This window comes from Anoxybacillus sp. FSL W8-0104 (genome assembly GCF_038004465.1).
Taxonomy (GTDB): Bacteria; Bacillota; Bacilli; order Bacillales; family Anoxybacillaceae; genus Anoxybacillus; species Anoxybacillus flavithermus_G.
Genome location: NZ_JBBOQU010000001.1, coordinates 1,171,818 through 1,287,160, shown reverse-complemented (window position 1 = coordinate 1,287,160; position 115,343 = coordinate 1,171,818). Strand labels below are relative to the sequence as shown.

Here is a 115,343-nt window from a genome sequence, read left to right as displayed (position 1 = left end):
ATTAAATTCGTTTTAGCATCTTTTTTATCTTGAGAAGCGCGAATCGTTGCGATGATTTCATCTAAAATGGATACAGCTTTCATTAATCCTTCTACAATATGAGCACGCTCTTTTGCTTTTCGTAATTCATAACGCGAACGATTGGCAACTACTTCTTTTTGATGCTCAATATATGCGTCTAACATTTGCAGTAAATTTAATAATTTCGGTCGACGCTCATGAATAGCGACCATATTGAAATTGTACGTAATTTGTAAATCTGTATTTTTATATAAATAATTTAAAATACCTTCCGCGTTGCCGTCTTTTCTCACTTCGATAACAATGCGTAATCCTGTACGATCTGTTTCATCACGCACATCAACAATTCCATCCAATTTTTTTTCTAGACGCAATTCATCAATTTTTTTAACTAAGTTCGCTTTATTCACTTCATAAGGGATTTCTGTGATAACAATCGCTTGTTTACCACCTTTCCCTTGCTCGATCGTGGCTTTCCCACGAATAACGATTTTACCTTTTCCTGTTTCGTAGGCTGTTTTAATGCCTTCTTTTCCTTGAATGATACCACCAGTTGGAAAATCTGGTCCTTTCAGTACCGTCATTAAATCATCAACCGTACAAGTCGGATGATTAATACGCATGATAACGGCATCAATTACTTCTCCTAAATGATGTGGTGGAATTTCTGTGGCATAACCTGCTGAAATGCCTGTGGAACCGTTGACGAGCAGATTCGGAAACATCGCTGGTAATACAACTGGTTCTTTACTCGTATCATCGAAGTTCGGTACAAACTCTACCGTTTCTTTTTCAATGTCGCGCAACAATTCTGATGCGATGGCAGATAATCTTGCTTCTGTATAACGCATCGCTGCGGGTGGATCTCCATCAATACTCCCATTATTCCCATGCATTTCAATAAGTACATTTCTTACTTTCCATTCCTGACTCATGCGTACCATCGCTTCATATACAGAAGAATCACCGTGCGGGTGAAAATTACCGATGACATTTCCGACCGTTTTAGCCGATTTACGAAATGGCTTATCCGATGTGTTTCCATCTACGTACATTGCATATAAAATGCGGCGTTGCACCGGCTTTAATCCATCGCGCACATCCGGCAAGGCGCGCTCTTGGATAATATATTTACTATATCGGCCGAATCGGTCTCCAAGCACATCTTCAAATGGTAAATCTAATACGCGTTCCATTCCCTTATTCCCCCTCAGCTGTCATCACATGATCGTTTTCTAAAATATTCATATCGTCCTCTAAACCGAATTGCACATTTGATTCAATCCATTTCCTTCTCGGTTCTACTTTATCGCCCATTAATGTTGTTACACGACGTTCTGCACGGGCTGCATCATCAATACGAACACGAATAAGCGTCCGTGTTTCAGGGTTCATTGTCGTCTCCCATAATTGATCGGCATTCATCTCACCGAGTCCTTTGTAACGTTGAATTGTATATCCTTTCCCGACCTTTTTCAAAATCGACTGCAATTGTTCATCCGTCCATGCATATTCCACAACTTCCTTTTTGCCAACTTTTTTACTCACTTTATACAGCGGTGGAAGAGCGATAAACACTTTGCCCGCTTCAATAAGCGGTCGCATATAGCGATAAAAGAACGTTAACAACAATACTTGAATATGCGCACCGTCTGTATCCGCGTCAGTCATAATGATCACTTTGTCATAATGAATATCATCGAGTGAAAAATCAGCCCCGACACCGCCACCAATGGCATGAATGATTGTATTAATTTCTTCGTTTTTAAAAATATCGGTTAATTTCGCTTTTTCCGTGTTAATCACTTTTCCACGAAGAGGTAATACAGCTTGAAAGCGACGATCACGACCTTGTTTCGCAGATCCACCAGCTGAATCCCCTTCAACTAAATACAACTCATTTTTTTTGGGATTTCGCGTTTGAGCAGGCGTTAACTTTCCGCTTAATACGTGCTCTTTTCCCTTGCGCTTTTTCCCCGACCTTGCTTCTTCCCGAGCTTTTCGTGCAGCCTCACGCGCTTGAAACGCGCGAATCGCTTTTTTAATTAACAGCGTTGCAATATCTGGGTTTTCATTTAAAAAATACGTCAGTTTTTCACTAACGACAACTTCAACAGCGGAACGAGCTTCAGGTGTTCCTAATTTGCCTTTCGTTTGCCCTTCAAATTGCAAAAGTGCTTCTGGAATGCGAACAGAAATGATGGCAGATAATCCTTCACGGATGTCTGTCCCTTCTAAGTTTTTATCTCTTTCTTTTAATAAACCTACTTTTCGTGCATATTCATTAAACACGCGAGTCATCGCTGTTTTAGCCCCAATTTCATGCGTCCCTCCATCTTTCGTACGGACATGGTTTACAAAAGAAAGCATGTTTTCTGAGTATCCGTCATGAAATTGGAAAGCAAACTCGACTTCAATATCACTTTGCTCACCATTAAAAAATACAACAGGGTGAAGCGCGTCTTTTTCCTCATTTAAATATTGCACAAACGCCTCAATGCCGTTTTCGTAATAAAATGTATCGCGCAAACCTGTTCGTTCATCGTATAATTCAATTTTTAACCCCTTTAATAAAAATGCAGATTCTCTCAACCGTTCACTAATCGTTTCGTAATGAAACGTCGTTGTGCTAAAAATCGTTGGGTCTGGTTTGAATTGAATTTTTGTCCCTGTTTGTTTTGTTACTCCGATTTTCTCAAGTGTAGTCACAGGTTTTCCACCATGTTCAAACCGTTGATAATATATAAACCCATCACGATGAATGGTCACTTCTAACCACTCAGACAAAGCATTCACAACAGAAGCGCCAACACCGTGTAACCCACCGCTCGTTTTATAGCCACCTTGCCCAAATTTTCCTCCAGCATGTAATACCGTTAAAATAACTTCGGGAGTCGGCTTTCCTAACTTATGCATGCCTGTAGGCATCCCACGTCCTTCATCTTGCACGCTTACACTTTGATCGTTATGTATCGTTACAACAATGCGTCTCCCATATCCTGCGAGCGCCTCATCAACCGCATTATCAACAATTTCATATACAAGATGATGCAAACCGCGACTATCTGTACTTCCAATATACATCCCCGGACGTTTACGAACCGCCTCTAACCCTTCTAACACTTGAATGGCGTCTTCGTTATATGTAAGAAGCTGCTTATCTGTCACAATCATTCCCCTTTCACAACAAGAACATTTGTTTCTGTTTTTTTTGACTTTCTCTATTTTAACATACATTCGTAAAACGTCCAACGTCGTGAAGAAAAAGAACGACCATTACAAAAAGAATGGTCGTTTTTACCGTGTGAGCGCATGTTCTACTTTGATGCAGCGATCCATCACAACCGTATACCCTTTTTTTGTTAAATCATGATATACGCCTTCATCATATACACCTAATTGCGCCCAAAACACGTCTGCATCCATTTGAACAAACTGTTCAGCGATTTCACGCAAATGTTCAGAGCGACGGAACACATTAACAATATCGACATGTCCTTCGATATCTGTTAACGTAGCAACGGCTGGAATGCCTTCCCACTCTTTAATAAGAGGGTTAACTGGAATAATGTCGTAGCCTGCCTCTTTCATTGCTTTTGCAACCATATAAGATGTACGCTCCGGACGATCTGACAATCCTACCACAGCAATTCGCTTCGCCTTGTTTAAAATTTGTTTAATTTGTTCACGACTTGGACCCATATCATCTACCTCCCATAATAAACTAGTACTTCTTCATGTAAAAAAATAATCCTGCCTTCATTTTTTAAAAAAGCATGTTACAATAAAAACATAACATCCATAGAGGAACTATGAATGGAGTAGAGGGGGCATATGATGTCTGTTTTGCTTGTGATTTTCAGTTACTTACTTGGTTCAATTCCGTTCGCATTGATCGTTGGAAAAATAGGGTATGGAATTGACATACGTGAACACGGGAGCGGCAATTTAGGTGGAACAAATACATTTCGCGTGCTCGGTGGAAAAGCGGGATTAATTGTGACAATTGCTGATATTTTAAAAGGGACGTTAGCCGCGAGTCTACCTATATTGTTTTCTGTAGATATTCACCCGCTTCTTACAGGAATGTTTGCTGTGTTTGGTCATACATATCCGGTGTTTGCTCAATTTCGCGGTGGAAAAGCGGTTGCTACATCTGGTGGAGTGTTGTTATTTTATTCACCCGTTCTATTTATGACGATGTTAGCTGTCTTTTTTCTCATTCTATATATATCAAAATACGTTTCACTTTCATCTATGTTAACAGGCGTGTATGCGACCGTCTATGCATTCGTGTGGACAGATGACGTTCCTTTGCGCATTGTCGTCACATTATTAACACTTTTTGTGTTTTATCGTCACCGAGCGAACATAAAACGTATTTTAAACAAAACAGAACCGAAAGTGAAGTGGTTATAGTGGCTACATGTCATTTACCAAAACAATTTGTAACGAAAATGAATGCTTTGCTTCGAGATGAAGCGGAGCGTTTTTTTGCGACGTACAATGAAGAAAAAGTCAACGGTTTACGGATCAATTCATTGAAAGTATCACCATCAACATTTTTAAACATAAGCCCATGGGAACTTGAACCGATCCCTTTTTGTCCTACAGGATTTTATTATTACAACGCCCAACCCGGAAAACATCCATATCATGCTGCCGGATTGTATTACATTCAAGAACCTAGCGCCATGTTTGTCGCTGAAGTGCTTGCCCCATCTCCAGGAGAACGAGTGCTCGACTTATGCGCAGCACCGGGGGGGAAAACGACACAATTAGCAGCGATGATGAATAACGAAGGTTTTCTACTGGCAAACGAAATTCATCCAAAACGCGTCAAAGCTTTATCTGAAAATATTGAACGGCTCGGAATTACAAATACTGTTGTGACAAATGAAACGCCTGAAAAATTATCGGAAACGTTTGAAGAGTTTTTTGATAAAATTTTAGTTGACGCTCCATGTTCAGGAGAAGGCATGTTTCGAAAAGACGCAGAAGCGATCCAATTTTGGAGTTTAGAACACGTTCAAAAATGTGCACAAACACAACGGCACATTTTATCATGTGCTTATAAGATGTTAAGCGAAGGAGGCACACTCGTTTACTCGACATGCACATTTTCTCCAGAAGAAAACGAGCAAATCATTGACTGGTTTTTAGCAACTTACGAGGATATGGAATTAATACCAATTGAAAAAGAAGATGGTATTCAACCAGGTGTGTCACATTGGACAAACACACATCGTGGAAACATTGCACATACAGCAAGGCTCTGGCCGCATCATCTAAAAGGGGAAGGACATTTCGTTGCGAAAATGCGCAAACGAGGGAGCACAAAACATTGGAATGGAAAAACAGTTGCATGTAACGTCCCTAAAGTGATGTGGCGTGATTATGAAACGTTTATGAATCATACCATCCAAACACCAATAAAAGGAACGATGTATGCGTTTGGCACGCACTTATTTGCCCTCCCACATTCACGCCCTCGCTTAGATGGTTTAAAAGTCGTCCGCCCTGGTCTCCATATCGGGGAATGGAAAAAAAATCGCTTTGAACCAAACCACGCTTTAGCGATGGCATTAACAAAACAACAAGTACAAGCATATCTGTCTCTTACATTTGAAGAAAGCCTCCGATATATGAAAGGAGAAACATTACAAACGAACGGAGATCGTGGATGGATATTAGTGACTATTGATGGATATCCGCTTGGTTGGGGCAAAGAAGTAAAAGGAGTTGTAAAAAACTTTTATCCTAAAGGATTGCGAATCAAATAGGATGTCCCTCAGTAATGAGAGACATCCTCATTATTTTGTTATAGTAACTGTAAAAGTGATATCATTTTTATTTAAATCGAACGTTTTCGCCTTCAACACGAGTCCTTCTTTTATACGAATGTTGCTTACAACAATATAAATGCGTTCATGTTTCGCATCGATTTTCACCCAATTTGGCAATGAAGCATGTTTATTGATATACGTTAATACATACGGTACAGGTAAACGGAGTTGCCCAAACGTCATCGTCGGATGAGCAAGTACAACATGACCATTCTCATCCACCTTTGGATCAAATGCCATTGTCAAATCAACAGGCTTTCCAAATATCGGGATAGCACTTGTTATATACAACCGATCAGCTAATTGAACATTGTAAGGCAAACCACCTTTTTTTTCATGCTTCTGAATATAGTCGTTCACTAACGCATTTAGATGTTGTTTAGATGTTTGAACAGTAAATGTCGGTCCTTCCACGTTAACATTCGATATATATGGGGAAGGAGATGATTGAAACATATAAAAAAGTAATAACGCCATCACTAAACTATTTATTCCTAACAAACTAAAAAATAACACTTTCCACTTCACTATTTATTCTCCTATCCATTCTTCGTGTTTTTGTAGATGTTCATACATACGTTGTGCGATTAGTTCATAGCCACGTGTGTTCGGATGAAATTGATCGTCATACAATATATCATCACGTTCTTCAAACAAATCGTCAATAGGTACAAATAGCGCACGATCATAACGCGAGATCACTTTCTTACTTCCCTCGTTCCACATGTGTATAATCTCATCCATTTCTGGTATATTTGGAAATGCTGAAGAAAACGGATTGTATAACCCGCTAAGTACAATATAAGCATCTGGATTCATATAGCGAAGAAGTTGCAATTGCTCGTCAAGTCGGGAAGCAAACATCTGTTGTTCTTTAACAAACAATTCATACGTTAAGGATAAAAAATGTGACCGGACAACTTTCATGACATCGTTTCCGCCAATTGTAATCAAAATAACATCTGCTTTTCGAATGACCGATTCATTGTTCATGATGACATCAGTTAGTTGTTCACTACGCAACCCCCGTTTGCCAAAATTTTGAGCAAACACCTTATTCACATCTTCACGTTGCTCTAAATATTGCTTAATGAATGTGACATAGCCACCTTTACCATCCCCTACCCCTTTCGTTAACGAATCACCTAACGCTACAACATGTAAATCACGTGGCTTTATTTGTTCTTGTTCATTTTCTTGTATGGTCGTTGGGACAGTAGTTGTAGAGGTCGAGGAACATCCGACTAAACATACACAAAGAAATAGAAGAAGCAGTTTGTTCATATGGGCTCCCCTCTCTATAAAAGAAAAGACAAAAATGACACGGTCATCATTTTTGTCTGCATATGTTATTCTTGTAACATGTCAATATGTTTTAAAATTTCTTCGTACGGTACATCGTTTAAGCCACTATAATACTTCACGATCGTTCCATTTTGGTCAACGAGATAGAAATCTGTACCGTGAATGACTTGATCCCCTTCTTGTGGCTTTTTTACAACGGCTTTAAAGTTTTTCTGCGCAAAGCGTTCAATGTCTTGTTGGGTGTAACCTGTAAGTAAGTGCCAATTACTTAAATCTCCTTGAAACTTTTCAACATACGTTTTTAACGCATCTGGTGTATCGTTTTCGGGATCTACACTAAATGAAACAAAGTGCACATCTAACCCTTTTTCCTTAGCCATTTTTTGTAGTTTCGCCATATTTGCTGTCATCGGTGGACAAACGTCAGTACATCGTGTGAAAATAAAATCGGCTACCCACACTTTTCCTTTTAAATCAGCTAGACCAAACTGTTGACCATGTTGGTCAGTAAATGTGAAATCTTCGATCGGCCAATTTTTTGCATCTGGAATCGCTTGCTGACAAGCGACAAGCGACAACAAAAGCACAGCAAACAGCCATAAGCGTATACGCTTCACCTTTTATGTCCTCCTATTCCGTATAGTACATAAACCCTATCGCTCCTGGACCTGTATGTGTCGAAATGATTGGAGTTGTATACACAATGTCCGTCTGTGTCCATCCTGTCGTTTCCGCAATGGATTGTTTTAATCGTTCACTTAAATCAAGCGCCTCTGCGTGAGCAATTCCGACTGCTCGAACTTTTTTTCCCTTCGTATGTTCAACAAATTGATTGGTTAAATATTTGACAATTTGGGACTGGCTCCGAACTTTTGTGACAGGCGTATATACCCCATCTTCTAATGAAGCGATCGGTTTGATGTTTAGTAACGAACCTATCATCGCTTTCCCTCGTCCAATACGTCCACCTTTGACGAGATTTTCAAGCGTATCAACAACAACGAATAAATGTGTATTCGCACGAACTGTATCGAGATGGGAAACAATCTCTGATACTGTCTTTCCCTCAGAGACCATTTTGACCGCTTCTAATACTTGAAAGCCAAGTGCAAGAGAAATAAAGCGTGAGTCGACAACGGTGACGTTCGTCTTTGTCATCGCAGCTGCACTTTCGGCAGAGCGCACCGTTCCGCTCATTCCTCCTGTCATATGAATCGAGATAACATCGTATCCCGCTTCTCCAAGTTCATCATACACTTGTAAAAACTGTCCTGCAGACGGTTGAGAGCTTTTCGGAAGTTCATTTGCTTGTTTCATTTTTTCAATAAATTGTTGTGGAGTTAGGTCAATACCATCTAAATATGTTTCCCCATCAATAGAGATGGATAATGGAACGACACGAATGTCCCACGCTTCAATTATTTCTTTTGGTAAATCGACCGTAGAGTCTGTTACAATTTTTACTTTACTCATTTTTTCACTTCCTGTATTTCATTCTAAAATTTTCGTACGGTGAAATTATATAATAAAATCGCCCTGCGTGTCTTCGTTTTCATAAAATTTTTTGTAAAAAAAGAGCTGATTTGCACATTAGCAAAACAGCTCCTTCGTCATTTATGCATTGTTTTTTAAAATTTCAGATTTAAATATTTGTTCGTATACCGGCCACTTCAACACACGTTTTAAATAATCTTTAAACGAATGCACCTTCTTTGTTTTTTTGCTCGCATACACTTGTGCAATAAACGTTTGTAACCTTACTTTTACCATAAATTGATAAGGGTTATCGTCCTCCAATACCGGAATTTCAATAATTTTTACTTTTTGCCCATCTACGTTTTTAAACTCTAGGCTTTTGAATAACAAAATATCAATCCTCTTTTTTGACCGATTTACTTATATTATACACGATTTTTGTGTTGAAGTATGTCACATTTCGTCATCGACTTATAAAAAATTTTTGTCAAATGAGCAAATGGAATAAACTACTATCTTTATTCACTTCCATAAACGGAAAACCTTTTTTCTTCATTCGTTCGATAAGCGGACCGTAATCTTCACGACATTTTAATTCAATGCCAACGAGAGCGGGGCCGCTGTCTTTATTATTTTTTTTCGTATATTCAAAGAGTGTAATGTCGTCTGTTGGTCCTAATACTTCATCGAGAAATTCACGTAAAGCGCCTGCACGTTGTGGAAAATTCACAATAAAATAATGTTGAAGTCCTTCATAAATCATAGATCGTTCTTTAATTTCTTGCATACGTCCAATATCGTTGTTTCCTCCACTAATAATGCAAACAACCGTTTTGCCACGAATGTGATCTTTATATAAGTCAAGTGCAGCAACTGGCAACGCTCCAGCAGGTTCTACAACGATCGCATTCTCGTTATAAAGTTGCAAAATTGTTGTGCACACTTTTCCTTCAGGAACGACTACAATATCGTCAACGAGCTCTTTCGCTAACGTAAATGTCTTTTCACCCACGCGCTTGACTGCTGCACCATCTACAAATGGGTCGATTCCATTTAAAGTAACGACTTCTTTTGCTTCAAACGATTTTTTCATCGAAGGAGCTCCTTCAGGTTCGATACCGATTAATTTTGTCGTTGGTGAAATGCTTTTTATATACGTACCGACACCAGAAATAAGCCCTCCCCCGCCAATACTTGCGAACACATAGTCGATCGGCTCTTCACAATCATTTAAAATTTCAACCCCGACCGTTCCCTGTCCAGCAATGACAGCCTCATCATCAAACGGATGGATAAACGTTCGTTGCTCTTTTTTGGCACAAACAATCGCCTGCTCATAAGAGTCATCAAATGTATCACCAACTAAAATGATATCAACAAATTCTCGACCAAAAAATTGTACTTGTGATACTTTTTGGCGTGGAGTGGTAGACGGCATATAAATTTTACCGTGTACGCCAAGTACTCGACACGAATAAGCAACGCCTTGGGCGTGATTTCCTGCACTTGCACAGACAACGCCGTTTTTCTTTTCTTCTTCACATAAACTTTTCATTCGATAATATGCCCCGCGAATTTTAAACGATCGAACGATTTGTAAATCTTCCCGTTTAAAGTATACGTGGCAATCATAACGTTCTGAAAGCAATTCATTTTTTTGTAAAGGAGTATGATACACGACATCTTTTAACGTTTGATAAGCAATTAAAATATCTTCTACGTATACGCCATGTTTTCGTTTTACTTGTTGTTCCATTTTCTCGTTTCCTTTCCGTTTGTAATTTCGTCGTCAAAATTATGTTATTCTAAAATATATCATATTTTCGAATAAAGAAAAGTAAATTTTCTAAAAATTATCCGAAAAAATAAAGCTCGCTTGTTATTTGCGAGCTATTCGTTTGTATATGCAAAATGTATGTGGATAGCGATTTTTTTCATCTTGCACGCCAGGCTGTACTGAGCAGAGCTCCCATTGCTGTTCATCAATGTTTGGAAAAAATGTATCCCCATTAAACGTTGCATCAATATGTGTAACGTACAATCGATCAGCTATCGGCATCGCTTGTTCAAATACTTGTGCCCCTCCTATAACGAATACATGACCGTATTGTTGTTCGACTTGTTTTATGTCATCAATCGAATGAATAACTTGACAACAAGAGATGTTCAAGACGGACTTGTCGCGTGTAAGTATGATATTCGTTCTTCCTGGCAAGGGGCGACCTATTGATTCAAACGTTTTTCTTCCCATCACAATCGGATGTCCCATCGTTACTTGCTTAAAATAAGCTAAATCCGCCGGCAAATGCCAAGGTAACGTATTGTTATAACCAATCACCCGATTGCGATCCATCGCAACAATAATAGAGATCAACTAAATCACTTCCTTATACAGACACGTCCGCTTTAATATGCGGATGTGGATCATAATCAACAATTTCAAAATCTTCAAAACGATACTCAAAAATAGAAGCAGGCTTTCGTTTGATTATCAATTTCGGGAGCGGTCGCGGTTCTCTCGTTAACTGCAATTTTGCTTGCTCAATATGGTTCATATATAAATGGACATCACCGCCAGTAAAAATAAGTTCTTTTGGCTGCAGATCGCATTGTTGAGCAACCATATATGTAAGTAACGCGTAGCTTGCGATATTGAACGGAAGACCTAAAAACGTATCGACAGATCGCTGTTGCCACATGCATGATAATGTCCCATTTTCCACATAAAACTGAAAAGCATAATGACAAGGTGGCAATTTCATATGATCTAATTCTGCAACGTTCCACGCGCTCACTAAAAGACGGCGGGAGTTTGGATTTGTTTTTATTTGTTCAATCACTTCACTTATTTGATCAATTGTTCGACCATCGGCCCCTTTCCATGAACGCCATTGCGCTCCGTACACCGGTCCTAAATCCCCGTTTTCATCTGCCCATTCATCCCAAATCGTTACACCATTTTCTTTTAAATAACGAATATTTGTCTCTCCACTCAAAAACCAAAGCAATTCGTGGATGATCGAACGAATATGTAATTTTTTTGTCGTAAGCAAAGGAAAACCTTCACGTAAATCGAATCGTAATTGACGTCCGAATACGGAAATCGTCCCCGTTCCTGTGCGATCGTCCTTATACACCCCGTTTTGTAAAATATCTTCAAGTAATTGTAAATATTGCTTCATAACACCCTCACCTTCTTTTATATACTGTCATTTATTATGACATAAAGCATACAACTAGGAAAGAAAAAACCGTAGGACAATCCTACGGCTAACAAATACGTGGTAACATTAATCCTGTTAATCGATATAATCGTCTTGTTGTCCCGAGCGGCGTCCGCAATAAAAGCTGACCTTTATTTGTTGCCCGAACAGTTCCAATCACAGCAGCATCTTTTCCCTCTGGTTGCGAACGGAGCGCATCAAGCACTGCTTGTTCATCTTCTTTTGGAACGATCATGACTACTTTTCCCTCATTGGCTAAGTAAAGAGGATCAAAACCAAGTAATTCACATGCCCCTTTGACTTCTTTCTTCACTGGGATACATTCTTCCTCTAATTCAATCGTTACACCGAAATCTTCACAAATTTCTACAAGAGTGGTCGCTAGCCCACCGCGCGTTGGATCGCGCATCAGTCGAATGCGCTGACTTGCCTCTAAAGCTTTTGCGACGAGTAGATACAATGAAGTACAGTCGCTCTCAATCGTTGATACAAGCCCTAATTCTCCTCGTGCAACTAATACAGCTACACCATGATCTCCAACCGAACCACTGACAATAACCGAGTCCCCTTCATCCATGTTCCGTTCAAGCGGGTGCGAAATAATGCCAATTCCTGTTGTATTAATATATAATCCATCTGCACTTCCACGTTCAACAACTTTTGTATCCCCTGCAACAATTGCTACATTTGTTTTTTTCGCTTCTTCTGCCATCGATTGAACGACTGTTTTTAAATGACGAATAGGAAACCCCTCTTCAATAATAAAGCTACACGTTAATACTTTTGGGATCGCCCCAACAACTGCTAAATCGTTTATTGTTCCAGCTACCGCTAACTTTCCGATATTTCCACCCGGAAAGAAAATTGGCTTGATGACAAAACTATCCGTTGTCACAGCGAGCTCATGTGTTCCTAACGCAAACGTAGCGGCATCAAACTTTGCATGACGCTCATTACGAAACGTAGAAACAAAAACATCTGTAATTAGTTTGTGAGCTAACTCCCCACCATCCCCATGCGCAAGCGTTATTCGCTCCATTCGTTACTCCTCCCTCATATATTGATAATAAGCTGCACAACTACCTTCCGACGATACCATACATGGACCAATTGGATTGAGGGGTGTACATGCTCTCCCAAACAACGCACATTGAGGTGGATCAATGAGACCACGAATCACTTCACCACATCGACATTTTGTTCGACGTGGTTCACGTGTTGGAATAGGAAATTTCACCTTAGCGTTAAACTGATTATACTCACTCTTAAAATCCATTCCACTATCAAAAATGACACCGATGCCACGCCACGCCTCGTCACATAATGTAAAGTAATGATTCATCCAATATTTTGCCTGCACATTTCCTTGTTCAGTCACAACACTTTTGTAATCATTTAATACAACAGCGCGTTGTTCAAGCGATAGCAGCAACAAATGACGAAGTGCACTTAACATATCAAGCGCTTCAAACCCGCTAATTACTGCAGGTATATTGTATTCTGTTGCTAAAAATTCAAAATGTTTTCTTCCCATTACCATCGATACGTGTCCAGGGAGTAAAAATCCATCTAATGCCACTTCTCCGTCATGAAGCAACTGGCGTAAAATCGGTTCCACTAGCTTTGTGGACATCCACATAGAAAAATTTCTTACTTGTTTCTCTTCCGCTTCTTTTACAGCTGCAGCTAAAATCGGAATCGTCGTTTCAAACCCTATGCCTAAAAAAATAACTTCTTGATGTGGGTGTTGTTCGGCGATGCGAACGGCATCAACAGGAGAATAGACAACTCGTACATCTTTTCCTTCTGTCTTCGCTTGCATCAACGTACCATAAGATCCTGGCACTCGAACCATATCGCCAAATGTACAAATGATTCGATTCACACCATCTGTCAAAGAAATCATTGCATCAATCGTTACTTGATCAGTGACACAAACAGGGCAACCAGGGCCAGAAATAAGACGAACGTATCCTTCAAGCGCTTTTTTCACCCCTGTACGAGCGAGAGCCATGGTATGTGAACCACAAACTTCCATGAAGGAAGGTATTCGCCCGAACGTTTGTTGAAACCGATCGGCTAACGTCTTCACTTCCTGTAACAGCATTTGACTAAGTGTTGAGTGATCCGTCACTTCTAGCATCGACTAACTTCCTCCATTCTTCTAAACTTTCTTGTGCATATTGCTCGTCAATAATAGACATCGCCTGGCCAGCGTGCACAATGACATAATCACCGATTTTCACTTCAGGAACAAAAATGATTCCAACGTTCATTTGTGAGCCCATCACGTCGACTAACGCAGAAAAACCTTCGATATGTAACACTTTTGCCGGCACTCCTACACACATGCCTGTCCCCTCCTATGTGCTGCAATCATTAACTGTCCAAGTGCTAATCCTCCATCGTTGCACGGTACTTTTTGATGTGTATAAACATTGAATCCAAGTTGAGAAAACTCTTGGCGAAGCCGTTTAACGATGTAGCGGTTATGCATACTTCCGCCTGATAAAACGATGTTACGCTCATATGTTGGATGTTGTTGCAAAGCAAGACGAACCATTTCAACAGACGCCTGAACAACTGTTTCGTGAAAACGTCCAGCAACGGTATTCGTTTGTACACCGTCATCGACATCTCTTATGATCGCCCGCCACATTTCTTTTAAATCAATTTCCCATGTTTCACGTCTTTCTACATTAAACGGATAAGCCTCATATATTTTCGTATCATCAATCAATTCGGAAAGCCGAATCGCCGCTTCCCCGTCATATGTGCTATGCGTACAAACATATAAGAAGGCGCTCACAGCATCAAACAATCGACCGCACGTCCCTGCTAGAGGGGAATGTAGCCCTTTTTCGATCATTTGTCTCAGCACATCAACGTCTCTCGCTCGCTCTATAAATCGTTGCTGCGCTAAAGCGTATCCTTCTTCCCCTAAATAGTATCCAAGCATGCCAACTGTTGTACGCCACGGTTCTTTCGCACAACGTTCTCCACCAGGAAGTGGGGTATATGTCAAATGTCCGATTCTTTCATATTGCAAAGCGTTTCCGTATAACAACTCAAACCCCCATATATGCCCATCTTCGCCGTACCCTGTTCCATCTAAAATTAGACCAAAACATGAAGTTGAGATATGGTTTTCTTCCATACATGAAACCATATGCGCATGATGATGCTGTACAGCTACAATGTCGGCATCCCATTGTTTTGCGATGTTCCACGTTTCGTAGTTTGGATGTAAATCAACAGCAATAATTTTAGGTGTTACTCCCATCCACGTGCGTAAATGTTCGTATTCTCTCTCAAAATGTTCGATTACTTCTACATGTTCTAAATCGCCTATATGGGGCCCTAAAAAAATTTGCTGGTGTCTCCCGAACGCAAATACATTTTTTTGCTGCCCACCAAGCGCTACAATCTCATGTACATCTTGCTTTGTCCATAATGGATCTGGAACGAAGCCACGCGCCCGTCGAATGAAATGGGTGTTCCCATTTTCTATTTGGACAACAGAATCATCAAGCGGATGTACAATTGGGCGATTATGAACGAGAAAATAATCCGCAATGTTTTGCAAATCACAAAAAGCCCGTTCATCTTCGTATATGATCGGTGCTCCTGAACGATTAGCACTTGTCATGACAATGACAGGTAATTGATCATCCAACAATAAATGATGGAGGGGAGTGTACGGCAACATCACCCCAACCGTTTGTAACCCAGGAGCGACCAACGAAGCAATCATTGTGTTTTTTCTTTGTTTAACAACAACGATCGGGGCTTCCGGCGAGGTTAACAATTGTTTTTCTTCCTCCGTTACGTCACATAATTGTTCTACAATGTCAACAGAAGCAGCCATCACAGCCAACGGTCGATTTGGCCGTTGTTTTCGCATTCTTAATTGTTGAACAGCCCTTTCATTTGTCGCATCACATGCTAAGTGATATCCGCCTAAGCCTTTAATCGCAACAATTGCCCCGGCTTGAATATACGCCCTCGCCTGCTCGATCGCATCCCCCTGTACCATTTTTCCATCACGGTTTCGTAGCATGATAGAAGGACCACACGCTGGACAAGCAATAGGCTGAGCGTGATGGCGACGATTCATAGGATCGTTATATTCCTCGTTACATCGTTTACACATTGGAAATGAATACATCGATGTAAACGGGCGGTCATACGGTAGCTGTTCAATAATCGTGTAGCGTGGGCCGCATTGTGTACAATTAATGAACGGGTAACGATATCGATGATCATTTGGATCATACATTTCTCGCAAACAATCATTACAAACAGCTGTGTCGATCGGAATAACGAGCGAAGAACTTCCCGTTCGTTCGCTCGGAATAATGGAGAAATCGTTACATGCTTGCCATTGGGCTGCAGTCACAATCATTTCATCAATACAGGATAGTCGCGGGGCTTCTACCGGTAAAGAGTGAATAAATTGATCGACTGCGTAAGCATCCCCTTCAATATGAATAAAGACCCCGTCCATATTGTTTTGTACAATTCCTTTTACGTTATAACGCTTTGCGAGTGCGAAAATAAAAGGACGGAAGCCAACTCCTTGCACTCGTCCTTTTACCGTAATATTGACTGCTTTTTGCATCGGGCAACCCCTTCCCGAATCCAATGTAACCATTCATCCATACCTTCACCCGTTTTCGCAGATATCGTCAATAACCTAGACTGTGGGTTAATACACAATAAATCTTCTTTTGCTTGCTCTACGCTAAAATCAAGATACGGCAATAAATCTATTTTATTTAGTAAAACGAGTTCTGTTCGCATAAACATCGTCGGATATTTCGGTATTTTATCATTTCCTTCTGGTATGCTTAATACAGCCACCTTATGTTGCTGTCCTAAATCATAGCCAGAGGGACAAACAAGATTTCCGACATTTTCAATAAACAAAATATCGAGATGCTGAAAATTAAATTGGGGTAAAACAGCTGCAATCATGCGAGCGTCTAAATGACATCCTCCGTGCGTATTAATTTGCACAGCTTGCGCACCAAGAGCCCGAATACGTTCCGCATCTTTTTCTGTCGCTAAATCACCCTCGATGACCCCAATACGAAATTCACTAGCTAGCGCCTCAATCGTTTTCTCTAAAATCGTTGTCTTTCCTGCTCCTGGAGAGCTCATTATATTGATGACAAGCGTATTCGTTTCTTCGAACAATTGACGGTTAAACGCAGCCGCTCGGTTATTGTTTGTTAACACATCAACTTCCAATGTAATTCTCATGTTGTTAAACTCCCTTCATATGCTAGAATGCGAAATGTTTCCCCTGCTACAATGTTTCCGCTCGGAAGCAAGCATGTTGGACATTGCGTAATTTTTGTAGCTGGTTCATATTCTTTTCCGCAAATTGCACAAATTGCTCTCGCTCTTTCCATATGAATAACCAATTCAGCATCTGCCGTTAAGCAATTATCCGCTTGCACTTTATACACATCAAATGCAAACTGTAATGCATCTGGAAGCACATTGCTTAACGTACCAACTAACAACTCCACTTTTTTTACTTGTTTCATCTCTTTGCTTCGAGCGTCTTGCTCAATTAAATGAACGATTTCTCCCATCAACGCCATCTCATGCATACGAATCCCCTTCTATTTGCACATACCATTCATCTCCTTCTTGTTTTGTTTGGAGAATTGGCATATGCAACGTTCCTTCTTGTGACAATACGTACCATTCACGATCACAGTACAAGCAAATGAAACGATGATCTTGCTCGATATAATGTGGCATCACGTGACAGTGCGAACAAATCGCTTTTTTTACATGTAATGTTCCGGCATGTTTATAAACGACAATCGGAATGCGGGCAACGGTTTTCATTTCAACGCCATGTACATCGTCGCACAGGCCAATGGAATGCCACGTGCGATGACTAAAAAACAATGTTTTCACTTTTTCCACCTCATCTTCTAATAGCGGGGCAGAAGCTTCTTTCACCGTTTCCATTAAACTATTGCGCATCATCTTTAAAAATTGGAGACGATTCATGGAGTGTGACACCACTCTTCTATTTGACGCACAACTCGCTCGACAACATATGGAAGTTGTGCTTGCACAATTGGAGATAAATCTAAACCAAGAACTAGGGAGGCAGGTTGAACCCCGAATAACACCATTTGTTTTGGAATGGTTTGGCGTAGTTTCGCAGCTAATAACACTTCTTGAAAACCAAGTTGATGAATGGACATTTTCATTCCAAAATAAGCTGGAATTTCATCATCGACTAATGTAATAATCGTTCCCGCTTCTTTTCCTGCATTGACAGCATCGACTACCACTAAATACTCCGTCTCTTCGATTGTTCCAAGTAGCCGCATTCCATCGGTCGAACCCTCCACTACTTCAACATCTTCGTATTGCGCAAGCCTTTCTTCCAGTAATGGCAAAATATGAATGCCAACACCTTCCCTGAATCCGTGATGGTTGGAAATCAACTTTGATTTTGGTGTTAGTTCTATGGATATATGATCCATACATCCCTTTTTTTGATGATTCCCTGCACCACTTTCATGTTTGAAAACGAGATAAATCCTCTTTTATGGAGATACAAACCAAAAAAGAGACAAAAAAAGTACAGGGGGGAGTGATGGATATGAGTACCCGAACATCTGTTTGTTATCTTGCCTCTTTCCATTTTTGATACACATTCAGTAGGAGTATACTGTACCCACTCCTTCGCGTCAGTTTCATCCAGATCTGTCGTGATCGGCGGACGAGTCGACCTGCCATCGTGATCACCGTCTGAATGATCGTCTTGATGCGGCGGCGTTTCACTTTATGATGTAATGGATGTCTCGGATCGCTTAATAGATCTTGTCCAATCAGGCGAAGAAGGTTGTACACGAATGCTCCCATGACTAACACGAGCGCATTCGTTTTCATCTTCCCTGATGGAAGTCGCTCTAAATCTAAGTCGCTTTTCAGTTCGCTATGAAACTGTTCGCATGTCGCATGATCGTGATACAATGCGAGCACATCACTCATTCGAACATGCTCGTATCCTTCGAGGCGCACCCAGTAGCTTTCGACTTCGTAATCAGGAACGAGCATCAGCTGTCCATTTCGTTCCATCGTTCGTTCCGTCACTTGGGTGACTTGAACGTACGTATACGTGTGTCCATCGATTGCTGCTGTCTGTGGAAGGCATAACTCATACGTTTGTACTCCTTCTGTTTGTCCATCATCGACGCGTCTGCCCTTTTGCGAAGCGATCTGGAACCAAAGCGCTTTCGATTCTCGGCGTAAGTTTCGCTTGATGACAAAGTCCACGTCTTCCTTTAGACATACGTGCACATTCGCTTCCGCATCGTTTCCTGCATCCATGCGGACAAGCAGACGAGACGAGGTCAGCGGACGAGCTCGACGGATAGCGGTAGTTAAAAACGAAGGCATGTTGTCTTGTACATGTTGTTTCCCTGGACGCAGCTCGGCATGAACGATATACCCTTCCTTCCCTGCGTACGCAAACAACGGCGTAAAACCGTCAAATCCTTTATACGTTCGACTCACTCCTTCTTTTTTCGTATCGGAGTTATCAAATGGGGAAGCATCTATATCAAGGGGAAGCCATGTCGTTTTCCCTTTCGTCCAACAAGCGGACAAGGTAGCGTGTTGTCGAACCAACAGACGCATCGATTCCTCCCAAATGATGGTTTCGGTCATCGGGAGACAAGCGAGCTGATCGAGACGCTGTCGCAACGTTGGGGAGGAAGGTACGTGCCGAATGCCCATTGATGTCGAAAAGATATCGTCCTGACGATACGCTTCGATATGATCAAAATCCGTTTTTCCTGTGGCAAGCAAGCCGATCATCGAGCGAATGACGTCGCTATGGGAAATGTGCACATCTCGACGAACCGTTGGGAGCCGAAGTGCGTTTACTCGTTTATCCAGCTTCGTTTGGTGCAGTAAGTAGCCCACGAGAGCAAGCCCAGCACTTGGAGTAATCGCTTCATCTGTCAATACAAACCGAATCGGGAAATCTTTCATCACATTCACCTACTTGATGAAGAATCGTCAACGTCGTTTTCCCTTATCGTATCAACGGTTTGCGACCATTGTAAAGATGTTTTGTCACGGATTCAGGCCTTCGTCAGAATACAATAAGTTCCCAATTCCGAGAACGGTTATTTTTTTATTTTTCATCGTGTTCACCTAATGCTTCTTTTTTTCTCTCTATTTTATAGCCAGTAAAAATGGATGACATCGTTCCATTCCGTTGCAAGTAGTCTTCACGAAATGCCATGTACACGTGTACAACAGTAAAAATGATAAATCCCCATGCAACGAGATGGTGCCACGAACGAACAGAATAGCTATCGCCGCCAAATAAATGGGCAACCCACATAAACATTTTTCCGTAAATGGACTCAGGTTGTGGCTCGAATAATAAATGTAACTATTCACTCCGATAGTAGTATGTAAAGAAGCGCAACACAAATAGGGCATCCCCGTAATAGAAAATGCCCTAAGTGGTAGAAAGAACGCGATCAAGCGTGTCACCCGTCAACAGAAGACATAACGAATCCCACACGTTTTTTTCGTGTTTCGTCAGTGTGGAAACGATGCTTCTTGTGATACAAAAAGACTGGGCGAATGTTTCTACGCGAAACGTACCCGAAATGTTCTCTTTGACTTTAACCATGCGAAGATCGCGTTCGGCTTGGTTGTTGTCAAAGGGAACATGTACTTCACGTAAGAAACGCAACGCTTCTTCCTTTCGTTTCTGAAGCCGTCGAACAAAAGCGAGTGCTTTTTTCGGAAGAGGTGTCATCGTTTCCAATCGATGTTGTGCTCTTTCTAGGATGCGATCATACACTCGTTCCCACCGTCTCGCTTCTTCTTCGGAAAGTGCACCGTGATGGGCTTCGACGGCTTGCTTGGCGGCTAACAGAAACGTGGTCATGCGCATCGCCCACGTATGCCCTTGTTCGATGAATCCTTTTAACTCACGCAAATGGTGGGCATGACAAAGGGCATGGGTGGCATGTGTGTATTTCGGATACGTACCGAACCCATCGTGCATCATCGTCCCTTTGTATTGTGGAAGAATCCCGATCTCATCCGTTGCTTTCTTTCCACGAGAAGCGTGAGAAGCCAAGTATGTATATCTCGATGTACACGCGACATGCACCCATGCGAGTTTCCCATTGATGCGCAAACTCGTTTCATCGACATGCAGGATGTTGGATTCAAGTAAGGCGTCTTCGATGATGTCCATATTTGATTCCAGCGCTTCGCGTCCTCGTTTCACCATATTGGCAAGGGTTCCTGTACTAATCGAGTGTTGATATAACGCTTCGATTGTATCACTTAAACGCTTGTACGGGATCAATTGGATATGATGTAAATAAACAACGAGCGCAGTAAGGCGTGGACCGTATTGCACATGATTCGTGACATGGGATGGGAATTCGGCTTGTTGCACGCATCGACAATGCGGACACGATTTCACTTCACGTTCATGTTGTGTCACCTCGATCGCCACAGGAGGGACATCAAACACTTGACGGATATCGACTTTGAACGGTTTGACGTCACGCAAAGAAACCCCACATCCTTGACACGTATGCACACGGTGGACGACACGATGATGTGGATGTTCCACTTGACGGAGCGTCGTTCCTTGATGTCCTTCTTGTCCGCCTGGCTTGTTGCCAGATGGTTGACGAGAAGAACGTGTGTTGGCAAAACGGTCAGAAGATGGGGGCAAATGGCTATTGGAGCTGTTTTTTTTCGTGCGTGCTTCCAGCTCTTGAACACGGTACTTCAGTTGTTCATTTTCTTTGCGTAGCTGTTTGTTTTCTTTCAACAGTTGCTCAATGACTTGTTGTTGGTGAGTAATGAGCTGCTTTTGTTGTTGGACTTTGCTGATTAAGCTTTCAACTGTAAATACAGCTTGTTGTACCGTCAACATGCGATTCACCTCCTTGTCTATCAATATTCACATCATAGACAGGAAAAGCAAAAAATATTCAGCTCACTTTATGATGTGGCTGAATAGTTACTAATAAATAATATCCTGTAAGCATCATAATAATTGAGCCTAATCCAATGAAAATCCAATAGCTTAATTGAGCGAGCGGATTATGTCCGATATAATGTTTTTTGTTATTTTTCATAAATAAGTAATATTTGATAGTTTCAAATGCTTCTTTCCAAAAAGAAAGTCGAAATGGGTTCGACGTCGCATGTTCGTTTCCTTTGTATACCCAATACCAACGAACAGCTAAATTAATAGTAAAAAGGAAAGCAACGAAGAAGTGAATATAACGTGCCCACCCCATCAAAAACGAGTAATACGCTTCTTCTTGAATGGAGGCAGACACGAACGGGCGGCCGATAAACACGCCCGTAATCATTAAAACTATGATAGAAAAAGCATTAATCCAATGAAAAATACGAACAGGTAATTCCCATACGTACACTTTCACCATGTGATCATTTAGCTCAATACGTTTTGCTTTTCGCGATCGCTTCCAAATGACTTCCGTCTGTTTTTGTTCAATTTTTGGATTTGTCGGGACTGACATACACTCCCCTCCTACCCAATACGAATATGCGTTGTTTGTTTCGATTCAAGATCGGTTAAATGAACCGCACATGCTAAACATGGATCGAACGAATGGATGATGCGCAAAATCTCTAACGGCTTTTCTTTATCAAGCAATGGCGTTCCCTTTAAAGACGCTTCATACGCACCAATTTGCCCTTTATGGTCACGCGGTGAAGCATTCCATGTCGTTGGAACGACGGCTTGATAGTTTTTCGTTTTCCCATCTTCAATTTCAATCCAATGGCCTAACGCACCACGTGGCGCCTCCATCCATCCTACTCCTTTCGCTCGCTTAGGCCACGTGCTTGGCTCCCATTTTGTCCGATCGAATGTAATTTGATTTCCGTTGCGAATATTCGCAAGCAATGCGTCCATATCATCGCGCATCCATTTGGCAACGAGAATAGACTCAAGCCCACGTGCTACTGTACGTCCGAGTGCCGAGCTCATCGCTTCAAGTGGCCAACTCAATTTCTTTAATGTATCATCTACTAATCCAACAAACTCATCTTTCTTTAACGCATAGCCAACTAGCATGCGCGCAAGTGGTCCTGTTTCCATCGGATGCTCTTTCCATCTTGGAGATTTTAGCCAACTATATTTTTCATCTGTATTTAATGTTTTAAACGGTGGTTTTGGCCCTGTATAACGGAGTGATGTTTCTCCCTCCCACGGATGTTTGCCAACTCCCCCCTCTTTCCCATCATATGTGTACCACGAATGATCAATAAATTCTTTTACTTGTTCTGGATCTTTCGGATCGACATCAAGCACTTCGTTTAAATTACCATTTAAAATAACACCACGTGGGAAACGATATAAATGCACGTCCCGAATATCACCTGTCGAAAAATCCCCATAACATAAATAGTTATTTAATCCTCCGCCATATGTCCAATCTTTATAAAACGAACCAATCGCCAATAAATCGGGAATGTAAACATGGTTTACAAACTCTACTGCCTGATCAATAATTTGCGAAACATGCATAAGACGCTCTGCGTGAATTGCATTATCACTATTTATATCAATTGGAGTGGCCATTCCGCCGACAACATAATGAGGATGCGGGTTTTTCCCCCCGAAAATGGTATGAATTTTAACAATTTCCTTTTGCCAATCAAGCGCTTCTAAATAGTGGGCAACAGCAAGCAAGTTCACCTCAGGCGGTAACTTATACGCTGGATGCCCCCAATACCCGTTTGCAAAAATGCCAAGTTGGCCGCTATCAACAACTTTTTGTACCTTCATTTGAATCTCTTTAAAATAACCTGGTGACGATTTTGGCCAATTGGAGAGAGACTGAGCAATGCGGCTCGTTTCGTTCGGATCGGCTTTCAGAGCGCTTAATACATCAATCCAATCGAATGCATGTAAATGATAAAAATGAACGACATGGTCATGTAAAAAAACTGCAGCATTCATAATGTCACGGATAAGATGGGAATTTTTTGGAATTTTGATATCCAGCGCATCTTCAACGGATCGGATAGAAGCTAAAGCATGTGTAGTTGTGCAAACACCGCAAATGCGCTGCACATACGCCCAAACGTCCCTTGGATCACGATCGCGCACGATTAACTCAATACCGCGGACTGCTGTTCCTGAACTAAACGCCTCTTGAATAACACCTCTCTCGTCAATATCTACTTCAATGCGTAAATGACCTTCAATTCGCGTGACTGGGTCGACAACAATACGTTCTGTCATCTTTATTCACCTCGATCATGATGTTCATCTTTTTTCTTCAACGCTGTGACAGCAGCGTGAGCAGCAACACCTGCAGCCGTTATACCGACAGCAATCGCTCCGACTGTTTCTGGATTAATCGTTGTTTGAGAAGCAGGGATTTTCGCGCGACGAACAAAGAAAGGACCGTTATCCCAAAATCCTTTTTCAGAGCAACCAATACACGGATTTCCAGATTGAATCGGGTAGCTCACTCCTCCGTTCCAACGCATCTCTGCACAGGAGTTATATGTTGTCGGTCCTTTGCACCCTACTTTGTATAAGCAATATCCTTGTCTTGCTCCTTCGTCGTCAAACGATTCCGCAAATAATCCCGCATCAAAATATGCGCGACGATTACATTTATCATGAATACGATGACGATAAAACGCTTTCGGTCTGCCGAGATGATCAAGCTCTGGAAGTCTACCGAACGTAATCATATGGGCAACCACTCCCGTCATCACTTCTGCGATCGGTGGACACCCGGGTACTAAGATGATCGGTTTATCTTTCACGAAATATGTAATCGGCTTAGCTTTTGTCGGATTCGGATATGCAGCAGGAATTCCGCCCCACGACGAACAGCTTCCATATGCAATAATCGCTTTTGCTCCTTTAGCAGCGCGAAGAAACGTCTCTTTTGCCGACACGCCACCGACAGTTAAAAACGCATCATCTGTTGGCAAACTTCCTTCTACCGCAAGTATGTATTCCCCCGGATAATGTTCCAGAACATGTTCAAGTGCGGCTTCAATTTGATGGCCTGAAGCAGCAGAAAGCGCTTCTGAATACTCGAGAGAAATCATGTTGAAAAGCACGCTTTCCACTTTTGGATGCGTAGAGCGAATAAATGATTCAGAACAACCTGTACAGTCTTGAAACTGTAGCCAAATGACTGGGACGCGGTAGTTTTTTTCCATTGCCGCAACAACTTGATCGGTTTGCGAAAAATCTAATCCCATTGTCGCCGCCAGTGCTGTACACATTTTTAAAAAATCGCGTCTCGTAAGGCCGCGATCAAGCACTTCTTCCAAAATCGTCTTTCTCTTCACATAGCTCCTCCCCTTTACATGATAACGTTTACAATTGATTATATATCATTATTTACCTTTATGTTATTTTCATGGGATAAATGTAACAAAATGTTCTTAAATATATTAGCAACCACTAGCATTGCAGTAATTAAATCTGATGATTCAAAATACTAAGAATGTTCAATTTTTTATTGATTTCGAAACAAAAAAATCCTTTACAATGGAAGTACAGGTGGTTCCTGTCCAAATCCAATCGTAAAGGATAACTGTTATGGACAAGAATACACTAATTTCATCATTTGGTAAATGGGTTTCACCCATAAATATTCAAAAACTTAGCGAACAAGTCAAAGAATTGAAACAGGACTATTACACAAAAAAGCTGACAACAGAAGCCTATATTAAATTTTTATTGGTAGCCCAACTGCTCGAATTTAAGAGCTTAGAGGAAATGAGTGATGCACTTGTAGACGAAGATCTTCAAAAAGCACTCGGATTTGAATCGATAAGTGCCTCTCAGCTATCCCGAAAAAACAATCAGATCAACCCACTAATTCTTGCAAATTTGTTCTTGGATCTTGTTTGGAAAATTCAACGGTACCATTATAAAAACGGAAAGAATATGCCACTGAAAATCATTGATTCGAGTACACTCCCGTTGAATTTGACCAATTATAAATGGGCAAAATTCCGTAAAACAAAAGCTGGTGTAAAGCTACACTTACGGCTCGTTTTCATGGATAAAGACACCGTCTATCCTGAAAAAGCAGTGATTACGACAGCAAAAGAACATGACCGAAATCAACTCGAAGTCCTAGTGGATGATAAAGAAGCCATGTATGTGTTTGACCGCGGTTATGTGGACTATGAACGTTTTGACCGGATGACAGATGATGGCTATTTCTTCGTTTCAAGACTGAAGAAAAACGCAGTCATTCGTGAAGTCTATACATTTTCACTTCCTGATGATTGTCACGTTCTATCCGATAAAATGGTCTATATTGGTACCACACAAAATCGTACTGAAAATGTCTATCGTCTACTAGAAGTTATGGACACAAAAGGGAACTTACTTCGTTTAATTACCAACCGATTTGATTTAAAAGCAGAAGAGATAAGTGGTATTTACCGATCTCGCTGGGCTATTGAACTCTTTTTCAAATGGCTTAAGCAACACGTAGAAATTAAGCACTTTTATGGAATGAGTGAAACAGCTATTCAAAATCAAATTTTCTTAGCCCTTATCACGTATTGCTTACATGTTCTCATTCAATTGGAGATGAAAAGTAAGAAATCCCTACTTCGAATTACTCGTTGGTTAAAGAGAGCTCTGTGGAAACCAGCTTATGTTTGGTTGCGAAAATTTGATGGGCGAGCCAGTCCATAATCTCCCTTTTGTCGTTGTCGCTCTGATTTAACTGTATATATTTACCAAATGGACAGTGCCGCCTTTCTTTAGGTTTTGTCTTTTTGGCACAAATTCACAAAAAATAATTAACAGAAAATTCTAACTATATTTATGCAATGCTAATGATTAGCAACATGAAAATAGTTTTTATTATAATAAACGGGTAAATAAAAAGCGCCTTCTATTCTGAAGACGCTTCTTGTTCAACCTGTTTTTCTTTTCGTTTATACACAAATTTTGAGATAGATATACTCACCTCATACAATAACAGCAACGGAATAGTTACTAAAAAGTCAGAGATAAAATCTGGTGGCGTAATAGTTACTGCAATAATAACTAATATAAAATATGCATATTTTCTCATCTTTTGTAACGCATATGGATTGATTAAACCAATGCTTGTTAAAAACATAATAATAATTGGTAATTCAAACAATACAGCAAAAGGAATCGTCATGTTTAAAATAAATCGAAAATACTTCTCTGTTGTAAACATCGTCGCGAACAAATCTTCGCCAAGACTCATTAAAAAGTGGAACACCATCGGCAAAACAACAAAGTAACCAAAACATAAACCGAGAACAAATAACAAAAATGTCGCTGGAATATACGATAACGTTACTTTTCGTTCTCTTGGAGTAAGAGCAGGCTTCACGAACATCCATAGTTGCCAAACAAATACAGGAATCGTCATCGTAATCGCGAATACGCCAGCTAACATGACATATACCCATAAAATATCAGTAGGACTTAAAATGGTTAATTTTACATCTAAATCAGCAATAAGCCAGCGATATAAATCTTGAACAAAAATAAATCCTACAATAAAAAATAAAATAAGCGCTCCAACAACAATAAAAATTCTCTTGCGCAATTCTTCTAAATGTTCAACTAACGTCATCTCTTTATCTTCATATCGTTGCTTTTCTTCCACGAGCGTAAACACCAACCTTTTTCCATGTTAAAAACGGCAACACATCGTTGCCGCTTTATGATTTACGCGTTTCTTTCTTTTCGTCAAGCTCTTCTAATACTTCATCGCGCAATCCTTTTGTTGATTTTTTAAACTCACGCAACGTTTCACCGAAAGCACGTCCAATTTCAGGCAGTTTTTTCGGTCCGAAAATGACAAGAGCGATGACAAGAATTAAAATTAAACCAGGCACTCCGATATTTGAAAGCATAACGTCATCTCCTCGTATAGTATGTTTAGAAAGATTTTTAAATCGAATTTCCAGTTGGATATGCTCCTTGACAATCGCATATGTGTAAGTGATTTGCCCACGGGGGAGGGGCGCGCCCCTCCCCCGTGGATGGCACTACATCGGGGTTGGACTTTTCGCGATGTTCTTGGATAATGGTCTTAGGATCATCGGGGACACTCTTCTCTCTCCTGTAGCTTTGACTACTTAGAAAGTCTGTCTCCCCGGCTCCTGTTCGGACTTCTAACCCGCAGGCTGTTCCCGTTGGTTTCCCATGCTGGAAGGAGCAGCTTCCAGGCAGCCCATGGCCCAACGTGAGTTCTCATATGCGAGGGTGACTGGTCAACAGGCGCGGTCCGGGGGCATCCCGAAGAGTCCCAACCCCACGATCCTACTACGATTGGAGGTGATCTCATGAAACTCTACGTCGGGATTGACGTGAGCTCAACGGACTTATACACGTGTATCATGGATCAAGAAGGAAACACGTGCGCCCAATTCAAGGTGGACAATCATCTCCTTGGCGCGACCTTCCTTCGCGATCAAATCCTCCTGTGGGCCAACAAGCTCCAACCATCCGAAATTCTCATCGGGATGGAAGCCACTTCGGTCTACAGCTGGCATCCAGCGATGTTTTTCCACCAACAGGAGGAGCTGAAGTCTTGGAATGTCAAGGTGTTTACCATCAATCCAAAGCTCATTCGCAAATTTAAAGAAGCGTACACTGACTTGGATAAAACGGACGGCATCGATGCGTGGATCATCGCCGATCGGCTTCGCTTTGGCCGTTTGAAAGTGACAGCTGTCATGCAAGAACAGTTTATCGCCCTTCAACGGCTCACGCGCATGCGCTATCATCTCGTCCATCAGCTGACTCGGGAAAAGCAGTACTTCCTCCAACACTTGTTTTACAAGTGCAGTTCCTTTACCCAAGAGGTGGACAGCTCCGTGTTCGGACATGCCATCTTAGAGCTTCTTCTCGAGTCGTTTAGCTTAGACGAAATCAGTCAGATGGACGTGCAACAGCTCGCTGACTTCTTGCGCCAAAAAGGACGCAATCGCTTTGCCGATCCGGAATGCATCGCCAAGTCCATTCAAAAGGCGGCTCGTTCGTCGTATCGGCTTTCCAAATGTGTCGAGGATTCCATCGACTTGCTTTTAGGGCTATCGATTCAATCCATCCGTAGCCTTCAAGCGCAAATTAAAGAGCTAGATAAAGCGATTACTCGCCATTTGGAAGGCATCCCAAATACGTTACAAACGATTCCCGGCATTGGTCCGGTCTACGCCGCTGGCATCTTAGCCGAAATTGGACAAATCGAGCGCTTTGACAACCAAGCCGCCTTAGCAAAGTATGCAGGTTTGACTTGGTCTAAGCACCAGTCCGGTCGGTTCCAAGCCGAGGAGACTTCCCTCATTCGTTCCGGCAATCGCTATCTCCGTTACTACCTAGTGGAGGCTGCCAACTCGGTACAACGGCATGATGCGTCGTTTCGCACCTATTACCGGAAGAAGTATGAGGAAGTACCAAAGCACCAACACAAACGAGCCCTCGTCCTCACCGCTCGAAAACTCGTGCGTGTGATCGATGCGCTGCTACGCAACGGTCAAATCTACACGCCAAGAAAGGGGGAAGATCGATAGGGGTATCGATCTAACTGATTTTGCATTAAAACCCAGTTAATGACATAAGACAAGACTGGGCTTCTTAAGTATTGCCTTTTTTCGGGTCATCGGACAATCGAATTTCCAATTTCGATGATTTTTCACCTTGACATATTACCGCAGGACTTTTTTCATACATACGCTTCTTTTATTGTATTGCTAAGATCTTCATTTTTCAATGACTAGTTTTTAAGAGGTGTGATAAATGTTTGACAATCAACATACAGTATATGCTATATTCTTCACCATAACTAGCAATGTTACTGTAGAAGTCGGTAAATTGGGTAGTTTTTTATTTCCGAGCGGAAACTATATTTATGTAGGGAGTGCGAAACGAAACATTCAATCACGTATTCGACGTCATATGCAACTGGAAAAACGAAAACGTTGGCATATCGATTACATTCGTCCATATGGAGAAATCATACACGTTCAAACGTATTCCTCTGAACTTAGCGAATGTGAACGCGCTCAACAACTTTTTCAACAATACAAAGGACAATGGATCGTAAAAGGATTTGGTTCATCTGACTGCCGTTGTCCTTCCCACCTTATTTACTATAAAGAATAAACGAGGGATACACTCCCTCGTTAACCTTTATTCCCCATATGTTTCTTTCGATTTTGCTCCTTTTCCTGCAACACGTATTCAACTTCGCTCGGAAAAGAGGAGAAAGAAGTAGTAACTGTAGTTGAGCAATTTTCGTTACAATAATTACCATTTAAAAAGAGACAAACAGGGTACCCCTTATGCCACGTGGAGCTGTTTTTTCACGGTATCAATGGGAATATTTTGTTTTGCTGCACGATAAATGAACTCCACGAGGCTATGTCCTTTTCTCTTGCGCAGGAGATCGAGCCCATCCGAAAAATCACTGTTAGACTCGAACATGCTGTACACATACGCAAGTTGCACCAAGATCCAATACCGTTTCACCGCCCGACGCCCGCGAACGCGGTATCCATCGAGTTTCAGCTGGTCTTTCGCTTGACGGAAAAAACATTCGATCGACCAACGTGCAGCATAGTAGCGCAAGATCTCTTCATCGCTTAGCTCGCGATCGGTGCTCAAGACGCAATGAAGATGTTTCGGCGTCATCGGCTGATCGGCTTTCCATGCGAGCAGCACCACGGCATCCTTGAGACCGTTCAGAGCGCCTTCGTAGCGATACACCCGATAACGCTCTTTTCCCACCGTGACGAGGCGGGTATCCCGTGGCTCCATAGATTTGGCAAATTCTTTTGCTTGAATGGCCGTCCCTTTTGGATAGAGAATCCGATTCGTCTTCAGCATCGCGATGACGTGGAACCCTTTTTTTAAGCAGGCTCCCACGAGGGTTTTCGATGGATACCAAGAGTCCATGAGCACATAAACGGGTCGACTCACATCCAACGAAGAAAGCATCTCGATCGCGAGTTCCCCTTTGCTTTTCCCCACCGTCTTGTCGTAGAGGCGAAAGGCAAAAGGAAACGCTTGGGTCATCGTATGAACCATGAGCCAAACGAGAGAATGTCCCCAGATCGACTTTTTCTCTGCGTGAGAATAGTGCCAATCACACCCTTGAATGGCGTGTGTTGCCCGTGACGAGGGCTTCGTTTTTTGGCAAATCGTATCATCGATCGAAACAAAAATGGGTTGATTCTCTCGTTTCGAGCTGCGTTCGACACGATGAAGCACCCACTGTTGGAGTTTGCGAAGCAGCGTCTCTTCCTCCCATGGGCTTTTCGTGAAAAAATGGCTCAGTGTCGTGCGATGGTTCGGATGAAAACTCCCATGATGTAGATCGGTCAGCGTTCCCGAAAAGCCCTTTGTAATCATCGCATCCACGATATGAACGAGATGCTTCATGACAGGTTTCGAGAAATAAAGGGCCAACCCCAACATCGTCAAAAACTTGTGGATTCCTTGGTGATGTGCTAATCTATTCATGAGACATGAACCTCCTTGTGAATGGTTTGTTGGCACATCTATTCTAACCAAGGAATCGGGTTCATGTCTTCTTTTTTGTTTGGTTGTAAATTTATGTTAGTAAATTTGCTCATCTACAGGTAGTAAGTTACATCCGTTTTGTTTTTTTACGACTTGAATCCAACTCAATGTTTCCTGTTTCCTGTTCTGTTGTTCCTTGTCCCTTAATTTCTGGCGCACTTAATCCTGTTTTCGAAGCATCTTTTTTTCGTTTTCCCATCTGATTCACCCCCTACTGCTTTATTTTGTGCCATTTACGAAAGTTCAATCGTACCGAAATGAAATTTTGCTGTTTTTCTTCGATAAACAGAGAAACCAAATTGATGAAATCGCGAGCTTTGCCAATGATCTTTCAACACAACTCGTTGACGGGCTACTCGTTTCGCCTGTTCGATATCTTCTTTTGTTACGTTCGTATATAGCGCTGCCTGTTTTAATCCCTTTATCCCATCCGACTCTTCAATACTTACTTCAAACATCGGATCCAAATAAACAACATCATATGATTTATCATCGCATTGCGCTAAAAATGAGCGAAAATCATCATGATGCACACAAATACGTCGCATCGCTTCATTAAGTTCAACTACATCGCTATCCCAATGACGTAACCCTTGTTTTGTTAAGTAAGCGATATATACACTCCCCTCAATTCCTACCACTTTTCCTTCCGAACCAACAGCTAAGCTGGCGATAATACTATCGGTCGCCAATCCAAGCGTACAATCTAAAAACGTCATCCCCTTTTGTAACTTCGTAGCTTGTAAAAACGGTTCACTTTCTCCTTTTAAAATGCGCTTTGCTCGAAAAGAAGCAGAATTAGGATGAAAAAATAACGGTTCACGTCCGTTCGGAAAATGGAGTTCTAATCTCTCTTTTCCAACGACAAGAACAGGTTGAGTTACGAATTGGTGGATGGTCGTAATGGAACGTTTTCGACGCGGAATGTATGAAGTTTGTAATTCTAACGCAATTTGTTTCGCTTTCTCGATCATTTGGTCATTCGTTCTACCTGCAGTTGTCACAATCATACGTTCACCTCAAAAGAAAAAGGATGTCTGTAGGACACCCTTAGCAATGTTTTTCAAAAGCTTGCATAATATTTTGCATAATATTTTCGAGCGAGTTTGCTTCGATATCGTGACGTGGAATAAAATGAACAACTTCTTTACCTTTTAATAATGCCATCGATGGAGAAGAAGGTTCGATACCGACAAAATACTCACGCATTTTAGCTGTCGCTTCTCGATCTTGCCCTGCAAAAACAGTAACGAGATGATTCGGTTTTTTCTCGCTCATTTGTACCGCCTGAATAGCTGCTGGACGCGCAAGCCCTGCTGCACAACCACAAACAGAATTAACGACAACAAAAGTTGTTCCTTCCACTTGTTCCATAAATTGTTCCACTTCTTCACTCGTACGTAACTCTGTAAATCCACCATTGACTAATTCATCACGCATCGGTTGTACAACTTGACGCATATATTCTTCATATGACATAAACATACGTACATCCCTCCAAATCATTCTTGCTTTTACAAGAATACAACAATGTAAATAGAAAAATCAATAAAATAAAAAACATTGAATAATTTTCTAAAAATTTTTATAATGAATGTATTTATATAATGTAAATGGAGGTTGAGGACATTGCCAATTAATATTCCACGTGATCTTCCTGCGAAAGAGGTACTAGAACAAGAAAATATTTTCGTCATGGATGAAGATCGCGCCTATTCTCAAGACATTCGACCGCTAAACATTATTATTTTAAACTTAATGCCCCAAAAAGAAAAAGCGGAAACACAATTGCTACGTTTACTTGGAAATTCACCGCTACAAGTGAATGTAACCTTCTTGCGTCCAGAAACACATGAAGCAAAAACAACATCGAAACACCATCTTGACCAATTTTATACAACATTTCAACATGTACGACATCGAAAGTATGACGGTATGATCATTACCGGGGCACCTGTTGAACATTTACCGTTTGAACAAGTCGATTACTGGAATGAATTGACCAAAATAATGGAATGGACAAAAACAAATGTCACATCTACGTTACATATTTGTTGGGGTGCACAAGCAGGGATGTACTATCACTATGGTATTCCAAAATACGATTTACCACAAAAATGTTTTGGTGTATTTGATCATGTGTTAGAACAAAAGCACGTGAAACTGATTCGTGGATTTGACGATATTCATAAAATCCCACACTCACGCCATACAGATGTGAAACGTGAACATATCGAAGCGGTTTCAGAGTTAACGATTTTATCTTCATCCGAAGAAGCTGGCGTCTGTCTCGTCATTTCAAACGATGGCAAACAAGTGTTTTTAACAGGGCACCCAGAGTATGATGCCACAACGCTAAAAGAAGAATATGAACGTGATGTGGCTAAAGGGTTGGATATACAAATTCCAAAACATTATTTTCCACATAACGATCCAAATAAACAACCGTATAACACATGGCGCTCTCACGCTAATTTATTGTTCGTCAACTGGCTCAATTATTATGTGTATCAGGAAACCCCCTACATTTGGGAGTAGGCTTTCGCTTTTCTGCGAGAGCTTTTTTATTTGTAAGTATGTAAAAAAAGAATATAATGTTTTGTATACATGAAGAAAGGAGATGTACACGTGGTTGATCAAACCCGACATATTTCTTTTATTGTAGCGGGACTGTTATTAGCTATTTTTATGGCAGCAATGGATAATACAATTGTTGCAACCGCAATCGGTACAATTGTCGCAGATTTAGGCGGCGTAGATCAATTTATTTGGGTCACATCCGCTTACATGGTGACCGTCATGGCTGGTATGCCGATATTCGGGAAATTGTCAGATATGTATGGTCGAAAACGTTTCTTTTTATTCGGATTAATCGTCTTTTTAATCGGTTCTGCGCTCTGTGGTTTAGCGCAAAGCATTGTACAACTTAGCATTTTCCGCGCGATTCAAGGAATTGGTGGCGGGGCATTAATGCCGATTGCATTTACCATCGTATTTGACGTGTTCCCACCAGAAAAACGTGGAAAAATGACAGGATTGCTCGGGGCGGTCTTTGGGATGTCAAGCGTGCTTGGTCCATTGCTCGGTGCTTATATTACCGATTATTTAAGTTGGCATTGGGTATTTTATGTGAATGTCCCAATCGGTTTATTGTCCATTTTTTTCATTGTTCGTTATTACAAAGAATCGACACAGCATACAAAACAAGCCATTGACTGGTTTGGCGCTTTGACTCTCGTTGTTGCTGTCGTTAGTTTAATGTTTGCATTAGAATTAGGTGGAAAACAATACGATTGGAAATCTGCACCTATCATTTCATTGTTTTCTATTAGCTTTGTGTTCTTTATTGCTTTCTTATATGTAGAAACAAAAGCAAAAGAGCCAATCATCTCATTTGTTTTGTTTAAACGGCGCACGTTTGCGATCGCACAACTATTAGCTTTTTTATACGGAGCGACATTCGTTATTTTAACTGTCTTTATTCCTATATTCGTACAAGCGGTATATGGCGGAACGGCCAAAAACGCAGGGCTTATTTTAATGCCAATGATGCTTGGTTCTGTTGCGGGAAGCTCGACGGCAGGAATTTCCCAAACGAAAACATCTTATCGAAACATTATGTTCGTTTCGATTATCGCCTATTTTTTTGGTATGCTTCTTCTCAGTATGATGACACCAGAAACATCGCGACTATGGTTAACTGTTTATATGGCATTAGCTGGATTTGGGGTTGGATTTTCTTTTTCACTTTTGCCATCGGCGTCTATGCATAATTTAGAGCCCCGTTTCCGTGGGACAGCGAATTCAACAAATTCATTTTTTCGTTCGCTCGGCATGACAATTGGTATAACCATTTTCGGAACGATTCAATCAAATAAGCTAGCTGCTGAATTACGCGAATCATTCGGTGCGAATACGACAACATTTTCGCTAGATCCACATGCGTTGTTTGAAACAGGAGCGCGGGCTCAAATACCACCGAACGTGCTGCAAAAAATTGTCGATGCGATGGCTTCGTCAATTACATTTACATTTTCTATTGCATTAATTCCGATCGCTCTTAGTGCAATAGCTATTTTCTTCATGGGAAACGAAAAATTAGAAGTTCAACAAAAAGGTAGGGGGCAATGATGCGTCTCCCTACCTTTTTTGCAACATAAATAACCACATAAAAGAAACGGCCTGTTTTAACTCTGTCGGTAAATGTCGGATAATAGAATTATCAATTTCGCGCTTATACACCCCTTCTCCATCAACAACTGTAAAACCATTTTCAGTAGCTAGCCGTTCAAACTCCCATGGCATCATCGTATTGCAGATCACCGCCTCATCATATAAGCGGCGATAGCTATTTACTCGCGGGGCAGCTGTCGGTCCAAGGATACCTACACAAACATATGCATTTGCTTTTAATACACGCCGCACTTCCTCAAGCGCAGCAAGCGGACGTTCCGTCCATTCAAAGCAGTTAATAATCATCGCACCTGTAAACGTTTCATCTGGAAAAGGTAAATTCATAATATCCGCTTGTTGAAAATGAAGATGTTCATGAGTTCTTCGGTTTTTGGCTAATTCAATCATTTCACTCGATAAATCTAATCCGATGACACGATATCCTTGTTGACATAGCTTATACGATCCGTATCCATCCCCACATCCAATATCTGCAATATATCCTTCTTTCGGCATATATGTCGTCACAAACGGAATAATCGTTTTTCGACTTCCTCTCTCCCACATCTCCTCGCTGCTTTGATGCCACCACTCTGCTCGCTCATCCCATTGTTTTTCAGCCTCTTTATGCCACCCGCGCATAACTCCACCCCTTTTTGAAAAAATAAACATGTTACGTTTATTGTAGCAGAAAGGAGCAAAGAACATGACAAAAAAAGTGAACGAAGGAAGCAAAAATCAAAACGCACCGACACAACATGGCAAGTTGAATGAGGGGGCAGGCGACAACAGTAAAGGACGCAAACAAAACAAAAGCCAAAACGATAAAACCGACCATTAAAAAGTCGGGCGATTAGCCCGACTACAGACTGTTGACAAAATGGGTTTCATTATTTGTTCCATTTAAACCTAAAAAAACGAGGAAAACTCCCCACCATAAAACAGCAGGACCTTCTGCAATAGGCATTCGGTGGCCAAAAATATTTTGAATGATCGAAACGAGACCAATGACGAAAAAAGTTCTTTGTACAAAACCCGCTATTTCCCTTAGAGAAAGCCCGAAAGCCTCACCGATGGCTAACGGGGCGACCACACTCCCTGCTAAAATGAAAATGAACCATATTTTAGAAAATCACCAAGTTTTGTAACTGTGATATTGGCTTCCTTCAACGCTTTACGTATGTATTTTGCAAAGTCTAATGCATGTTCCCCATCTCCGTGTATGCAGATCGTATCAGCTTGAATCGATACATCTTTCCCTTGAAGAGATGTAACTTTTCCTTCTTTTACCATACGAATAACTTGCTGGCAAGCTACGTCATGGTCTTTGATGAGAGCATTCGCTTCCCGTCTTGATGTTAAGGACCCATCCTCTTGGTAAGTGCGGTCGGAGAACACTTCGCTAGCGGTTTTAAGGCCGATTTTTTTCCCGCTTTGACAAGCTCTCCACCCGCTAATCCTAACAAGATTAATTCCGGATCTACTTTATAAACTGCTTCTGCAATGGCTTGAGCAATCGCAGCGTTTTTAGCGGCAATATTATATAATGCTCCATGTGGTTTTACATGTTGAAGCTTTCCACCTTCAGATTTTACAAATGCATATAAGGCGCCAATTTGATACACAACAATGTCGTAAGCTTCCTGAGGAGTAATATCGATGTTTCTTCTACCAAATCCCACTAAATCTTGAAATCCGGGATGAGCGCCAATTCCGACGTTTTTTTCAAGGGCTAAACGGACTGTTTTCCTCATCGTTGACGGATCGCCCGCATGGAAACCACAAGCGATATTGGCTGATGTAACATAATCTAAAATTTCTTCGTCTCTCCCCATTTTATAAGCACCAAAGCTCTCTCCCATATCACAGTTCAAATCGACAATATGCATGTTACATTTCTCCTTTCCATTTTATTGATAATGCTCGTTTCAGTTGTTGGATCTCTCTTTCTCTTTCTAAATAAAGTCTTTGTGCTTCTTCATGAGAAACTTCAACAAACTTTATTTTGTCACCTGGTTTTAATTGGGCGATGTATGGTAAATCCACGGTGGCAACTTGTCCGATTTTCGGATAACCGCCTGTCGTTTGCCGGTCAGCTAGAAGCACAATCGGATTTCCATCAGGCGGAACTTGAATGGTACCAAAATTTACGGCTTCCGAAATCATTTCTTCCGCGGATGTTAACGACAAAACGGAGCCTTTCAAACGATATCCCATCCGGTCGGATTGGGTTGTAATTTCAAATGGTTCACGAAAAAAACTTTTTTGACTTTCTTTTGAAAATAGTTGGTATTGTCTCCCCTTTATTACCCGAATGGAAGGAATTTTATTAGAAATGGGAATAAATCCAGCAGATACCGACCATTTCGTCGCTACAAACTTTTGATCTCCTATTTTTGTAGAAAAATCATGAATCATTTGGACCGATCGATTATTAGGGGGAGATAATTTTAACTCGTCACCGGTCTTTAATGGACGTCCTTTAAATCCGCCTATGCCCGCTCTAAGGTAGGTGGAAGTACTCCCCATCACACGCGGAACATCGAATCCTCCCGCAACAGCTAGATAGCTTCGGCAGCCTGTTTTACATTGCCCAAAACGAAGCTGACTACCTTTCTTTACAAGAACTGGTCGCCATAACGGAACAAATTTTCCATCAATAGAAGGTGATAAATCTCCCCCGCAAATAGATATTAGTGTATCTCTTTCAAATTCAATAACAGGACCTACCATTGTTATTTCTAAAGTAGGGGCATTTTCTTCGTTACCAACTAATAGATTTGCAATTCTGTGTGACAGTGAATCCATTACCCCGCTTACAATCACTCCAAATTTTTGAAAACCGTATCTTCCTAAATCTTGAATCGTCGTAAGGAGGCCCGGCTTAATGATTTTTATCACTGACGTCCTCCTTCCATTGTTTGTATTCTTCTATAGTGATGGGTTTAAATCGGATTTTATCCCCCGCCTTTAATAAGCTAGGTGATTTGTCATCAGGACGAAACAGCTTTATCGGTGTTCGGCCAATAAGTTGCCATCCCCCTGGCGTTTCGATCGGATAAATACCGGTCTGTTTACCAGCAATACCAACAGAACCGGCAGGAATTTTTAATCGCGGAGATTCTCTTCGCGGTGTGGCAATTTTCTCCGACATGCCTCCTATGTATGGAAATCCAGGGGCAAATCCGATCATATACACTAAATAATCACCGCTGGAATGGATATGAATGACTTCTTCAGGCGTGAGACCATTATATTCCGCAACATATTCCAAATCAGGTCCTAGCTCTCCCCCGTAACAAACTGGAATCTCCACGATCCTTTCAGATGAAAATTCACCGATCTTAAGTGATTCCAATAAGGGTTTCAATTGCCCACAAACGTAATCATACGGGAGTGTATGAGAGCTAAAATCTGAAATCTTTAACGGATCATAAAACACAGTTACTGTTGTAAATGCAGGAACATATTCGATCATCCACTCGAATGGCTGTTCATCAAACAAGGTTGTAACCATGTTTACCTTTTGATGAGTCTCTAAATTAATATCTTCGCCCAGTTCAATTATTACTGCGTTATCACCCAATGGATGAAAAAGATAATCCATTTTTACAACTCCTAACCATTTTTAGGAATAAGCAAAATCTTACTTTTTATATTAACATTTTTAGGCGTTTCAAGAAGTGGACACTATGCATGGGCCAAACGACCAGAAAGTCAACAAAAGAAAAGACAGGAAGCATTGAAAAAGCAAATCAAAAAGATTCATATCGAGTCAAGAGAAGCGTATGGCAGTCCAAAAATCACAGAAATCCTTCAGAAACAAGGGGTTAAGGTATCTCAAAAAACGGTCGCCAGAATCATGAAAGATGGTGATATTCGTTCAAAAACAAAAAAATATAAGGCAACCACAAACTCGAAGCATCATTCGCCTGTGTATCCCAACTTATTTTTCACGAGACCTTTGCAACAAGGGAAGAGATCAAACATCGGATTTTTGAATATATTGAGTGTTTTTATAATGCCAAGCGAATTCATTCTGCTAATGAGTACATGTCTCCGATGGCGTATGAGAAGATGTATCAGCAAGGCAAAAAGCAGTGAACTCTTCTCTCCACAAAGTCACGATATAAGGGGCATCTTTCCTCTTGAGAAGGGGAAGGGTTTACCAAACCGTTCTCCTTCTCAAGAGGCCACCTCTCGACTTTACGTGTCTATTTTCTTGACATAATACCAGATCTCATGTTCAACAAATGCTACCTCGTCTTCTATCATCGTTCGCTTTTTATCCATCGTCTATTCCCCCTTTAGACGATAGAATAACCGAACAAATCGTTATTCATGCAAAGGCTCGTCTGAAACAACCACTCCATCTTCATCAACATATACGTATGCACCCGGCTTCCACTCAATATCGCCAAAATGTACAATTGTATCTCGCATCCCTTTTCCTTCTTTTTTACTTTTGCGTGGGCATGTCCCAAGCGCAAGTACGCCAATTGGCATATTTCCTATTTCTTTTGAATCACGAATGCACCCATGTACAATAATGCCAGCCAATTGACGGTCACACGCAATTTGTGCAAGCCGATCTCCAACAAGAGCGCACTTGTTTGAACCTTTGCCATCCACAACGACGACGCTTCCTGCCGGTGCCGTTTCTAGCGCTTCCCGAACAAGAACGTTATCATCACATACATCGACGGTTGTAATTCGTCCATAAAACGTTGCTTTTCCACCGTAATTTCGGAATGAAAGAGAGCAAACACGGACACTTTCTCCATATTGATCACACAAATCTGCCGTTTTCATCCTCATCCCCCACTTTTGTCAATCTCATCACAATAATAGTCAATCTATTCTAAAAAATCAATAAATTAAAATAAGAAGATCGAGCTACTATCTTCAATCGCACCATTTGTTAAAAAATAAATGAACAAAACAAGAAAGCAATAAAAAAGGAGTGTTTCCAAAAAGCTAGACGTACGATACGTTATCACAAACCGATATCTTTTTTTAGAAAATGGCCATAGTAACGGAACACCTTGACTTGAACAATAGTCAGCTAAAACATGAAACGCATATCCAAGACATAACCCGAGCGTAAAAGGAGAAAAATATTGCAATAATAAAACGATAGTGATAGCCCCCCATGCTAATAATGAATGGGTAAACCCACGATGACCAAACGCCTTATTCACCTGCTTGGCAACCCCAAACGAGCGACGACCGATGTATGAGTTAGGCTCATCAATATCTGGAAGCAAACTCCCGAGCGTCAGCCCAGCCGCATAGGCGATTGTAAATGAAACAGGAGTGTACGCAGCAATCCCGGTTCCAACCGCTAATGATGAAACAATATGAGTATGATAACGCATCGTTTTTCCCTTCCTTTTGTAAACGTTTTATATAATATTCGTTATTAATATTCATGAATTCGAGACGGTTTTTTCAATAAATGTTCACCGCTCCAGCCAACTTTGTGAAACTATTAGCATTATACTAATGTATGAACAAACTGACAAATAAAGCTGGTGAGGAAAATGAAAAAGAGTACACCCGCAGAATTAACCGTTATGAAAAGTTTAGCATTTTTAGCTGTTGTTTTTCAAAGCGCGTTACTATACGTAATGAATTATCGTTCCCCTCATCCAGAGGAAGCGATTATGATTGGCATGCTGTTTCATTTCGTCAAATTTTCTGCTCCTGTGTTCGTGTTTTTAGTAGGATTTCATATGGTGCAACAGAAAGAAGCGATTCATTATCGACGTTACGTATCCCATAAATGGGTAGAACTCATGATTCCGTATATCATATGGTCATTTGTTTACTTTATATTATTTTCTAGTCATCTGCATGTACTTGATGCAATGAAACAACTACTGCTCGGCGAGGCAGCACCGCATTTATGGTACGTCGTAATGATTATACAATTTCATTTACTCATTTTAATCATTGTTCCATTTTTCCGTTGGCTTGATCAAAAAAAGTATTGGAAATCATTTATTATCGTTAGCGCAATTATTTACATTGGCTTCATTACGTTCATTTCTCCAATTGTTCAAAGCACGTCATATATACATTATATCGATCGTACGTTTTTAGCTTATTTCTTTTATTTTGGCCTAGGCGGCATGGCTGCGTACACGCTCCCAACATGGCGGAAATTCGTCATTCGAGTTATTCCACTTAACACATTTTTGTTTTTATCACTTTTTATCTTTGTTAGTTATGAGCTATTTACATCACAAGGCATCTTTTCTATCGATTTAACGACGATTACGTATTTAAAGCCTTCGATGGTGTTGTATGTCACATCAGAAATTTTCTTGCTATACGCTTTATCGATTACCATTGTGCAAACAAAATCTCGATTGTATACGGCGTTACGTTTCATTAGTCGATATACTTATGGAGCATATATTGCACATATGTTTTTCTTATACGTGTTTGCACCAATCATTCCGACAACGATGTATTCGATGTTGCAAGCTGTTATATTATTTACAATCACAACAATCGTTTCCATTGGCGTTTGCTATATTATACATGCTACACCACTTAGCTTGCTGTTTATCGGTCAAGCGCGCGAACATCGGACTATTTCTATCCTATCGCTATCGAAATCTAAAAAGAGTGTCCCAAGTTAATATTTGGGATGCTTTTTTATTTTGTTCACACAAACCACTTCTTATTTCAAACATATAATGTTTGAACACCTGAATCCGTGATGGTTGGAAATCAACTTTGATTTTGGTGTTAGTTCTATGGATATATGATCCATACATCCCTTTTTTTGATGATTCCCTGCACCACTTTCATGTTTGAAAACGAGATAAATCCTCTTTTATGGAGATACAAACCAAAAAAGAGACAAAAAAAGTACAGGGGGGAGTGATGGATATGAGTACCCGAACATCTGTTTGTTATCTTGCCTCTTTCCATTTTTGATACACATTCAGTAGGAGTATACTGTACCCACTCCTTCGCGTCAGTTTCATCCAGATCTGTCGTGATCGGCGGACGAGTCGACCTGCCATCGTGATCACCGTCTGAATGATCGTCTTGATGCGGCGGCGTTTCACTTTATGATGTAATGGATGTCTCGGATCGCTTAATAGATCTTGTCCAATCAGGCGAAGAAGGTTGTACACGAATGCTCCCATGACTAACACGAGCGCATTCGTTTTCATCTTCCCTGATGGAAGTCGCTCTAAATCTAAGTCGCTTTTCAGTTCGCTATGAAACTGTTCGCATGTCGCATGATCGTGATACAATGCGAGCACATCACTCATTCGAACATGCTCGTATCCTTCGAGGCGCACCCAGTAGCTTTCGACTTCGTAATCAGGAACGAGCATCAGCTGTCCATTTCGTTCCATCGTTCGTTCCGTCACTTGGGTGACTTGAACGTACGTATACGTGTGTCCATCGATTGCTGCTGTCTGTGGAAGGCATAACTCATACGTTTGTACTCCTTCTGTTTGTCCATCATCGACGCGTCTGCCCTTTTGCGAAGCGATCTGGAACCAAAGCGCTTTCGATTCTCGGCGTAAGTTTCGCTTGATGACAAAGTCCACGTCTTCCTTTAGACATACGTGCACATTCGCTTCCGCATCGTTCCCTGCATCCATGCGGACAAGCAGACGAGACGAGGTCAGCGGACGAGCTCGACGGATGGCGGTAGTTAAAAACGAAGGCATGTTGTCTTGTACATGTTGTTTCCCTGGACGCAGCTCGGCATGAACGATATACCCTTCCTTCCCTGCGTACGCAAACAACGGCGTAAAACCGTCAAATCCTTTATACGTTCGACTCACTCCTTCTTTTTTCGTATCGGAGTTATCAAATGGGGAAGCATCTATATCAAGGGGAAGCCATGTCGTTTTCCCTTTCGTCCAACAAGCGGACAAGGTAGCGTGTTGTCGAACCAACAGACGCATCGATTCCTCCCAAATGATGGTTTCGGTCATCGGGAGACAAGCGAGCTGATCGAGACGCTGTCGCAACGTTGGGGAGGAAGGTACGTGCCGAATGCCCATTGATGTCGAAAAGATATCGTCCTGACGATACGCTTCGATATGATCAAAATCCGTTTTTCCTGTGGCAAGCAAGCCGATCATCGAGCGAATGACGTCGCTATGGGAAATGTGCACATCTCGACGAACCGTTGGGAGCCGAAGTGCGTTTACTCGTTTATCCAGCTTCGTTTGGTGCAGTAAGTAGCCCACGAGAGCAAGCCCAGCACTTGGAGTAATCGCTTCATCTGTCAATACAAACCGAATCGGGAAATCTTTCATCACATTCACCTACTTGATGAAGAGTCGTCAACGTCGTTTTCCCTTATCGTATCAACGGTTTGCGACCATTGTAAAGATGTTTTGTCACGGATTCAGGTGAACAAATAGAGCTACAGAAACTGGAATATCAATATTTTCTACTCGTGCAACAATTTTTACGCGCAGCTCACGAACAAGAACGCGCACATGTTGTCACTGAACTACAAAAAAACTGGTGAACTCTTTTTACAAACAGCAAAAAAATGTTGCAATGACTTAGAGAAAATTGAGAAAATTAAAAATATGATCACTGCCATCATGGAACAAACTAATTTGCTTGCCTTAAATGCTGCTATTGAAGTCGCGCGGGTCGGTGATCACGGAAAAGGATTCGCTGTGCTCGTTGATGAAGTCCGCAAACTATCCGAGCAGTCAAAAGAAGCGGCAAAAGAAATCGAAACAATGCTAGATAGAATAAAAGTGGAAACAAAAAAAGTATCGCAATCCATGGAACATAGTACAAGAAAACTCGTTGATGGCGAGACATATTACGATACTGCAGAACGCTCATTTTGCGCAATTGACGAGTCTGTGGAACAAGTGTTTTCTAAAGTGCAAACCACATCGGCAACTATTGAGCAAATAACCGCCATTTCCAACGAGCTAATCCAAACAATGAGTCAACTGAAGCAACTTTCTGAGCAAGTGATGCAAAGAAGCAATGAAAGCATAATAACAGTTGAAGAACAATTAGCTATGAACGAACAAATCACTTCTAGTGCCCAAACGCTTGCCGAACTCGACGAGCAACTCCGCACAACAGTTGAGTCATTTCGTATGTAGACGTGCCATATTTGTGCACGTCTACATCATGCTATAGTACTTTGCTAACTCGATGACCATCGCTCCCATTCTTTCATGAGCCGGTGCGATCACACGATTAATTCCTTCCTCTTGTAACGCTTCTTTCGTTACTTTTCCAACAGCAACAGCTACGATATCTTTAGCAAAAGCCTGCTTGATCTGTTCGACATATCCGTGCTCACGAACAAACGAGAAGAAAAAGCGAACTTGAATCGCTGATGTAAAACAAACCGCTTGCACAGCACGGGAAATAATATCATCAGTAAGCTGCTTCATTACATCGAATGTAGGCGGAGTATGTCGATATGGCCATATTTCCTTATATAAAGCCCCTCGCTTCACTAAAAATTGTTGTAATGATGGAATGGAATCTCCATAAAGCTGGACAACAACTTTTTTACTTTTCCAGTCGACTTCTTGTAATGCGCGGATCAAACCTTTTGTTGTTCCGTCGTCTGCACATATGCAAGGGGTAATTCCATATGTACGTAATACATTCATCGTTTTATAACCACGCACCGCTACATGTGCACGACGAATGGACTGAAGCAGTAATTGTTCAATCCCATATTCCTTTGCCTTTTTGATCAATGCCTCTACACCAATCCCCGTTGTAAAAATAAACCAATCATTTTGTTCGTGAACGATATGATGAAGATGTTGCTCTAACTCTTCATTCAAAAATGTCGTTCCTTGGGCGGGTCGCAAAATCGGAATCCCCCCTTGTTTGATAATGAGCGCGCTCATTTCTTCAATTTTTCGTGAAGCACATAGCACAATCTTTTTGTTTGCTAATGCCTTTTCCATACGTCGTCCCCCTTTTTCTTCCCATCATATCATATAAAAGTGAAAAGTAGTGCAAAATTTGTTGAATCTTGACATAAAACATCGAACTGTTTTGTGTTCACAACGTAACTACATTAGCTTACAATGTAAAAGAAATCATCCGACATAAATATTCTTATTATTCTGAAATACATGTCGAAAGGAGCGGGCTTATATGCCCCCACTAATTGAAGAAGTATTGCTTAACCTATTTTTTATTATATTGGCGTTGCTAATTGCTCCTATTTGGCTTGAAGAACGTCGCATATCCGATCGCTCAAAGGCCATTTTAAAAACGTTTTCAATCGGCATATGTATTGTCTTTTGTATGATGTTTCCTATTCAAACAACAAATGGGTTCGTTTTTGATTTACGGCAAGTGGCGATTTGGATTGGTGGCTTGTACGGTGGGGCGTTCTCTACCCTTTTTCTTGCAATGATCACTATAATTTATCGGATGATGATTGGCGGAACGGAAGGTATTATTGTCACAATAATCATTACGACCATTCAAATCATCGTCTGTTTATTTTTTTATAAAAAGTTTCAAACACATTTATCTTCCAAACAACGAATTACCACCATCACTGCTCTATCAGTTGGAACAGCTGTTTTAACGATCATATTATCTCATATATGGATGAATGATGAGCGACAGCTTATCCGTATGCTTTCGACATATTTTTCAGCTCAACCACTTACAGCATTTTTAGGTTCTTATATTACCGAGGCGATTCAAAAACATAGCGATCTTCGACGTCGCATCATTCGCGCTGAGAAAATAGAAGTTGTTGGACATTTAGCTGCTTCCATTTCACATGAAGTACGAAACCCGTTAACCGTATCTAGAGGATTTATGCAATTGTTGTTACAAAGTGAACGAGTAAACTATAAGGATAGACAGTATATTCAAATTGCCATTGAGGAAATTGATCGCGCGGAAGCAATCATTACAGATTATTTGACATTTGCTAAACCTGCGCCAGAACACGTCGAAAGGTTAAATGTCAAAACCGAAATTGAGCGAGTCATTGATATTTTACGTCCTCTTGCAAACATGAGTAGTATCGAAATTCAAGCTTTCCTTTTGCCATTTGCCGTAAAAGGAGAGCGTCAAAAATTTCAACAATGTTTACTGAACGTAATGAAAAATGCCATTGAAGCCATGCCAAACGGAGGAACGTTGCGCATTAACGTATCGATTGATAAAGATTATGTGTTGATTCATATTAGTGATACCGGAGTTGGAATGACAAAAGAACAAATTGAACGTCTAGGTGAACCTTACTTCACAACAAAAGGAACGAAAGGGACAGGCCTTGGAATGATGGTTGTTTACCGCATTGTTGAAACAATGAAAGGCGATTTGTTTATTCATAGTGAAGTCGGTCAAGGAACAGACGTATATATGTACTTTCCTTCATATTATAAATCAGATGTCGAAAAATCATCCAAACGCTCTGTTGAACAAGTTAGTTGTTAACTTGTTCTTTTTTTAATTTGATCATTTAGAACATAGTTTAATTAAATAAAAGGTCGTTTCGTACACGACCTTTTACAACTGTTTGGCAAAATTACGACCAAACGCAATACATAGTTGCTTTTCTTCTTTTGTCGGCGTCAATTCTACTTTCAGTCCCTCGAGGACGACTTCTGCGCCGCGCTCCTGTAATTTTTCAATTAAAATGTCGACAGCTGCACCATACTTCTCATAACTCGAATCGCACGAACCGAAAACAGCAGCTTTTTTACCTGTTAAATCAACGTCATCTAGTTCATCGTAAAAATCTAAAAAGTCATCAGGTAATTCTCCATCTCCCCATGTGTACGCCCCCAGCAAAATCCCGTCATATTGTTCAAGCTCTACCGCCACGGCATCTAACACTTCTTTTACATCCAACTCGATCCCTTGTTCACGAACTCCTTCGGCAATCGCTTCAGCCATCTCTTCTGTATTCCCTGTCATACTTGTAAATATCATTATTGCTTTTGGCATGCATAGTCCCCCCTACGTATATAAGTGATAATCACTTTCAATAATTATATTAAATGATAATGATTATCTTTGTCAATTTTTTAAAAAGAAAAGTTTGAGTCAAGACTTTGTGGGAGATTTTTTTCTCGACCGATTTTTTTGGTTATATATGGTTTTATAAAATCGTTATATGTAAGCGCTTTTACTTACTCTCATCCTGTAGGTATGTGCGTTTTCTCTCGTTTTAAAAACCTTTCAATGCTTGCAATGCCTCGTAAATCGGTGTCCCTGAAGATTGGCGAAGGTATGGGATGTTATCTCGTACCACTTCTGTCATTTGCGTTTGCACGCGCTTCAGTGCCTTTTTCACGATCGTTTCTCGTTTCGTTTCTTCTCGTTCTTCCACGCCATACATCACTCCATCGCGTGTCCGAATGAGTAACGTATCTTTTATCGCGACGATCGCTCGCAACATCGCTTCAATCCCTGCATCCCTCCAACTTCGACCGTTTTTACTTCGTTTCGCAAACACATGCATCGTTCCTTCCGCACTCCCCATCGCCCTCATGTTTGTCGTGTCAATCCCTTTTTCCTTCAACCATACGCGATAGTCACGCAAACATCCTGGCATCTCCTCGATTCGACGAACAAGCGCCTCGAGTTGCTTTTCCTTCTCCTCATGTTCTAACGTACCGATGGCACTTGTGAGTTCTCGTAACACACCTTCTTCATCCCATGATGCTAACTTCTTTCGAATCACCCGATATCTCGCATGACCTCGGAACAATTGACGAATCTCTCTTGCCACATGGAACCGATCAAGCTGAAAGTACCCCCTGTCCCCGAAATATTCTCGACACGCTGTAATCCATGGGGCTCCATCTCCATTGATGACCACCCAATCCTCAAACGGATCATAGCTGTATTCCTTCATCAGAAAATTCTCTACAGCTTCCCAAATCGGTTCATTCGTTTGATGAACCATATACCGTCGATTCACTAAGGATACGCGTTTCCCGTTTTTCTCCCATCCTTGGTGAATCGTGATGATCTTTTCTTCTTTTCCTTTGATGCGGCTTCGTTGACGTTTCACGTACAACCCGTCTGCTTCGATAAAAAACACGCGCCCTTTTTTCTCCATCGCACGGTGCCCTTCCACCTCTGCCTCGATGATGGACTGGCGAATCGTTTCGTGACTCATACATGCATACCCCACCAGCTTTTCAAGCGACTGCGCAGCCTGTCGATACGAAGAACCCGTCACGGCGAGATGAATCGCTGTCTCCTCTAATAGCGGACTCACTCCATGCGCCCCATCGAACTGGAGAAAGACATCGAGTAAAGACGTATACACCTTTTTTTCACGGTCAAAGTAGTAGTTTCGCTTCACTTCCACCTCTCCAAATAGCGTTTGGAGTCGGATCGTCCGCTTATCTTTGAGCGCATATCGTTTCTTGTCCCTCTGTTCTGCCAATGTGCGGTCGATCTCCTCCAACACCTGTTGAAGGAGATGACCATATTGTTTTTGCATATGTCTAAATAAAGACTGTTCGATCTCTTTTAATGTCAAGCCGTTTGTGATATAATCCTGCATGGGCTCCACTCCTTTCTTTGGTTGTATTTTTTTTTCACACTTACTACCTTACCAGGAGGAGAGCCCGTTTTTCATCTATTTTGCTTACATATCTGACAGGTTCCTTATTATACCAAATCAGGAACCTGTCTTTTTTTCTCCCACAAACATTTTACTCATACAAAAGAAAAAAACGCGCGATGTTGTCATCGCACGCTTACTTTTTATCTATTATTCTTTTACTTCTTTTTTCCACAAACCAACCATGAATGCAGTCACAAGTGAACCAATTAAAATGGCAAGCACATATAACAACGGGTTTCCTTTTACGATCGGGATTACAAAAATTCCACCATGTGGAGCTGGGAGACCGATGCCAAACATCATCGTCAACGCTCCGGCAACCGCTGAACCAACAATAATTGATGGAATGACACGTCCTGGATCAGCCGCTGCAAACGGAATGGCTCCTTCTGTGATAAATGAAGCCCCCATAATATAGCATGTTTTTCCTGCTTCCCGCTCTGCTTTTGTAAATTTCTTTTTAAATAATGTTGTCGCAATCGCTAATCCTAAAGGTGGAACCATTCCACCTGCCATAATAGCTGCATGCGGTGCATAGTTCCCTGCATCAATCATCGCAATTCCAAACGTAAACGCCGCTTTATTGATTGGTCCACCCATATCGACTGCCATCATTCCTCCAAGGACAAGGCCAAGTAAAACAAGGTTACCTGTGCCCATATTTTCAAGCCATGTCTTCATTCTTTCATTTAATGCTTTTACCGGATCAATAACGACGTACATCATAATAAGTCCTGTAAGTAGTATACCGAATAACGGATAAAGAAGAACAGGTTTAATTCCTTCGAGTGATTGTGGCAAACGGCTAAACCATTTTTTCAATCCAACAACGAGATAACCGGCTAAAAATCCCGCAATTAGTCCACCTAAAAAACCAGCGCCACCATTCGCTGCCATAAATCCTCCGACCATCCCCGGTGCAAATCCTGGGCGATCCGCAATGCTCATTGCAATGAAGCCAGCCAATACAGGAATCATGAGTGCGAATGCACTACCACCACCGATGTCCATTAATGCTTTTGCAATCGGATGGAATGACGGATCATTTGGATCAAACGCTTTAATACCAAAAATAAATGAGATCGCAATTAAAATTCCGCCACCAACAACGAACGGAAGCATATTCGATACGCCATTCATTAAGTGTTTATAAAAACCTGTTCGTTCTTTTGACGCATACGAACGGTTTCCACCACTTGCACGATAAATTGAGGCATCTTGTTTTAATGCTCGTTCAATGAGTTGCTCTGGTTTACGGATCGCATCAGCAACCGGTACTTGAATAACATGTTTACCGTCAAAGCGATCCATTTCTACTTGTTTATCTACTGCAACGATAATGGCAACAGCATCTTCAATTTCTTGTTGTGTTAACTCATTTTTCACCCCGCTTGAACCATTCGTTTCTACCTTTATGTCCACTCCCATTTCTTTTGCTTTCGCCTTCAGAGCATCAGCAGCCATATACGTATGCGCAATCCCTGTCGGACAAGCTGTAACAGCCAATATTCTCTTTTTCCCAAACTGTTGTTTTTCTTCTGTCATCGTTTCCCCCTCCTTTTCTTGTATCGCTTGAATAATGTCGCGCTTTGTTGAAGCGCTTTCAATTTTCAAACGGAATGATGCGTCCATTAACAACGTCGATAATCGGGAGAGCGCTTCCAAATGTGTGTCATTTGCTCCTTCAGGCGCTGCGATCATAAAAAACAAATGGCTTCGTTTTCCGTCTAACGCATCGTAGTCAATTCCTTCTTTTGAGCGTCCAAAAACAACCGCCGGGGTACGAACTGCTTTCGTTTTCGCATGTGGAATAGCAATTCCTTCACCAATTCCTGTCGTACTTTGCGCCTCTCGTGCAAAAATCGCTTCTAGAAACATTTCGCGATCATACAATTTCCCAGTCTTCTCTAGCACATCTGCTAATTCCTCGATGACTTCTGTTTTTGTTTTTGACTTCAAATCAAGGACAATTGTATCTTCTGTCAATATATCCGTAATCCTCATACAGCATCCTCCATTCTTGTAATAGTCACTTCACTTAACAAACGATGAACCCCGTCCTCCGTACATAAATCTTCAGAAAAAGCTGTTGCACTACCGGCCGCAACGCTATATCGAAATGCTTCTTCAAGTGGTGCTTCGTTCACGTACGCAGCTAAAAATCCTGCTACCATCGAATCACCTGCCCCAACTGAATTTTTTACCATTCCTTTTGGGGCTTGAGCGATTAATATGACGTCTTTATGGAACAAAATTGCCCCATCTCCAGCAAGGGAAACAATGACATGTTGCACACCATTGTCAATTAGTTTTTTTCCGTATTCTATAATTTGATGGCGACTATGAATACTCACTCCGAACAATTCCCCAAGCTCCATTTGATTCGGTTTAAGTAAAAATGGTTCGTATGCGATTGCTTGTTTCAATGCACTACCACTCGTATCAACAACAACTGCAACTTTTCGTTTTTTCGCTTCTTCCATCATCATGACGTAAAATGTATCATCTATCGACGGCGGAAGGCTTCCTGCTAAAACAAGTATATCTCCTTTTTTTATCTGCTTAATTTTATCGATCAGCGCTTCTTTATGTTTATCGCTAATGACAGGCCCTTCGCCATTTATTTCTGTTTCTCTTTCTCCTTTTAACTTAATGTTTAATCGCGTTTGTCCAGGTACAGTAATAAAATCCGTTAAAATATGTTCTCGTTTCAATTCATCAGCAATGAACTGTCCGGTAAATCCACCAATAAACCCGAGGGCAATATTATGAATGTGTAGTCGTTTTAGCACGCGTGATACATTAATTCCTTTCCCCCCAGGAAAATAGGATGTTTTTGTCGCACGATTTAATTTTCCAAGTTCGATCTGTTGCGCTTCAACAACATAGTCGACGGAAGGGTTTAACGTACATGTATAAATCATCATTTCACAACCTCTACTGTCGTTTTTGTTTCGTACATCGCTAGCAATTCTTCATCCGTTTCATTTGTAATCATTGTTGCTTCTCGTAATTCTGCAATTTTCGCAAATGTGCTTTCGTTAAGTTTTGAATGATCCGCTAATACGAAAGCTTGTCGGGATAAATGAATCGCTGTTTGTTTCATATATGCTTCCTCAGGATCCGGAGTTGTATACCCAAAGTCAATATGAACACCATTTACTCCAATAAAACATTTATCAAAGCTATATTGTTGCAACGAATGGATCGCTCCTCGACCAATTAACGCATTCGTTTTTTTCTTAATGAACCCCCCAACGAGATATGTTGGAATGTCTTTTTCTAATAGTGCCTCAATATGCATAATACCGTTAGTGACTACGACGATATTTTCTGCTTCGATATAAGGAATCATCTGTAACGTTGTCGTTCCCGCATCTAAATAAATACAATCTCCATCTTGAATAAGACTAGCCGCATATTTGCCGATGAGCTGTTTTTCATGAATGTTTTTCGTCGATTTTTCAAAAACGCTCAACTCTTCTCTTTTTTGTTGTAATAGCGCTGCTCCGCCGTGGACACGCTTCAATTTTTTTTTCTTTTTCCAGCTGGCTTAAATCACGACGAATCGTCGATTCTGAGCATTGCGTTGCTTCGACCAATTCATGTAACTTTACAACTTCTTTTTCTTGTAACAACTGCAAAATAATACGATGCCGTTCTGGTGTTAACAACTTTACACCTCCTTTTTAAACCGCTTACATTTTTATCATACTGAAATATATACAAAAAATCAACCAAATTCATTCAATTTTAATCAAAAATAATCATTTTATTTCATATATCATTCACAAACGATCAATTTTCAGAAAAAATAAAAACTGCCTCACGGTGAGACAGTTTTGTTTTCATTTCCGACTTTCTCAGGATAATATTCTCCAATCATTTGGATAAATGGCTCGACATATTGAGGATCGAATTGCGTCCCAGAACAGCGGCGCAATTCAACAATTGCTTCGGAGAATGTTTTTGTTCGTTGATACGGGCGGTCTGTTGTCATCGCATCAAATGAATCAATAATACACAAAATACGTGCTAATTTCGGGATCTCTTCGCCTTTCAGTCCATAAGGATATCCTCGTCCATCATAACGTTCATGATGAAGTTCAACAAGAGGAATCACTTCTTCAAACCGACCATCCGAAAGGACAATTTCTTTCCCCCATATAACGTGTTTTTTCATTATTTCCCATTCATCTGGATCAAGCTTGCTTGTTTTGTTAATAATATCTCGTGAAACTTCGATTTTTCCAATATCATGAACAAGCGCCCCTAAAACGAGTGTACGTTTTTCCTCTTCCGTAAGAGTTAAACGATCGCTAAATTCCATTGCATATTTAAATACACGTTTACTATGACGGTATGTATATACATCTTTATAAAGCAACAATTTTAACTGCTCTTCAATCGCATCTAAATCTTCTTTAAATTTCAATGCATCACGCGATATTCTTTTCGCATCGTACAATTGTACATTATTTTTCCCTTGTGCTTTTGAATAATAAAGCGCTTGATCAGCCTTATGTAATAGTTCACTTTCTTCATACATGTCAGACTCATACTCCGCAACTCCACATGAAAACGAAATGCAACGATACGGAAGGCGGTCAACTCCGTCAAATGGTGTATCGTTTAATTTTTTTCGTAATTGATCCATAAAAGCTGCTGCTTCATGTTTTGTTATTCTGGGTAAAGCAATCGCGAACTCCTCTCCACCATAACGGGCAACAATATATCCTAAATCTTTTGTTTCGTTTCTCAAAAATTCCCCAACAAACTTTAATAATCGATCACCTTGCACATGACCATGATAATCATTATATTTTTTAAAATCATCTAAATCTAAAAAAGCGATCGAAAACTGGGCACCTGTTTTTTTCGTCTCCCGAAATAATTCCTTTAAGTAATCTTTAAAATATCCGTGGTTATATAAGCCGGTGAGGTAATCTTTATTTGCCTGATTGGCCATTTCTTGATACCACTCAAGCACTTTTCCGAATGTAATAGACAGCAAAACAACTAAAACCGTAAACAAAAACAATCCAAAAAACCCTTCGTTATCGATTAAGATAATAAGCACTAAAGAGAGCAGGAGTGTGACGAAATAAATAAAAAAAACTTCTTTTAAGAGTCCAAAATTGAATATACCTGTAAACTTCGATTGTATGGAGCGATAAAAACCAATTAAAATTACTACATTTATCACAAAATATACAATTAAACTTAAGAAATAAGGATAGAGATTATATACAATCTCCCCCCCCACCTTTCCATTTAGAAAACTAAATGAAAAGCTAGTGAAAAATATCATGGTTAAATACATAAAGAAATTCAAAAGATGAGCCCATATCGGAACAGTACGATTATACATAATTTGAATCAAGTAAAATAACAACAATACCCAAGAGGCTACGAACAATCCAAAGTGGAGAACTGTCGCTAAGAAAACAGCAGAGTCCATAGAAAATGAACTTTTATTTTGAACGATTTGAATTTCAAAACGACTCAAAATAAACGCGGAGATAGATAAAAAATAAATCCATACCCACTCTTCAAGATGCGGAAAACGAAAGGAAAAATTAAATACGAAGACACTTAGTGCACAGGTAACTACCCCCAGAACACAAATATACACTCTCGACCAAACTGTTGTCATACACTAATCACTCATCCTAAAGCTGTATTTTTATAATCATAATTATATAAACATATACATTAAAAGGGAGTTATCCTCCCTCTTTTTTCTACCCAATCACTTTAATGGCAGATGTCAACGCAACAACAACAGAACCGATAACGAGGAGATTAATAAGTACGTTTTTCACGCGTGCGTTCATGTGTTTCACCTCCCTTCATGTATTGGTTGGGAAGCATTTGTTTGTTTCTCTTTCATCATTAAATACTGAATAAACAAAAAGACACCGATATTCATGACAACGTCGCCAATGCTAATCACTTTCGCTCGCGGATAAGGTGGCGCTAACGGAATGATGTCGCCTAAGAACGGAAATATCGTATCAGCTGTAATAGCTGTATGCTTTCCGTAAAGTCCCGTTTTTAAAAGTTCAACGTATTCTTGTCCTAAAACGGCTTGGGTAGCTTCAAGTGATACAGGCATTCTACCACCGTTTAATGCAATAACAATAAAGTTTAAAAGCACGCCTGCGAAGATCGTTTTCATTCCCGGATAATGGCGATTAAGCCAAATAAATGTTAGTCCAACGATGTAAACGATAATAAATGTGACGTTGCTTATATTCGCTAGAAAAGCAATTCGGTCTTGCAATAGGAAGAAAATCCATTGCACAAGCAACAGCACAGGGAAGATCCAACCGCCTTTTAACTTTAATGTCGCGATCCCTTTAAAATTGCCTCCGCGAAATAAACCGATTAAAATGCTCAAAATAATCCCATCATATACCATATAGCCCTCACATTTCTTTAAAAACAAAATTTTTTTCTTTTTTATTGATTATATTATCACATTTTTTCGGATGTGAAAACGGTTATATTAACAAAATATTTTGTTTTTCTTATTGATTATTTAGAACATAGTTTTATTTATAAAAATAAACCGACTGCCCAAAAGACAGTCGGTTTGACTCTTTATTTAAACATTTGGGCAGCACGAACTGCTTTTTTCCATCCATCATAAAGTTGTTGTTGAACATCAACATTCATTTTTGGTTCAAAAGCACGATCTATATTCCATTGTTTCGCAATCTCTTCTCTACTTTGCCAATAGCCAACCGCGAGCCCTGCTAAGTAAGCAGCACCGAGAGCAGTCGTTTCGTTCACAACTGGTCTTTCAACGGGTACGCCGAGGATGTCACTTTGAAATTGCATTAGAAAATTGTTTTTTACCGCTCCACCATCAACACGTAACGTTTTTAACGTAATCCCCGCATCCGCTTCCATTGCAGTTAGCACATCTTTCGTTTGATATGCAAGTGACTCAAGCGTTGCGCGAATAAAGTGCTCTTTTGTCGTTCCGCGTGTCAAGCCAAATACCGCTCCTCGTACATCGCTATCCCAATATGGCGTTCCGAGTCCTACAAACGCAGGCACAACATATACCCCATCTGTTGATTGTACTTTTGTCGCATATGCTTCGCTATCTTTTGCTTCCTTAATCATTCGTAATCCGTCACGCAACCATTGAATGGCAGATCCAGCAACGAAAATGCTTCCTTCTAGCGCATATTCAACTTTTCCATCAATTCCCCATGCAATCGTTGTTAACAAACCATGATTCGATTGCACAGCTTTTTCCCCTGTATTCATCAGCATAAAACAACCTGTTCCATACGTGTTTTTCGCCATACCTTCTTCAAAGCATGCCTGCCCAAACAAAGCTGCCTGTTGATCTCCTGCAATACCAGCGATCGGCACTTCTTGCCCGAAGAAATGGTACGGTGCTGTATGTGCGTAAATTTCTGAAGATGGTCGAACATCTGGCAACATCGCTTTTGGCACATGCAAAATGTTAAGGAGTTCATCATCCCATCTTTGTTCATAAATATTGAACATTAACGTTCTTGAAGCGTTAGAGTAGTCTGTCACATGCACTTTTCCACCAGATAGCTTCCAAGTAAGCCATGTATCAATCGTTCCAAATAATAACTCCCCTCGTTCCGCTTTTTCTCGTGCTCCTTCCACATGATCTAAAATCCATTTCACTTTCGTTCCTGAAAAGTAAGCATCAATAAGCAAACCTGTTTTTTCACGAAACACATCATCATATCCAGCTTGCTTTAACTGCTCACAAATTTGTGCTGTCTGGCGCGATTGCCACACGATGGCATTATATATTGGCTGGCCTGTTTGCTTATCCCACACGACTGTCGTTTCACGCTGGTTTGTTATACCGATTGCGGCGATTTGCTTTGGTTCGACAGCTGCCTCTGACAATACCGTTGCAATGACAGCTAAAATAGAACCCCAAATTTCATTTGGGTTATGCTCCACCCATCCTGGCTGTGGAAAATATTGTGTAAACTCTTTTTGTGCAATATGAACAATTTCCCCTTTTTGATTAAATAAAATAGCACGTGAACTCGTTGTTCCTTGATCAAGAGCTAAAATGTACATACACCTATCCCCCTTACAAAAAAAGACCCACACCGCAATCAATAAAAATGCGTGTGAGTCTCCGTTTCTCTGCCACTAACATGATGAACTTACTATAAGACTAATCGATTTCGAAAACGCTGTCAATATATTTATTTTGGCTCGAAATATCGCCAAAGTTCGACATTTGATGTCGTTACCGCAACAGCCCCTGCAGCAATCGCCGCTTCCACTTCGGTTTCGTTTTCTATTAATCCTCCAGCAATAATTTCTTTCCCAGTTCGTTCATGAAGTTGAGAGATAACTTTCGGAACAACACCAGGTAATACCTCAATATAATCAGGATTTGTTTTTTCGACAAGTTGAACACTTCGTTCAAAGGCGTTCGAATCAATAATAAATGTTCGTTGAATCGCAACAACACCTTTTTGTTTTGCTTTCGTGATCACACTGCTTTTGGTTGAAATCAATCCGTACGGTTTAACGAGTTGACATAAAAATTCTGTCGCATACTCATCACTTTTTAGCCCTTGTATTAAATCAACGTGAAGAAACATTTTTTTCCCATGTTCATTTGCATATGTATACACACTTTTCAACATACCGATATGAATGTCTAAAAACACACCATATTCATAATTCATTTTTAATAGCCTGTCAAAATCTTTCATCGAACGTACTGCCGGCAAAATACGTTGTTCGTTCATCCTTCAATCACCTTCACATAAAATGTTCTCGTTCTCGGTCCATCGAACTCGCAAAAATAAATGCCTTGCCATGTTCCGAGAAGCAACTGACCTTTTGTGACAATGACATGCGCAGATGATCCAACCGTGCTTGCTTTCATATGAGCAGCTGTGTTTCCTTCACTATGCCGATCGAGAGAATGATACCATGGATACAATTCATCAAAACGGCGAATCATGTCCCGTTTAACATCTGGATCAGCATTTTCATTAATTGTGATTCCTGCTGTCGTGTGTGGACAATAAACAACAACAACTCCTTCTTGTACACCACTCTCTGTAATAAAGGATTGAACAAGTGAAGTAATGTCTACAAATTCATCTCGCTTCGTCGTCTGAATCGTCCATTGTTTGATCATCATACGTTCCCACCTTTATCCTCATATATTTATGATCATACATATTTTCACAATTGTTTTCTATAAAAAATTCATCTATTGACGACTATAACATAAATAAAGCCCAGACTTTACTGGACTTTATTCATACACATGATGAGAAGGGATAATATAATCGACCGAAATCACAGGCAAATCGTGCTGTTCAACTGAGGCTACAATTAACCCCTGCTTGCTTACAATGCCGAATTGTTCTTTTTGTTGATTAAATGCTGCTTCACCAAATGCTAAAATTGTTTGATATAACTTTTCTTGATCGACTTTTTGCTTCCGTACATGATTGCTTAACTTAATGATCACTTCTTTTCCACGAATTTGACCACGATACATACCGCTCACTCCCTTTCTATACTGCTTACTGTTAATGTTATGCACTTATTACAAAAATCCTCCTCTAAAAAAATTTTTTGAAAAAATCGCCTTTTTGTCTTGACTCTTCCTCATCATTCGTGTATAGTCTAATTATCATCTAACTGAATATATGTCCTGCACCGACTTGGTTGCTGTGAGTATATTCCGTTATATGAAAAATTTTTTCATTAGCCTGTTGGCTAAAAGGTATTAGGAGGATTCAGTATTATGCAAAACGGTAAAGTAAAATGGTTTAACAACGAAAAAGGTTACGGATTCATCGAAGTTGAAGGTGGAGACGATGTATTCGTACACTTCACAGCAATCCAAGGTGAAGGCTACAAAACGTTAGAAGAAGGTCAAGCTGTTTCTTTTGAAATCGTTCAAGGAAACCGTGGCCCTCAAGCTGCAAACGTAGTGAAATTATAATCGTCTGAGATGATTCATATATAGCTCGACGAAAAGACCAGCAATATGCTGGTCTTTTTTGTTACATACTCTCCTCTTTTCACACAAATACTACAAGTGAGGAGGGATCATGATGACACAAAACTCAAAAAAGCCACACCTTCAGGCAGATAGCGTATTTACGAAAATTGAAGATGCACATTTAGCGGTTGAATCGGCAAAAAAGATGGTTGCAGCGGCAACGATGAGTTTAGACAGTCACACTTTCGATCACGCAAAACAAGCGATCGAAAATGCAAAAGAAGCGATCGCACGCGCTAAAACAAACATCGAGGATCCACTGCTATTACAATGTGAAAAGGAATTAGCAGACGCATATCATCAATTATCAGAAACGATCCACCACACGTAATGATGAGGTGTCCCGTATCTCGGGGCACCTTGTTACGTTTTTTGTTTCACAAGCAACTGACCGTATTGCTTCATTTTTTCTCCTATTGTACATGTTTGGATGCAAAACGATTGTGCATATAATTTCCCGTATTCTTTACGGAGTGCACGTTTTACAAAACACTCCTCACAATACGTGTCAAATAATTCATTTATTCGAAGTAACACATCTTTTCGATTCATCATTCACGCTCCAATTGTATTGTACTTACAATTATCTTCCCACGAAGAGCTTGTGTTGCTAACTGATCTGCTTCACTATTTTCTTTTCTATTAATGGGTTCATAAATTGGAGAAATACGAAGCTTTTTCATTTTTTGCTCAATTCGCTCCACCCATCTCCCCTCGTCTGAAAATACAGGCCAATCATTAGACAATTGATGCAATACAACATGCGCATCCCCACGGAATACAACAGGCAAATGATGAACACCGAGATGCTCGATTTGTTCGAGTAAAAAATAAAAGGCTGCATACTCTGCTTCATTATTTGACTGCAATTCGTCTAACTGCGCATTTGCTCGCCTACGAAATTGTGCACCGTTTTGTTTATAATAAATCACGATTCCAATTCCTGCTTTTTTTGATTGACGATCATAACCGCCATCAAAATAAGCAATCACGTCGTGCGGCTCCGTTTCAATTTCTTTCATAAGCTTCATTAACTCCTTTTTCGTCCAAGCCACACCACTTGCATCATAAAATAAAAGTTGTTTCACTCTCCCTGTTCTTTCTATATCCTCTGCAAAAAATAGAGCCTCTGTCACTTCCATCTCTGTTGATGTCCACACCATTTCCTTTTTCTTCGGTGTTACATATGTCCATTCCATAAAAACCTTCATATGTCACTCACCTTTTCTTTTTATTTTATTATAACAGTTTAGACAAAAAATGATGTCAGTTGTATAATATCGCTTGTGTCTTTATATTTTCATACGAGGAGGGATCACGATGTTTAACGAAATACTCGGTCTTTTTTCTGCCATCTTCACATTTTCACTTGTATTGCTCATTTATCGTTTCTTCGGTCGCTCAGGTTTATTCGTATGGATCGGCTTTTCTACTGTCGTTGCTAATTTACAAGTCGTCAAAACCGTTGAATTGCTTAGTATGACAGCTACACTCGGAAACGTCATGTACGGAACCGCCTTTTTAGTGACTGACATTTTAAGTGAAAAATACGGAAAAAAAGAAGCACAAAAAGCGGTATGGCTCGGCTTTTTTACACTTATTTCACTCACAATCGTCATGCAAATCGCTTTATTATTTAAGCCGCATGCGAGCGATTTTGCTCAACCAGCGTTAGAAACGATTTTTGGTTTATTGCCACGTATTGCGTTTGGTAGCTTACTTGCTTTTGTAATTAGTCAATCGCTTGATGTTCACTTATTTCATTGGTTTAAAAAGAAATTTCCGCGCGATTCGCAACTTTGGATTCGCAATAATGGAAGCACAATGATTAGCCAATTGATCGATACATTCGTTTTCACATCCATTGCATTTCTCGGTGTATTTCCGTTGCATGATTGGATACAAATTTTTATGACAACGTATGTACTAAAATGGATTGTTGCAATGTTGGATACACCTTTTGTATATTTTGCAAAAAAAATATCTCCAAAATATACAGAATAATGGTAAAATGTTGTATGAGACTTTTGTCTTATACAACATTTTTTGTAAAGGAGAGTCAAATGAAATACAAAGCTGATATTAGTTTATTATTTGTTGCATTTGTTTGGGGGGCTACGTTTGTCATCGTTCAAAACGCCATTGCTTTTTTACCTCCGTTAATGTTTAATGGCGTACGTTTTGCGATCGCTAGCGTACTGCTATGGGCTTGGGTGCTTATCTTCGAACGTAAACCTCTCGATCGACAACTTATATGTGCTGGATTGCTTCTTGGTATATGGCTATGTCTTGGATATACCTTTCAAACGATTGGCTTATTGTATACGACTTCATCAAAAGCGGGATTCATTACCGGGTTAAATGTTGTTATCGTTCCTTTCCTTTCATTTATCATTTTAAAGCGAAGACCTTCGTTTAACGCCGTTGTCGGAAGCATACTCGCTACATGCGGACTATATCTTTTAACCGCAAGCGGAGATATGTCGATCAATAAAGGAGATGTGTTCGTCTTTTTGTGCGCTATCGCTTTCTCGCTACATATCGTAACGACAAGCATATATGCAACAAAATTTTCACCTATCCTACTAACAACGATTCAAGTTCAAACAGTATCCATCATTTGTTTTATATGTTCATATTTGTTTGAAGACTGGTCTCTTATTCCACTATCCACTTTTTTTGAATTTGATGTGTGGCTGGCTCTACTCATCACCGCACTATTCGCAACAACGATTGCTTTCTTTATTCAAACGCATTTTCAACGATATACATCACCGACACGTGTTGCCTTAATTTTCGCTTTAGAACCTGTTTTTGCGGCTCTAACTGCATATATATGGAATGATGAGTATCTTCAACAAGCGGCCTTATTTGGAGCTGGACTTATTTTATTAGGGATGATTTTGTCAGAACTCCCTCAACATATATGGCAAAGAAAAAAGATCGCTCACCTCTCATAGCGAGCGCTTCCACCTACTTATTACATAAGATAATCCTCCTGTAACGATACCAAGAAACGCCCCTCCAATCACTTCAATTGGTTGATGACCAAGCCGTTCGCGCAACAACTCCTCTTTTCGGTCCAACTTTCCGTCGTCTTGAGCACCTTTTAACCGTTCGATTTCCTCAGTTAATTCGTTCACACGAATAGCTAACTCTCCTGCTTGATGACGCACTCCTTGGGCGTCATACATAACAATTAAACCAAAAATGGCTGCAAGGGCAAAATCTATACTATGCACTCCTCTTTTTAAAGCAACATATGTGGCAAGGGAGGCAACACCTGCAGAATGTGAACTTGGCATGCCTCCCGTTTCAAAAAAAAGCGACCAATCCCACTTTTTCGTTTTTCTTTTCGTCAATGGAATTTTTAAAAATTGGGCTAAAGCAATTGTACACAATGCTGTTTGAATGGCTCGATTCATCCTATTTCGCGCAGGAGACTCCCACTTCAACGACCAAAGGGAGTAAGTGGGAGAGGAATGCGCGTTCCCCCTTTCTTTTGTGTATGATATAATAAAGGCGTGGAGAAAACCGTTCAATAAAGGCACTCCAATAACTGCTACTCGATGTATGGAGTTGGTTACAGGAAACGTTGTAACCGTAAAACATCGAGCGTAGGTCCGTCTGTTGTGTGTGGAAGCCAAGTACTGCCAACAGACACACCGAGAGAATCGGTAACGATGCAGGCATGACCTGCGTCGTTGGGTAGTCGTCAACCTGCCCCTGATGCAACCCCAAGTCAAGGAAGGAGGACGAAATCCGTTTGCACTTCTGGGGAGTTGCAAGCCCTCACTTCAAGCGTTAGCTAAGTGGGGGTAGTTGACGTCACTGCCTCCTCTTATATATATTTTTTGAAAAAGACGGATACAATATGCGCAGGAGGTGGACATGATGAGTAAAAATAACGGAAGAAATCGTGGGCAAAACGCTCCAAGCGTCAATCCACAAGGATATGATGCCACATTTACCCCTGATCCAAAAAGTGCATTAGAAAACGCAGCGAAAAAGACAAACACAAAATAAAGAAGAGAGCAGATCGCTCTCTTCTTATCGTTTTAACTTCTCGCGCAATACCATCGGCAAAATTCCACCATGACGGTAGTAGTCGATTTCTACTTCGCTATCGAAACGAACAAGCACTTCAAATTCTTTTTTGTTTCCTTGCTCGTCTGTCGCTGTTACTTTGACGTAGTCGCGCGGTTTGACGTTTTCATCAATATGCACTTCAAATACTTCTTTACCTGTCAATCCAAGCGTCTCAGCATTTTCCCCTTCTTTGAATTGGAGTGGTAACACACCCATAAGTACAAGGTTTGAACGATGGATACGTTCAAAGCTTTCCGCAATAACCGTTTTGATACCGAGCAAGTATGTTCCTTTTGCCGCCCAGTCGCGTGAGCTTCCCATTCCGTAATCTTTTCCAGCAATAACAACAAGCCCTGTACCATCTTGTTTATATTTCATGCAAGCATCGTAAATCGACATGACTTCGCCTGTTGGCCAATATGTTGTATAGCCACCCTCTGTACCTGGCGCGATTTGGTTGCGAATACGGATGTTTGCAAACGTACCGCGCATCATTACTTCGTGGTTACCACGTCGAGAACCGTACGAGTTAAAGTCTTTCGGATCAACACCTTTAGAAATTAAATATTGTCCTGCTGGCGTGTTTACCCCGATCGATCCAGCTGGCGAAATATGGTCTGTTGTAACAGAGTCGCCAAACTTTCCAACCACTCTCAAACCAACAAGTGGTTTTACTTCTTCCACTTCTGGCGATAATCCTTCAAAGAATGGCGGATTTTGAATATATGTTGAGTTTTCATCCCATTGATAAAGCGGCTCGTCCGTCGTTTCAATCGCGTTCCATCGCGCGTTATCGTCGAATACTCGCTCGTATTCTTTACGGAACAATTCTGGTGTCACCGTCTTTTTCACAACTTCTTTCACTTCTTCTGTAGATGGCCAAATGTCGTTAAAGTACACATCATTGCCGTTTTGATCTTTACCGATCGGATCATTTAACAAATCGATGTCGACTGTTCCGGCAAGAGCGTATGCCACGACAAGCGGCGGTGATGCTAAATAGTTGCCTTTGACGAGCGGATGAATACGCCCTTCAAAGTTTCGGTTACCAGACAATACGCTCGTGACAAGCAAATCGTTTTCGGCAATCGCTTTTTCAAGCTCCGGAGCAAGCGGACCAGAGTTACCGATACATGTCGTACAACCGTAACCGACAATATTAAAGCCAATTTGCTCTAAGTAAGGGAGAAGACCTGAATCTTTTAAATATCCTGTGACGACTTTCGAACCAGGTGCAAGTGATGTTTTTACGTATTTTGGTACTTTCAATCCTTTTTCCACCGCTTTTTTCGCCACTAAGCCTGCACCGATTAACACGTATGGGTTAGACGTGTTTGTACAGCTTGTAATCGCTGCAATCGCAATCGCACCTGTTTTCATTTTTACTTCTTCGCCGTTTAACGTGACTGTGATTTCTTTATCAAAATCTGCTTCAGTCAAGCCAAAGCCTTGATTTCCTTGCGGGGAAACTACGGCTTGACGGAACGATTCTTTCATTTTTGAAAGCGGAATTAAATCTTGTGGACGCTTTGGTCCAGAAAGATTTGGTTCAATTTCTGATAAGTCAATTTCAACGACATCTGTAAATACAGGTTCTTGTGCATCTGGAGTATAGAACAAACCGTTTGCTTTACAATATGCTTCAACGACTTGAACATGTTGCTCGTCACGACCTGTTAAACGCAAGTAATCAAGCGCCTCTGCGTCAACAGGGAAGAAGCCACACGTTGCACCATACTCAGGCGCCATGTTGGCCACAGTTGCACGGTCGGCTAATGGCAGCGTCGCAACACCTGGGCCGAAAAACTCAACAAATTTACCGACAACACCTTTTTTCCGAAGCACTTGTGTAACTTTTAACGCAAGGTCTGTTGCCGTTGTACCGTTTGGTAATTTTCCTGTTAAACGCACACCGATTACTTCTGGTACTGGGAAGTAGGACGGTTGTCCAAGCATGCCTGCTTCCGCCTCGATACCACCAACACCCCAACCGAGTACGCCAATACCGTTAATCATTGTTGTGTGGGAGTCTGTGCCAACAAGCGTATCTGGGAACGCCTCATACTCACCATTTTCCCCTTCAACAACATGCACCACATTCGCTAAATACTCTAAGTTGACTTGATGCACAATACCTGTTGCTGGAGGAACAACACGATAATTGCTAAACGCTTTTTGTGCCCACTTTAAAAACTTATAGCGCTCTGCATTGCGTTCAAATTCTAAATTCATGTTATACTCGAGCGCATCTTCTGTCCCTGCTTTATCCACTTGGACAGAGTGGTCAATCACAAGATCAACAGGAATTTCGGGGTTGATTTCATACGGATCTCCGCCGATGTCGGCCATTGCTTTTCGCATAGAAGCTAAGTCAACAACAGCAGGGACACCTGTAAAGTCTTGCAAGATGACGCGAGATGGTTTAAACGGAACGTCTACATCTTTTAGTTCGCTCGTTCCCCATTTCGCTAAATTTTCAACATGCTCTTTCGTAATGACACGTCCATCAACTTGACGAAGTACTGATTCAAGAAGCACTTTAATAGAATACGGAAGACGCGATACATTTCCGATTCCTGCTTCTTCAAGCGCTTGTAAACGATAATAATGATATTTTTTCCCGTTCACCTCAAACGTATCACGCGCTTGAAATACATCATTTTTCACCATTATGTATTACCCCCTTCTAACAAATCATCTTCTCCCACACCCACAAAATTCCTACGCTTTTATCTTAATACAATGCTCTCCATAAGTAAATAATAATTGTTTATAAGTTTCAGATAAATGCATATTTTTTTGCTCTATTTCCAACAATAGTTGTAGGAGGTGAAAAAAGATGGTAAAAAGAAAAGCAAATCATGTCATTCCTGGCATGAACGATGCGAGCGCACAAGGAAAAGGTGCTGGCTACAATGAGGAGCTCTCCAACGAGCCACTCACCGAAGCTCAAAAACAAAATAATAAAAAACGAAAGAAAAATCAATAATCCCGCTTGAAGCGGGATTATTCATACATGTTCACTTCTTCGACAATCGCTTGCAAATCATGACGAAATTGTTCAAGCTGTTTGCGTTGTTTTTCCGAGGCTACTTCAAGCGCGTTATTAATTTGTTCAAACGCCTCGTTTACTTCTTGCTTTAGATGATGCAACTGACTTCCATAGTCTGCGTCACTTTTCACCAGATGATCATACCATTCTTTTGCCTCCATTGTTCCTTGTTGTGCAGCTTCAAACGCCTGTTGCTTATTTTTATGATAAGGCATCGCTTTCACTCCCCTCTTTTTATTATTATCGTGCCTATTGACGGGTGAAATATGCATAAATACAGTTTATCATGCCATCATATGAAAGAAAGGAGTGTGTCGCGTGAACAAAAATACAAGCAAAGACATGCGTAAAAATGCCCCAAAAGGAGATAACCCAGGACAACCAGAACCGCTTAGTGGTTCAAAAAAAGTAAAAAATCAAAATCATACCCGTCAAAAGCATAACTCAAGTCACGATATGTAAAAGAGCTGACGCAACTGTCAGCTCTTTTACTTGATTCTACCATTGTTTTTTTACATAATAAACGTTGAGGTGGAATATATGCTAACAGGTTGGTTTTTATGGTTTATTTTATTTTGGGTCGTTTTTCTTCTTGTTACGATGTCGATCGGTGGCTTCTTCATGTTTCGGAAATTTTTAAAGCGGCTGCCAAAAGAGGATGGAAAGTCGGAATTGGATTGGCAACAATATTACATTGAACAAACACGGCATCTATGGTCTGAAAAAGAAAAAGCATTACTCGAAGATTTAGTTCGCCCTGTTCCTGAGCTATTTCGTGATGTTGCTCGACAAAAAATCGCTGGTAAAATTGGAGAATTGGCTTTACAAGAACAGGCGGATCGAATTACAGAAGATTTAGTTGTTCGTGGTTATATTCTCGCTACACCAAAACGCGATCATAAATTTTTAATTAAAGCGCTAAGAGAAAAACAAATTGATTTTACAAAATACGAACATTTACTACTAACAAAAAAAAGCTAATCGCCTGTTGCTGATTAGCTTTTTTCTTTTATTTCGCGTTGGAGGCGACGATATGATGCATACATCGCCACTCGCCACGGAACAATCATCGAGAAGGCTAAAATCCAAAACATTCCCGCAAGTTCTCCGTACTCAATGGTGCGGCTTAAATATGTCTTTAAAGCGAGACGCAATACAATTAAGCCAACAAAAATAAAAGCGAACGCTTTTGAACGTTGTAAATAAATTTTGTTGCCTCGAACTTCAAACGAAGATGTTTTAATTAACAAAATAGAAAAAAGCGCTCCAACAAAAACTGCTTCTACACATTCTAACATCGTTACTCGAAACATTGGATGAAGAAACATAAGGGCGCCTGTGCTCATAAAAATAGGGGGTAATATAATTTTTTTGGCGTTTGTCGGTTTTTCTGCTGCTTTCATGCGAATAAAGAAAACAAGTCCAGCCATAAACACCGCAAATACCGAACTAAAAATAGCCAAAATCAATCTTCCTTTCTCATCTTACTGTAACACACGTTGAATAGCCTCCATGACGCGACTTTCATCAAATGGTTTTTCGATAAAATCTAGCGCCCCTGCTTCAATAGCTTCAACAACCATTTTTTGTTGCCCCATCGCGGAACACATAATAATCTTCGCATGAGGATCATGACGTTTAATTTCCCTCACAGCTTCAAGACCACTCATCACTGGCATTGTAATATCGAGTGTCACCACGTCTGGCTTTAACTCTATATATAATTCAACAGCTTCCCTTCCGTTTTCTGCTTCCCCAACCACTTCATGATTCGCTTTTTTCAAAATATTTGCTAACGTCATACGCATAAATTTTGCATCATCGACAATTAAAATTCCTGCCATTTCCTTTCCCTCCACACCATAAGAAACTAGAAACCTGTAAAGCCACCAAATATGTTTGTCATATAAATCGTAATTTTCGTCATCCAATCAAAAAACAGTACAACCCCCATGCCTATCATGACATATCCGCCGACTTTCATTAGCTTAACATGATGTTTCCGAATCCAACCCATTTTCCCAATAAAAAACGATAAAAGCAAAAAAGGCAAAGCAAAACCGAGTGAATACGCCGTCATATACACTACACCTAAACTTGGGTTTGTCGCTGCTAGAGCAATCACGGATACTAAAATCGGACCTGTACACGGCGTCCAACCGGCAGCAAACGCCATGCCAATAAGAAAAGATCCGATGTAACCTGATGGACGTTGTTGAAAGGATAAACGACGATCCGTCATTAAAAAGGTCGGCTTAAAGATGCCGATAATAACAAATCCGAAAAACACCATCAGTATTGCACCAATTTGCCGAATAAGATCTTGGTACGTATGAAAAAAACGTCCAAGAATCGATGTGCCGAAACCGATCGCAATAAAGATAAAAGAAAAACCGAGCAAAAAAAATAACGTATGTAACAAACTTCTTTTTTGTAACAATGCATAATCAGACTTTAAATCACTAACTGAAACTCCCGTAATATATGATAAAAAGGCTGGGTAAAGCGGCAAACAGCAAGGAGAAATAAACGACAACACACCTGCCCCAAACGCAACAAACAGTTGAATGTCCATATGATTGGCACTCCATTCTTTCTTCATTTAGCTATATTTTATCAAAAAAATACAAATACGGGCAACAGCTTCTTTCCATGCTAAAAAAGACACTCGTTGTGAGTGCCTTACCTTTATTTCAACTGATTGTTCATCGCTTTCATCATTTGGTTGATCTTTTTTTGCGATGGCGTCATTCCCATTTGCATCATCATCATTCGAATCATTTGTTCATTAATCGGTGGATTTTTCTTTAAGTAGTTCATCATTGTTTTACGCGCGATAAAAAATCCGAGCGCAACGCCAGCAGCAAGCGCTACAATGCCTACTAAAATCATTTCCCACATATTTTTTCCTCCTTCATGTTGTCTACACTACACTATACTAAACAATAACGGTTTGTACAATATGTTCAGTAAAAAATCTTTATGCGATAATAAAACGGGGAGCTCATCTCCCCGTTTTATTATTTGTTTAACAACGCTTTGACTCGGGCAACAACGTTTTCCACTGTAAATCCGTATTCTTGCATAATTTTTTCTCCAGGGGCAGAAGCTCCAAAGCGATCAATGGCTAAAATATCGCCTTCATCGCCTGTATAACGCTCCCAACCAAGAGATGAGCCCATTTCAATCGCAAGACGTTTTTTCACACGTTTTGGAATGACGCTTTCTTTATACTCAGCTGGCTGAGCCTCAAAACGGTCCCATGAAGGCATGCTCACAACAGAAACATGAATTCCTTCATTCGCTAACGCTTTTTGTGCCTCTACTGCTAGGCTAACTTCTGAACCAGATGCTAGCAACAGGGCTTGTACTTCTCCTTGAGCTTCAGAAACAACATACGCTCCTCTTTTCACTCCTTCATACGCACGCTCTGCTGTTGTCGCTAGCGTAGGAAGGTTTTGACGTGTCAACACAAGCGCTGTCGGACGATCCGTAGATTCTACCGCTAACCGCCATGCAGCTGCTGTTTCGTTCGCATCTGCCGGACGAATGACGCATACATTTGGCATCGCTCTTAATGAAGCGAGTTGTTCAATTGGCTCATGCGTTGGACCATCCTCACCAACAGCAATGCTATCGTGCGTAAATACATATGTGACAGGCAATCCCATAAGTGCAGCAAGTCGAATCGCTGGACGTAAATAATCTGAAAAGACGAAGAACGTACCACCGTACACTTTTACACCGCCATGGAGCGCCATACCATTTAACGCTGCGCCCATCGCAAATTCACGTACACCAAACCAAATGTTACGACCTTCATAACTTCCAGGTAAGAAGTCTCCTGCTCCTTTAATCAACGTTTTATTTGAACCTGCTAAGTCTGCGGATCCACCTAAAAATTGTGGCACAACTTTTGCGATAGCATTCAATACTTCTCCAGAAGAAGCACGTGTTGCTAGACTCTTCCCTTCAGCATATACAGGCAACGCTTTTTCCCAACCTTCAGGAAGTTTACCTTCAATCGCCATTTTTAGCTGTTTCGCTAAATCTGGATATGCTTTTTCATATTCAGCAAATAAAGCATTCCACTCAGCTTCTTTTTTCTCTCCGGCTTCTTTAACTACTTTTTCAAAATGAGCATATACTTCATCTGGAACGTAAAAATCTTCTTCAAACGTCCATTTATATGCTTCTTTTGTTAACTTAATTTCATCTTTACCTAGCGGAGCGCCATGTACATCAGCTGTTCCCGCTTTGTTTGGTGAACCGTAACCGATTATTGTTTTTACTTCAATTAACGTCGGGCGCTCCAAATCTTTTTGAGCTTCAGCAATCGCTTGAGCAATTTCTTCAATGTTATTTCCATCTTCGACACGAATATATTGCCATCCATACGCTTTGAAACGTTGCTCAACGCTTTCTGAAAACGAAAGATGTAATTCGCCATCTAGCGAAATATCATTTGAATCATAAAGAACGATGAGGCGGCCAAGTTTTAAGTGACCAGCTAACGAAGCAGCTTCAGCAGAAACTCCTTCCATTAAATCACCGTCGCCGCAAATCGCATATGTAAAATGGTTAATAATTTCGAAATTGTCTTTGTTGTATGTAGCTGCTAAATGACGCTCTGCCATCGCCATTCCAACAGCCATCGCAATCCCTTGCCCAAGCGGTCCAGTCGTTGCTTCGACACCTGGTGTATGACCGTATTCGGGATGCCCCGGTGTTTTACTTCCCCATTGGCGAAACTGCTTAATGTCTTCCATCGTAACATCGTAGCCACTTAAATGAAGCAAGCTATACAATAACATCGAACCGTGTCCTGCCGATAATACAAAGCGGTCACGATTAAACCATTTTGGGTTGCGCGGATTATGGTTCATAAACTTTGTCCATAGCGTATACGCCATCGGTGCAGCTCCCATCGGCATTCCTGGGTGACCTGAATTTGCTTTTTCAATGGCATCGATCGACAATGTGCGAATTGCCGCAATCGACAATTGTTCGATAGAGTGTGTCATCATCTTCATCCTTTCATTTGCAAACATTCTCATCTTTTATGATATAGAAAAGTACATGAAATGTACAACAATTCACAACACTTTTTTTTGACAAACTGATAAAAAAAGAGAGAACATCTATACTTGTATGCTCTCCATGATAGGCGTATTAATGCAGGCGTTTTTTCTTACTATCCTTTAATTTTGTTGGTGTGACATCATTGCCATTTGGATCAATCACTTTTACAGCATGCAACGTTTCAATCATCGACTCGCGAAACGCTGCAATATACTCAGCGCGGAGCTGCAGCTGCTCTTGCTTCTCTTCCGCTGTCAGCCCTTCTAGTTTTGCTTTTTTAGCTAATGCATTAATTCGTGCAATTTTTTCAGAAGATAACATTCAACCTCATTCCTTTGTATTGATTTTTTTGCTCGTATCATCATACAAAAACTTTTCTTTGTTGACAAGTTGTTCGTATTCTTTGTATCGCCGATGAACAGTCGCTTTAGATACATCATAACCAAATGAACGAAGCGTAGCCGCAATTTCTGTAAACGTTAAGCCATTTTGGCGTAAACGAACAATATCTTCAATCGGCACATCTTTCCGATCGCGTCCAGCGTGTCCACCAATGTTGCGCAAATTGTTTTCTGGACGATATCCGTTTTGGACAGCTCGTTGCATACCGCGTTTAATTTTTAAGTTATGTATCTTTCTTTGGTATTCTTCAACAATACTAATAATCTCTAACACCATCGAGTCTGCTTCTGATAATTGAAGCTCCCCGCGATGACTTACCGTATACACGCGAATCCCTTCCTTTTGTAAACAACGAAGAAGAGCAATTTTTGCATTTCCTCGTCCAAGTCTTGTTTCATCTTGAACGAGAACGACGTCGATGCGATGTTGTTTCATCGTATCAAGCAACTCCATAATTCCTTCGCGTTCAATGTCGTAACCACTTGCCTGTTCTTCAATGATCTTGATCACATTCATTTCGTATTCCTTAGCAAGTTGCTGAAGCTCTTCTTTTTGTCTTTGCAGCGATGTTTCTTGTGCCTCTTTTGTCGTACTTACACGACAATAAATAATCGCGTTCATCCGTCATCCCTTTCTTTATGGTTTATTAGCAACGAGCTGATTTTCGCTATTTGATTTTAACACAGGTATGACAATTTTCTCACCAACGATCAATTGATCGTCTGAACGTTTATTTACTTTCATTACCCATTCAATGAATTGTTGCCGTGACAATTGATGTTCATGTTTATATTGCTCTGCAAGCCCCCATAGTGTATCGCCAGCTGATACCGTAATCTCCACATATTTTTCTTTATCAACAGATTGTGTGACATGCACAAATGCCCATACAAACAAAAAGCTAAATAAGATCATTATTATATAATGTATTTTGCTCATCAAACCTACCCCCAAGAACATTTGTTTGTATTTATGATAACGCGAACTTTTGTTCGTGTCAACTATTTCTCGAACTTATGTTTGTATCCATGTACGAATATATGTTATAATGTGGACAAAGATTGAAAAGGAAGAGGTGTATAAAGATGGCGAAATTATCAAAACGACAACAACAAATTTTGGACTTTATTAAACAAGAAGTGCGCACGAAAGGGTATCCACCATCTGTGAGGGAAATTGGCGAGGCAGTTGGTTTAGCTTCAAGTTCTACCGTTCACGGACATTTAGCTCGTTTAGAAAACAAAGGGTTCATTAGACGTGATCCAACAAAACCTCGTGCCATTGAGATTTTGGACGAACATGAATCCATCCCGAGAACAAATGTCATCAATGTCCCAATCGTCGGAAAAGTCACAGCCGGACAACCAATTACTGCAATTGAAAATATTGAAGAATACTTCCCCCTCCCAGAACGGTTCGTCTCACCAGATGATCAAGTATTTATGTTGCAAATTGTCGGAGAAAGCATGATTGAAGCCGGTATTTTAGACGGAGACTACGTAATCGTCCGTCAACAACAAACAGCAAATAATGGGGATATCGTTGTAGCGATGACGGAAGATCATGAAGCGACAGTAAAACGGTTTTTTAAAGAAAAAGATCATATCCGTTTGCAACCTGAGAACTCTTCAATGGAGCCGATCATTGTCCAAAACGCTACAATTTTAGGAAAAGTCATCGGCGTATATCGATCTATCCATTAAGAAAAAGAAACGGAAAAAAGCTAACGGAAAAACCGTTAGCTTTTTTAGTAAAGGCTCATATATTGTTCACGTTCCCATGGATGCACAGCCGTGCGAAACATATCCCATTCAATTTCTTTCGCTTCGACAAAGTGTTCGAATAAATGTTTACCAAGCGCATTAACAATTACTTCATCCGATTTTAAGTTTTGGAGCGCTTCTGCTAATGTCGCAGGTAAGTCAACAATACCTTCTTCTAAACGCTCCTCTTTTGTCATCACATAAATGTTGCGGTCAACTGGCGCAGGAGGCGTCAACTTGTTTTTAATTCCATCTAGTCCGGCCGCCAATAATACAGCCATCGCTAAGTATGGATTAGCTGCTGGGTCTACGCTACGCACTTCAATGCGTGTGCTCATGCCGCGTGACGCCGGGATACGAATAAGCGGGCTACGGTTGCGTGCCGACCACGCCACATAACAAGGTGCCTCATAGCCTGGAACAAGACGTTTGTAAGAGTTTACCGTTGGGTTTGTTACCGCTGTAAAGTTTGGCGCGTGTTTTAACACACCTGCAATAAACTGTAATGCTGTTTCACTTAGTTGTAGCTGACCGTTCGGATCAAAAAAGGCATTTTCACCATTTTTAAAGAGCGACAAGTTACAATGCATACCAGATCCGTTTACACCAAAAAGTGGTTTTGGCATAAATGTCGCGTGCAAACCGTGTTTACGTGCAACAGTCTTGACGACAAGCTTAAATGTTTGAATGTCATCACACGCTTTTACCGCATTTGCATACTTGAAGTCAATTTCATGTTGCCCTGGCGCAACTTCATGGTGAGACGCTTCAATTTCGAATCCCATCTCTTCTAATTCTAATACAATATCCCGTCGGCAGTTTTCTCCTAAATCGGTTGGTGCTAAGTCAAAGTAGCCGCCATTATCGTTTAACTCTAATGTAGGCTCTCCTTTTTCATCTAACTTAAACAAGAAGAACTCTGGCTCTGGCCCTAGGTTGAACTCTGTAAATCCGAGCTCCTTCATTTCTTTTAGTACACGTTTTAAGTTGTAACGCGGACATCCCTCAAACGGTGTACCATCCGGATTATAAATGTCACAAATAAAGCGTGCCACTTTTCCTTTTTCAGCTGTCCATGGGAAAATAACGAATGTATCTAAATCTGGGTACAAGTACATATCTGATTCTTCGATGCGAACAAATCCTTCGATCGATGATCCGTCAAACATCATTTTATTATCGAGCGCTTTTTGTAGCTGGCTCACTGGAATTTCTACGTTTTTAATCGTGCCGAGAATGTCAGTGAACTGCAAGCGAATATACTTTACATTCTCTTCCTTTACAATACGAAAAATGTCTTCTTTTGTGTACTTAGTCATACATATTCCTCCCCCAAAATGAAAAGATCATTTATGTTAAAAAACATAAATTTTTTAATGAAAAAAACGAGCGATATCGCCTTGACGAAGTGAAGCGCGATTAAAGCGACCTGCTTGCATCAGCTCGGCACGCAAAAGTTTGCGCAACTCCGCTTCCGACAAACCTTGCTTCATGACTTTCGGCGCAACAGGTGGCGTTGCTTCAGCGTGTTGTTGCTGACGTGAAGCAAAAATTTGTTTAATTCCCGCCAAATTAACCCCTTGCTCGATTAGATCTTTAATTTCAAGCAACCGATCCACGTCATTAAACGAGAACAACCGCCGATTACCTTCTGTCCGTGCAGGTGAAATAAGACCGTGTTCTTCATAATAACGGATTTGACGTGCTGATAAATCTGTTAACTGCATAACGATACCGATAGGAAATAACGGCATGGAGCGACGAATTTGACTATTCATGTCGACCCCTCCTTACGTAATACGTACTTTTATTTTATTCTATGTTACTCTATATGTCAATGATACGTTATATTTTATTACATATTTTTTTCTGAGAGATTTTATAATTGAATCAATTGTTTTTCGAGCAATCGATCAATCGCCATGCAAACAGCGATTTTGACATGTGAGTACGTTAGTCCCCCTTGGACGTATGCAACATATGGAGGCCGAATCGGGCCATCGGCTGATAGCTCGATGCTTGCCCCTTGTACAAACGTCCCCGCCGCCATAATGACATCATCCTCATAACCCGGCATGTAATTCGGATATGGAGTAAAATGCGAATTGACAGGAGAGGCGAATTGAATGGCTTGACAAAACGCAATCATTTGTTCTGCATCGTCAAATTGCACGGACTGAATCAAGTCCGTACGCTTCGCATCCCACGTCGGATACGTGTTCATTCCGATTCGTTCAAGCATAGCTGCAGTAAAGACCGCGCCTTTTAACGCTTGTCCAACGATATGGGGGGCCAAGAAAAAGCCTTGATACATTTCTTGCAAACTGTACAAGGAGGCGCCTGCTTCCGCACCAATTCCTGGCGAGGTCATACGATATGCACACATATTGATATATTCTTTTTTACCGACGAGATATCCTCCCGTTTTTGCTAATCCGCCACCTGGATTTTTAATAAGTGAACCCGCCATTAAATCGGCGCCAACATGGCACGGCTCTTGGTTTTCCACAAATTCTCCGTAACAGTTATCAACAAACACAATAACGTCTTGTTTGATTGCTTTGACAAAATCAATCATCTCTTTTATTTCGGCAATAGTAAACGATGGTCGAGGATCGTACCCTTTCGATCGTTGAATACCAATCATCTTTGTCCGTTCGTTGATCGCCTGTTTGACTGCTACAAAATCGACTTTTCCTTCTGGAGTGAGCGGTACGCTCTGATAGCCGATATGGAACTCTTTTAACGAACCGATACCTTTGCCGCGAATGCCGACAATTTCTTCGAGTGTATCGTACGGTTTGCCGGTAATGTACAAAAGTTCATCGCCGGGACGTAAAATACCAAATAAGGCAATCGTAATGGCGTGCGTACCGGAAATGATTTGTGGGCGAACGAGCGCCGCTTCCCCACCGAATACATCCGCATACACTTTTTCAAGCGTATCACGTCCGATGTCATCATAACCATATCCCGTTGATGGAATAAAATGAGCATCGCTCACTTGATGGTGACGAAAACTCTGCAAAACACGATATTGGTTATAGTCGATTCGCTCGTCAATTGCCCGATGAACTGGGGCAATTTGTGCTTCAATTTCTTTGACGAGCGCTTCAATTTTTTCTCCATGAGTTAAATGTTGAAACATAAAACAACCCTTTCTATTTTTGATATGTTTTTAGTTGTGCTAAAAGTGGATGTTCCGACAATATGTAGCCGCTACATTCATACATGCCACTTTGTTCATTGTAATATATGTGCTGCACAATTGTTTCTGCTTTTAGCTGTGCGAGCAGTTTCCCCTCAAATGCAGGAATCGCTACATCGTAACGTTCCATCGCTTCGATCATGTGTGATTCAATAAATCGGCGCAGCTTTTGTACATCTTGTTCACTAAACGCACTTACTAATATATAGTCTGTTTTCGGGCTTGGAACAAAGCTTGGAAGAGTGATATCACGTTTGTTATATACAGTAGCGATTGGAATGGTCGTCGCCTCCAATTCTTCAAGCAAGCGATAGACCGTTTGTTCATGTTGAATATAATCAGGATTCGATGAATCGACAATATGTAAAATCAAATCGGCTTCTTTCACTTCTTCTAACGTCGAACGAAACGCTGCAACGAGCGTTGTCGGCAAGTCTTGAATAAAGCCGACCGTATCCGTCAACAGCGCGGTATAACCGCTTGGCAGCACAAGCTTTCTAGTGAGCGGATCTAACGTAGCGAACAATAAATTTTCTTCCAACGCATCCGCGTTCGTAAGCCGATTAAAAATCGTTGATTTGCCAGCGTTCGTATAGCCGACGAGCGCAATTTGAAACACAGCGTTTTTCTTCCGCCGCTCACGATACCGTCCACGATGTTCGACGACCGCTTTTAGCTGCGCTTTAATTTCATCGATGCGACGACGAATATGACGACGATCAGTTTCTAGTTTCGTTTCCCCCGGTCCCCTCGTTCCAATTCCACCACCTAAACGAGAGAGTTCTACACCTTGCCCACTTAACCGCGGCAAGATGTATTGCAATTGAGCAAGCTCGACTTGCAATTTCCCTTCTTTAGAGCGGGCGCGGCTTGCGAAAATGTCTAAAATAAGCTGCGTCCGGTCAATGACACGCACGTTTAATACCTTTGTTAAGTTGCGGTTTTGGCTTGGTGACAATTCATCATTAAAAATAACAACATCTGGTTCAAACTGTTCAATAAGTCGAACAAGCTCTTCCACTTTCCCTTTGCCGATATATGTCGCCGGATGGATCGTGTCCCGTCTTTGTGTGAGGCTTATGACTACTTCACCATTTGCCGTATGAACGAGCGAGGAAAGCTCTTCCATCGAATACGAAAACCGTTCATCATCAACATGTGGTAACTGACACCCAACAATAATCACTCTTTCTTTTTGCATATTTTCCCTCTTTCCTGTTGAACGTCTGTTCTCATCATAACAAATCTTATGTAAAAGTGCTATGACTGAAAAATGAGCATTGATTTTTTTATATTTTATCATTAGCATTGCATAAATATAGTTAGAATTTTCTGTTAATTATTTTTTGTGAATTTGTGCCAAAAAGACAAAACCTAAAGAAAGGCGGCACTGTCCATTTGGTAAATATATACAGTTAAATCAGAGCGACAACGACAAAAGGGAGATTATGGACTGGCTCGCCCATCAAATTTTCGCAACCAAACATAAGCTGGTTTCCACAGAGCTCTCTTTAACCAACGAGTAATTCGAAGTAGGGATTTCTTACTTTTCATCTCCAATTGAATGAGAACATGTAAGCAATACGTGATAAGGGCTAAGAAAATTTGATTTTGAATAGCTGTTTCACTCATTCCATAAAAGTGCTTAATTTCTACGTGTTGCTTAAGCCATTTGAAAAAGAGTTCAATAGCCCAGCGAGATCGGTAAATACCACTTATCTCTTCTGCTTTTAAATCAAATCGGTTGGTAATTAAACGAAGTAAGTTCCCTTTTGTGTCCATAACTTCTAGTAGACGATAGACATTTTCAGTACGATTTTGTGTGGTACCAATATAGACCATTTTATCGGATAGAACGTGACAATCATCAGGAAGTGAAAATGTATAGACTTCACGAATGACTGCGTTTTTCTTCAGTCTTGAAACGAAGAAATAGCCATCATCTGTCATCCGGTCAAAACGTTCATAGTCCACATAACCGCGGTCAAACACATACATGGCTTCTTTATCATCCACTAGGACTTCGAGTTGATTTCGGTCATGTTCTTTTGCTGTCGTAATCACTGCTTTTTCAGGATAGACGGTGTCTTTATCCATGAAAACGAGCCGTAAGTGTAGCTTTACACCAGCTTTTGTTTTACGGAATTTTGCCCATTTATAATTGGTCAAATTCAACGGGAGTGTACTCGAATCAATGATTTTCAGTGGCATATTCTTTCCGTTTTTATAATGGTACCGTTGAATTTTCCAAACAAGATCCAAGAACAAATTTGCAAGAATTAGTGGGTTGATCTGATTGTTTTTTCGGGATAGCTGAGAGGCACTTATCGATTCAAATCCGAGTGCTTTTTGAAGATCTTCGTCTACAAGTGCATCACTCATTTCCTCTAAGCTCTTAAATTCGAGCAGTTGGGCTACCAATAAAAATTTAATATAGGCTTCTGTTGTCAGCTTTTTTGTGTAATAGTCCTGTTTCAATTCTTTGACTTGTTCGCTAAGTTTTTGAATATTTATGGGTGAAACCCATTTACCAAATGATGAAATTAGTGTATTCTTGTCCATAACAGTTATCCTTTACGATTGGATTTGGACAGGAACCACCTGTACTTCCATTGTAAAGGATTTTTTTGTTTCGAAATCAATAAAAAATTGAACATTCTTAGTATTTTGAATCATCAGATTTAATTACTGCAATGCTAGTGATATTTTATACATAAAATTTTAACGTGATGTTACAGACAGAAAGGAATGCGACGATGACTTGGGAAGTATTAAGTATGATTGGCACCATCGCCTTTGCAATTAGCGGAGCTATTGTTGCTATGGAAGAAGAATACGATGTTTTAGGAGTGTATATTCTCGGGATTGTAACTGCATTCGGCGGCGGTGCTGTACGCAACGTATTAATTGGTGTACCTGTATCGATCCTCTGGCAGCAACAAACTCTTTTTTTGATTGCGTTTATTGCGATGACGATTGTCTATTTGTTTCCGCAAAAAATGCTACCACATTGGCAGCGGTGGGGGAACTTTTTTGATGCCCTCGGTCTTTCAGCGTTCGCTATTCAAGGAGCGCTATATGCTGTTCAAATGAATCGTCCGTTGAGTGCAGTCATCGTCGCTGCTGTATTGACCGGGAGCGGTGGGGGAATGATCCGCGATGTATTGGCCGGAAGAAAACCGCTCGTATTACGGGATGAAATTTATGCTGTGTGGGCCATTGTCGCTGGCATTGCAGTCGGAACCGGAATCGCACATTCTTCAATTAGTTTGTATGTATTGTTTGTTATTGTTGCAACATTGCGCATTTTATCGTATACATATAACTGGAAATTGCCAAATAAGTCGTTGAAGGCAGGAAACTGAAACCGGATGTCTCGATGGAGACATCCGATTTCTTTTTATTCTTCCCACCGTTCGATGATGGTCGCAGTGGACATGCCGTGCCCAATGCAAATCGTTAATAAGCCGTAGCGCCCCTTTCGTCGTTCGAGTTCGTGAACGAGGGATGCCATCAGTTTCACGCCAGTTGCGCCGAGCGGATGGCCTAAAGCGATAGCACCACCGTTAACGTTCACTTTCGAAAGGGGAGCACCGATCTCTTTTTGCCAAGCGAGGACGACAGGCGCAAACGCTTCGTTAATTTCGACAAGGAAGGTTTCCCTCCCCTATTTATTCAACAACTAGGTCACGTTCACGTATAATCATTAATTCTTTTTTATCGTAACGCCCTTCGTGCAACAGACGTACCGCTTGTTTTCGAATTGCTTTTTCAATCAAATTTCGAATGTAACGGCCGTTGCTAAATTTTCTTTGATATCCGTCGGCTAATAGTTGCTCAATATGTTCACGTAGCTTTCGTTCTGCTTCATTAGTAAGCTCGTATTCTCTTATATGAAGCATTTGTTTTGCAATTTGTACAAGTTCCTCTGCTGTATAGTCAGGAAATTCAAGTATTAACGGAAAGCGTGACGGCAATCCTGGATTTAAAGATAAAAAATAGTCCATTTCGGCTGGATATCCTGCTAAAATAACGACTAAGTCATCAGAAAAATCTTCAATTCCTTTTACTAACGTATCAATCGCTTCTTTTCCAAAATCTTTCTCCCCTCCACGCGCAAGGGAGTATGCTTCGTCAATAAATAAAATACCTCCACGTGCTTTCTTAATTAAGTCACGTGTTTTATTGGCGGTATGACCGATATATTCGCCAACTAAATCCGCACGTTCTGCTTCAATAAAATGTCCTTTAGATAACACATTCATTTCTAAAAATAACTTACCAAGAATACGAGCAACTGTCGTTTTCCCAGTCCCGGGATTCCCTTTAAAAATCATGTGAAGAGACTGTTTATTTCCCTTTAATCCATTTGCTTGACGTGCTTTATTAATGTATAACCATGCGTAAATTTCCTTAATTAATTTTTTCACTTCACTTAGTCCAACTAACTCATCTAGTTCCTTCTGAATCTCTTTCAATACTGCGTGTTGATGATAATCAATGCGATTCGGTGTTTCTTCTTTCGGTAAATAATTAACGTTTTTCGCATTAAGCACGATATTAATTTGACTTTTTGTTTGCTTCATCGTCAACTCTGACAAGGCAACGTCACCTCTCCTTCATCGTTGCTTCTTTTATCAATATACGCTACCATCGCCCATTTCGTGACAAATGCCTAACGAAAAAATCGCCCACCGATATAGGTGAGCGATATATCTTACTCAATCTCAATTTTTACGTTTTTTTGTGGTGCAAATGTGGAAATGGCATGTTTATAAATTAATTGTTGTTTTCCATCCACTTCTAACAATACTGTGAAATTGTCAAATCCTTTCACTAACCCACGCAATTGAAATCCATTTAGCAAAAATACAGTAACCGTTGTTTCTTCCTTCCGCAATTGGTTTAAAAACTGATCTTGAATGTTTATCGTGTTTTTCATTGCTTCGTCCTCCTCTTTTTCTCTCTACATTACGTTTACATATTCGACTGAAAGTGAAACTTTCCTTCTATGTAATGCAAAATTTCATTGACTCGTCTTTCAAATATTGTATCATCGGTCATGTCAAACCATTGAACAGGCATTTGATTTCGGAACCATGTGAACTGACGCTTTGCGTAGCGACGAGAGTTTTGTTTCAATTGTTCGATTGCCTCTTTCAGCGTAAGCATTCCGTCAAAATACGCATATAACTCTTTATAGCCGATTGCCTGAATTGCTTGACAGTCACGTAAACCTTGTTTATATAATCGTTTCACTTCTTCAATCAACCCTTGATCAATCATTTGATCTACTCGTTGATTAATACGTGCATATAGCTTCTCTCGTTCCATTGTCAATCCAATAAGTGCTACGTTATATACCAGCTGACGTTTTTGCTCTTTCAGCCATTCTGTCATTGTTTTTCCTGTACAATGATAAATTTCTAACGCACGAATGACACGACGAACGTTATTCGGATGAATGCGTTCTGCACTTAAGGGATCAATTTGTTTCAGTTGTTCATACAACTCATCAGGTGAACAACGTTCAAGTGACTGGCGATACAAGTCGTTAGAAGGGGCGTCTGAAAATTGATAATCGTAAATAACAGATTGGATATATAGCCCTGTACCACCAACGATGATCGGAAGTTTTCCTCGTTTCGTTATATCTTTAATAAGTGAACGGGCAAGCGTCTGAAACTCTGCCACAGAAAAAGATTCATGCGGCTCCTTTATATCTAGTAAATGATGTGAAATACCTTCCGTTTCTTCTTGACGAATTTTAGCTGTTCCAATATCCAATCCTTTATATACTTGCATCGAATCGCCATTAATAATTTCCCCGTTTAAGCGTTTCGCCAATTGTATACTCATTTTCGTTTTCCCTACAGCCGTTGGACCGATTAACACAACGACTTTCTCTCCCATAAAATACCACTACTTTCCATTCTAATTCACATTCATCTATTATAGACAAACAATATGCATTTTATCATTTCATTTTGAAAAAATGTGAAAAAACATCCATTTTCACATGACGCGTTTAAACATTTTTTCTAATTCATACGTAGAAAAATGAATAATAATTGGGCGACCGTGCGGACATGTAAACGGATCGCTCGTTTTTCGCAACGATTCGAGCAACGCAAATATTTCATCGTTACGTAAAAATTGATTCGCTTTAATCGACTGTTTGCAACTCATCATGATGGCAGCTTTTTCTCTTAGTTGCTTCATATCCACTTTTTTCATCGTTAACACTTGCTTAATCATTTCCTCAATAATTTCTAATTCTTCCCCTTTCGGAAACCATTGGGGATGAGAACGAACAATAAAACTGTTATGACCAAACGGCTCTAAAAACACACCACAAGCAGCTAATTGATCACGGTAACTTTCAATAAGTACATACTCACTTGATGAATAAGTAAGCGTCAATGGGATAAGCAACGGCTGTAACTCATTTGTAACGGTTGCTAGTTTTTCACGAAAGTATTCGTATTTAATTCGTTCTTGAGCAGCATGTTGATCAATAATATATAGCCCGTTTTCATTTTGGGCTAAAATATACGTCCCATGCATTTGACCAATCGGATATAATGGCGGAATGCGTTCTTGCTCCATCTCTCCTGTTACATGTTCGCTTGGAACAACGGATTCTACATCAAGTAGTGTGACATCTTGATCACGAACACGTTCATCACTTTTCTCCAACACGATTCGCTCTTCTGTTTTCTTTTCTTGATCACGATATATCTCCGTTACACGAGGTGACATCGTATTCGATTCTTTCACGATATGTTCAAACGAAAACGTTTGTTGTTCTGCTTTCGTTTTTTCTACTCGCGGTGCCGTTACCTCAGGAATTAACGTCTTTTTTTGAAATGATTGGCGAATCGTTTGTTGAACAAGCTCGTTTAACTCGGCTTCTTTACTAAAACGCACTTCCAATTTTGCTGGATGAACATTCACATCTATAAGAAGCGGATCCATCATAACATTTAAAAAGGTAATCGGATGCCGTCCAATTGGGAGAAGCGTATGATATCCTTCTTCAATCGCTTTATATAACGAATAGTTTTTAATATACCGTCCATTTACGATCGTCGTCATATAATTCCGAGACGCACGCGTCACCTCAGGTAAAGCAACGTAACCGTCAATTGTAAAATCGAGCGTCTCCGCATGAATCGCAATCATTTTTTTGGCGACATCCAATCCGTAAATCACTGCCAATACTTGCCTTACATCCCCATTTCCGTTCGTATAAAACAGTTGTTTTCCGTTATGTGTTAACCGAAATGAAATATGCGGATGTGCAAGCGCTAGACGATTTATCACATCAACAACATGACCAAGTTCCGTATGAATGGTTTTCATATATTTTAGACGCGCTGGCGTATTGAAAAATAAATGAGAAACGGTAACATCTGTTCCTTTTCGACTGCTTGTCCGACCATGCTGCACAAGTTCTCCACCTTTTAAAACGAGCCACGTCCCTGGTCCTTCACCGGTACTCGTCTTCAGTTCTAAATGTGAGACGGAAGCAATGCTAGGCAACGCCTCTCCTCGAAAGCCGAGCGTACGAATACGAAACAAATCTGCCTCATCTTTAATTTTGCTCGTTGCATGTCGTTCAAACGCTAAAAAACAATCTTCTTCCTCAAAACCATCCCCATTGTCAACGACACGAATTTTCGCTAATCCCGCTTCTTCTAACTCCACTTCAATGATCGTGCTATGAGCATCAATCGCATTTTCAACAAGTTCTTTCACGACAGAAGCCGGGCGCTCTACAACTTCCCCTGCCGCAATTTTATTCGCTAACGCCTCATCAAGCTTACGAATTTTCCCCACGTTTTCCCTCCTTTCACTTTAATAATTTTTGAATTTCGTATAATTTATTCATTGCTTCTAACGGTGTCATATCAAGTAAATTAAGAGATTGGATACGCTTGATCACTTCTTTTTCTTTTTTCGATGCACTTGAGCGCCCTTCGTCGCGTTGTTCTTCAAACATGCTTAACTGCTCAAACTGCTCTCTATTTTCTTTAACGATCGGTGTTGCATTTGTCTCAAATTCCCGCAAAATTTGCTCCGCCCGCTGAATTAAGTCTAACGGCAGCTTCGCTAATTGCGCGACATGAATGCCGTAACTTTTATCCGCTGGACCTTCTTTAATTTGATGCAAAAAGATAACGTTACCGTTTTCTTCAACTGCACTCACATGCACATTTTTTAAACGCGGCAATTGTTGTTCAAGCGCTGTTAATTCATGATAGTGGGTACTAAATAGCGTTTTAGCGCCGATACGATCATGAATATACTCAATCATCGCTTGCGCAAGCGCCATCCCATCGTATGTGGATGTTCCGCGACCAATTTCATCAAACAAGATGAGGCTGTTTTGTGTTGCGTGAACGATCGCATGACGCGCCTCAAGCATTTCTACCATAAACGTACTTTGCCCGGCAACTAAATCGTCAGCCGCTCCAATGCGCGTAAATACTTGATCAAAGATCGGTAATACCGCTTCTTCCGCCGGGACAAAACAACCAATTTGTGCCATGATCGCCGTTAATGCGATTTGACGCATATATGTGCTTTTTCCAGACATATTCGGACCTGTAATAAGCAACATTTCTCGTTCAGCATCCATATAACAATCGTTTGGAACATAAACATTTGTTCCTAACACTTTCTCTACAACGGGGTGTCGTCCTTGTCGAACGACAAGACGGCGATCATAAGAAAACTGCGGTTTACAATAATTATATTTTTCACTAACCGTAGCAAAACATTGTAAAACATCTAATTGGCTCATGTATTTCGCTAATTTTTGTAGACGAACAATATATTGTTTCACTTGTTCACGTATAGAAACAAACAGCTCGTATTCAAGTTCCATGCTTTTTTCTTCTGCTTCCAAAATTAGTGCCTCTTTTTCTTTTAGTTCTTTTGTCACAAAACGTTCAGCATTCGCTAACGTTTGTTTACGTTCATATCGATCCTCTGGCAATAAATGTAGATTCGCTTTTGTTACTTCGATATAGTATCCAAATACGCGATTGTAACCAATCTTTAATGATTTAATCCCTGTTACTTCTCTCTCTTTTGCTTCCAACTGTGCAATCCATGTTTTCCCATTACGACTAGCATCCCGGAAGCGATCTAACGTTTCGTTATAACCATCTTTAATGATGCCACCCTCTCTCACGGAAAGCGGTGGGTTTTCCTCAATTGCTTCTTCCAACAATTGAACAAGTTCTTCACATGCATCTAAATGTTTTGCAAATGATTGAACGTGATCATCTTGAATTTGCATAAGAAGTGAGGAAATGAAAGGTACTTGTTTTAACGACTTTTTCAATTGAATTAAATCACGCGCGTTCACATTTCCAAACGCCACACGCCCAGCTAATCGCTCCAAATCATATACACTGCGAAGATATTCGCGTAATTCTTGACGCTCGAAATAATGGATCAACAGTTGTTCAACAAAATACCATCGCTGTTCAATTTTTTCACGATCTAATAACGGACGATCAATCCATTGCTTAAGTAGACGTCCACCCATCGCAGTCATCGTTTCGTCCAGAAGCCAAAAAAGAGAACCGGTTTTTCCTTTACTCCGAATTGTTTCCGTCAACTCTAAATTACGTTTAGAGTACATGTCGATTTTCATATGTGCATCGACTTCGTACAGTTCGACCGGCTGTAAATGAGCTAAATGTCGCTTCTGTGTTTTTACTAAATAATTTAATAATCTCCCAAACGTCACGAGTAATTTTTCTTGTTTCAAATGTGAAACAATAGACGTACAACCAAGCGGAATGGTTGTTTCATCTTCATACGAAATGGTAATAGTATATCTTTCTTGAAATAATTCCCATTTTTCTTGATACGCTGTTGGAACGACTATTTCTTTCGCGCCAATAGAATAAATTTCATTGAGCACATCTTCAAATGCATGGAGCATCGTCATACGACTTTCTCCAGTCGTTAAATCTGCATATGCAAATCCATACGTACCATCCTCAAATGATGTCAATGAAGCTAAATAGTTATTTGCTTTGTCTTCCAGTTGCTTCCCTTCCATAACTGTTCCAGGGGTAATGAGTTGAACGACTTCGCGTCGCACAACCCCTTTGGCAGTTTTCGGGTCTTCAACTTGTTCACAAATCGCAACTTTATATCCTTTCTCAATCAAACGTTCAATATACATCGCGGCTGAATGATAAGGTACACCGCACATCGGCACGCGTTCTTCTCCGCCCCCGTCACGACTAGTAAGCGTAATTTCTAGCTCTTGTGATGCTTTAATCGCATCTTCAAAAAACATCTCATAAAAATCACCGAGACGAAAAAATAAAAAGGCATCTTTATATTGTGATTTAATTGCTAAATATTGCTGAATCATTGGTGTATAAGCCATGACCTTTCCTCCAACGTCCGAAATCTTGACTTCAATTATTATAACAAAAAATAAAAACTAGGAAGAACAAACTTCCTAGTTTTGTTTGAGTCAAGACTTTGTGGGAGATTTTTTTCTCGACCGATTTTTTTGGTTATATATGGTTTTATAAAATCGTTATATGTAAGCGCTTTTACTTACTCTCATCCTGTAGGTATGTGCGTTTTCTCTCGTTTTAAAAACCTTTCAATGCTTGCAATGCCTCGTAAATCGGTGTCCCTGAAGATTGGCGAAGGTATGGGATGTTATCTCGTACCACTTCTGTCATTTGCGTTTGCACGCGCTTCAGTGCCTTTTTCACGATCGTTTCTCGTTTCGTTTCTTCTCGTTCTTCCACGCCATACATCACTCCATCGCGTGTCCGAATGAGTAACGTATCTTTTATCGCGACGATCGCTCGCAACATCGCTTCAATCCCTGCATCCCTCCAACTTCGACCGTTTTTACTTCGTTTCGCAAACACATGCATCGTTCCTTCCGCACTCCCCATCGCCCTCATGTTTGTCGTGTCAATCCCTTTTTCCTTCAACCATACGCGATAGTCACGTAAACATCCTGGTATCTCCTCGATTCGACGAACAAGCGCCTCGAGTTGCTTTTCCTTCTCCTCATGTTCTAACGTACCGATGGCACTTGTGAGTTCTCGTAACACACCTTCTTCATCCCATGATGCTAACTTCTTTCGAATCACCCGATATCTCGCATGACCTCGGAACAATTGACGAATCTCTCTTGCCACATGGAACCGATCAAGCTGAAAGTACCCCCTGTCCCCGAAATATTCTCGACACGCTGTAATCCATGGGGCTCCATCTCCATTGATGACCACCCAATCCTCAAACGGATCATAGCTGTATTCCTTCATCAGAAAATTCTCTACAGCTTCCCAAATCGGTTCATTCGTTTGATGAACCATATACCGTCGATTCACTAAGGATACGCGTTTCCCGTTTTTCTCCCATCCTTGGTGAATCGTGATGATCTTTTCTTCTTTTCCTTTGATGCGGCTTCGTTGACGTTTCACGTACAACCCGTCTGCTTCGATAAAAAACACGCGCCCTTTTTTCTCCATCGCACGGTGCCCTTCCACCTCTGCCTCGATGATGGACTGGCGAATCGTTTCGTGACTCATACATGCATACCCCACCAGCTTTTCAAGCGACTGCGCAGCCTGTCGATACGAAGAACCCGTCACGGCGAGATGAATCGCTGTCTCCTCTAATAGCGGACTCACTCCATGCGCCCCATCGAACTGGAGAAAGACATCGAGTAAAGACGTATACACCTTTTTTTCACGGTCAAAGTAGTAGTTTCGCTTCACTTCCACCTCTCCAAATAGCGTTTGGAGTCGGATCGTCCGCTTATCTTTGAGCGCATATCGTTTCTTGTCCCTCTGTTCTGCCAATGTGCGGTCGATCTCCTCCAACACCTGTTGAAGGAGATGACCATATTGTTTTTGCATATGTCTAAATAAAGACTGTTCGATCTCTTTTAATGTCAAGCCGTTTGTGATATAATCCTGCATGGGCTCCACTCCTTTCTTTGGTTGTATTTTTTTTCGCACTTACTACCTTACCAGGAGGAGAGCCCGTTTTTCATCTATTTTGCTTACATATCTGACAGGTTCCTTATTATACCAAATCAGGAACCTGTCTTTTTTTCTCCCACAAACATTTTACTCATACCCTAGTTTTTATTGCTTCCTTCTTGAAGAAGCTCTTCATCCAACTGTTCTAATTCAGCTTCAATATCCTCATCGACTTCTTCAGATGATGTATCAACAACCGCAATCCGTACTTTTGTTTCCCCGATGACCTCAGCGATGAACTCTCGCTCTACTTCCACAGTTACCTTGTTTCCAGTTGAAGCAATCGTACATTCTAAACAATTTGGTTGCTGAACAACACGTGCAATCACTTCTTGTTCTTCGCTAATGAGTTCTTCGTTACGATACTTCAACGGAATGACATCGGTATAAGATACCGTTTCTGTGAGCACTTCCGTTTTTGTATTATCGTTGTACGAATACCAAACATTCACATCATACTTCCCATGAATTTCAACACTACGATCCACTTTTTTCGCTTCGTACCGATGATTAATAATCCAACAACCGAGCACGCTCGTTGGACGATGTTGCGCGGAAACGGTATGCGTCGATTGCGTAAACTTTCTCCCTTTTCCAACAACTGCCTTTGTAATAATTTCCCTGTATTGGGACATGAAACAAACCCTCCTCAAAAATGCATTGTTCATTTTATCCTATGCACGAAAAAACTAAAAGTGTACATAAAAAAACAATCATTCCGTATAGTTCATTGTATGCAACTTGTTCGAAATATGTGACAAAAATAAAAAAAGAGCCCAAATGGACTCTTTAATAGCAATGGCCGCAATGGCTATGTTTCATTTGGGCACCCGTTTCTCCTCGTAACACATCGCCACCTGTCGATGTAATAATTTCATCTGTCACCGTCTTTGAAATCGTGGATGCAACGAGCTGCAACAAATCATTAATTTCTACTTGCGATTGTTTAAATTGTTCTACAATCGGAATGTCTGATAGCTGTTCGTAAATTTCATCAATTTCTGCTTCTACTTTTTTTAACGCTTCAACTTTTCCGTAATGTTGCAAGTTTACAGCTTGTTTTTGTAACGATTTAATTTTAGCAATCATCGTGCGTACTTTTTCATTTTCATGAATTTTGGCTTCTGCTTGTTTAAAAATCTCTACTTCTTCCGTTTCAGCAATCATTTTAGCTAATTCTTTTGCTTTTTGGACGATGTCATCCTTTGTATATTTCGCCACGTTATTTCACCTCGATCGTTTCTTCTACCATTTCTCCATTTAATGTCCACGTTTTTGCTTCTGTAATGCGCACGTTTACAAGTTGACCGACCGCAGACTTAGGTCCAACGAAGTTCACAAGCTTGTTTTTACGTGTGTATCCAGCGAGAACGTCTGGGTTATTTTTACTTTCCCCTTCTACTAATACTTCGACAACTTGTCCCTCATATTCCTTCATTTTTTTCGCAGAAATTTCGTTTACTAATGCGTTTAAGCGTTGTAAACGTTCTTTTTTCACTTCCATTGGCACGTTATCAACCATTTTTGCTGCCGGTGTTCCTTCACGTGGCGAGTAAATAAACGTAAATGCAGAATCAAATTCGACTTCGCGATAGAGCGACAACGTTTCTTCAAATTGCTCATCTGTTTCATTCGGGAATCCGACAATAATGTCTGTTGTAAGCGCCACACCTGGAATGGCTTCTTTAATTTTACGAACAAGCTCTAAATATTGTTCACGTGTATATTTACGCGCCATCATTTTTAACACTTCACTACTTCCCGACTGTACAGGCAAGTGAATGTGCTCAACTAAATTTCCACCTTTTGCTAACACTTCGATTAAACGATCATCAAAATCACGTGGATGGCTTGTTGTAAAGCGAATGCGCGGAATATCAATTTTGCGCAGTTCGTCCATTAAATCGCCAAGACCATATTTCATATCAGTAAAATCTTTTCCATACGCATTCACGTTTTGTCCTAAAAGCGTAATTTCTTTATACCCTTGTGCAGCTAAGTGACGTACCTCTTGAATAATATCTTCTGGGCGACGGCTACGCTCTTTACCGCGTGTATACGGAACGATACAGTACGTACAAAACTTATCGCAACCGTACATGATATTAACCCATGCTTTAATATTTCCTTTGCGTACTTTCGGCAAGTTTTCGATGACATCGCCTTCTTTTGACCATACTTCAACAACCATTTCTTTTGACATGTACGCCTCTTTCAAAATATACGGAAGACGATGAATATTGTGCGTGCCAAAGATCATATCAACGTATTGGAATTGCTTCAAAATTTTATTGACGACTGATTCTTCTTGTGACATACAGCCGCATACCCCAAGCAATAAATCCGGGTTATTTTGTTTGAGTGGCTTTAAATGTCCAATTTCTCCGAATACTTTATTCTCTGCATTTTCACGAATGGCACACGTATTTAACAAAATGACGTTGGCATCCTCTGGGCGATCCGTTGGTTCATAGCCGAGCGCCATAAAAATTCCAGCCATCACTTCTGTATCATGTTCATTCATTTGACAGCCGTACGTACGAATGTAAAATTTACGACCGTTCCCCATGCCTCGAAACTCTTCTGGAATAGAGAAATCTTTATGATATTTCACTTCCTCTTTTCCACGTTTTTTCGCTTCTTTTAAAGATGGAGGAACAAATACAGTTGAAAAATATTTTTCATAGTCTTGACTCGTTTTTTGCTTGAGACGTTGCAAATTTTCATCCAAAGCGGATTTTTTGTCCGTTGGATGATCTGTTTCAATTTGTGCTGTGTACTGTAAACGTTGTTTTTCGTTCATCATAATTCCCCTTTCTTTTGTTCATAGACGCACACTAACATAGTATATTATTTTCTGGACTTTTAAACAATGTTTTTTCCATGAAAAAGAGGATGGCTTTCACCACCCTCTTTTTTCTTACATAAACTCAGCCACAAGCTGATCAAATTTTTCCTTGCTCATTGCTAAATCTGCTTCTGCCAATGGTTTTTCGCTATAACCAGGCACAAGATCTTGATATGATTTGCGCTCTTTATTTTGATAAATGAGCCCTGTAACAAGCCCTTTATGTTTCATCAACGTTTGCATCGCCATTTCGCGGTTAGATGGATCATATCCTTCAATGGAGCTCAAGCTCGTTAAATTGTCTTTAAACCAATCGTATGTGTTTACTTTATTGTACGTGACGCACGGGCTAAATACGTTAATGAGCGAGAATCCTTTATGCTTTATGCCTTCTTCGATTAATTGCGTCAACTCTTTTAAATCACTAGAAAAGCTTTGGGCGACGAATGTAGCCCCTGCTGTCAACGCCATCTCCATAATCGACAACGCTGGCTCAACCGATCCTTGTGGTGTGCTTTTCGTTTTAAATCCAACTTCACTACGTGGTGATGTTTGTCCTTTTGTTAAGCCGTAAATTTGGTTATCCATAACGATGTACGTAATGTCGATGTTACGACGAATCGCATGGATCGTATGCCCCATTCCGATCGCGAATCCATCACCGTCACCACCAGCAGCAATGACAGTCAAGTCACGATTGGCCATTTTTACCCCTTGGGCAATCGGAAGTGCCCGACCGTGAACACCATGAAAACCATACGAATTAATGTAACCAGAAATACGTCCAGAACAACCAATTCCAGAGACAACAACAAGCTCATGTGGTTCAAGTCCAACGTTGGCAGCCGCACGTTGAATAGCTGCTTGCACAGAAAAGTCACCACAACCTGGACACCAGTTCGGTTTAATGTTATTTCGGAAATCTTTAAATGTCGCCATGTTTAAAACAACTCCTTGCATTTTGTATAAACTTCGTGCGGTAAGAACGGGTTGCCATCATATTTCAACACGTTAAATACTTTCTCAGCATGTCCAACGTTCATTTTTAAAATGTTGGCGAGTTGTCCTGTTGCGTTATTTTCAACAACAATAACTTTTTTTGCTGATTGCACAAGTGGCAACATTTCTTCCGTTGGGAACGGATGAATGAGACGAACGTGAGCATGATTTACCTTGATGCCATCTCGCTCTAGACGTTCCATCGCTTCCTCAATCGCTCCACGCGTTGAGTTAAACCCAACGATTAACACATCGGCTTCTTCATGCTTCACATGTTTATGAACTGGTGTCGGGAATTGAATATGTTTCAACTTGCGCAGACGCTTATCCATTTGTGCAATACGGTTCGCTGCTACTTCAGAAGGACGGCCTGTTTCATCGTGCTCAACGCCCGTCACATGGTGAATACCGTTTTCCATTCCTGGCAATACACGCGGTGACACGCCATCTTCCGTCACTTCATATCGTTTAAAACAACCTTTGTCTGGAATTTCAGGGAGTTCTCCCGTAACAAGTTTGCCACGACGAATTTCAATTTTATCGTATTCTAGCGGCTCAACTGTTTGTTTACCTAACGAAAGTTGCAAGTCTGTTAAAACGATGACTGGACATTGATACTCTTCTGCAATGTTAAACGCTTCAACCATATCGTAAAACGCTTCTTGTACAGTACTTGGCGCCATGACTACTTTCGGAATTTCTCCGTGTGTTCCATAAATCATTGCCATCAAATCGGACTGTTCTTGTTTCGTCGGAAGACCTGTACTCGGACCACCACGTTGCGTATCAACAATGACAATTGGCGTTTCTGTAATTCCAGCTAATCCGATCGCTTCCATCATAAGCGAAAGACCTGGTCCGGCCGAAGCTGTCAACGTGCGAACACCCGCATAGTTCGCACCAATAGCCATTGTACAAGCTGCAATTTCGTCTTCTGTTTGAATGACTGTACCACCAAATTGTGGAAGCTTCTTAATTAAGTATTCCATAATCTCTGACGCTGGGGTAATTGGATACGCTGCCATAAAACGAGCGCCACCCGCAAGTGCACCAAGCGCAATCGCATCGTTTCCAATCATAAACATTCTCTTTTTGCCGTCCGCCTTCTCAAGTTGCATGAGTTGAATGTTGTCACCAAGTTGTTCACGCATAAACTGAGCGCCCGCTCTGATCGCTTCCATGTTTTTGGAAACAACCTGCTCGCCTTTGCGACCGAAAATCTCCTGAACGACCCCTTCATATACGCTAATATCGAGACCGAGTACAGCGCTAGAAGCTCCGACTGCAACCATGTTTTTCATTAATGCTGTTCCTAATTCTGTTGCAATATCTGTAAATGGAACCGCATACAGCGTAGCTCTTGACTCGTCTGGAATCGTTGGATTAAACTTTGCATCTGCGATGACGATTCCACCTTGACGTAACTCGTGAAAGTTAAAATCAATTGTTTCTTGGTCAAAAGCTACTAATATATCAAGATCATCGGCAATCGAACGAACTTGCGTTGTGCTAACACGAATTTTATTGTTCGTATGACCACCTTTAATACGAGATGAAAAGTGGCGATAACCATATAAGTAGTAGCCTAGTCGGTTGAGCGCAATGGAGAATATTTCTCCCGTACTTTCAATACCTTCCCCTTGTTGTCCTCCAACTTTCCATGAAAGTTGACTAATCATGTCTTACACCCCTTTAAAGTTCCATCAATTGTAACGTAACATTATACGATTATAAGTGTAGCACTTTTCCAGAAAAAGCTCTACCATTTCGCTTAATAAATTTTTCGAAAAATTTCATTTACTAAACGCTTTCATTCTAGCTCTATTGAAAAAAAATTGCAACATATTTGTCACAAAAATGTGAATTGTTCTTCCGAATTTTTTATTGCGGGATTCGCTCATAAAAATTACAAAACAAAAATTTTCTCACTTGTTCCTCTTTAAAATGCTTCAGCAATTCATTAATGAAATGGGTATAATGCGAAACATTAGCTAATTGGTCAACCGTTTCAAAAATGCCATCGAAGTCAGATCCAAACCCGATATGGTTTTCGCCGCCTAACGAGCAAATATAGTCGACATGACGCAATACATCTGTCACTGTTGTCGTTTGCGTATCATGACGTAAAAACTGCGGAACGAATGTCACACCGATCACCCCATTTTTCTTAATCAAAGCTTGAATCTGGTCATCGCGCAAATTGCGTGGGTGCGGGCAAAGCGTATACGCATTTGAATGTGAAGCAATCGGATATTGGGCTAATTCAATGACATCCCAAAACGCTCGTTCACTTAAATGCGACACATCTGTCCAACATTGTTGTTCGTTCAATAAGCGGACAACTTCTTTCCCGAATTTCGTTAAACCTCCCCCTCGTTGCTCAAATGCCCCATCCGCTACCATATTTGCATCATTCCATGTTAAACCGACAGAACGAACGCCAAGCCGAAGAAGTGTGCGCAATTGCGTTAAACTTTCGCCAATGGCTTCACACCCTTCTAATGTGAGCATGGCTCCGATTTCATTTGGTTGTAACTGATCAATTTCTTTTTTTGAACAAACTACTTTCATATTTGGCTGTGACACAACTTTCTCATAGAAATAATCAATCATCTCTAAAGCTACAAAAAAGCGCGATTCTGGCCTTACATGTTTTGGGATGTAAATAGCAAATCCTTGTACTGTTACACCCGCCTGCTGCAATCCATCGTACGTGACATGTAGCAATGAGCTTCGCTCAAACGATACATCTTGGTCACAAAATAGTTGATATAAAACGTCACAATGAGCGTCAAATATACGCACAACGACCCCTCCATACGAAAATTCGCTCTGTAGCATATGATAAAAATAACCTGTTTGCTATGCAAGCAAACAGGTTTATGTGCATTAACGCGGTTCAACAATAAGTTTGATTGCTGTCCGCTCTTCTCCATCAATTTGAATGTCTGTAAACGCAGGAATACAAATGAGATCGACTCCGCTCGGTGCTACGAATCCTCGCGCGATCGCTACTGCCTTCACGGCTTGATTTAATGCACCTGCACCGATCGCCTGAATTTCAGCAGCACCGCGTTCTCTTAGCACGCCAGCAAGTGCACCAGCTACAGAATTAGGATTAGACTTTGCTGAAACTTTTAATATTTCCATTTCTAGCTCCTCCTTGTTTCTAACAATTGCTTGTAAAAAATTCGTACTGTTTACTATATATTCACCTCTGTTCACTCGTATTCCTGCTATTTATATGCATTTTTTAGAAAAATCTAAAAAGAGAGACTAGTCGAAATATGGGTGGTCATCATTAATCATAATTCGTTGAATTGATTTCGTTCTCCCGCTTTTTTCATCTATATCGATAAGCACAGCATTCAACTGCGCGCGCCCCGTCGTCACTTCGAAACGAACCGGCAAGCCCGTTAAAAATTTACGTAATACTGCCTCACGATCCACACCCAAAATGCCATCGTAAGGACCTGTCATACCGACATCAGTAATATAACCGGTGCCGTTTGGCAAAATACGAGAGTCCGCTGTTTGAACGTGTGTATGCGTACCAACGACAGCGCTTACTCGCCCATCTAAATACCATCCCATCGCTTGTTTTTCACTCGTTGCTTCCGCATGAAAATCTACCAGAATGACAGGAGTGCGTGCGAGCGCCATTTCTACTAACTCATCTGCTTTTTTAAACGGACAATCAATCGCTGGCAAAAACGTCCTCCCTTGCAAACTGATGACTGCAACTTCATATCCCTCTGCTTGAATAAATACAATTCCTTTTCCAGGTGTACCTGCTGGAAAATTTCCTGGACGAACAAGTACTTTCGCTTGATCAATAAACTCAAATATTTCACGATTATCCCACGCATGATTCCCAAGGGTTACTACATGCACTCCTATTTCTAAAAAGCGCCGATATATTTTTTCTGTTATTCCTTTCCCACCAGCAGCATTTTCACCGTTGATAACAATCACATGTGGTTTATATTTCACTTTTAACTTCGGGACGTATTCATCAACCATTTTTCTTCCCGGTTGTCCTACGACATCACCGATAAATAATAGTTTCATCGTATTACCCTTTCTATACTCATGATTTCTATTTTTCAGTTTCGCACAAAACAAAGCTTTTATCAATACGAAAAGCTACTCCAAACGAGGAGTAGCTTTATTTTGCATATTCAACAGCTCGCGTTTCGCGGATTACTGTAACTTTAATATGACCTGGATAATCAAGCTCTTCTTCAATGCGCTTGCGAATGTCACGCGCCAAACGATGCGCTTCCAAGTCATCGATCATATCTGGCTTTACCATAATGCGAATTTCGCGTCCAGCTTGAATCGCATACGACTTTTCAACACCTTCATACGATTCAGCGATTTCTTCAAGTTTTTCAAGTCGACGAATATAGTTTTCTAACGTTTCGCTACGGGCACCTGGCCGAGCAGCAGATAATGCGTCCGCAGCAGCAACAAGCACAGCGATAATAGACGTCGGCTCCGTATCACCATGATGGGAAGCAATGCTATTGATAACGACTGGGTGTTCTTTATATTTCGTTGCGAGCTCTACACCAATTTCAACATGGCTTCCTTCTACTTCATGGTCAACAGCTTTTCCGATGTCGTGAAGAAGACCTGCTCGTCTTGCAAGCATTTCATCTTCCCCTAACTCAGCTGCCATCAAACCAGCTAAGTACGCAACTTCCATCGAATGTTTAAGAACATTTTGTCCATAGCTTGTACGGAATTTCAATCGGCCTAAAATTTTAATTAAATCCGGGTGCAACCCGTGAACACCCACTTCGAACGTTGTTTGTTCTCCCACTTCACGAATGTGTTCATCCACTTCTCTTCGCGCTTTTTCAACCATCTCTTCAATTCGCGCCGGATGAATACGCCCGTCTTGAACAAGTTTATCTAACGCAATTCGTGCCGTTTCACGACGGATCGGATCAAAGCCTGATAAAATGACTGCTTCCGGCGTGTCGTCAATGATGAGATCAATACCTGTTAACGTTTCCAACGTGCGAATGTTACGTCCTTCGCGTCCAATAATCCGACCTTTCATTTCGTCATTCGGCAAGTTCACAACAGATACGGTCGTTTCGGCAACATGGTCAGCAGCACAACGTTGAATAGCAAGCGATAAAATTTCTTTTGCTTTTTTATCGGCTTCTTCCTTTACTTTCGCTTCTGCTTCTTTGACCATGAGCGCGATTTCATGAGAAAGCTCTTTTTCTACACGATCCAAAATGATTTGCCGTGCTTCTTCACGAGTCAAGCTAGAAATACGCTCAAGCTCTGCTTGTTCCTTTCGAACGAGTTCTTCCACTTTGCTTTCCATTTCTTCAATATGCTGTTGTCTTTCATTGAGAGAATTCTCTTTTTTCTCAAGCAACGCTTCCCGTTTGTTTAAAGATTCGTCCTTTCGATCGAGATTCTCCTCCTTTTGTAACAAGCGGTTTTCCTGTTTTTGTAATTCACTTCTTCGTTCGCGAATTTCTCGTTCTGCTTCCACGCGAAGTTTGTGAATCTCATCCTTTGCTTCAAGGAGCGCCTCTTTTTTCAATGCGTCTGCTTCTCTTTTCGCTTCTTCAATCATTTGCTTGGCAGCTGCTTGTGCACCGCCAATTTTTGCCTCGGCAATGGATTTACGAACAAAAAAGCCAACAACTGCACCGACGACTAGGGCAAGCAAAGCGGAGATGATCGTTTCACCCATTATCCTCACCTCCTCTTGCTATAAATTCGTTACTTCATCAATGTCGGCATGTACATTGCACCCATTCAACATACACTTCAAAATTGTCAAATATACATGTACATTTTAAAGGTGACCTTCCATATTGTCAAGGCTTGTCATTGTGGGAAAGCGTTTCATATCTTTTTATTTTCCAAAAAAGAGGGTGTTCCAAAAATAACGGAGCACCCTTTCCATAATTATATATGCACATAATCACTTTTTTATTGAAGCAAGGCGACCTTTTTAATCAATTTTTTACTCTAAAAAGTCTAGATCATCTTCGCGCACAGATGTCGTCGATGCCCCTGCTGTAATGCCATAATGTTGGCGAATTTCACGCGCAATTTCTTCCATAATGTGTGGATTTTCCTTTAAAAATTGTTTTGCATTTTCTCGCCCTTGTCCTAATCGCTCATCTTTATATGAATACCAAGCGCCACTTTTTTGAATAATGTCGAGTTCAGCACCCATATCAATGATTTCGCCTTCTTTTGAAATTCCTTCGCCATACATAATATCTACATCCGCTGTTTTAAACGGAGGCGCCACTTTGTTTTTCACGACTTTAATTTTCGTCTTATTTCCAACCATGTCGTTGCCTTGTTTAATTTGTTCTGCACGACGCACTTCTAAACGAACAGACGCATAAAACTTCAATGCACGACCTCCAGGAGTTGTCTCGGGGTTCCCGAACATAACCCCCACTTTTTCCCTTATTTGGTTAATAAAGATAGCGATCGTTTTAGACTTGTTAATCGCGCCTGATAATTTACGTAGCGCTTGGGACATGAGCCGTGCTTGTAATCCAACGTGAGCATCGCCCATTTCCCCTTCAATTTCTGCTTTCGGAACAAGGGCTGCAACGGAGTCAATAACAATAATGTCAACCGCTCCACTACGCACAAGCGCTTCAGCAATTTCTAACGCTTGCTCTCCTGTATCAGGCTGTGAAAGCAACAATTCATCAATATTAACACCTAACTTTTCAGCGTAAACAGGATCTAAAGCGTGTTCTGCATCAATGAACGCCGCTTGACCACCTTGCTTTTGTACTTCAGCAATCGCATGAAGGGCAACTGTCGTTTTACCCGAAGATTCTGGACCATAAATTTCAATAATACGCCCGCGCGGATATCCTCCTACTCCAAGAGCAATATCAAGTGCAAGAGAGCCGCTTGATACAGTCGAAATTTGACGATCTGTTTGCTCCCCTAGCTTCATAATGGAGCCTTTTCCAAACTGTTTCTCAATTTGCTTTAACGCCTGTTCTAATGCTGCTTGACGATCGTTCAAAGAAACTCCTCCTTTATACTTACAAAAAATAAAGCAGTGACCGCTACTTATTACTATACATGTTTTCTGTTTATTTGCCAAGAAAAAACGAATAGATGTTCGTAAATCAATGCAACAATTGTAGTAAATAATAACAACCATATTTTGCAGTACGCATCCGAATGGCTTGACGATTACCAGATAATGTAAGCGCAAACGTTTTTGTCCCTCGTTCTGTGGCAATCCCTATCCATACCGTTCCTACTGGCTTCCCTTCCAAATCGTCCGGTCCTGCGACGCCTGTAAAGCTTATACCGATATCACTTCGACAAAGTTTTCGAACATTTTCCGCCAACAATTGTGCACATCGCCCACTTACTGCCCCCTCTGTTTGTAATATTTCTTTCGGCACATGAAGCACATTTTCCTTTATTTCATTTGTATAACATACAACCCCTCCTGCTATGACAGAAGAAGCTGTCGGAAGAGCAGTCATTTCCTTTAAAAACAACCCCCCCGTTAAGCTTTCAGCAACAGCAAGTGTCTTATCCTTTTCTTTTAACGTCGCTAACAGTTTGCTAAACAACGTTTCATCATTGTAACCGTAAAAATAAGGGCGAACACGCGCTAAAATATTTTCCTCTACCTCGTCAATCATTCGCTTCGCTTCTTCTTCACGTTCATGCTTTGCTGTCAAGCGGAGAGTCACTTCACCGTCAGACGCAAGTGGAGCAATCGTCGGATTCGTTTGCGCATCGATCAAATCTTCAATTTCTGTTTCTAGCTGTGATTCCCCGATATGAAAAAAGCGAAGAACACGCGAAACAATTTTTTCGCGAACGTGACGCTTTTGCAATAAAAAAGGACGTCCATATTTCATGAACATCGGTTGCATTTCTTTTGGTGGCCCTGGAAGAAGCATGTACGTCACATGATCAACAACAAGTGCCATTCCAGGAGCCATCCCATGTTCATTTTTTAACACGTGACTTCCTTCTAACACAAGCGCCTGTTTTCGATTGTTTGGGGACATCGGACGATTTGTTTTTGAGAAATAATCACAAATGGATTGCCATGCTTCTTCGTCTAAAACGAGCGATTTATTTAACATCTTTGCAATCGTTTCTTTTGTTAAATCATCTTTCGTCGGTCCAAGTCCCCCCGTAAAAATAATCAAATTCGAGCGTTGCTTTGCTACTTCAATCGCATGTGTAAGCCTTTGAGGATTATCTCCAACAACCGTATGATAATATACATCTATCCCTATTTCAGCTAATTGTTGAGATAAAAATTGAGCATTTGTATTTGCAATTTGGCCAAGCAAGAGCTCCGAGCCAACGGCGATAATTTCTGCTTTCATCCTTCTCCCATCCCTTTTTTATTTACTTCGAATGACGAAATGCGTGTTTATTTTTAACAAAGTAATCCCATCCTGACCAGATTGTGAAAATGAGTGCAATCCATAAAGAAATGTCCGCAAACGGAAACGACAGCAGGGAGAAAGGAAGATTGTGCAAAAGAAGGGCGGCGATCGCTACAATTTGCGTCCACGTTTTAATTTTTCCAAGCATGTTCGCTGCCACCACTTCCCCCTCTCCAGCCAACACAAGCCTCAATCCGGTTACCGCAAATTCACGACTAATAATAACAATGACCATCCACGCTGGCGCCAAATCCAATTGAACGAGCGCAATGAGCGCAGCCGATACAAGCAATTTATCTGCAAGTGGGTCAAGAAATTTTCCTAAATTCGTTACTAACCCATATTTTCGTGCATAGTATCCATCAATCCAGTCTGTTGTTGATGCAATAATAAAAATAAGCGCGGCAACAGCGTGTGTCATCGGCAATTGCTCTGTTCCGATTTGAATCATACCTAAGTCAATCGGTGCCAAGAGGAAAATTAGGAAAAAAGGAATAAGTAGCATTCGGGCAATTGTAATTTGATTCGGTATATTCACAGTACTAACCTCCAACACGTCATACAACATCATTGTTTTTTATAAACAATCGTAATATCTTGACGAACGTGATCACTTGGATTAACAGGGTATTCAAGTGTTTGTCCGTTTATTTTCACTTCTGTATTTAATGTTTGTCCGATGACTAACAACACTTCTGTTTCGTTCGTCAAATCGAACGTTTCAGCTTGATTAGCATACATCATTTTTCGTGTGAATGCTTTGCCTTTCCCATTTTTCACTTCAATCCACGCATCACCCTTTGTTGCAATGTCAATGATCAACTGTTCCCCCGTGACTTCAAGTGTCGATTTTCGACCATTCGTGTCTACTACCTTAATCATTGCTGTCGATGGTTGCTCTTGCTCTTTTTCTAGTTGTTGTTCGTTCTGTTTTTCAGATTGTTGTTCATTTTGTTTTTCAGGCTGTTGTTCGTTCGCCTGCTCAGATTGCTCAAATTCTGTCTCCTCATTTATCACCTGCTCTTGCGGTTGTTCATCCATCGTTCGGTTTTGAAAGAAAAACCATAGAACAACCGCTACTCCAACAGCTAACATACCGATTAAAATTTTGGGGAGGATATTCAGTACTTTTTCACCTTGTTCTGATAATTGTCGCGATTTAACACGCGATAATTCGCCAGGAAGTTCTTCTTGCTGAGCATTTGGAATTTCGTTTGCGTATTGTTCAAACAGCTCTTCGGGATCAAGGCCGACCGCTTCAGCATACTGACGAATAAACGCGCGAACATAAAACTTCCCGGGCATAATCACATAATTTCCTTGTTCAATTGCGATCAAGTATCGCTTCTGAATTTTAGTGATTTCTTGTAAATCATCTAAGCTCATATTGCTCTGTTCTCTCGCTTCTTTTAAACGCTTCCCTAACTCTGTCAACGGAAACACCTTCCATCTTTAAAAGTCGATATTTGAAAAACCGTCGTTGCCGAAGAAAGAAGATTGGTCAACAAGATCGTACGTAATTTCCTCATCTGCATCATGACGCAATTCAATAATATAATCAAAATCATCAAGTTTATATTCCGTATGCCTTACAAAAATATCGGGATGTTCAATGACTTTCGTCGCTGGTAGTCGCATGAGCTCACGGATGAGTTGCCAATGCCGTTCATTTGAGCGGCGCGTCGAAACGATTCCGTCAATAATGAATACATTGTTTTCACTATACTCATCTTCAATGAGTTGGCTGCGAACTGTTTGTTTAATTAACGTAGATGAGACAAATAGCCAACGCTTGTTCGCACATACGCTCGCAGCTACGATGGATTCCGTTTTTCCAACACGCGGCATGCCACGAATGCCAATTAACTTGTGACCTTCTTGTTTAAATAACTCGGCCATAAAATCGACAAGCAATCCTAATTCGTCACGAACGAACCGAAACGTTTTTTTATCGTCGGCATCACGCTGAATATAACGCCCATGCCGAACGGCGAGACGGTCGCGTAGCTTCGGCTCGCGCAACTTCGTCACCGTGATATCTTCCATCGTTGCCAAAATGGATTGTAGCCGTTCAATTTGCTCATGGCTTTTGCATAACAAAAGCATCCCTCGACGTGAATCGTCCACTCCGTTAATTGTGATGATGTTGATGGACAACATACCAAGTAGCGATGCAATATCCCCCAACAATCCCGGACGATTGATATGTATTTCATATTCTAAATACCATTCTTTCTTTTCCATATACCCCTTCTCCCCTTTACGTTACACGATACGATCCTAAAGCAACACTTTGTCGAAACACGCATGTATGTTTATTTTACCATCTGAATGCGAGAATGAAAAGGACAGACAACCGTTTTTTGTGAACAGTTAAACATAGTAAAACAAGCTGGCGAATGTCACCAGCTTGCCCATATTACTTACTTATTTTGTACAAGTTTAATCATCATGTTGGCTATTGCATGTTGCTCTTGCTCATTTGCTACGTGCCACAAATCAGCAAGTACACGCTCTTCCGGGTTTTTCGGATCGACTTGTTTTGCCAAGTAGTCGCCAATCTGATAAGCGATATCCGAAATGACTTGTTGGTTCATCCCTTGCGCTTCCGCTTGATGAAGACGATCAGCTAAAAAGCTTTTCCATTGCTCAAAATTATCAAGAACAGACATATGCAAACCTCCTTGAAATTCGTTTCAAGAACAGTTTGCTTTATGAAACAAAAAATTATGCTTGCTTAACAATACCAACCGCCATTGACGGATAAAATTTGTCCTGTAATATACGATGCATCGTCAGAAATTAAAAACGATACCGCTTTAGCTACATCTTCTGGTTTCCCGATTCTCCCGAGTGGAATCTCGTTCGCTAACGCTTCTAACTCCTCTGCAGTAAACTCCTGAAGCATCGGTGTATCAATGGCTCCTGGAGCAATGGCATTTACTCGTATGCCACTTGGCGCAACTTCTTTCGCTAACGCTTTGACGAACGTATTTTGCGCGCCCTTCACCATCGAATACAATACTTCGCATGACGCCCCTGTGAGTCCCCAGATCGATGAAATGACAACAATTTGTCCGCGACGTCGCTGAATCATAGAGGGCAACAACCGTTTCGTCAATAAAAACGGACTTGTCACATGCAGCTGTACCATGCGCTCGACTTGTTCGTCAGTCATGTCCGTCACCAGCCCATATGTACTCATTCCACTATTATGAACGAGCACGTCAATTGGATGAAAAAGAGACGACACTAACGTATCGACCCCAAAAGGATGAGATAAATCGGCCTGAATGGCATATATGTCTGTTGATAATTGCTTCATTAAAGATTGAACAGATTGTTCATTTTTGTAGTAATGTAAATACAATCCATACCCATCTTTTGCGAGCTGTCTGGCAATTTCCCGTCCAATTCCTCCACTCGCTCCTGTAACTAAAGCATATTTCATCACATTTCACCTTTTCGGAACAACTTGGCATACCGTAAACTGTTCGGGTACAAAACATTCACGGGCTACCGCTTTTATATCATCCGATGTCAATGATTGTAACGCCTCTACAACATCGAATAAACTCATTTGGTCGAATGCGTAACGAGTAAATTGATTCGCAATATACTCAAGCGAATTCAACGATCGTAAAAACGAGCCGATTTTTTTTCTTTTCATCCGCTCCACTTGTTCATCACCAATATCGGAAAACTGCACAAGAATGCGTTGAATTTCTTCTGCTAATTGATCAGGGTATAATGTGTCGCCACCAATTAAACCAAACCCAAAATCACTTTCTTCTGTATAATCAACCATAAATGTTTCATCAATTAATCCTTGTTGGTATAGCCGCTCATAGTGCGATGAACTTTTTCCAAACAAATGATCAAGCAATAATCCCATCGCGCATTCATGCTTTAATTTTTCTTTTCCTTTTGTATATACATTTTTCGCCTTTATACCAACGAGACATTTAGATGTCTGTACATTCATTTCAATGACATGTTTTTCACGGGCGACATGGGATGGTTCTTCATAGTGAAATCGCTCAATGTCTGTTGGCGAACGGAACGTTTTTTTTGCTTGATTTGTGCGAATTTGTTCGAGTATAGTCAATGGATCAACTGGACCGGTAACAAACAACAACATATTACTCGGGTGATAAAACGTTTCATAGCATTCATACAATAAATCTTTCGTAATATGTGAAATCGACTCCACTGTTCCTGCAATATCAATTTTTACAGGATGATTGTGGTACATGCTTTCAATTGTTCCGAAATATAGACGCCAATCCGGGTTATCGTCATACATACGAATTTCTTGAGCGATAATCCCTTTTTCCTTTTCGACTGTTTGCTCTGTAAAGTATGGTTTTTGGACAAAGTCAAGTAAAGTTTCTAAATTTTTTTCTACATTTGTCGTACTCGAAAATAAATAGGCGGTGCGTGTGAAAGATGTAAAAGCGTTCGCTGATGCCCCTTGCTTACTAAATATTTGAAATACATCGCCATCTTCTTTTTCGAACAATTTATGCTCTAAAAAATGGGCGATGCCATCCGGCACTTTTTTCATGCTCGTTTTTCCATATGGAGTAAAATAGTTATCCACCGAACCGTATTTTGTCGTAAACGTTGCATATGTTTTATTGAATTCTTTTTTCGGTAAAATGTAAACGTCTAATCCGTTGTTTAATCGCTCATAAAATAATTGTTCTTGCAACTGATCGTAGCGAATAATCTTCATTTTTTCTCACCTTCCTTCTCTGTTAAAAAATAAATTGTATCTAATTCAATTTTTTCGCCTACTCGTACGATGTCCTCACGCGTCACTTTTTCAATCGCTTCTAACCACTCATCTAATGGACGTTGCCGCGTCGCGATGACGTTATGATAGGAAATTTCAATCATTCCACGCGCTGTATCAACTGTTTCTAATAATTGATTACGAATGACTGCTTTTGTTTGAATAATTTCCTCATCGCTAAATTGCCCGTTACGCATCGCCTCTGCCTGAGCATGAATAATTTCAAGTGCACGCTCATAATTGCTCGGTTCAATTCCTGCCATGACCATCATCATTCCTTGATGACTTTCGATACGCGAAGCTGCATAATAAGCCAAGCTCGCCTTTTCACGCACATTGATGAACAATTTTGAATGTGTAAATCCCCCGAATATCCCGTTCCATACTTGCAACGCATCGTAATCTGCATCGTTGTATGTCGTATTTGTTCGATAACCAAGATGTAGCTTTCCTTGTTTCACATGTTGTTTTTCTATAACTTCTTGCACGCTTGTTCGTTTTGTTAACGTTGTCGTTTCAGTTGAACATAACGAACGAGCTTCTAACGGAAAACGTTCCACAACATCATGTTCTACGTCCGTTAACGCCACATCTCCGACAATGTATAAGTCTATTTCATCGTGTTTCAGCATGTGTTCGTAATGTTTATATAAACGTTTAGCATCAATTATATCGATATCGCTCAGTTTACCGTGAACATCGAGCGCATAGGGCGAGCCTTTATACATCTCTTCGATGAGTCGATGTTGAGCATATCGCATTTTATCATCAAACAACGATTGTATTTTTTGTTTCAATGCCCGTTTTTCTTGCTCAACGATCGCAACAGAAAATTCACCCTGTTCAGTAAGTGGGCGAAATAGTATGTCGCTAAAGAGGGTCAACGCTTCGCGTAATAGTGGAGATGTGGTGCCTAAAAATTTTTCGTTTGCCACATCCATTCGAATCGTAATAATATGATTTTCTCCTTTTTTCGCTAAATCGACTTGTAACGTAGCACCATATAGTTCGTCTAAATATGTACGTAACGCTTTCATCGACGGATGTCGCTCGGTAGCGTTTTGTAACACATACGGAATAAGAGCTCGCATCGTTACATCTCGTTCACATAACGGTGCTTTCATCTTTAATACGAGCGTATTCGTCTTATATTTTTTCGTCGGAATGACATGAAGACGAAGGCCTCCTATTGTTTTTACTTCTTCTCGAAACATACAATCACTCCTTTTTATTTCATAGCCTCGACAATTTTTCTCTCTCTTATCCGTTAAATAAATCGGAGGACAAATATCGCTCTCCTGTATCTGGTGCCATACAAAGCACACGTGCGTCTTTCGGGAGAGTTCGCGCCACTTGAACCGCACAAAAGGCAGCTGCCCCAGCTGAAGCCCCCACTAAAACCCCCTCTTCTGCAGCTAATCGCCGCGCCATCATCTGTGCTTCTTCATCTTTGACAAGCAAAATATCATCATACACCTTGCGATTTAAAATAGGCGGAATAAAACCTGGTCCAGTACCTGGAATTTTATGCGGCCCCGGTTGCCCACCCGAAAGGATGGGAGACCCATATGGTTCCACAACATAAATGCGTAAATGAGGGAATGTTTTCTTCAACTCCTCCCCTGTTCCTGTTACCGTCCCCCCTGTTCCTGCTGTAAGCACGAACGCGTCAATTCCTTCTGGAAATGCCTCTACAATTTCAACTGCTGTACTTATTCGGTGAGCATCTGGATTTGCTTTATTTTCAAACTGCATGGGGATAAAGCTGTTTGGAATACTCTCCGCAAGCCGATATGCTTCATCAATCGCTCCTTGCATACGTAAAGAAGCGGGAGTTAAGTGAACTTCCGCACCATATGCTTTCAATAAATTCACTCGTTCCTTTGTCGCATTATCTGGCATCGTGATGATGCAACGATAACCTTTCGCTGCGCATACCATCGCTAACCCAATTCCTGTATTCCCTGATGTTGGTTCAATAATCGTGCTTTGAAAAGGGACAATTTTCCCTTCTTGCTCTGCCCGCTCAATCATTCGTCTGGCCGCACGATCTTTTACACTTCCACCCGGATTGAACGACTCGAGCTTTATATATACACTTGCTCCCTCCCGAAAAACAACCCGATTGAGCTTAACAACGGGCGTATTTCCAATCAAGTCGATGATAGATCCGCACATGCTCTCTCCTTCTTTCCATGTAAACCTTTCTTCCTATTGTACTACATATAGACATAACAATGGTGTCGAAACGTTTGAAGAAATCGAAAAAATAAACTAGAATACACGTATGGGTATTTGATTATATACGGAGGCGATAATTTCATGATTAATCACGCAGGAAACCCCTGCTTTCAAGCATGAGGAGGAATGCGTTTTTTTTGTTTATTTTTCGCTAAAAAAATATAAAATAAAATTAGTGAAAGGTGGTGAGGACATGAAATTGACTTTAACAGCAAAAATTAAAATTTTACCGACATCTGAACAAGAACAACTTCTTCAAAAAACGATGCAAGCATATCGTGATGCGTGCAATGCGGTGTCGGAAGTGATATACAAAGAAAACACCCTTGTGCAAGCCAAACTTCACAAGATGACGTACCGCAAACTTCGCTCTACATTTGGCTTAAAATCTCAAATGGCACAGTCTGTGTTAAAAACGGTGATTGCAAAATATAAAACCAACCAAACCAATGAACATAAGCGTTGTCAGATTGCGTTTAAAAAACCGCAAATAGACCTCGTTTTTAATCGAGATTACAGCCTAACCAAAGGGTTGTTTTCCATCAATACGTTAGAAGGACGAATCAAAGTTCCTTTTCAAACGAAAGAACTTGAAACGTATTTCGACGGAACATGGACGTTTGGAACAGCAAAGTTAGTGAATAAACATCAAAAGTGGTTTCTCCATATCCCTGTATCCAAAGAAATGGAAGAAGCAAACCTTCACCACATTTGCCAAGTGGTTGGCGTAGATATGGGTGTAAATTTTCTTGCGACTGTTTATGATTCAAACGGACAGACGTTATTTTTCAAAGGTAGACACATCAAACACAAACGAGCAAAGTATAAACAACTCCGCAGACAACTACAAAAAAAGCAAACTCCGTCTGCTCGTAGAAGATTAAAGAAAATCGGTCAACGAGAAAACCGTTGGATGCAAGATGTCAACCATTGCATCAGTAAGGCACTCGTTGAGCGTTATGGTAAGAACACGCTGTTTGTGTTAGAGGATTTAACAGGTGTTCGCCAAAGAACAGAAAAAGTGTCCGTTAACCATCGGTATGAAATGGTATCTTGGGCGTTTTATGATTTAAGACAAAAAATCGAGTACAAAGCACACAAACACCGAGCCAAAGTGATTGTGGTAGACCCAACATACACATCCCAAACATGTCCAAAATGCGGACATACAGAGAAAGCAAACCGAAATAAGAAAACGCACACGTTTTGTTGTCGAACATGCGGATATACCTCAAACGATGACCGAGTTGGTGCGATGAATCTTCAACGAAAAGGAATCGAGTACATCGTTGAAGGAACGACACAGGCATGACCTGCGTCGTTGGGTAGTTGTCAACCTGCCCTGATGCAACCCCAAGTGAAGGAAGGAGGATAACATCCGCTTGCACTTCTGGGGAGTTGCAAGCCCACGGCTTTAGTCGTTGGGTAGTTGACGCAAAAATGGTTTTCTTTTTTATTTACATTTCTTTTCATCATAAGCGGATGTGCACAAAACCGTTATACAAACATTTCTGTCGATGAAGCTGCACAAATGATGCAAAAAGAGGACGTTGTTGTGCTCGATGTCCGTACAGAAGAGGAATATGCTTCCGGTCATATTCCTGGAGCTATTTTATTACCTTTACAACATCTTCCAGATCGTGTAGATGAACTGAACAAAAACAAGACGTATATTGTCGTTTGTCGTTCCGGTAATCGCTCAGCGCAAGCAAGCGAATTGCTAGTAAAAGAAGGCTTCTCAAGTATATATAATATGACCGGCGGTATGAATGAGTGGAAAGGCGAAGTTGAAAAATAGGAGGGAAGCCTCCTATTTTTCAAACGAAAACGATATACGTTTTTCTTTTTCATCCCATATAACCGCAGCATTAAATGTGTTTTCTCCCTTTTTAAACCCTTTGATAACACTCGTTTTTCCTTCTGCTAATAATTTTTTGACGTTTGCTTGTGAGATCGATTTGCCCAATATCGTTTTTGAAATAGTAAATGAGCACTTTGTTTTTGCATAGTTGACACAACCGTAAAACGAGCCTTTATCAATGACCGAGCCCCCACAAAGCTTGCAAACCCCGACATGTTTTCCGATCGTTGTTTTTTTCTTCTGCTGAATCGAAGTGGTATCTAGTCCTTCAAATGACCAATGATTTGCCACTTGTACCGCATCGGCCACAATTTTCGCTGCCAATTTTTTCACTTGTTCCATAAATGCTGTGGCCGATGCTTTTTCTTCGCCAATTTCACTTAATCGTTGTTCCCATTTTGCTGTCATTTCAGGAGACGCCAAAAGGTGCGGGCCGATTGCGTCAATTAATACTTTTCCTTTATCAGTTACATATACTTGATTATTTTTTATCTCAATATAATTTCTCTGTTTTAGCGTTGTAATAATGGAGGCGCGGGTAGCTTCCGTCCCAAGTCCTTCTGTTTTCGCTAATACTTTCTCCAGTTGTTCATCATCTAAAAACTTCCCTGCTGTCTTCATTAACGTGATCAGTTCGCCTTCTGTATATCGCTTTGGCGGCTGTGTTTTTCCTTCTTTCACATACACATCATATACCGTTCCTTTTTCTCCACTTTGTACATTCGGTAAAAGTTGTACATCATCATCTTGTGACATAAGGACGTCCCGCCATCCTGCTTGTATTTGTTTCTTTCCTTTTGAAATAAAACGAGCACGTCCATCGACAACGGTTACAATCGTTGTATAATCAAATATAGCTTCTTCACTATGAGCAGCAATTAATCTCCGAACGACAAGGTCGTAAATATTTCGCTCATCCTGACTTAACTTTGTCAAATTCGGCACTTGTTCAGTTGGAATAATGGCATAATGGTCTGTTACCTTCTTTTCATTTACATAACGTTTATTATGTAAAATTGATTCATGAACAAGTGGAAAATAAGGAGCATACTCTTCCTTTTGTGAAAGTTGTTTTAAGATATGTGGAAATGTTTCCGCTTCTCCTTTAGTTACATATTGTGAATCGGAGCGTGGATACGATACATATCCTTTTTGATATAGTTTTTGTAATATATCTAACGTTTTTTGTGGCGAATATTTAAACCGCTTGTTTGCCGTTGCCTGCAATGTTGATAAATTAAATAAAAGCGGCGGTAAAAATGTTTTTCGTTCACATACAACTTCTGCTACCTCTACTTGTTTTCGTCTGCAAAACGCGCTCACTTTCTCAGCAAGCTCTCGATCGTATGTGCGCGTCTCATTTTCGTGCCACCACTTTCCCTCGTATCGTTTTCCGTCCACATCAAATGTAGCAACAACTTCCCAAAACGGCTCCGAGCGAAACTGTTCAATTTCTTTTTCTCTTTTCACAATTAGAGCGAGTGTTGGCGTTTGCACACGTCCAACGGAAAAGACATCGTTCATTCCCCTTTGCTTCAATAAAATCGTATACACCCTCGAGGCGTTTATACCGACAAGCCAATCTGCACATGTTCGCGCATACGCTTCCTCGTATAAAGGACGTGTCTGTTTTTCATCCAACAACTGACGAAATCCTTGTTCAATCGCCTTTGGTGTTAACGATGAAATCCAAAGACGCTTGATCGGTTTTTTTACACCGCTCATATAAATGATGTTTCGAATGATTAATTCCCCTTCTCGCCCTGCATCACCAGCATGAATAATTTCAGTCACTTCCGGTTTATGAAGCAATTGCTTAATGATCGAAAACTGTTTCGCCTTTTTTCGATCAATCTCATATTGAAAACGATTCGGAATAATCGGTAACGTATCGAGCGTCCATCGTTTCCAACTTGCTTCATACTTTTCTGGAGAGGCTAATTCAAATAAATGTCCAACAGCCCATGTCATATAAGCCCCTTTCGGAAACAACTCATTTGGTAAAATTTCAATGTATCCTTCTCGTTTTTTTGTTTGAAAAATCGATGCAAGCGTCATTCCTTGATCAGGCTTTTCTGCAATAATCACTTTCATTTTTTCACCCCTTGACGAAAAGAAACCTGCTCAGCTAGCGAGCAGGTTATTTGGCAGTTTCTACTTGATGCTTCTTCCATTGCGCACGCATCACAAGCGACTGAATAATCGAAAAACATCCACCAACGACCCAATATAGCGATAAAGCGGAAGGGACAGAACTTGCCCCCATAAAAATCATCACAGGCATAACATATGACATGATTTTCATTTGTGTCGCTACTTCTGTTGTTGTGGCAGATGGAGATAAACGCATCGAAATAAATGTCGTTAAACTTGCTAATATCGGCATAATGAAATATGGATCACGATGACCGAGTTGCATCCATAAAAATGAATGTAGTTTAATTTCTTCTGTACGCGAAATCGCGTAATATAGAGCCATGAAAATAGGCATTTGAATAAAAATCGGCAGGCAACCGCTCATTGGATTGACACCGTGCTTTTGATATAGTTTCATCATTTCTTGTTGTAGCGTTCGTTGTGTCTCCATGTCTGTTGCTTTGTATTTTTGCTGGAGCTTTAGTACTTCAGGACGAATGCGTTGCATTGCGATACTAGCACGAAATTGTTTAATCATGAGCGGAAGCAACCCAAAACGGACAACAATCGTCAACGCAATAATTGCAAGCCCGTAATTTTCTTGAAATGCGTGTCCAAGCATCAGTAATAGCTTTGACATTGGGTAAACAAAATAATGATCCCATACACCTTGACTATGCTCTGTAATCGGCACATTTCGATTACATGCACTTAATATTACAACAAAAAACGAAAACATCCATTTTTTCACGATTTTATGCCTCCTTGTTTGTAATTATAAGCAAACAAGGAGCCACCTTCCTTCTTCATCGCTAGCATGCGACTGCTCATTTATCGGAATTTTCCGCTGTCGAAACGTAACAAATCGCATACACAGCGGCATATCATACATATCACTTGCCATTACAACATCGCTTGCATCGTGAGCGATGAAACGCTGAACGAAGAAAGGATGCTTCGCTTGACGCGTCACATAACACGTCATCGCGACAATAAAAACGCTAAAAAGCGATACATACGTAAACAGATCCAACGGGAACTCAATAAACATGCCCGAAACTCTCCTTCCGCTATCATTATAACACGGAAATGAGTCATTTACATACGCGAACGGAAATGAGCATTAATTTGTCCCTTTCTCATCGTTTCACGAATTTCTTTCATCATTTCATAGCGAATTTCCCGTGTTTGCACTCCTTCCTCTCGTTTGTTTGCAATCTCAACGAGCCATTCGACGTCGGCAAAAGAATATTTCCTCGTTCCCTTTGATCGATCTGGAAAAATGAGTTGACGTTCTTCATAGTAGCGAATTTGCCGCGGCGACAACCCTGTTAATTCGCTCACAATACCAATTGAAATAACTTTTTTATGTTTATATGAATCCATTTAACCCCCTCCTCAATGTAATTATTTATAACATGATCATACACAATTCTAGCAAAATTTACGCGATTTTTGTTATAAATTTTAACAAAATAAATAATCTGTGTTATAAAATATAACAAAAAAGGTGAAAAAAATAACAAAAATGACTACAATGGTAGTTAAATAACATACACAGGAGGATGGAAAATGGGTACTCTTTTACAAACTACGATGAAACAGAAGCAATTTTATATTGATAAGCTAACTAAGGGAGGAAAGTTTGAGTTTCATCCATTACACTACTGGACCGTAGCTGAACTTCGAAAACAATATGAACGATATCGGGGGGAGATAAAAAATGGAGAAAAAAATCATGGACTTAGCGAAACAGATTATTGAGCTCGATTTACGGCGCGATGAGATGTTTGAACAACTTCTCGAACTACTTGGTGATCGTGCGTATGAAATATTGCGATATATGCAAAACAAGTACTAAAGGCTCTTGTCACCGTCAAGAGCCTTTAGTACTCATACACATATGGTTGTTCTAGTATGTGAACAATGGTTCCACTTAAGCTATCGAAATACACGCACTTGCTTATTCACAGAAATCGTAATCTCACCTTCACCAATTTGCTCGCCGTCTGCATGGAGAGGAAGAGACGTGTTGCTGCAAATATGAATATATTTCCCTCGAAACGTATGTACTTCTTTCATCTTTATATGACCACCCCAAAAAACCGTCACAAATAAGGCGAGTAATTTTAATCTCGACACATCATTTACAACGATCACGTCAAACTGCTGGTCATTTGACTGCGCAAATGGAGCAATCTTCATTCCACCGCCATAATACGGATGATTCGCAACGGTGACAAGCCACGCATTTGAAAACGTATATTGTTTTTGATCAACAGTCACTCTTACAGCTGTCGGTTCATATGTAAATAATCCTTTCAATAAATAAAACATATAGACAAACTTCCCTAAATATAAGCGATTTAAAATATGTTTCCATTTGGACGCATTTACCTTACGTGAAATATGCGCATCAAATCCACAACCGACATTATTAACAAAAACACCTTGCTTTGCTCCTTTGAACGTTCCGATGTCATACACATCCACATGACCGTCCTTAACACTCGACAACATATAGCTAAGAGCCTCGCTCCATTTTATTGGAATTTGTATCCCACGAGCAAAATCGTTTCCTGTCCCGGCGGGCATATACCCTGTAGTCACATGGCTGTACATGGCCACCCCATTCATGACTTCGTGAATTGTCCCGTCCCCACCGACCGCAATGAATGCAATCGGTTCATTTGTCTGTTCTGCTATTTGTTGTGCTAATTTCGCTCCGTCTCCTTGTTTTTGTGTGAACACAACACGATAACAAATATGCTGCTGTTGAAGCATCCGCTCAATTTTATTCCATATTTTTTTGCACTTTCCATTTTTAGCCGAAGGATTGACAATAAAATATAGTTTCAAACTTTCTCCCCCATTCCCTATCTTCTCCTTTCCTTATTATTCTATCATGGCATATCGATAGATAACATTAATCTTTTCCCTTGACATAATTTTTGAAGCTTTATACAATTAAAAACAAATTATCGCACCGAGTGATTGATAGCCAAGCAGTTCCATTGTTTTACCTTAGCGCTTTTGACGTGGTGACA

At 40.7% G+C, this 115,343-nt stretch carries 120 protein-coding genes and 6 pseudogenes (1 of these 126 only partly in view); 26 read left to right on the top strand and 100 right to left on the bottom strand.

Annotation, left to right across the window (positions count from 1 at the left end; all coding sequences use genetic code 11):
* The 3 genes from parC to NST18_RS06880 all read right to left on the bottom strand — a co-directional run.
* A protein-coding gene (gene parC / locus NST18_RS06890) for a DNA topoisomerase IV subunit A (RefSeq protein ID WP_004890454.1) crosses the window boundary here: on the bottom strand, positions 1-1,217 show its 5' portion. Its footprint begins 1,180 nt before the window's first position; the window shows 1,217 of its 2,397 coding nt (coding positions 1-1,217); the start codon lies at positions 1,215-1,217; the stop codon falls past the left edge of the window.
* A 4-nt stretch (positions 1,218-1,221) separates the two neighbouring features.
* On the bottom strand, positions 1,222-3,195 hold the full coding sequence (gene parE, locus NST18_RS06885; protein ID WP_004890456.1) for a DNA topoisomerase IV subunit B: 1,974 nt from the start codon (positions 3,193-3,195) through the stop codon (positions 1,222-1,224).
* A 123-nt stretch (positions 3,196-3,318) separates the two neighbouring features.
* Positions 3,319-3,723: a CoA-binding protein gene (locus tag NST18_RS06880; RefSeq protein ID WP_004890457.1), complete on the bottom strand. Its 405-nt coding sequence runs from the start codon at positions 3,721-3,723 to the stop codon at positions 3,319-3,321.
* A 135-nt stretch (positions 3,724-3,858) separates the two neighbouring features.
* On the opposite strand from NST18_RS06880, the gene plsY reads away from it, so the two are divergent.
* Positions 3,859-4,440: a glycerol-3-phosphate 1-O-acyltransferase PlsY gene (gene plsY, locus NST18_RS06875; protein ID WP_035018654.1), complete on the top strand. Its 582-nt coding sequence runs from the start codon at positions 3,859-3,861 to the stop codon at positions 4,438-4,440.
* Positions 4,440-5,804 (top strand): RsmB/NOP family class I SAM-dependent RNA methyltransferase, encoded by a 1,365-nt coding sequence (locus tag NST18_RS06870; protein WP_340721305.1) that lies wholly within the window; start codon positions 4,440-4,442, stop codon positions 5,802-5,804. Before plsY ends, NST18_RS06870 begins: the two co-directional genes overlap by 1 nt.
* A gap of 30 nt (positions 5,805-5,834) precedes the next feature.
* Here the strand turns inward: NST18_RS06870 and NST18_RS06865 are convergent, their stop codons facing one another.
* The 22 genes and pseudogenes from NST18_RS06865 to NST18_RS06760 all read right to left on the bottom strand — a co-directional run bounded on the left by NST18_RS06865 (position 5,835) and on the right by NST18_RS06760 (position 25,255).
* Positions 5,835-6,395 carry a YpmS family protein gene (locus NST18_RS06865; protein WP_004890463.1) on the bottom strand — a complete coding sequence of 187 codons (561 nt, stop codon included), beginning with the start codon at positions 6,393-6,395 and terminating at the stop codon, positions 5,835-5,837.
* Between the two features lie 3 nt (positions 6,396-6,398).
* Positions 6,399-7,151 (bottom strand): SGNH/GDSL hydrolase family protein, encoded by a 753-nt coding sequence (locus NST18_RS06860; RefSeq protein ID WP_340721304.1) that lies wholly within the window; start codon positions 7,149-7,151, stop codon positions 6,399-6,401.
* A gap of 65 nt (positions 7,152-7,216) precedes the next feature.
* A complete protein-coding gene (locus NST18_RS06855) occupies positions 7,217-7,789 on the bottom strand; it encodes an SCO family protein (protein ID WP_004890468.1) in 573 nt (190 codons plus the stop codon).
* Positions 7,790-7,802: 13 nt separating this feature from the next.
* The gene (locus tag NST18_RS06850) at positions 7,803-8,645 is read right to left on the bottom strand and encodes a DegV family protein (protein ID WP_004890470.1); all 843 of its coding nucleotides are present in this window, start codon (positions 8,643-8,645) and stop codon (positions 7,803-7,805) included.
* A 141-nt stretch (positions 8,646-8,786) separates the two neighbouring features.
* Positions 8,787-9,038, bottom strand: a complete 252-nt coding sequence (locus tag NST18_RS06845) for a YpmP family protein (protein WP_004890472.1) — start codon at positions 9,036-9,038, stop codon at positions 8,787-8,789.
* A 97-nt stretch (positions 9,039-9,135) separates the two neighbouring features.
* The gene (gene ilvA / locus NST18_RS06840) at positions 9,136-10,404 is read right to left on the bottom strand and encodes a threonine ammonia-lyase IlvA (RefSeq protein ID WP_004890473.1); all 1,269 of its coding nucleotides are present in this window, start codon (positions 10,402-10,404) and stop codon (positions 9,136-9,138) included.
* A gap of 123 nt (positions 10,405-10,527) precedes the next feature.
* Positions 10,528-11,022, bottom strand: coding sequence for a dihydrofolate reductase (locus tag NST18_RS06835; RefSeq protein WP_004890475.1), 495 nt, complete (start codon positions 11,020-11,022; stop codon positions 10,528-10,530).
* A gap of 13 nt (positions 11,023-11,035) precedes the next feature.
* A complete protein-coding gene (thyA, locus tag NST18_RS06830) occupies positions 11,036-11,830 on the bottom strand; it encodes a thymidylate synthase (RefSeq protein WP_004890477.1) in 795 nt (264 codons plus the stop codon).
* 88 nt (positions 11,831-11,918) lie between these two features.
* Positions 11,919-12,911 carry a hydrogenase expression/formation protein HypE gene (gene hypE, locus NST18_RS06825; RefSeq protein WP_004890479.1) on the bottom strand — a complete coding sequence of 331 codons (993 nt, stop codon included), beginning with the start codon at positions 12,909-12,911 and terminating at the stop codon, positions 11,919-11,921.
* Positions 12,912-12,914: 3 nt separating this feature from the next.
* Entirely contained in the window at positions 12,915-14,015 is a 1,101-nt protein-coding gene (gene hypD / locus NST18_RS06820) for a hydrogenase formation protein HypD (RefSeq protein WP_004890482.1), read from the bottom strand.
* The gene (locus NST18_RS06815; protein WP_003397236.1) at positions 13,984-14,223 is read right to left on the bottom strand and encodes a HypC/HybG/HupF family hydrogenase formation chaperone; all 240 of its coding nucleotides are present in this window, start codon (positions 14,221-14,223) and stop codon (positions 13,984-13,986) included. Before NST18_RS06815 ends, hypD begins: the two co-directional genes overlap by 32 nt.
* Complete coding sequence (gene hypF / locus NST18_RS06810) at positions 14,214-16,493, bottom strand: carbamoyltransferase HypF (protein WP_004890484.1); 2,280 nt, start codon at positions 16,491-16,493, stop codon at positions 14,214-14,216. Before hypF ends, NST18_RS06815 begins: the two co-directional genes overlap by 10 nt.
* Positions 16,466-17,137, bottom strand: a complete 672-nt coding sequence (gene hypB, locus NST18_RS06805; protein WP_035018657.1) for a hydrogenase nickel incorporation protein HypB — start codon at positions 17,135-17,137, stop codon at positions 16,466-16,468. The genes hypF and hypB overlap by 28 nt, the downstream gene beginning before the upstream one ends.
* Entirely contained in the window at positions 17,134-17,493 is a 360-nt protein-coding gene (locus NST18_RS06800; protein WP_003397239.1) for a hydrogenase maturation nickel metallochaperone HypA/HybF, read from the bottom strand. Before NST18_RS06800 ends, hypB begins: the two co-directional genes overlap by 4 nt.
* The gene (locus tag NST18_RS06795) at positions 17,486-17,905 is read right to left on the bottom strand and encodes a hypothetical protein (protein ID WP_004890490.1); all 420 of its coding nucleotides are present in this window, start codon (positions 17,903-17,905) and stop codon (positions 17,486-17,488) included. The genes NST18_RS06800 and NST18_RS06795 overlap by 8 nt, the downstream gene beginning before the upstream one ends.
* A complete protein-coding gene (locus NST18_RS06790; protein WP_004890493.1) occupies positions 17,902-18,390 on the bottom strand; it encodes a HyaD/HybD family hydrogenase maturation endopeptidase in 489 nt (162 codons plus the stop codon). Before NST18_RS06790 ends, NST18_RS06795 begins: the two co-directional genes overlap by 4 nt.
* Positions 18,391-18,532: 142 nt before the next feature.
* Positions 18,533-19,906: an IS1380 family transposase gene (locus tag NST18_RS06785; RefSeq protein WP_088223305.1), complete on the bottom strand. Its 1,374-nt coding sequence runs from the start codon at positions 19,904-19,906 to the stop codon at positions 18,533-18,535.
* Positions 19,907-20,051: 145 nt separating this feature from the next.
* Positions 20,052-20,312, bottom strand: a pseudogene (locus NST18_RS06780) (cytochrome b/b6 domain-containing protein); the annotation flags it as partial.
* 72 nt (positions 20,313-20,384) lie between these two features.
* Positions 20,385-21,833, bottom strand: a complete 1,449-nt coding sequence (gene tnpC, locus NST18_RS06775) for an IS66 family transposase (protein ID WP_088223283.1) — start codon at positions 21,831-21,833, stop codon at positions 20,385-20,387.
* A 76-nt stretch (positions 21,834-21,909) separates the two neighbouring features.
* A pseudogene (locus NST18_RS06770) lies at positions 21,910-22,449 on the bottom strand (cytochrome b/b6 domain-containing protein); the annotation flags it as partial.
* An 11-nt stretch (positions 22,450-22,460) separates the two neighbouring features.
* A complete protein-coding gene (locus tag NST18_RS06765) occupies positions 22,461-24,182 on the bottom strand; it encodes a nickel-dependent hydrogenase large subunit (protein WP_064214220.1) in 1,722 nt (573 codons plus the stop codon).
* A 2-nt stretch (positions 24,183-24,184) separates the two neighbouring features.
* A complete protein-coding gene (locus NST18_RS06760) occupies positions 24,185-25,255 on the bottom strand; it encodes a hydrogenase small subunit (protein ID WP_004890503.1) in 1,071 nt (356 codons plus the stop codon).
* 253 nt (positions 25,256-25,508) lie between these two features.
* Here NST18_RS06760 and NST18_RS06755 point away from each other — a divergent pair, with 253 nt between their 5' ends.
* Positions 25,509-26,624 (top strand): IS4 family transposase, encoded by a 1,116-nt coding sequence (locus NST18_RS06755; protein WP_032101754.1) that lies wholly within the window; start codon positions 25,509-25,511, stop codon positions 26,622-26,624.
* 202 nt (positions 26,625-26,826) lie between these two features.
* Here the strand turns inward: NST18_RS06755 and tatC are convergent, their stop codons facing one another.
* A complete protein-coding gene (tatC, locus tag NST18_RS06750; protein ID WP_192948883.1) occupies positions 26,827-27,546 on the bottom strand; it encodes a twin-arginine translocase subunit TatC in 720 nt (239 codons plus the stop codon).
* Positions 27,547-27,634: 88 nt separating this feature from the next.
* A complete protein-coding gene (locus NST18_RS06745; protein WP_035018658.1) occupies positions 27,635-27,829 on the bottom strand; it encodes a twin-arginine translocase TatA/TatE family subunit in 195 nt (64 codons plus the stop codon).
* A 432-nt stretch (positions 27,830-28,261) separates the two neighbouring features.
* On the opposite strand from NST18_RS06745, the gene NST18_RS06740 reads away from it, so the two are divergent.
* Both NST18_RS06740 and NST18_RS06735 read left to right on the top strand, forming a co-directional pair.
* Complete coding sequence (locus NST18_RS06740; RefSeq protein ID WP_064214420.1) at positions 28,262-29,491, top strand: IS110 family transposase; 1,230 nt, start codon at positions 28,262-28,264, stop codon at positions 29,489-29,491.
* Positions 29,492-29,792: 301 nt separating this feature from the next.
* Positions 29,793-30,083: a GIY-YIG nuclease family protein gene (locus NST18_RS06735; protein ID WP_230456191.1), complete on the top strand. Its 291-nt coding sequence runs from the start codon at positions 29,793-29,795 to the stop codon at positions 30,081-30,083.
* Positions 30,084-30,260: 177 nt separating this feature from the next.
* On the opposite strand, the gene NST18_RS06730 is transcribed toward NST18_RS06735, so the two are convergent.
* The 4 genes from NST18_RS06730 to NST18_RS06715 form a co-directional block, all read right to left on the bottom strand.
* On the bottom strand, positions 30,261-31,442 hold the full coding sequence (locus NST18_RS06730; RefSeq protein ID WP_088223189.1) for an IS701 family transposase: 1,182 nt from the start codon (positions 31,440-31,442) through the stop codon (positions 30,261-30,263).
* Between the two features lie 127 nt (positions 31,443-31,569).
* Complete coding sequence (locus tag NST18_RS06725) at positions 31,570-31,701, bottom strand: YuzL family protein (protein WP_080601142.1); 132 nt, start codon at positions 31,699-31,701, stop codon at positions 31,570-31,572.
* Positions 31,702-31,735: 34 nt separating this feature from the next.
* A complete protein-coding gene (locus tag NST18_RS06720; RefSeq protein ID WP_004890511.1) occupies positions 31,736-32,512 on the bottom strand; it encodes a class I SAM-dependent methyltransferase in 777 nt (258 codons plus the stop codon).
* 40 nt (positions 32,513-32,552) lie between these two features.
* Complete coding sequence (locus NST18_RS06715; protein WP_004890513.1) at positions 32,553-32,987, bottom strand: BrxA/BrxB family bacilliredoxin; 435 nt, start codon at positions 32,985-32,987, stop codon at positions 32,553-32,555.
* Between the two features lie 144 nt (positions 32,988-33,131).
* Between NST18_RS06715 and metA the strand changes: the two genes are divergently transcribed.
* Together metA and NST18_RS06705 are read left to right on the top strand one after the other, a co-directional pair.
* Positions 33,132-34,040: a homoserine O-acetyltransferase MetA gene (metA, locus tag NST18_RS06710; RefSeq protein ID WP_004890517.1), complete on the top strand. Its 909-nt coding sequence runs from the start codon at positions 33,132-33,134 to the stop codon at positions 34,038-34,040.
* A gap of 90 nt (positions 34,041-34,130) precedes the next feature.
* Positions 34,131-35,633 carry an MDR family MFS transporter gene (locus NST18_RS06705; protein ID WP_064214219.1) on the top strand — a complete coding sequence of 501 codons (1,503 nt, stop codon included), beginning with the start codon at positions 34,131-34,133 and terminating at the stop codon, positions 35,631-35,633.
* A gap of 9 nt (positions 35,634-35,642) precedes the next feature.
* Here the strand turns inward: NST18_RS06705 and NST18_RS06700 are convergent, their stop codons facing one another.
* A complete protein-coding gene (locus tag NST18_RS06700) occupies positions 35,643-36,317 on the bottom strand; it encodes a class I SAM-dependent methyltransferase (RefSeq protein ID WP_004890518.1) in 675 nt (224 codons plus the stop codon).
* Positions 36,318-36,381: 64 nt separating this feature from the next.
* Between NST18_RS06700 and NST18_RS06695 the strand changes: the two genes are divergently transcribed.
* Positions 36,382-36,516, top strand: a complete 135-nt coding sequence (locus NST18_RS06695) for a hypothetical protein (RefSeq protein ID WP_268915713.1) — start codon at positions 36,382-36,384, stop codon at positions 36,514-36,516.
* Positions 36,517-36,537: 21 nt separating this feature from the next.
* Here the strand turns inward: NST18_RS06695 and NST18_RS06690 are convergent, their stop codons facing one another.
* The 4 genes and pseudogenes from NST18_RS06690 to pxpB all read right to left on the bottom strand — a co-directional run bounded on the left by NST18_RS06690 (position 36,538) and on the right by pxpB (position 39,282).
* Positions 36,538-36,768, bottom strand: a complete 231-nt coding sequence (locus NST18_RS06690; RefSeq protein ID WP_064214218.1) for a purine/pyrimidine permease — start codon at positions 36,766-36,768, stop codon at positions 36,538-36,540.
* A gap of 8 nt (positions 36,769-36,776) precedes the next feature.
* Positions 36,777-37,564 (bottom strand): annotated as a pseudogene (pxpA, locus tag NST18_RS06685) (5-oxoprolinase subunit PxpA).
* Between the two features lies 1 nt (position 37,565).
* Positions 37,566-38,576, bottom strand: a complete 1,011-nt coding sequence (locus tag NST18_RS06680) for a 5-oxoprolinase subunit C family protein (protein ID WP_064214217.1) — start codon at positions 38,574-38,576, stop codon at positions 37,566-37,568.
* Positions 38,560-39,282 carry a 5-oxoprolinase subunit PxpB gene (pxpB, locus tag NST18_RS06675; RefSeq protein WP_004890530.1) on the bottom strand — a complete coding sequence of 241 codons (723 nt, stop codon included), beginning with the start codon at positions 39,280-39,282 and terminating at the stop codon, positions 38,560-38,562. The genes NST18_RS06680 and pxpB overlap by 17 nt, the downstream gene beginning before the upstream one ends.
* A gap of 60 nt (positions 39,283-39,342) precedes the next feature.
* On the opposite strand from pxpB, the pseudogene NST18_RS15175 reads away from it, so the two are divergent.
* Positions 39,343-39,624, top strand: a pseudogene (locus NST18_RS15175) (IS3 family transposase); the annotation flags it as partial.
* Positions 39,624-39,779, top strand: a complete 156-nt coding sequence (locus tag NST18_RS15170; protein WP_155116452.1) for an IS3 family transposase — start codon at positions 39,624-39,626, stop codon at positions 39,777-39,779. The pseudogene NST18_RS15175 and the gene NST18_RS15170, both read left to right, overlap by 1 nt.
* Before the next feature lie 231 nt (positions 39,780-40,010).
* Here the strand turns inward: NST18_RS15170 and rraA are convergent, their stop codons facing one another.
* Complete coding sequence (rraA, locus tag NST18_RS06670) at positions 40,011-40,487, bottom strand: ribonuclease E activity regulator RraA (protein WP_004890534.1); 477 nt, start codon at positions 40,485-40,487, stop codon at positions 40,011-40,013.
* A 65-nt stretch (positions 40,488-40,552) separates the two neighbouring features.
* Positions 40,553-41,053: a metal-dependent hydrolase gene (locus tag NST18_RS06665; RefSeq protein ID WP_004890537.1), complete on the bottom strand. Its 501-nt coding sequence runs from the start codon at positions 41,051-41,053 to the stop codon at positions 40,553-40,555.
* A gap of 165 nt (positions 41,054-41,218) precedes the next feature.
* Between NST18_RS06665 and NST18_RS06660 the strand changes: the two genes are divergently transcribed.
* Positions 41,219-42,325 (top strand): acyltransferase, encoded by a 1,107-nt coding sequence (locus NST18_RS06660; RefSeq protein WP_004890538.1) that lies wholly within the window; start codon positions 41,219-41,221, stop codon positions 42,323-42,325.
* Positions 42,326-42,601: 276 nt separating this feature from the next.
* Here NST18_RS06660 and NST18_RS06655 read toward each other — a convergent pair whose 3' ends face one another.
* A complete protein-coding gene (locus NST18_RS06655; RefSeq protein WP_088223305.1) occupies positions 42,602-43,975 on the bottom strand; it encodes an IS1380 family transposase in 1,374 nt (457 codons plus the stop codon).
* Between the two features lie 186 nt (positions 43,976-44,161).
* Here NST18_RS06655 and NST18_RS06650 point away from each other — a divergent pair, with 186 nt between their 5' ends.
* Positions 44,162-44,797 carry a methyl-accepting chemotaxis protein gene (locus NST18_RS06650; protein WP_004890541.1) on the top strand — a complete coding sequence of 212 codons (636 nt, stop codon included), beginning with the start codon at positions 44,162-44,164 and terminating at the stop codon, positions 44,795-44,797.
* A gap of 21 nt (positions 44,798-44,818) precedes the next feature.
* On the opposite strand, the gene NST18_RS06645 is transcribed toward NST18_RS06650, so the two are convergent.
* Positions 44,819-45,625, bottom strand: a complete 807-nt coding sequence (locus NST18_RS06645; RefSeq protein ID WP_004890543.1) for a uroporphyrinogen-III synthase — start codon at positions 45,623-45,625, stop codon at positions 44,819-44,821.
* 193 nt (positions 45,626-45,818) lie between these two features.
* Here NST18_RS06645 and NST18_RS06640 point away from each other — a divergent pair, with 193 nt between their 5' ends.
* On the top strand, positions 45,819-47,126 hold the full coding sequence (locus NST18_RS06640; protein WP_004890545.1) for an ATP-binding protein: 1,308 nt from the start codon (positions 45,819-45,821) through the stop codon (positions 47,124-47,126).
* Positions 47,127-47,198: 72 nt separating this feature from the next.
* Here NST18_RS06640 and NST18_RS06635 read toward each other — a convergent pair whose 3' ends face one another.
* The 11 genes and pseudogenes from NST18_RS06635 to NST18_RS06585 form a co-directional block, all read right to left on the bottom strand.
* Positions 47,199-47,639 (bottom strand): flavodoxin, encoded by a 441-nt coding sequence (locus NST18_RS06635; RefSeq protein ID WP_004890548.1) that lies wholly within the window; start codon positions 47,637-47,639, stop codon positions 47,199-47,201.
* Positions 47,640-47,862: 223 nt separating this feature from the next.
* Positions 47,863-49,212, bottom strand: coding sequence for an ISLre2 family transposase (locus NST18_RS06630; protein ID WP_088223306.1), 1,350 nt, complete (start codon positions 49,210-49,212; stop codon positions 47,863-47,865).
* 210 nt (positions 49,213-49,422) lie between these two features.
* A complete protein-coding gene (locus NST18_RS06625; protein ID WP_004890550.1) occupies positions 49,423-51,279 on the bottom strand; it encodes a PTS fructose transporter subunit IIABC in 1,857 nt (618 codons plus the stop codon).
* Positions 51,276-52,199: a 1-phosphofructokinase gene (pfkB, locus tag NST18_RS06620; RefSeq protein WP_035018662.1), complete on the bottom strand. Its 924-nt coding sequence runs from the start codon at positions 52,197-52,199 to the stop codon at positions 51,276-51,278. The genes NST18_RS06625 and pfkB overlap by 4 nt, the downstream gene beginning before the upstream one ends.
* Positions 52,199-52,949 (bottom strand): annotated as a pseudogene (locus tag NST18_RS06615) (DeoR/GlpR family DNA-binding transcription regulator). The gene pfkB and the pseudogene NST18_RS06615 overlap by 1 nt, the downstream one beginning before the upstream one ends.
* A gap of 152 nt (positions 52,950-53,101) precedes the next feature.
* Complete coding sequence (locus tag NST18_RS06610; RefSeq protein WP_192948550.1) at positions 53,102-54,931, bottom strand: diguanylate cyclase; 1,830 nt, start codon at positions 54,929-54,931, stop codon at positions 53,102-53,104.
* 186 nt (positions 54,932-55,117) lie between these two features.
* Complete coding sequence (locus NST18_RS06605) at positions 55,118-55,699, bottom strand: DUF5317 domain-containing protein (RefSeq protein ID WP_004890556.1); 582 nt, start codon at positions 55,697-55,699, stop codon at positions 55,118-55,120.
* A gap of 182 nt (positions 55,700-55,881) precedes the next feature.
* The gene (gene glpK / locus NST18_RS06600) at positions 55,882-57,366 is read right to left on the bottom strand and encodes a glycerol kinase GlpK (protein ID WP_004890561.1); all 1,485 of its coding nucleotides are present in this window, start codon (positions 57,364-57,366) and stop codon (positions 55,882-55,884) included.
* Positions 57,367-57,497: 131 nt separating this feature from the next.
* Positions 57,498-58,052: a glycerol-3-phosphate responsive antiterminator gene (locus tag NST18_RS06595; protein ID WP_004890563.1), complete on the bottom strand. Its 555-nt coding sequence runs from the start codon at positions 58,050-58,052 to the stop codon at positions 57,498-57,500.
* Positions 58,049-58,450, bottom strand: coding sequence for a secondary thiamine-phosphate synthase enzyme YjbQ (locus NST18_RS06590; protein WP_004890566.1), 402 nt, complete (start codon positions 58,448-58,450; stop codon positions 58,049-58,051). Before NST18_RS06590 ends, NST18_RS06595 begins: the two co-directional genes overlap by 4 nt.
* Before the next feature lie 120 nt (positions 58,451-58,570).
* Positions 58,571-58,819, bottom strand: coding sequence for a hypothetical protein (locus NST18_RS06585; protein ID WP_004890569.1), 249 nt, complete (start codon positions 58,817-58,819; stop codon positions 58,571-58,573).
* Between the two features lie 249 nt (positions 58,820-59,068).
* Between NST18_RS06585 and cspD the strand changes: the two genes are divergently transcribed.
* Entirely contained in the window at positions 59,069-59,269 is a 201-nt protein-coding gene (gene cspD / locus NST18_RS06580) for a cold-shock protein CspD (protein WP_003398931.1), read from the top strand.
* Positions 59,270-59,381: 112 nt separating this feature from the next.
* Complete coding sequence (locus NST18_RS06575; protein ID WP_340721302.1) at positions 59,382-59,660, top strand: DUF2564 family protein; 279 nt, start codon at positions 59,382-59,384, stop codon at positions 59,658-59,660.
* A 32-nt stretch (positions 59,661-59,692) separates the two neighbouring features.
* On the opposite strand, the gene NST18_RS06570 is transcribed toward NST18_RS06575, so the two are convergent.
* Positions 59,693-59,881: a zinc-finger domain-containing protein gene (locus NST18_RS06570; protein ID WP_035018664.1), complete on the bottom strand. Its 189-nt coding sequence runs from the start codon at positions 59,879-59,881 to the stop codon at positions 59,693-59,695.
* Complete coding sequence (locus NST18_RS06565) at positions 59,881-60,540, bottom strand: ribonuclease H family protein (RefSeq protein WP_035018665.1); 660 nt, start codon at positions 60,538-60,540, stop codon at positions 59,881-59,883. Before NST18_RS06565 ends, NST18_RS06570 begins: the two co-directional genes overlap by 1 nt.
* Before the next feature lie 109 nt (positions 60,541-60,649).
* Here NST18_RS06565 and NST18_RS06560 point away from each other — a divergent pair, with 109 nt between their 5' ends.
* Together NST18_RS06560 and NST18_RS06555 are read left to right on the top strand one after the other, a co-directional pair.
* Complete coding sequence (locus NST18_RS06560) at positions 60,650-61,333, top strand: queuosine precursor transporter (protein ID WP_004890578.1); 684 nt, start codon at positions 60,650-60,652, stop codon at positions 61,331-61,333.
* Positions 61,334-61,392: 59 nt separating this feature from the next.
* Positions 61,393-62,289, top strand: coding sequence for a DMT family transporter (locus tag NST18_RS06555; protein WP_340721301.1), 897 nt, complete (start codon positions 61,393-61,395; stop codon positions 62,287-62,289).
* Here NST18_RS06555 and NST18_RS06550 read toward each other — a convergent pair.
* Positions 62,284-62,754 (bottom strand): divergent PAP2 family protein, encoded by a 471-nt coding sequence (locus NST18_RS06550; protein WP_041638403.1) that lies wholly within the window; start codon positions 62,752-62,754, stop codon positions 62,284-62,286. The genes NST18_RS06555 and NST18_RS06550 overlap by 6 nt on opposite strands.
* A 469-nt stretch (positions 62,755-63,223) precedes the next feature.
* On the opposite strand from NST18_RS06550, the gene sspL reads away from it, so the two are divergent.
* Positions 63,224-63,355 (top strand): small, acid-soluble spore protein L, encoded by a 132-nt coding sequence (sspL, locus tag NST18_RS06545; protein WP_035018667.1) that lies wholly within the window; start codon positions 63,224-63,226, stop codon positions 63,353-63,355.
* 24 nt (positions 63,356-63,379) lie between these two features.
* Here the strand turns inward: sspL and acnA are convergent, their stop codons facing one another.
* The gene (acnA, locus tag NST18_RS06540) at positions 63,380-66,088 is read right to left on the bottom strand and encodes an aconitate hydratase AcnA (RefSeq protein WP_004890589.1); all 2,709 of its coding nucleotides are present in this window, start codon (positions 66,086-66,088) and stop codon (positions 63,380-63,382) included.
* A gap of 169 nt (positions 66,089-66,257) precedes the next feature.
* Here acnA and sspO point away from each other — a divergent pair, with 169 nt between their 5' ends.
* Positions 66,258-66,407, top strand: coding sequence for a small acid-soluble spore protein O (sspO, locus tag NST18_RS06535; RefSeq protein ID WP_004890592.1), 150 nt, complete (start codon positions 66,258-66,260; stop codon positions 66,405-66,407).
* A gap of 17 nt (positions 66,408-66,424) precedes the next feature.
* Here the strand turns inward: sspO and NST18_RS06530 are convergent, their stop codons facing one another.
* A complete protein-coding gene (locus NST18_RS06530; RefSeq protein WP_004890593.1) occupies positions 66,425-66,685 on the bottom strand; it encodes a hypothetical protein in 261 nt (86 codons plus the stop codon).
* 103 nt (positions 66,686-66,788) lie between these two features.
* Here NST18_RS06530 and NST18_RS06525 point away from each other — a divergent pair, with 103 nt between their 5' ends.
* Together NST18_RS06525 and NST18_RS06520 are read left to right on the top strand one after the other, a co-directional pair.
* Positions 66,789-66,932, top strand: coding sequence for a small acid-soluble spore protein P (locus tag NST18_RS06525; RefSeq protein WP_006318326.1), 144 nt, complete (start codon positions 66,789-66,791; stop codon positions 66,930-66,932).
* Between the two features lie 78 nt (positions 66,933-67,010).
* Complete coding sequence (locus NST18_RS06520; RefSeq protein ID WP_004890598.1) at positions 67,011-67,451, top strand: DUF2621 domain-containing protein; 441 nt, start codon at positions 67,011-67,013, stop codon at positions 67,449-67,451.
* A gap of 14 nt (positions 67,452-67,465) precedes the next feature.
* Here the strand turns inward: NST18_RS06520 and NST18_RS06515 are convergent, their stop codons facing one another.
* The 8 genes from NST18_RS06515 to yneA all read right to left on the bottom strand — a co-directional run bounded on the left by NST18_RS06515 (position 67,466) and on the right by yneA (position 72,893).
* Positions 67,466-67,933, bottom strand: coding sequence for a CcdC family protein (locus NST18_RS06515; protein WP_004890601.1), 468 nt, complete (start codon positions 67,931-67,933; stop codon positions 67,466-67,468).
* A 21-nt stretch (positions 67,934-67,954) separates the two neighbouring features.
* Entirely contained in the window at positions 67,955-68,314 is a 360-nt protein-coding gene (locus NST18_RS06510) for a response regulator (RefSeq protein WP_004890603.1), read from the bottom strand.
* A 26-nt stretch (positions 68,315-68,340) separates the two neighbouring features.
* Entirely contained in the window at positions 68,341-69,045 is a 705-nt protein-coding gene (locus tag NST18_RS06505; RefSeq protein WP_064214153.1) for a cytochrome c biogenesis CcdA family protein, read from the bottom strand.
* Positions 69,046-69,158: 113 nt separating this feature from the next.
* Positions 69,159-69,371 (bottom strand): YneF family protein, encoded by a 213-nt coding sequence (locus NST18_RS06500; RefSeq protein WP_003398951.1) that lies wholly within the window; start codon positions 69,369-69,371, stop codon positions 69,159-69,161.
* A gap of 119 nt (positions 69,372-69,490) precedes the next feature.
* Positions 69,491-71,494, bottom strand: a complete 2,004-nt coding sequence (gene tkt, locus NST18_RS06495) for a transketolase (RefSeq protein WP_004890608.1) — start codon at positions 71,492-71,494, stop codon at positions 69,491-69,493.
* A gap of 148 nt (positions 71,495-71,642) precedes the next feature.
* Positions 71,643-71,873, bottom strand: coding sequence for a DUF896 domain-containing protein (locus NST18_RS06490; protein ID WP_004890611.1), 231 nt, complete (start codon positions 71,871-71,873; stop codon positions 71,643-71,645).
* 6 nt (positions 71,874-71,879) lie between these two features.
* A complete protein-coding gene (locus NST18_RS06485; protein WP_004890614.1) occupies positions 71,880-72,575 on the bottom strand; it encodes a YneB family resolvase-like protein in 696 nt (231 codons plus the stop codon).
* A 15-nt stretch (positions 72,576-72,590) separates the two neighbouring features.
* Positions 72,591-72,893 carry a cell division suppressor protein YneA gene (yneA, locus tag NST18_RS06480; RefSeq protein WP_004890617.1) on the bottom strand — a complete coding sequence of 101 codons (303 nt, stop codon included), beginning with the start codon at positions 72,891-72,893 and terminating at the stop codon, positions 72,591-72,593.
* 146 nt (positions 72,894-73,039) lie between these two features.
* Between yneA and lexA the strand changes: the two genes are divergently transcribed.
* The gene (gene lexA / locus NST18_RS06475; RefSeq protein ID WP_004890619.1) at positions 73,040-73,657 is read left to right on the top strand and encodes a transcriptional repressor LexA; all 618 of its coding nucleotides are present in this window, start codon (positions 73,040-73,042) and stop codon (positions 73,655-73,657) included.
* Between the two features lie 44 nt (positions 73,658-73,701).
* Here lexA and glnA read toward each other — a convergent pair whose 3' ends face one another.
* From glnA to NST18_RS06450, 5 genes are all read right to left on the bottom strand, one after another.
* A complete protein-coding gene (gene glnA, locus NST18_RS06470) occupies positions 73,702-75,036 on the bottom strand; it encodes a type I glutamate--ammonia ligase (protein ID WP_004890621.1) in 1,335 nt (444 codons plus the stop codon).
* 54 nt (positions 75,037-75,090) lie between these two features.
* Positions 75,091-75,495 (bottom strand): MerR family transcriptional regulator, encoded by a 405-nt coding sequence (locus NST18_RS06465; protein ID WP_004890623.1) that lies wholly within the window; start codon positions 75,493-75,495, stop codon positions 75,091-75,093.
* Positions 75,496-75,596: 101 nt separating this feature from the next.
* Positions 75,597-76,865, bottom strand: coding sequence for a methionine gamma-lyase family protein (locus NST18_RS06460; RefSeq protein ID WP_004890626.1), 1,269 nt, complete (start codon positions 76,863-76,865; stop codon positions 75,597-75,599).
* Between the two features lie 13 nt (positions 76,866-76,878).
* Entirely contained in the window at positions 76,879-78,126 is a 1,248-nt protein-coding gene (hflX, locus tag NST18_RS06455) for a GTPase HflX (RefSeq protein ID WP_004890629.1), read from the bottom strand.
* A gap of 245 nt (positions 78,127-78,371) precedes the next feature.
* Positions 78,372-79,487 (bottom strand): IS4 family transposase, encoded by a 1,116-nt coding sequence (locus tag NST18_RS06450; protein WP_032101754.1) that lies wholly within the window; start codon positions 79,485-79,487, stop codon positions 78,372-78,374.
* Positions 79,488-79,681: 194 nt separating this feature from the next.
* Between NST18_RS06450 and NST18_RS06445 the strand changes: the two genes are divergently transcribed.
* Positions 79,682-80,290: a trimeric intracellular cation channel family protein gene (locus NST18_RS06445; protein WP_004890631.1), complete on the top strand. Its 609-nt coding sequence runs from the start codon at positions 79,682-79,684 to the stop codon at positions 80,288-80,290.
* A gap of 35 nt (positions 80,291-80,325) precedes the next feature.
* Here the strand turns inward: NST18_RS06445 and NST18_RS06440 are convergent.
* The 26 genes and pseudogenes from NST18_RS06440 to cysK all read right to left on the bottom strand — a co-directional run.
* Positions 80,326-80,577, bottom strand: a pseudogene (locus NST18_RS06440) (steroid 3-ketoacyl-CoA thiolase); the annotation flags it as partial.
* A gap of 19 nt (positions 80,578-80,596) precedes the next feature.
* Positions 80,597-81,526 carry a stage V sporulation protein K gene (gene spoVK / locus NST18_RS06435; RefSeq protein ID WP_004890634.1) on the bottom strand — a complete coding sequence of 310 codons (930 nt, stop codon included), beginning with the start codon at positions 81,524-81,526 and terminating at the stop codon, positions 80,597-80,599.
* Positions 81,527-81,642: 116 nt separating this feature from the next.
* Positions 81,643-81,867, bottom strand: a complete 225-nt coding sequence (hfq, locus tag NST18_RS06430; RefSeq protein WP_004890637.1) for an RNA chaperone Hfq — start codon at positions 81,865-81,867, stop codon at positions 81,643-81,645.
* A gap of 35 nt (positions 81,868-81,902) precedes the next feature.
* Positions 81,903-82,838 (bottom strand): tRNA (adenosine(37)-N6)-dimethylallyltransferase MiaA, encoded by a 936-nt coding sequence (gene miaA / locus NST18_RS06425; RefSeq protein WP_004890639.1) that lies wholly within the window; start codon positions 82,836-82,838, stop codon positions 81,903-81,905.
* A gap of 102 nt (positions 82,839-82,940) precedes the next feature.
* Positions 82,941-84,767, bottom strand: coding sequence for a DNA mismatch repair endonuclease MutL (mutL, locus tag NST18_RS06420; protein ID WP_340721299.1), 1,827 nt, complete (start codon positions 84,765-84,767; stop codon positions 82,941-82,943).
* A 13-nt stretch (positions 84,768-84,780) separates the two neighbouring features.
* Positions 84,781-87,345, bottom strand: coding sequence for a DNA mismatch repair protein MutS (gene mutS / locus NST18_RS06415; protein ID WP_340721298.1), 2,565 nt, complete (start codon positions 87,343-87,345; stop codon positions 84,781-84,783).
* A gap of 214 nt (positions 87,346-87,559) precedes the next feature.
* Positions 87,560-88,909, bottom strand: coding sequence for an ISLre2 family transposase (locus tag NST18_RS06410; protein ID WP_075039588.1), 1,350 nt, complete (start codon positions 88,907-88,909; stop codon positions 87,560-87,562).
* 161 nt (positions 88,910-89,070) lie between these two features.
* Positions 89,071-89,607: an outer spore coat protein CotE gene (locus tag NST18_RS06405; RefSeq protein ID WP_004890648.1), complete on the bottom strand. Its 537-nt coding sequence runs from the start codon at positions 89,605-89,607 to the stop codon at positions 89,071-89,073.
* 154 nt (positions 89,608-89,761) lie between these two features.
* Positions 89,762-90,193 (bottom strand): RicAFT regulatory complex protein RicA family protein, encoded by a 432-nt coding sequence (locus NST18_RS06400; RefSeq protein ID WP_340721296.1) that lies wholly within the window; start codon positions 90,191-90,193, stop codon positions 89,762-89,764.
* Between the two features lies 1 nt (position 90,194).
* Entirely contained in the window at positions 90,195-91,775 is a 1,581-nt protein-coding gene (gene miaB / locus NST18_RS06395; protein WP_004890653.1) for a tRNA (N6-isopentenyl adenosine(37)-C2)-methylthiotransferase MiaB, read from the bottom strand.
* Positions 91,776-91,892: 117 nt separating this feature from the next.
* Positions 91,893-92,759: a 2-oxoacid:ferredoxin oxidoreductase subunit beta gene (locus NST18_RS06390; protein ID WP_004890656.1), complete on the bottom strand. Its 867-nt coding sequence runs from the start codon at positions 92,757-92,759 to the stop codon at positions 91,893-91,895.
* A gap of 2 nt (positions 92,760-92,761) precedes the next feature.
* A complete protein-coding gene (locus NST18_RS06385; RefSeq protein ID WP_064213983.1) occupies positions 92,762-94,498 on the bottom strand; it encodes a 2-oxoacid:acceptor oxidoreductase subunit alpha in 1,737 nt (578 codons plus the stop codon).
* A 202-nt stretch (positions 94,499-94,700) separates the two neighbouring features.
* On the bottom strand, positions 94,701-95,660 hold the full coding sequence (locus NST18_RS06380; protein ID WP_004890661.1) for a dipeptidase: 960 nt from the start codon (positions 95,658-95,660) through the stop codon (positions 94,701-94,703).
* A gap of 48 nt (positions 95,661-95,708) precedes the next feature.
* On the bottom strand, positions 95,709-95,969 hold the full coding sequence (gene spoVS, locus NST18_RS06375; protein ID WP_003181955.1) for a stage V sporulation protein SpoVS: 261 nt from the start codon (positions 95,967-95,969) through the stop codon (positions 95,709-95,711).
* A gap of 126 nt (positions 95,970-96,095) precedes the next feature.
* On the bottom strand, positions 96,096-96,890 hold the full coding sequence (locus NST18_RS06370; protein ID WP_004890664.1) for a TIGR00282 family metallophosphoesterase: 795 nt from the start codon (positions 96,888-96,890) through the stop codon (positions 96,096-96,098).
* A gap of 97 nt (positions 96,891-96,987) precedes the next feature.
* Positions 96,988-98,544, bottom strand: coding sequence for a ribonuclease Y (rny, locus tag NST18_RS06365; RefSeq protein ID WP_004890666.1), 1,557 nt, complete (start codon positions 98,542-98,544; stop codon positions 96,988-96,990).
* 276 nt (positions 98,545-98,820) lie between these two features.
* Complete coding sequence (gene recA / locus NST18_RS06360) at positions 98,821-99,858, bottom strand: recombinase RecA (RefSeq protein ID WP_004890668.1); 1,038 nt, start codon at positions 99,856-99,858, stop codon at positions 98,821-98,823.
* A 106-nt stretch (positions 99,859-99,964) separates the two neighbouring features.
* Entirely contained in the window at positions 99,965-101,197 is a 1,233-nt protein-coding gene (locus NST18_RS06355; RefSeq protein WP_004890671.1) for a competence/damage-inducible protein A, read from the bottom strand.
* Between the two features lie 22 nt (positions 101,198-101,219).
* Entirely contained in the window at positions 101,220-101,798 is a 579-nt protein-coding gene (gene pgsA, locus NST18_RS06350) for a CDP-diacylglycerol--glycerol-3-phosphate 3-phosphatidyltransferase (protein WP_004890673.1), read from the bottom strand.
* A gap of 29 nt (positions 101,799-101,827) precedes the next feature.
* Positions 101,828-102,694 (bottom strand): helix-turn-helix domain-containing protein, encoded by an 867-nt coding sequence (locus tag NST18_RS06345; protein ID WP_035018672.1) that lies wholly within the window; start codon positions 102,692-102,694, stop codon positions 101,828-101,830.
* An 18-nt stretch (positions 102,695-102,712) separates the two neighbouring features.
* Positions 102,713-103,504: a DUF3388 domain-containing protein gene (locus NST18_RS06340; RefSeq protein WP_064220906.1), complete on the bottom strand. Its 792-nt coding sequence runs from the start codon at positions 103,502-103,504 to the stop codon at positions 102,713-102,715.
* A gap of 179 nt (positions 103,505-103,683) precedes the next feature.
* Positions 103,684-103,932, bottom strand: coding sequence for a DUF3243 domain-containing protein (locus NST18_RS06335; protein WP_004890680.1), 249 nt, complete (start codon positions 103,930-103,932; stop codon positions 103,684-103,686).
* Positions 103,933-103,997: 65 nt separating this feature from the next.
* Positions 103,998-104,711 (bottom strand): elongation factor P 5-aminopentanone reductase, encoded by a 714-nt coding sequence (gene ymfI / locus NST18_RS06330; protein WP_064220907.1) that lies wholly within the window; start codon positions 104,709-104,711, stop codon positions 103,998-104,000.
* 6 nt (positions 104,712-104,717) lie between these two features.
* Complete coding sequence (yfmH, locus tag NST18_RS06325) at positions 104,718-105,998, bottom strand: EF-P 5-aminopentanol modification-associated protein YfmH (protein ID WP_064220908.1); 1,281 nt, start codon at positions 105,996-105,998, stop codon at positions 104,718-104,720.
* Positions 105,995-107,272 (bottom strand): EF-P 5-aminopentanol modification-associated protein YfmF, encoded by a 1,278-nt coding sequence (gene yfmF / locus NST18_RS06320; protein WP_064220909.1) that lies wholly within the window; start codon positions 107,270-107,272, stop codon positions 105,995-105,997. The genes yfmH and yfmF overlap by 4 nt, the downstream gene beginning before the upstream one ends.
* A gap of 46 nt (positions 107,273-107,318) precedes the next feature.
* Positions 107,319-108,236, bottom strand: coding sequence for a cysteine synthase A (gene cysK, locus NST18_RS06315; protein WP_004890688.1), 918 nt, complete (start codon positions 108,234-108,236; stop codon positions 107,319-107,321).
* A gap of 256 nt (positions 108,237-108,492) precedes the next feature.
* On the opposite strand from cysK, the gene NST18_RS06310 reads away from it, so the two are divergent.
* Both NST18_RS06310 and NST18_RS06305 read left to right on the top strand, forming a co-directional pair.
* Complete coding sequence (locus NST18_RS06310; protein WP_064220628.1) at positions 108,493-109,611, top strand: RNA-guided endonuclease InsQ/TnpB family protein; 1,119 nt, start codon at positions 108,493-108,495, stop codon at positions 109,609-109,611.
* Positions 109,612-109,728: 117 nt separating this feature from the next.
* A complete protein-coding gene (locus tag NST18_RS06305; protein ID WP_004890691.1) occupies positions 109,729-110,097 on the top strand; it encodes a rhodanese-like domain-containing protein in 369 nt (122 codons plus the stop codon).
* 12 nt (positions 110,098-110,109) lie between these two features.
* Here NST18_RS06305 and NST18_RS06300 read toward each other — a convergent pair whose 3' ends face one another.
* Genes NST18_RS06300 through NST18_RS06285 form a run of 4 tightly spaced genes read right to left on the bottom strand, consistent with a single transcriptional unit; the run spans position 110,110 to position 113,682 of the window.
* Complete coding sequence (locus NST18_RS06300) at positions 110,110-112,254, bottom strand: DNA topoisomerase III (protein WP_004890695.1); 2,145 nt, start codon at positions 112,252-112,254, stop codon at positions 110,110-110,112.
* 46 nt (positions 112,255-112,300) lie between these two features.
* Positions 112,301-113,035 carry a membrane protein insertase YidC gene (gene yidC / locus NST18_RS06295; RefSeq protein WP_088223728.1) on the bottom strand — a complete coding sequence of 245 codons (735 nt, stop codon included), beginning with the start codon at positions 113,033-113,035 and terminating at the stop codon, positions 112,301-112,303.
* Positions 113,036-113,071: 36 nt separating this feature from the next.
* A complete protein-coding gene (locus NST18_RS06290; RefSeq protein WP_004890702.1) occupies positions 113,072-113,347 on the bottom strand; it encodes a hypothetical protein in 276 nt (91 codons plus the stop codon).
* 47 nt (positions 113,348-113,394) lie between these two features.
* Positions 113,395-113,682: a MerR family transcriptional regulator gene (locus NST18_RS06285; RefSeq protein WP_004890703.1), complete on the bottom strand. Its 288-nt coding sequence runs from the start codon at positions 113,680-113,682 to the stop codon at positions 113,395-113,397.
* 337 nt (positions 113,683-114,019) lie between these two features.
* Between NST18_RS06285 and NST18_RS06280 the strand changes: the two genes are divergently transcribed.
* Positions 114,020-114,157, top strand: a complete 138-nt coding sequence (locus NST18_RS06280; protein ID WP_003398171.1) for a hypothetical protein — start codon at positions 114,020-114,022, stop codon at positions 114,155-114,157.
* 80 nt (positions 114,158-114,237) lie between these two features.
* Here the strand turns inward: NST18_RS06280 and NST18_RS06275 are convergent, their stop codons facing one another.
* Complete coding sequence (locus NST18_RS06275) at positions 114,238-115,155, bottom strand: diacylglycerol/lipid kinase family protein (protein ID WP_064214265.1); 918 nt, start codon at positions 115,153-115,155, stop codon at positions 114,238-114,240.
* Positions 115,156-115,343 lie beyond the last annotated feature (188 nt).

What these genes read in the sequence shown, in the direction of transcription:
- NST18_RS06725 (WP_080601142.1), bottom strand. Translation starts at nt 31,701, where the DNA reads ATGGGAAAACGAAAAAAAGATGCTTCGAAAACAGGATTAAGTGCGCCA.
- ilvA (WP_004890473.1), bottom strand. Translation starts at nt 10,404, where the DNA reads ATGGAACAACAAGTAAAACGAAAACATGGCGTATACGTAGAAGATATT.
- rny (WP_004890666.1), bottom strand. Translation starts at nt 98,544, where the DNA reads ATGGGTGAAACGATCATCTCCGCTTTGCTTGCCCTAGTCGTCGGTGCA.
- rraA (WP_004890534.1), bottom strand. Translation starts at nt 40,487, where the DNA reads ATGAAAACGGCAGATTTGTGTGATCAATATGGAGAAAGTGTCCGTGTT.
- NST18_RS06635 (WP_004890548.1), bottom strand. Translation starts at nt 47,639, where the DNA reads ATGCCAAAAGCAATAATGATATTTACAAGTATGACAGGGAATACAGAA.
- NST18_RS06665 (WP_004890537.1), bottom strand. Translation starts at nt 41,053, where the DNA reads ATGCGTTATCATACTCATATTGTTTCATCATTAGCGGTTGGAACCGGG.
- NST18_RS06630 (WP_088223306.1), bottom strand. Translation starts at nt 49,212, where the DNA reads ATGCAGGATTATATCACAAACGGCTTGACATTAAAAGAGATCGAACAG.
- NST18_RS06730 (WP_088223189.1), bottom strand. Translation starts at nt 31,442, where the DNA reads ATGAATAGATTAGCACATCACCAAGGAATCCACAAGTTTTTGACGATG.
- NST18_RS06385 (WP_064213983.1), bottom strand. Translation starts at nt 94,498, where the DNA reads ATGATTAGTCAACTTTCATGGAAAGTTGGAGGACAACAAGGGGAAGGT.
- cspD (WP_003398931.1), top strand. Translation starts at nt 59,069, where the DNA reads ATGCAAAACGGTAAAGTAAAATGGTTTAACAACGAAAAAGGTTACGGA.
- NST18_RS06785 (WP_088223305.1), bottom strand. Translation starts at nt 19,906, where the DNA reads ATGAAAGATTTCCCGATTCGGTTTGTATTGACAGATGAAGCGATTACT.
- NST18_RS06585 (WP_004890569.1), bottom strand. Translation starts at nt 58,819, where the DNA reads ATGTATCGTGGTCAAATTCGTGGAAAAGAAGTGATCATTAAGTTAAGC.
- NST18_RS06815 (WP_003397236.1), bottom strand. Translation starts at nt 14,223, where the DNA reads ATGTGTGTAGGAGTGCCGGCAAAAGTGTTACATATCGAAGGTTTTTCT.
- NST18_RS06740 (WP_064214420.1), top strand. Translation starts at nt 28,262, where the DNA reads ATGAAACTCTACGTCGGGATTGACGTGAGCTCAACGGACTTATACACG.
- NST18_RS06310 (WP_064220628.1), top strand. Translation starts at nt 108,493, where the DNA reads ATGAAATTGACTTTAACAGCAAAAATTAAAATTTTACCGACATCTGAA.
- parE (WP_004890456.1), bottom strand. Translation starts at nt 3,195, where the DNA reads ATGATTGTGACAGATAAGCAGCTTCTTACATATAACGAAGACGCCATT.
- NST18_RS06285 (WP_004890703.1), bottom strand. Translation starts at nt 113,682, where the DNA reads ATGGATTCATATAAACATAAAAAAGTTATTTCAATTGGTATTGTGAGC.
- NST18_RS06445 (WP_004890631.1), top strand. Translation starts at nt 79,682, where the DNA reads ATGACTTGGGAAGTATTAAGTATGATTGGCACCATCGCCTTTGCAATT.
- glpK (WP_004890561.1), bottom strand. Translation starts at nt 57,366, where the DNA reads ATGTACATTTTAGCTCTTGATCAAGGAACAACGAGTTCACGTGCTATT.
- NST18_RS06625 (WP_004890550.1), bottom strand. Translation starts at nt 51,279, where the DNA reads ATGAGGATTACGGATATATTGACAGAAGATACAATTGTCCTTGATTTG.
- NST18_RS06510 (WP_004890603.1), bottom strand. Translation starts at nt 68,314, where the DNA reads ATGGCAGGAATTTTAATTGTCGATGATGCAAAATTTATGCGTATGACG.
- yfmH (WP_064220908.1), bottom strand. Translation starts at nt 105,998, where the DNA reads ATGAAGATTATTCGCTACGATCAGTTGCAAGAACAATTATTTTATGAG.
- NST18_RS06500 (WP_003398951.1), bottom strand. Translation starts at nt 69,371, where the DNA reads ATGTGGGAAATGATTTTAGTAGGCATTGTAGCGCTTGCTGCTGGCGTT.
- NST18_RS06380 (WP_004890661.1), bottom strand. Translation starts at nt 95,660, where the DNA reads ATGCTACAGAGCGAATTTTCGTATGGAGGGGTCGTTGTGCGTATATTT.
- NST18_RS06520 (WP_004890598.1), top strand. Translation starts at nt 67,011, where the DNA reads ATGCTAACAGGTTGGTTTTTATGGTTTATTTTATTTTGGGTCGTTTTT.
- pfkB (WP_035018662.1), bottom strand. Translation starts at nt 52,199, where the DNA reads ATGATTTATACATGTACGTTAAACCCTTCCGTCGACTATGTTGTTGAA.
- pxpB (WP_004890530.1), bottom strand. Translation starts at nt 39,282, where the DNA reads ATGGATTATCTTTTTCATCCATTGGGTGATAACGCAGTAATAATTGAA.
- NST18_RS06795 (WP_004890490.1), bottom strand. Translation starts at nt 17,905, where the DNA reads ATGAATCGTCTCCAATTTTTAAAGATGATGCGCAATAGTTTAATGGAA.
- hfq (WP_004890637.1), bottom strand. Translation starts at nt 81,867, where the DNA reads ATGAAAAACACGATAAACATTCAAGATCAGTTTTTAAACCAATTGCGG.
- NST18_RS06610 (WP_192948550.1), bottom strand. Translation starts at nt 54,931, where the DNA reads ATGACAACAGTTTGGTCGAGAGTGTATATTTGTGTTCTGGGGGTAGTT.
- NST18_RS06530 (WP_004890593.1), bottom strand. Translation starts at nt 66,685, where the DNA reads ATGCCTTATCATAAAAATAAGCAACAGGCGTTTGAAGCTGCACAACAA.
- NST18_RS06485 (WP_004890614.1), bottom strand. Translation starts at nt 72,575, where the DNA reads ATGAACGCGATTATTTATTGTCGTGTAAGTACGACAAAAGAGGCACAA.
- ymfI (WP_064220907.1), bottom strand. Translation starts at nt 104,711, where the DNA reads ATGAAATATGCTTTAGTTACAGGAGCGAGTGGAGGAATTGGACGGGAA.
- NST18_RS06490 (WP_004890611.1), bottom strand. Translation starts at nt 71,873, where the DNA reads ATGTTATCTTCTGAAAAAATTGCACGAATTAATGCATTAGCTAAAAAA.
- NST18_RS06550 (WP_041638403.1), bottom strand. Translation starts at nt 62,754, where the DNA reads ATGAATCGAGCCATTCAAACAGCATTGTGTACAATTGCTTTAGCCCAA.
- NST18_RS06765 (WP_064214220.1), bottom strand. Translation starts at nt 24,182, where the DNA reads ATGACAGAACGTATTGTTGTCGACCCAGTCACGCGAATTGAAGGTCAT.
- NST18_RS06650 (WP_004890541.1), top strand. Translation starts at nt 44,162, where the DNA reads ATGTTGTCACTGAACTACAAAAAAACTGGTGAACTCTTTTTACAAACA.
- sspO (WP_004890592.1), top strand. Translation starts at nt 66,258, where the DNA reads ATGGTAAAAAGAAAAGCAAATCATGTCATTCCTGGCATGAACGATGCG.
- NST18_RS06505 (WP_064214153.1), bottom strand. Translation starts at nt 69,045, where the DNA reads ATGGACATTCAACTGTTTGTTGCGTTTGGGGCAGGTGTGTTGTCGTTT.
- sspL (WP_035018667.1), top strand. Translation starts at nt 63,224, where the DNA reads ATGAGTAAAAATAACGGAAGAAATCGTGGGCAAAACGCTCCAAGCGTC.
- hypB (WP_035018657.1), bottom strand. Translation starts at nt 17,137, where the DNA reads ATGAGAATTACATTGGAAGTTGATGTGTTAACAAACAATAACCGAGCG.
- NST18_RS06575 (WP_340721302.1), top strand. Translation starts at nt 59,382, where the DNA reads ATGACACAAAACTCAAAAAAGCCACACCTTCAGGCAGATAGCGTATTT.
- NST18_RS06465 (WP_004890623.1), bottom strand. Translation starts at nt 75,495, where the DNA reads ATGAATAGTCAAATTCGTCGCTCCATGCCGTTATTTCCTATCGGTATC.
- plsY (WP_035018654.1), top strand. Translation starts at nt 3,859, where the DNA reads ATGTCTGTTTTGCTTGTGATTTTCAGTTACTTACTTGGTTCAATTCCG.
- NST18_RS06880 (WP_004890457.1), bottom strand. Translation starts at nt 3,723, where the DNA reads ATGGGTCCAAGTCGTGAACAAATTAAACAAATTTTAAACAAGGCGAAG.
- NST18_RS06570 (WP_035018664.1), bottom strand. Translation starts at nt 59,881, where the DNA reads ATGAATCGAAAAGATGTGTTACTTCGAATAAATGAATTATTTGACACG.
- mutS (WP_340721298.1), bottom strand. Translation starts at nt 87,345, where the DNA reads ATGGCTTATACACCAATGATTCAGCAATATTTAGCAATTAAATCACAA.
- NST18_RS06335 (WP_004890680.1), bottom strand. Translation starts at nt 103,932, where the DNA reads ATGTCTGTTCTTGATAATTTTGAGCAATGGAAAAGCTTTTTAGCTGAT.
- hypE (WP_004890479.1), bottom strand. Translation starts at nt 12,911, where the DNA reads ATGGAGCGAATAACGCTTGCGCATGGGGATGGTGGGGAGTTAGCTCAC.
- NST18_RS06850 (WP_004890470.1), bottom strand. Translation starts at nt 8,645, where the DNA reads ATGAGTAAAGTAAAAATTGTAACAGACTCTACGGTCGATTTACCAAAA.
- NST18_RS06560 (WP_004890578.1), top strand. Translation starts at nt 60,650, where the DNA reads ATGTTTAACGAAATACTCGGTCTTTTTTCTGCCATCTTCACATTTTCA.
- miaA (WP_004890639.1), bottom strand. Translation starts at nt 82,838, where the DNA reads ATGGGAGAGAAAGTCGTTGTGTTAATCGGTCCAACGGCTGTAGGGAAA.
- NST18_RS06280 (WP_003398171.1), top strand. Translation starts at nt 114,020, where the DNA reads ATGGAGAAAAAAATCATGGACTTAGCGAAACAGATTATTGAGCTCGAT.
- NST18_RS06555 (WP_340721301.1), top strand. Translation starts at nt 61,393, where the DNA reads ATGAAATACAAAGCTGATATTAGTTTATTATTTGTTGCATTTGTTTGG.
- cysK (WP_004890688.1), bottom strand. Translation starts at nt 108,236, where the DNA reads ATGTGCGGATCTATCATCGACTTGATTGGAAATACGCCCGTTGTTAAG.
- tkt (WP_004890608.1), bottom strand. Translation starts at nt 71,494, where the DNA reads ATGACACACTCTATCGAACAATTGTCGATTGCGGCAATTCGCACATTG.
- NST18_RS06745 (WP_035018658.1), bottom strand. Translation starts at nt 27,829, where the DNA reads ATGCTTTCAAATATCGGAGTGCCTGGTTTAATTTTAATTCTTGTCATC.
- NST18_RS06390 (WP_004890656.1), bottom strand. Translation starts at nt 92,759, where the DNA reads ATGGCGACATTTAAAGATTTCCGAAATAACATTAAACCGAACTGGTGT.
- tatC (WP_192948883.1), bottom strand. Translation starts at nt 27,546, where the DNA reads ATGACGTTAGTTGAACATTTAGAAGAATTGCGCAAGAGAATTTTTATT.
- tnpC (WP_088223283.1), bottom strand. Translation starts at nt 21,833, where the DNA reads ATGTTGACGGTACAACAAGCTGTATTTACAGTTGAAAGCTTAATCAGC.
- hypF (WP_004890484.1), bottom strand. Translation starts at nt 16,493, where the DNA reads ATGCAAAAAGCAGTCAATATTACGGTAAAAGGACGAGTGCAAGGAGTT.
- hflX (WP_004890629.1), bottom strand. Translation starts at nt 78,126, where the DNA reads ATGCAAAAAGAAAGAGTGATTATTGTTGGGTGTCAGTTACCACATGTT.
- NST18_RS06720 (WP_004890511.1), bottom strand. Translation starts at nt 32,512, where the DNA reads ATGATTGTGACAACTGCAGGTAGAACGAATGACCAAATGATCGAGAAA.
- NST18_RS06370 (WP_004890664.1), bottom strand. Translation starts at nt 96,890, where the DNA reads ATGAAACTATTATTTATCGGTGATGTCGTAGGACAACCGGGAAGAAAA.
- NST18_RS06300 (WP_004890695.1), bottom strand. Translation starts at nt 112,254, where the DNA reads ATGAAAGTGATTATTGCAGAAAAGCCTGATCAAGGAATGACGCTTGCA.
- hypD (WP_004890482.1), bottom strand. Translation starts at nt 14,015, where the DNA reads ATGCTAGAAGTGACGGATCACTCAACACTTAGTCAAATGCTGTTACAG.
- NST18_RS06695 (WP_268915713.1), top strand. Translation starts at nt 36,382, where the DNA reads ATGACAAAAAAAGTGAACGAAGGAAGCAAAAATCAAAACGCACCGACA.
- glnA (WP_004890621.1), bottom strand. Translation starts at nt 75,036, where the DNA reads ATGACTAAGTACACAAAAGAAGACATTTTTCGTATTGTAAAGGAAGAG.
- NST18_RS06355 (WP_004890671.1), bottom strand. Translation starts at nt 101,197, where the DNA reads ATGAAAGCAGAAATTATCGCCGTTGGCTCGGAGCTCTTGCTTGGCCAA.
- NST18_RS06800 (WP_003397239.1), bottom strand. Translation starts at nt 17,493, where the DNA reads ATGCATGAGATGGCGTTGATGGGAGAAATCGTTCATTTAATTGAGCAA.
- yneA (WP_004890617.1), bottom strand. Translation starts at nt 72,893, where the DNA reads ATGAGCAAAATACATTATATAATAATGATCTTATTTAGCTTTTTGTTT.
- NST18_RS06645 (WP_004890543.1), bottom strand. Translation starts at nt 45,625, where the DNA reads ATGGAAAAGGCATTAGCAAACAAAAAGATTGTGCTATGTGCTTCACGA.
- NST18_RS06640 (WP_004890545.1), top strand. Translation starts at nt 45,819, where the DNA reads ATGCCCCCACTAATTGAAGAAGTATTGCTTAACCTATTTTTTATTATA.
- NST18_RS06605 (WP_004890556.1), bottom strand. Translation starts at nt 55,699, where the DNA reads ATGGTATATGATGGGATTATTTTGAGCATTTTAATCGGTTTATTTCGC.
- thyA (WP_004890477.1), bottom strand. Translation starts at nt 11,830, where the DNA reads ATGAAGCAATATTTACAATTACTTGAAGATATTTTACAAAACGGGGTG.
- NST18_RS06655 (WP_088223305.1), bottom strand. Translation starts at nt 43,975, where the DNA reads ATGAAAGATTTCCCGATTCGGTTTGTATTGACAGATGAAGCGATTACT.
- acnA (WP_004890589.1), bottom strand. Translation starts at nt 66,088, where the DNA reads ATGGTGAAAAATGATGTATTTCAAGCGCGTGATACGTTTGAGGTGAAC.
- NST18_RS06565 (WP_035018665.1), bottom strand. Translation starts at nt 60,540, where the DNA reads ATGAAGGTTTTTATGGAATGGACATATGTAACACCGAAGAAAAAGGAA.
- NST18_RS06410 (WP_075039588.1), bottom strand. Translation starts at nt 88,909, where the DNA reads ATGCAGGATTATATCACAAACGGCTTGACATTAAAAGAGATCGAACAG.
- yidC (WP_088223728.1), bottom strand. Translation starts at nt 113,035, where the DNA reads ATGTTTTCGTTTTTTGTTGTAATATTAAGTGCATGTAATCGAAATGTG.
- NST18_RS06450 (WP_032101754.1), bottom strand. Translation starts at nt 79,487, where the DNA reads ATGGACAAGAATACACTAATTTCATCATTTGGTAAATGGGTTTCACCC.
- NST18_RS06290 (WP_004890702.1), bottom strand. Translation starts at nt 113,347, where the DNA reads ATGTTTATTGAGTTCCCGTTGGATCTGTTTACGTATGTATCGCTTTTT.
- NST18_RS06660 (WP_004890538.1), top strand. Translation starts at nt 41,219, where the DNA reads ATGAAAAAGAGTACACCCGCAGAATTAACCGTTATGAAAAGTTTAGCA.
- NST18_RS06790 (WP_004890493.1), bottom strand. Translation starts at nt 18,390, where the DNA reads ATGGATCATATATCCATAGAACTAACACCAAAATCAAAGTTGATTTCC.
- NST18_RS06715 (WP_004890513.1), bottom strand. Translation starts at nt 32,987, where the DNA reads ATGTTTATGTCATATGAAGAATATATGCGTCAAGTTGTACAACCGATG.
- NST18_RS06460 (WP_004890626.1), bottom strand. Translation starts at nt 76,865, where the DNA reads ATGTTTCAACATTTAACTCATGGAGAAAAAATTGAAGCGCTCGTCAAA.
- NST18_RS06595 (WP_004890563.1), bottom strand. Translation starts at nt 58,052, where the DNA reads ATGAACGAACAACGTATTTTGCCGGCAGTACGTTCGATGAAAGATTTT.
- NST18_RS06755 (WP_032101754.1), top strand. Translation starts at nt 25,509, where the DNA reads ATGGACAAGAATACACTAATTTCATCATTTGGTAAATGGGTTTCACCC.
- NST18_RS06405 (WP_004890648.1), bottom strand. Translation starts at nt 89,607, where the DNA reads ATGTCCCAATACAGGGAAATTATTACAAAGGCAGTTGTTGGAAAAGGG.
- lexA (WP_004890619.1), top strand. Translation starts at nt 73,040, where the DNA reads ATGGCGAAATTATCAAAACGACAACAACAAATTTTGGACTTTATTAAA.
- spoVS (WP_003181955.1), bottom strand. Translation starts at nt 95,969, where the DNA reads ATGGAAATATTAAAAGTTTCAGCAAAGTCTAATCCTAATTCTGTAGCT.
- NST18_RS06340 (WP_064220906.1), bottom strand. Translation starts at nt 103,504, where the DNA reads ATGGAAAAGAAAGAATGGTATTTAGAATATGAAATACATATCAATCGT.
- yfmF (WP_064220909.1), bottom strand. Translation starts at nt 107,272, where the DNA reads ATGTTTCGAGAAGAAGTAAAAACAATAGGAGGCCTTCGTCTTCATGTC.
- NST18_RS06590 (WP_004890566.1), bottom strand. Translation starts at nt 58,450, where the DNA reads ATGATCAAACAATGGACGATTCAGACGACGAAGCGAGATGAATTTGTA.
- NST18_RS06700 (WP_004890518.1), bottom strand. Translation starts at nt 36,317, where the DNA reads ATGCGCGGGTGGCATAAAGAGGCTGAAAAACAATGGGATGAGCGAGCA.
- miaB (WP_004890653.1), bottom strand. Translation starts at nt 91,775, where the DNA reads ATGAACGAAAAACAACGTTTACAGTACACAGCACAAATTGAAACAGAT.
- NST18_RS06860 (WP_340721304.1), bottom strand. Translation starts at nt 7,151, where the DNA reads ATGAACAAACTGCTTCTTCTATTTCTTTGTGTATGTTTAGTCGGATGT.